This is a genomic window from Thioclava sp. L04-15 (assembly GCF_002020275.1).
GTDB classification, from domain to species: Bacteria; Pseudomonadota; Alphaproteobacteria; order Rhodobacterales; family Rhodobacteraceae; genus Thioclava; species Thioclava marina.
In genome coordinates, this window is record NZ_MPZW01000001.1 from 1058363 (window position 1) to 1169932 (window position 111570).

The 111570-nt window shown below is 63.9% G+C and carries 114 protein-coding genes and 2 tRNA genes (2 of these 116 only partly in view); 65 read left to right on the forward strand and 51 right to left on the reverse strand.

Annotation, left to right across the window (positions count from 1 at the left end; genetic code table 11):
* Positions 1–1439, reverse strand: partial view of a DNA helicase RecQ gene (gene recQ / locus BMI90_RS05230; protein WP_078526688.1) — the 5' portion only. It extends 625 nt beyond the left edge of the window; 1439 of the gene's 2064 nt are visible here — the first part of the coding sequence; the start codon lies at positions 1437–1439; its stop codon lies off the left edge, out of view.
* Positions 1439–1738: a YggT family protein gene (locus BMI90_RS05235; RefSeq protein WP_038146533.1), complete on the reverse strand. Its 300-nt coding sequence runs from the start codon at positions 1736–1738 to the stop codon at positions 1439–1441. Before BMI90_RS05235 ends, recQ begins: the two co-directional genes overlap by 1 nt.
* 128 nt (positions 1739–1866) lie before the next feature.
* Between BMI90_RS05235 and BMI90_RS05240 the strand changes: the two genes are divergently transcribed.
* The 9 genes from BMI90_RS05240 (at position 1867) to dxs (ending at position 10587) form a co-directional block, all read left to right on the forward strand.
* A complete protein-coding gene (locus BMI90_RS05240) occupies positions 1867–2397 on the forward strand; it encodes a thioesterase family protein (protein ID WP_078526690.1) in 531 nt (176 codons plus the stop codon).
* A gap of 405 nt (positions 2398–2802) precedes the next feature.
* On the forward strand, positions 2803–4152 hold the full coding sequence (locus tag BMI90_RS05245) for an MFS transporter (RefSeq protein WP_078526692.1): 1350 nt from the start codon (positions 2803–2805) through the stop codon (positions 4150–4152).
* 2 nt (positions 4153–4154) lie between these two features.
* The gene (gene mepA, locus BMI90_RS05250) at positions 4155–5048 is read left to right on the forward strand and encodes a penicillin-insensitive murein endopeptidase (protein WP_078526694.1); all 894 of its coding nucleotides are present in this window, start codon (positions 4155–4157) and stop codon (positions 5046–5048) included.
* Positions 5021–5950, forward strand: coding sequence for an esterase-like activity of phytase family protein (locus tag BMI90_RS05255; RefSeq protein ID WP_078526696.1), 930 nt, complete (start codon positions 5021–5023; stop codon positions 5948–5950). Before mepA ends, BMI90_RS05255 begins: the two co-directional genes overlap by 28 nt.
* Before the next feature lie 87 nt (positions 5951–6037).
* Positions 6038–6670: a queuosine precursor transporter gene (locus tag BMI90_RS05260; protein ID WP_078526698.1), complete on the forward strand. Its 633-nt coding sequence runs from the start codon at positions 6038–6040 to the stop codon at positions 6668–6670.
* A 350-nt stretch (positions 6671–7020) separates the two neighbouring features.
* Positions 7021–7416, forward strand: a complete 396-nt coding sequence (locus tag BMI90_RS05265; RefSeq protein ID WP_078526701.1) for a cytochrome c — start codon at positions 7021–7023, stop codon at positions 7414–7416.
* Between the two features lie 123 nt (positions 7417–7539).
* Entirely contained in the window at positions 7540–7776 is a 237-nt protein-coding gene (locus BMI90_RS05270; RefSeq protein ID WP_038075727.1) for an exodeoxyribonuclease VII small subunit, read from the forward strand.
* Complete coding sequence (locus BMI90_RS05275; RefSeq protein WP_078526703.1) at positions 7777–8643, forward strand: farnesyl diphosphate synthase; 867 nt, start codon at positions 7777–7779, stop codon at positions 8641–8643. It begins immediately after the preceding gene.
* A gap of 21 nt (positions 8644–8664) precedes the next feature.
* On the forward strand, positions 8665–10587 hold the full coding sequence (dxs, locus tag BMI90_RS05280) for a 1-deoxy-D-xylulose-5-phosphate synthase (RefSeq protein ID WP_078526705.1): 1923 nt from the start codon (positions 8665–8667) through the stop codon (positions 10585–10587).
* Positions 10588–10629: 42 nt separating this feature from the next.
* Here the strand turns inward: dxs and BMI90_RS05285 are convergent, their stop codons facing one another.
* From BMI90_RS05285 to mbfA, 5 genes are all read right to left on the reverse strand, one after another.
* Positions 10630–11247 (reverse strand): HAD family phosphatase, encoded by a 618-nt coding sequence (locus tag BMI90_RS05285; protein ID WP_078526707.1) that lies wholly within the window; start codon positions 11245–11247, stop codon positions 10630–10632.
* Positions 11240–11704 carry a YaiI/YqxD family protein gene (locus tag BMI90_RS05290; protein WP_078526710.1) on the reverse strand — a complete coding sequence of 155 codons (465 nt, stop codon included), beginning with the start codon at positions 11702–11704 and terminating at the stop codon, positions 11240–11242. The genes BMI90_RS05285 and BMI90_RS05290 overlap by 8 nt, the downstream gene beginning before the upstream one ends.
* The gene (fghA, locus tag BMI90_RS05295; RefSeq protein ID WP_078526712.1) at positions 11695–12525 is read right to left on the reverse strand and encodes an S-formylglutathione hydrolase; all 831 of its coding nucleotides are present in this window, start codon (positions 12523–12525) and stop codon (positions 11695–11697) included. The genes BMI90_RS05290 and fghA overlap by 10 nt, the downstream gene beginning before the upstream one ends.
* A gap of 10 nt (positions 12526–12535) precedes the next feature.
* Entirely contained in the window at positions 12536–13453 is a 918-nt protein-coding gene (locus BMI90_RS05300) for an AEC family transporter (protein ID WP_078526714.1), read from the reverse strand.
* A gap of 188 nt (positions 13454–13641) precedes the next feature.
* On the reverse strand, positions 13642–14619 hold the full coding sequence (gene mbfA, locus BMI90_RS05305) for an iron exporter MbfA (protein ID WP_078526716.1): 978 nt from the start codon (positions 14617–14619) through the stop codon (positions 13642–13644).
* A gap of 158 nt (positions 14620–14777) precedes the next feature.
* Between mbfA and BMI90_RS18705 the strand changes: the two genes are divergently transcribed.
* Entirely contained in the window at positions 14778–14942 is a 165-nt protein-coding gene (locus BMI90_RS18705) for a hypothetical protein (protein ID WP_158521705.1), read from the forward strand.
* Here the strand turns inward: BMI90_RS18705 and BMI90_RS05310 are convergent.
* On the reverse strand, positions 14939–15844 hold the full coding sequence (locus BMI90_RS05310) for a rhodanese-related sulfurtransferase (protein ID WP_078526718.1): 906 nt from the start codon (positions 15842–15844) through the stop codon (positions 14939–14941). The genes BMI90_RS18705 and BMI90_RS05310 overlap by 4 nt on opposite strands.
* 98 nt (positions 15845–15942) lie before the next feature.
* On the opposite strand from BMI90_RS05310, the gene pncA reads away from it, so the two are divergent.
* Entirely contained in the window at positions 15943–16542 is a 600-nt protein-coding gene (gene pncA, locus BMI90_RS05315) for a bifunctional nicotinamidase/pyrazinamidase (RefSeq protein WP_078526721.1), read from the forward strand.
* 3 nt (positions 16543–16545) lie between these two features.
* Positions 16546–17853: a nicotinate phosphoribosyltransferase gene (pncB, locus tag BMI90_RS05320; protein WP_078526723.1), complete on the forward strand. Its 1308-nt coding sequence runs from the start codon at positions 16546–16548 to the stop codon at positions 17851–17853.
* A 4-nt stretch (positions 17854–17857) separates the two neighbouring features.
* Here pncB and BMI90_RS05325 read toward each other — a convergent pair whose 3' ends face one another.
* The 7 genes from BMI90_RS05325 to dapF form a co-directional block, all read right to left on the reverse strand.
* A complete protein-coding gene (locus BMI90_RS05325) occupies positions 17858–19345 on the reverse strand; it encodes an inorganic phosphate transporter (protein ID WP_246831485.1) in 1488 nt (495 codons plus the stop codon).
* A gap of 83 nt (positions 19346–19428) precedes the next feature.
* Positions 19429–19872, reverse strand: a complete 444-nt coding sequence (locus BMI90_RS05330) for an NUDIX hydrolase (protein ID WP_093469958.1) — start codon at positions 19870–19872, stop codon at positions 19429–19431.
* The gene (locus tag BMI90_RS05335) at positions 19869–20846 is read right to left on the reverse strand and encodes a phosphotransferase (protein ID WP_078526727.1); all 978 of its coding nucleotides are present in this window, start codon (positions 20844–20846) and stop codon (positions 19869–19871) included. Before BMI90_RS05335 ends, BMI90_RS05330 begins: the two co-directional genes overlap by 4 nt.
* Complete coding sequence (locus BMI90_RS05340) at positions 20843–22105, reverse strand: aminotransferase class III-fold pyridoxal phosphate-dependent enzyme (protein ID WP_078526729.1); 1263 nt, start codon at positions 22103–22105, stop codon at positions 20843–20845. The genes BMI90_RS05335 and BMI90_RS05340 overlap by 4 nt, the downstream gene beginning before the upstream one ends.
* Positions 22095–22517 (reverse strand): alternative ribosome rescue aminoacyl-tRNA hydrolase ArfB, encoded by a 423-nt coding sequence (gene arfB, locus BMI90_RS05345; protein WP_078527247.1) that lies wholly within the window; start codon positions 22515–22517, stop codon positions 22095–22097. The genes BMI90_RS05340 and arfB overlap by 11 nt, the downstream gene beginning before the upstream one ends.
* Before the next feature lie 196 nt (positions 22518–22713).
* Positions 22714–23976 (reverse strand): tRNA (N(6)-L-threonylcarbamoyladenosine(37)-C(2))-methylthiotransferase MtaB, encoded by a 1263-nt coding sequence (mtaB, locus tag BMI90_RS05350; RefSeq protein ID WP_078526731.1) that lies wholly within the window; start codon positions 23974–23976, stop codon positions 22714–22716.
* Positions 23973–24809 (reverse strand): diaminopimelate epimerase, encoded by an 837-nt coding sequence (gene dapF / locus BMI90_RS05355; protein WP_078526733.1) that lies wholly within the window; start codon positions 24807–24809, stop codon positions 23973–23975. Before dapF ends, mtaB begins: the two co-directional genes overlap by 4 nt.
* Before the next feature lie 106 nt (positions 24810–24915).
* Between dapF and BMI90_RS05360 the strand changes: the two genes are divergently transcribed.
* Together BMI90_RS05360 and BMI90_RS05365 are read left to right on the forward strand one after the other, a co-directional pair.
* Positions 24916–24991: transfer RNA gene (locus tag BMI90_RS05360), tRNA-Lys, on the forward strand.
* 114 nt (positions 24992–25105) lie between these two features.
* Positions 25106–25717 (forward strand): DedA family protein, encoded by a 612-nt coding sequence (locus BMI90_RS05365; protein WP_078526735.1) that lies wholly within the window; start codon positions 25106–25108, stop codon positions 25715–25717.
* Positions 25718–25723: 6 nt separating this feature from the next.
* Here BMI90_RS05365 and BMI90_RS05370 read toward each other — a convergent pair whose 3' ends face one another.
* The gene (locus BMI90_RS05370; RefSeq protein WP_078526737.1) at positions 25724–26488 is read right to left on the reverse strand and encodes a sulfotransferase family protein; all 765 of its coding nucleotides are present in this window, start codon (positions 26486–26488) and stop codon (positions 25724–25726) included.
* 267 nt (positions 26489–26755) lie between these two features.
* Between BMI90_RS05370 and BMI90_RS05375 the strand changes: the two genes are divergently transcribed.
* The 8 genes from BMI90_RS05375 to BMI90_RS05410 all read left to right on the forward strand — a co-directional run bounded on the left by BMI90_RS05375 (position 26756) and on the right by BMI90_RS05410 (position 32450).
* Entirely contained in the window at positions 26756–27586 is an 831-nt protein-coding gene (locus BMI90_RS05375) for a hypothetical protein (RefSeq protein ID WP_078526739.1), read from the forward strand.
* 81 nt (positions 27587–27667) lie between these two features.
* The gene (locus BMI90_RS05380) at positions 27668–28282 is read left to right on the forward strand and encodes a ribonuclease D (protein WP_078526741.1); all 615 of its coding nucleotides are present in this window, start codon (positions 27668–27670) and stop codon (positions 28280–28282) included.
* On the forward strand, positions 28263–29219 hold the full coding sequence (locus BMI90_RS05385; RefSeq protein ID WP_078526743.1) for a KpsF/GutQ family sugar-phosphate isomerase: 957 nt from the start codon (positions 28263–28265) through the stop codon (positions 29217–29219). The genes BMI90_RS05380 and BMI90_RS05385 overlap by 20 nt, the downstream gene beginning before the upstream one ends.
* Complete coding sequence (locus tag BMI90_RS05390) at positions 29219–29821, forward strand: hypothetical protein (protein ID WP_078526745.1); 603 nt, start codon at positions 29219–29221, stop codon at positions 29819–29821. The genes BMI90_RS05385 and BMI90_RS05390 overlap by 1 nt, the downstream gene beginning before the upstream one ends.
* Before the next feature lie 8 nt (positions 29822–29829).
* On the forward strand, positions 29830–30330 hold the full coding sequence (gene lptA / locus BMI90_RS05395; RefSeq protein WP_078526747.1) for a lipopolysaccharide transport periplasmic protein LptA: 501 nt from the start codon (positions 29830–29832) through the stop codon (positions 30328–30330).
* Complete coding sequence (lptB, locus tag BMI90_RS05400) at positions 30330–31109, forward strand: LPS export ABC transporter ATP-binding protein (protein WP_245794978.1); 780 nt, start codon at positions 30330–30332, stop codon at positions 31107–31109. The genes lptA and lptB overlap by 1 nt, the downstream gene beginning before the upstream one ends.
* Positions 31110–31374: 265 nt before the next feature.
* The gene (raiA, locus tag BMI90_RS05405) at positions 31375–31950 is read left to right on the forward strand and encodes a ribosome-associated translation inhibitor RaiA (protein ID WP_078526749.1); all 576 of its coding nucleotides are present in this window, start codon (positions 31375–31377) and stop codon (positions 31948–31950) included.
* A gap of 35 nt (positions 31951–31985) precedes the next feature.
* Complete coding sequence (locus BMI90_RS05410) at positions 31986–32450, forward strand: PTS sugar transporter subunit IIA (protein ID WP_078526751.1); 465 nt, start codon at positions 31986–31988, stop codon at positions 32448–32450.
* 61 nt (positions 32451–32511) lie between these two features.
* Here BMI90_RS05410 and BMI90_RS05415 read toward each other — a convergent pair whose 3' ends face one another.
* The 8 genes from BMI90_RS05415 to cysQ form a co-directional block, all read right to left on the reverse strand.
* Positions 32512–33903, reverse strand: coding sequence for a nodulation protein NodH (locus BMI90_RS05415; protein ID WP_078526753.1), 1392 nt, complete (start codon positions 33901–33903; stop codon positions 32512–32514).
* A gap of 1 nt (position 33904) precedes the next feature.
* Positions 33905–35602 carry a beta-1,6-N-acetylglucosaminyltransferase gene (locus BMI90_RS05420; RefSeq protein WP_078526755.1) on the reverse strand — a complete coding sequence of 566 codons (1698 nt, stop codon included), beginning with the start codon at positions 35600–35602 and terminating at the stop codon, positions 33905–33907.
* 13 nt (positions 35603–35615) lie between these two features.
* The gene (locus tag BMI90_RS05425) at positions 35616–36626 is read right to left on the reverse strand and encodes a glycosyltransferase family 2 protein (RefSeq protein WP_078526757.1); all 1011 of its coding nucleotides are present in this window, start codon (positions 36624–36626) and stop codon (positions 35616–35618) included.
* Between the two features lie 195 nt (positions 36627–36821).
* Positions 36822–37844, reverse strand: a complete 1023-nt coding sequence (locus BMI90_RS05430) for a glycosyltransferase family 2 protein (protein WP_078526759.1) — start codon at positions 37842–37844, stop codon at positions 36822–36824.
* A 27-nt stretch (positions 37845–37871) separates the two neighbouring features.
* A complete protein-coding gene (gene galE, locus BMI90_RS05435) occupies positions 37872–38858 on the reverse strand; it encodes a UDP-glucose 4-epimerase GalE (protein WP_078526761.1) in 987 nt (328 codons plus the stop codon).
* A 3-nt stretch (positions 38859–38861) separates the two neighbouring features.
* A complete protein-coding gene (galU, locus tag BMI90_RS05440) occupies positions 38862–39755 on the reverse strand; it encodes a UTP--glucose-1-phosphate uridylyltransferase GalU (protein ID WP_078526763.1) in 894 nt (297 codons plus the stop codon).
* Between the two features lie 190 nt (positions 39756–39945).
* Positions 39946–40746 carry a manno-octulosonate cytidylyltransferase gene (locus BMI90_RS05445; RefSeq protein WP_078526765.1) on the reverse strand — a complete coding sequence of 267 codons (801 nt, stop codon included), beginning with the start codon at positions 40744–40746 and terminating at the stop codon, positions 39946–39948.
* On the reverse strand, positions 40746–41543 hold the full coding sequence (cysQ, locus tag BMI90_RS05450; protein WP_078526767.1) for a 3'(2'),5'-bisphosphate nucleotidase CysQ: 798 nt from the start codon (positions 41541–41543) through the stop codon (positions 40746–40748). Before cysQ ends, BMI90_RS05445 begins: the two co-directional genes overlap by 1 nt.
* 128 nt (positions 41544–41671) lie before the next feature.
* On the opposite strand from cysQ, the gene BMI90_RS05455 reads away from it, so the two are divergent.
* Complete coding sequence (locus tag BMI90_RS05455) at positions 41672–42493, forward strand: ABC transporter permease (RefSeq protein ID WP_078526769.1); 822 nt, start codon at positions 41672–41674, stop codon at positions 42491–42493.
* A 12-nt stretch (positions 42494–42505) separates the two neighbouring features.
* The gene (locus BMI90_RS05460; RefSeq protein WP_078526771.1) at positions 42506–43120 is read left to right on the forward strand and encodes an SH3 domain-containing protein; all 615 of its coding nucleotides are present in this window, start codon (positions 42506–42508) and stop codon (positions 43118–43120) included.
* Here the strand turns inward: BMI90_RS05460 and BMI90_RS05465 are convergent, their stop codons facing one another.
* Entirely contained in the window at positions 43121–44149 is a 1029-nt protein-coding gene (locus BMI90_RS05465; RefSeq protein WP_078526773.1) for a LacI family DNA-binding transcriptional regulator, read from the reverse strand. It abuts the gene before it with no gap.
* Positions 44150–44409: 260 nt separating this feature from the next.
* On the opposite strand from BMI90_RS05465, the gene BMI90_RS05470 reads away from it, so the two are divergent.
* Positions 44410–44486 (forward strand) — tRNA-Arg (locus BMI90_RS05470).
* A 58-nt stretch (positions 44487–44544) separates the two neighbouring features.
* Here BMI90_RS05470 and BMI90_RS05475 read toward each other — a convergent pair.
* The 4 genes from BMI90_RS05475 to BMI90_RS05490 form a co-directional block, all read right to left on the reverse strand.
* Positions 44545–45792: a saccharopine dehydrogenase family protein gene (locus BMI90_RS05475; RefSeq protein WP_078526775.1), complete on the reverse strand. Its 1248-nt coding sequence runs from the start codon at positions 45790–45792 to the stop codon at positions 44545–44547.
* 50 nt (positions 45793–45842) lie between these two features.
* Positions 45843–46937: a carboxynorspermidine decarboxylase gene (gene nspC, locus BMI90_RS05480; RefSeq protein WP_078526777.1), complete on the reverse strand. Its 1095-nt coding sequence runs from the start codon at positions 46935–46937 to the stop codon at positions 45843–45845.
* 63 nt (positions 46938–47000) lie between these two features.
* Entirely contained in the window at positions 47001–47705 is a 705-nt protein-coding gene (locus tag BMI90_RS05485; protein ID WP_078526779.1) for a hypothetical protein, read from the reverse strand.
* Positions 47677–47958, reverse strand: coding sequence for a hypothetical protein (locus BMI90_RS05490; protein ID WP_038075798.1), 282 nt, complete (start codon positions 47956–47958; stop codon positions 47677–47679). Before BMI90_RS05490 ends, BMI90_RS05485 begins: the two co-directional genes overlap by 29 nt.
* Positions 47959–48127: 169 nt before the next feature.
* Here BMI90_RS05490 and BMI90_RS05495 point away from each other — a divergent pair, with 169 nt between their 5' ends.
* Positions 48128–48676, forward strand: coding sequence for a hypothetical protein (locus BMI90_RS05495; RefSeq protein ID WP_078526781.1), 549 nt, complete (start codon positions 48128–48130; stop codon positions 48674–48676).
* A 63-nt stretch (positions 48677–48739) separates the two neighbouring features.
* Here the strand turns inward: BMI90_RS05495 and BMI90_RS05500 are convergent, their stop codons facing one another.
* Both BMI90_RS05500 and BMI90_RS05505 read right to left on the reverse strand, forming a co-directional pair.
* Positions 48740–49357, reverse strand: a complete 618-nt coding sequence (locus BMI90_RS05500; protein ID WP_078526783.1) for a LysE family transporter — start codon at positions 49355–49357, stop codon at positions 48740–48742.
* A complete protein-coding gene (locus tag BMI90_RS05505; protein ID WP_078527252.1) occupies positions 49354–49806 on the reverse strand; it encodes an Lrp/AsnC family transcriptional regulator in 453 nt (150 codons plus the stop codon). The genes BMI90_RS05500 and BMI90_RS05505 overlap by 4 nt, the downstream gene beginning before the upstream one ends.
* Positions 49807–49969: 163 nt before the next feature.
* Here BMI90_RS05505 and BMI90_RS05510 point away from each other — a divergent pair, with 163 nt between their 5' ends.
* From BMI90_RS05510 to BMI90_RS05585, 17 genes are all read left to right on the forward strand, one after another.
* Positions 49970–50605, forward strand: a complete 636-nt coding sequence (locus BMI90_RS05510; protein WP_078526785.1) for a ribonuclease HII — start codon at positions 49970–49972, stop codon at positions 50603–50605.
* Between the two features lie 103 nt (positions 50606–50708).
* On the forward strand, positions 50709–51812 hold the full coding sequence (locus BMI90_RS05515; RefSeq protein WP_078526787.1) for a site-specific DNA-methyltransferase: 1104 nt from the start codon (positions 50709–50711) through the stop codon (positions 51810–51812).
* A gap of 415 nt (positions 51813–52227) precedes the next feature.
* Positions 52228–52713, forward strand: coding sequence for a hypothetical protein (locus tag BMI90_RS18935; protein ID WP_246831486.1), 486 nt, complete (start codon positions 52228–52230; stop codon positions 52711–52713).
* 21 nt (positions 52714–52734) lie between these two features.
* Complete coding sequence (locus tag BMI90_RS18940; protein WP_246831487.1) at positions 52735–53430, forward strand: cytochrome P450; 696 nt, start codon at positions 52735–52737, stop codon at positions 53428–53430.
* A gap of 43 nt (positions 53431–53473) precedes the next feature.
* Positions 53474–53659, forward strand: coding sequence for a ferredoxin (locus tag BMI90_RS05525; RefSeq protein ID WP_078526789.1), 186 nt, complete (start codon positions 53474–53476; stop codon positions 53657–53659).
* Positions 53660–53665: 6 nt separating this feature from the next.
* Positions 53666–54883, forward strand: coding sequence for an FAD-dependent oxidoreductase (locus BMI90_RS05530; protein WP_078526791.1), 1218 nt, complete (start codon positions 53666–53668; stop codon positions 54881–54883).
* A gap of 8 nt (positions 54884–54891) precedes the next feature.
* Positions 54892–56208, forward strand: a complete 1317-nt coding sequence (locus BMI90_RS05535; RefSeq protein ID WP_168172720.1) for a glutamine synthetase — start codon at positions 54892–54894, stop codon at positions 56206–56208.
* Between the two features lie 29 nt (positions 56209–56237).
* On the forward strand, positions 56238–57716 hold the full coding sequence (locus BMI90_RS05540; protein WP_078526795.1) for a glutamine synthetase family protein: 1479 nt from the start codon (positions 56238–56240) through the stop codon (positions 57714–57716).
* A gap of 30 nt (positions 57717–57746) precedes the next feature.
* Positions 57747–58940 carry a PAS domain-containing protein gene (locus BMI90_RS05545; RefSeq protein ID WP_078527254.1) on the forward strand — a complete coding sequence of 398 codons (1194 nt, stop codon included), beginning with the start codon at positions 57747–57749 and terminating at the stop codon, positions 58938–58940.
* Between the two features lie 14 nt (positions 58941–58954).
* Positions 58955–60343: a sigma 54-interacting transcriptional regulator gene (locus tag BMI90_RS05550; protein WP_168172721.1), complete on the forward strand. Its 1389-nt coding sequence runs from the start codon at positions 58955–58957 to the stop codon at positions 60341–60343.
* A 33-nt stretch (positions 60344–60376) separates the two neighbouring features.
* Entirely contained in the window at positions 60377–61423 is a 1047-nt protein-coding gene (locus BMI90_RS05555; RefSeq protein WP_078526799.1) for an ABC transporter substrate-binding protein, read from the forward strand.
* 107 nt (positions 61424–61530) lie between these two features.
* Positions 61531–62628, forward strand: a complete 1098-nt coding sequence (locus BMI90_RS05560; RefSeq protein ID WP_078526801.1) for an ABC transporter ATP-binding protein — start codon at positions 61531–61533, stop codon at positions 62626–62628.
* A complete protein-coding gene (locus BMI90_RS05565) occupies positions 62625–63491 on the forward strand; it encodes an ABC transporter permease (RefSeq protein ID WP_078526803.1) in 867 nt (288 codons plus the stop codon). The genes BMI90_RS05560 and BMI90_RS05565 overlap by 4 nt, the downstream gene beginning before the upstream one ends.
* Positions 63492–63493: 2 nt before the next feature.
* Positions 63494–64300: an ABC transporter permease gene (locus BMI90_RS05570; RefSeq protein WP_038073648.1), complete on the forward strand. Its 807-nt coding sequence runs from the start codon at positions 63494–63496 to the stop codon at positions 64298–64300.
* A gap of 19 nt (positions 64301–64319) precedes the next feature.
* Complete coding sequence (locus BMI90_RS05575) at positions 64320–65816, forward strand: aldehyde dehydrogenase (RefSeq protein WP_078526805.1); 1497 nt, start codon at positions 64320–64322, stop codon at positions 65814–65816.
* Between the two features lie 52 nt (positions 65817–65868).
* Positions 65869–66591: a type 1 glutamine amidotransferase gene (locus BMI90_RS05580; RefSeq protein ID WP_168172722.1), complete on the forward strand. Its 723-nt coding sequence runs from the start codon at positions 65869–65871 to the stop codon at positions 66589–66591.
* On the forward strand, positions 66588–67838 hold the full coding sequence (locus BMI90_RS05585; protein ID WP_078526809.1) for a hypothetical protein: 1251 nt from the start codon (positions 66588–66590) through the stop codon (positions 67836–67838). The genes BMI90_RS05580 and BMI90_RS05585 overlap by 4 nt, the downstream gene beginning before the upstream one ends.
* A gap of 111 nt (positions 67839–67949) precedes the next feature.
* Here BMI90_RS05585 and BMI90_RS05590 read toward each other — a convergent pair whose 3' ends face one another.
* The 4 genes from BMI90_RS05590 to BMI90_RS05605 are packed head-to-tail and all read right to left on the reverse strand — an operon-like array spanning position 67950 to position 70249.
* Complete coding sequence (locus tag BMI90_RS05590; protein ID WP_078526811.1) at positions 67950–68393, reverse strand: MarR family transcriptional regulator; 444 nt, start codon at positions 68391–68393, stop codon at positions 67950–67952.
* On the reverse strand, positions 68390–69220 hold the full coding sequence (locus tag BMI90_RS05595; protein WP_078526813.1) for a carbon-nitrogen hydrolase family protein: 831 nt from the start codon (positions 69218–69220) through the stop codon (positions 68390–68392). Before BMI90_RS05595 ends, BMI90_RS05590 begins: the two co-directional genes overlap by 4 nt.
* Before the next feature lie 4 nt (positions 69221–69224).
* Complete coding sequence (gene grxC / locus BMI90_RS05600) at positions 69225–69482, reverse strand: glutaredoxin 3 (RefSeq protein ID WP_078526815.1); 258 nt, start codon at positions 69480–69482, stop codon at positions 69225–69227.
* Between the two features lie 35 nt (positions 69483–69517).
* On the reverse strand, positions 69518–70249 hold the full coding sequence (locus BMI90_RS05605; RefSeq protein WP_078526817.1) for a ComF family protein: 732 nt from the start codon (positions 70247–70249) through the stop codon (positions 69518–69520).
* Positions 70250–70283: 34 nt separating this feature from the next.
* On the opposite strand from BMI90_RS05605, the gene BMI90_RS05610 reads away from it, so the two are divergent.
* The gene (locus tag BMI90_RS05610) at positions 70284–71120 is read left to right on the forward strand and encodes a methyltransferase domain-containing protein (protein WP_078526819.1); all 837 of its coding nucleotides are present in this window, start codon (positions 70284–70286) and stop codon (positions 71118–71120) included.
* Here BMI90_RS05610 and BMI90_RS05615 read toward each other — a convergent pair whose 3' ends face one another.
* Both BMI90_RS05615 and otsB read right to left on the reverse strand, forming a co-directional pair.
* A complete protein-coding gene (locus tag BMI90_RS05615) occupies positions 71121–72467 on the reverse strand; it encodes a trehalose-6-phosphate synthase (protein ID WP_078526821.1) in 1347 nt (448 codons plus the stop codon).
* 2 nt (positions 72468–72469) lie between these two features.
* Positions 72470–73210 carry a trehalose-phosphatase gene (otsB, locus tag BMI90_RS05620; protein WP_168172723.1) on the reverse strand — a complete coding sequence of 247 codons (741 nt, stop codon included), beginning with the start codon at positions 73208–73210 and terminating at the stop codon, positions 72470–72472.
* A 119-nt stretch (positions 73211–73329) separates the two neighbouring features.
* Between otsB and hemH the strand changes: the two genes are divergently transcribed.
* From hemH to BMI90_RS05640, 4 genes are all read left to right on the forward strand, one after another.
* Complete coding sequence (gene hemH / locus BMI90_RS05625; protein ID WP_078526826.1) at positions 73330–74385, forward strand: ferrochelatase; 1056 nt, start codon at positions 73330–73332, stop codon at positions 74383–74385.
* 62 nt (positions 74386–74447) lie between these two features.
* Entirely contained in the window at positions 74448–75131 is a 684-nt protein-coding gene (locus tag BMI90_RS05630) for a lysophospholipid acyltransferase family protein (RefSeq protein WP_246831488.1), read from the forward strand.
* Positions 75121–76068 carry a phosphatidate cytidylyltransferase gene (locus BMI90_RS05635; RefSeq protein ID WP_078526828.1) on the forward strand — a complete coding sequence of 316 codons (948 nt, stop codon included), beginning with the start codon at positions 75121–75123 and terminating at the stop codon, positions 76066–76068. The genes BMI90_RS05630 and BMI90_RS05635 overlap by 11 nt, the downstream gene beginning before the upstream one ends.
* A 291-nt stretch (positions 76069–76359) precedes the next feature.
* Positions 76360–76644, forward strand: a complete 285-nt coding sequence (locus tag BMI90_RS05640; RefSeq protein ID WP_078526830.1) for a hypothetical protein — start codon at positions 76360–76362, stop codon at positions 76642–76644.
* 75 nt (positions 76645–76719) lie between these two features.
* Here BMI90_RS05640 and BMI90_RS05645 read toward each other — a convergent pair whose 3' ends face one another.
* Positions 76720–77325 (reverse strand): L,D-transpeptidase family protein, encoded by a 606-nt coding sequence (locus tag BMI90_RS05645; protein WP_078526832.1) that lies wholly within the window; start codon positions 77323–77325, stop codon positions 76720–76722.
* 167 nt (positions 77326–77492) lie between these two features.
* Here BMI90_RS05645 and BMI90_RS05650 point away from each other — a divergent pair, with 167 nt between their 5' ends.
* The gene (locus tag BMI90_RS05650; protein ID WP_078526834.1) at positions 77493–78008 is read left to right on the forward strand and encodes a CAP domain-containing protein; all 516 of its coding nucleotides are present in this window, start codon (positions 77493–77495) and stop codon (positions 78006–78008) included.
* Between the two features lie 58 nt (positions 78009–78066).
* Here BMI90_RS05650 and BMI90_RS05655 read toward each other — a convergent pair whose 3' ends face one another.
* From BMI90_RS05655 to BMI90_RS05680, 6 genes are all read right to left on the reverse strand, one after another.
* On the reverse strand, positions 78067–78567 hold the full coding sequence (locus BMI90_RS05655; protein WP_078526836.1) for a L,D-transpeptidase family protein: 501 nt from the start codon (positions 78565–78567) through the stop codon (positions 78067–78069).
* 62 nt (positions 78568–78629) lie between these two features.
* Positions 78630–79850, reverse strand: coding sequence for a class I SAM-dependent RNA methyltransferase (locus BMI90_RS05660; RefSeq protein WP_078526838.1), 1221 nt, complete (start codon positions 79848–79850; stop codon positions 78630–78632).
* 39 nt (positions 79851–79889) lie between these two features.
* Positions 79890–81716: an ABC transporter ATP-binding protein gene (locus tag BMI90_RS05665; RefSeq protein WP_078526840.1), complete on the reverse strand. Its 1827-nt coding sequence runs from the start codon at positions 81714–81716 to the stop codon at positions 79890–79892.
* 38 nt (positions 81717–81754) lie between these two features.
* Positions 81755–82888 (reverse strand): CCA tRNA nucleotidyltransferase, encoded by a 1134-nt coding sequence (locus tag BMI90_RS05670; RefSeq protein ID WP_078526842.1) that lies wholly within the window; start codon positions 82886–82888, stop codon positions 81755–81757.
* A complete protein-coding gene (locus BMI90_RS05675) occupies positions 82885–83481 on the reverse strand; it encodes a CoA pyrophosphatase (protein ID WP_078526844.1) in 597 nt (198 codons plus the stop codon). Before BMI90_RS05675 ends, BMI90_RS05670 begins: the two co-directional genes overlap by 4 nt.
* Positions 83474–84490 (reverse strand): Hsp33 family molecular chaperone HslO, encoded by a 1017-nt coding sequence (locus tag BMI90_RS05680; RefSeq protein ID WP_078526847.1) that lies wholly within the window; start codon positions 84488–84490, stop codon positions 83474–83476. Before BMI90_RS05680 ends, BMI90_RS05675 begins: the two co-directional genes overlap by 8 nt.
* 98 nt (positions 84491–84588) lie before the next feature.
* Between BMI90_RS05680 and BMI90_RS05685 the strand changes: the two genes are divergently transcribed.
* The 5 genes from BMI90_RS05685 (at position 84589) to BMI90_RS05705 (ending at position 93159) form a co-directional block, all read left to right on the forward strand.
* Positions 84589–85041, forward strand: coding sequence for an NUDIX hydrolase (locus BMI90_RS05685; RefSeq protein ID WP_078526849.1), 453 nt, complete (start codon positions 84589–84591; stop codon positions 85039–85041).
* A 187-nt stretch (positions 85042–85228) separates the two neighbouring features.
* The gene (locus BMI90_RS05690; protein ID WP_078526852.1) at positions 85229–88381 is read left to right on the forward strand and encodes an Ig-like domain-containing protein; all 3153 of its coding nucleotides are present in this window, start codon (positions 85229–85231) and stop codon (positions 88379–88381) included.
* Between the two features lie 15 nt (positions 88382–88396).
* The gene (locus tag BMI90_RS05695) at positions 88397–89737 is read left to right on the forward strand and encodes a TolC family protein (RefSeq protein WP_078526854.1); all 1341 of its coding nucleotides are present in this window, start codon (positions 88397–88399) and stop codon (positions 89735–89737) included.
* An 81-nt stretch (positions 89738–89818) separates the two neighbouring features.
* Positions 89819–91990 carry an ATP-binding cassette domain-containing protein gene (locus tag BMI90_RS05700; RefSeq protein ID WP_078527259.1) on the forward strand — a complete coding sequence of 724 codons (2172 nt, stop codon included), beginning with the start codon at positions 89819–89821 and terminating at the stop codon, positions 91988–91990.
* A complete protein-coding gene (locus tag BMI90_RS05705) occupies positions 91987–93159 on the forward strand; it encodes an HlyD family efflux transporter periplasmic adaptor subunit (RefSeq protein WP_078526856.1) in 1173 nt (390 codons plus the stop codon). The genes BMI90_RS05700 and BMI90_RS05705 overlap by 4 nt, the downstream gene beginning before the upstream one ends.
* Here the strand turns inward: BMI90_RS05705 and BMI90_RS05710 are convergent.
* Positions 93126–94421, reverse strand: a complete 1296-nt coding sequence (locus BMI90_RS05710) for a SpoIIE family protein phosphatase (RefSeq protein WP_348638922.1) — start codon at positions 94419–94421, stop codon at positions 93126–93128. The two genes, BMI90_RS05705 and BMI90_RS05710, sit on opposite strands and share 34 nt — an antisense overlap.
* A gap of 142 nt (positions 94422–94563) precedes the next feature.
* Here BMI90_RS05710 and BMI90_RS05715 point away from each other — a divergent pair, with 142 nt between their 5' ends.
* A complete protein-coding gene (locus BMI90_RS05715) occupies positions 94564–94893 on the forward strand; it encodes an Hpt domain-containing protein (RefSeq protein WP_078526858.1) in 330 nt (109 codons plus the stop codon).
* A gap of 6 nt (positions 94894–94899) precedes the next feature.
* Here BMI90_RS05715 and ilvA read toward each other — a convergent pair whose 3' ends face one another.
* Positions 94900–96147, reverse strand: a complete 1248-nt coding sequence (gene ilvA / locus BMI90_RS05720) for a threonine ammonia-lyase IlvA (protein WP_078526860.1) — start codon at positions 96145–96147, stop codon at positions 94900–94902.
* A 183-nt stretch (positions 96148–96330) separates the two neighbouring features.
* On the opposite strand from ilvA, the gene BMI90_RS18490 reads away from it, so the two are divergent.
* The 3 genes from BMI90_RS18490 to mog all read left to right on the forward strand — a co-directional run bounded on the left by BMI90_RS18490 (position 96331) and on the right by mog (position 99225).
* On the forward strand, positions 96331–97356 hold the full coding sequence (locus BMI90_RS18490; protein WP_146671211.1) for a hypothetical protein: 1026 nt from the start codon (positions 96331–96333) through the stop codon (positions 97354–97356).
* 106 nt (positions 97357–97462) lie between these two features.
* Positions 97463–98692 carry an argininosuccinate synthase gene (locus BMI90_RS05735; protein WP_078526867.1) on the forward strand — a complete coding sequence of 410 codons (1230 nt, stop codon included), beginning with the start codon at positions 97463–97465 and terminating at the stop codon, positions 98690–98692.
* Positions 98689–99225 (forward strand): molybdopterin adenylyltransferase, encoded by a 537-nt coding sequence (mog, locus tag BMI90_RS05740; RefSeq protein ID WP_078526869.1) that lies wholly within the window; start codon positions 98689–98691, stop codon positions 99223–99225. The genes BMI90_RS05735 and mog overlap by 4 nt, the downstream gene beginning before the upstream one ends.
* Positions 99226–99362: 137 nt before the next feature.
* Here the strand turns inward: mog and ubiG are convergent, their stop codons facing one another.
* Positions 99363–100106, reverse strand: coding sequence for a bifunctional 2-polyprenyl-6-hydroxyphenol methylase/3-demethylubiquinol 3-O-methyltransferase UbiG (ubiG, locus tag BMI90_RS05745; RefSeq protein ID WP_078526882.1), 744 nt, complete (start codon positions 100104–100106; stop codon positions 99363–99365).
* A gap of 67 nt (positions 100107–100173) precedes the next feature.
* On the opposite strand from ubiG, the gene pip reads away from it, so the two are divergent.
* From pip to infB, 6 genes are all read left to right on the forward strand, one after another.
* Complete coding sequence (gene pip, locus BMI90_RS05750; protein WP_078526884.1) at positions 100174–101145, forward strand: prolyl aminopeptidase; 972 nt, start codon at positions 100174–100176, stop codon at positions 101143–101145.
* Between the two features lie 30 nt (positions 101146–101175).
* Positions 101176–101628 (forward strand): TspO/MBR family protein, encoded by a 453-nt coding sequence (locus BMI90_RS05755; RefSeq protein WP_078526886.1) that lies wholly within the window; start codon positions 101176–101178, stop codon positions 101626–101628.
* Positions 101629–101768: 140 nt separating this feature from the next.
* A complete protein-coding gene (gene rimP / locus BMI90_RS05760) occupies positions 101769–102350 on the forward strand; it encodes a ribosome maturation factor RimP (RefSeq protein WP_078526888.1) in 582 nt (193 codons plus the stop codon).
* Position 102351: 1 nt separating this feature from the next.
* On the forward strand, positions 102352–103968 hold the full coding sequence (gene nusA / locus BMI90_RS05765) for a transcription termination factor NusA (RefSeq protein WP_078526890.1): 1617 nt from the start codon (positions 102352–102354) through the stop codon (positions 103966–103968).
* A gap of 29 nt (positions 103969–103997) precedes the next feature.
* Entirely contained in the window at positions 103998–104627 is a 630-nt protein-coding gene (locus BMI90_RS05770) for an RNA-binding protein (protein ID WP_078526905.1), read from the forward strand.
* Complete coding sequence (gene infB / locus BMI90_RS05775) at positions 104624–107155, forward strand: translation initiation factor IF-2 (protein WP_078526907.1); 2532 nt, start codon at positions 104624–104626, stop codon at positions 107153–107155. The genes BMI90_RS05770 and infB overlap by 4 nt, the downstream gene beginning before the upstream one ends.
* A 93-nt stretch (positions 107156–107248) precedes the next feature.
* Here infB and BMI90_RS19055 read toward each other — a convergent pair whose 3' ends face one another.
* The 4 genes from BMI90_RS19055 to BMI90_RS05790 all read right to left on the reverse strand — a co-directional run bounded on the left by BMI90_RS19055 (position 107249) and on the right by BMI90_RS05790 (position 110194).
* Positions 107249–107377 carry a hypothetical protein gene (locus BMI90_RS19055; RefSeq protein WP_093469965.1) on the reverse strand — a complete coding sequence of 43 codons (129 nt, stop codon included), beginning with the start codon at positions 107375–107377 and terminating at the stop codon, positions 107249–107251.
* 126 nt (positions 107378–107503) lie between these two features.
* Complete coding sequence (locus BMI90_RS05780; RefSeq protein WP_078526909.1) at positions 107504–107902, reverse strand: (deoxy)nucleoside triphosphate pyrophosphohydrolase; 399 nt, start codon at positions 107900–107902, stop codon at positions 107504–107506.
* On the reverse strand, positions 107899–109263 hold the full coding sequence (argJ, locus tag BMI90_RS05785; protein WP_078526911.1) for a bifunctional glutamate N-acetyltransferase/amino-acid acetyltransferase ArgJ: 1365 nt from the start codon (positions 109261–109263) through the stop codon (positions 107899–107901). Before argJ ends, BMI90_RS05780 begins: the two co-directional genes overlap by 4 nt.
* 19 nt (positions 109264–109282) lie before the next feature.
* The gene (locus tag BMI90_RS05790; RefSeq protein ID WP_078526913.1) at positions 109283–110194 is read right to left on the reverse strand and encodes a peptidylprolyl isomerase; all 912 of its coding nucleotides are present in this window, start codon (positions 110192–110194) and stop codon (positions 109283–109285) included.
* 181 nt (positions 110195–110375) lie between these two features.
* Here BMI90_RS05790 and secA point away from each other — a divergent pair, with 181 nt between their 5' ends.
* Positions 110376–111570, forward strand: partial view of a preprotein translocase subunit SecA gene (gene secA, locus BMI90_RS05795; protein WP_078526915.1) — the 5' end (the start) only. Its footprint extends 1517 nt past the window's final position; only the first 1195 of its 2712 coding nucleotides appear in the window; its start codon is at positions 110376–110378; its stop codon lies beyond the right edge, outside the window.

A 111570-nucleotide genomic window follows, 5' to 3' on the forward strand; every position in this document is an offset into this window, starting at 1 on the left:
CGGATCAGGTCATGGCCCATCATCTGCCGGAACACCGCCTGCCATTGCGCACGGCTCAGATCCCGGCCCACGCCGAAGGTCGGCAGCTTGTCATGGCCCCATTGCCGGATCTTGTCGGTCTCGGACCCCAGCAGGATCTCGATCAGGTGGCCCGCGCCGAAGCGTTCCTCCGAGCGCAAAGCCGCCGAGAGCGCCTTGCGCACCGCTTCCGTCCCGTCGAACAGCTCGGGCGGGGTGTCGCACAGATCGCAATTCCCGCACGGCGTGGCTTCCTCACCGAAATAGCGCAGCAGCTTCACCCGGCGGCATTCGGTCGCCTCCGCGAGACCCAGCAACGCATTGAGCCGCCCGTGATCGGCCTCCTTGCGCTCGGGCGGCGCCAGCCCCTCGTCGATCTGGCTTCGCCGCAGCTTGATATCGTCGGGCCCGTAGAGCGTCAGCGTCTCGGCGGCCGCGCCATCCCGGCCCGCTCGGCCGATCTCCTGGTAATAGGCCTCGATCGATTTCGGCAGATCGGCATGGGCGACCCAGCGGATATCGGGCTTGTCCACGCCCATCCCGAAGGCCACGGTCGCGACCACGATCAGCCCGTCTTCCTGCTGGAAGCGCACTTCCACCGCACGGCGGTCATCCGCCTCCATCCCGCCGTGATAATGGCAGGCCAGATGCCCCGCCTCGGTCAGCGCCTTCGCCAAGGTCTCGGTCTTGGCCCGCGTGCCGCAATAGACGATCCCCGACTGCCCCTTGCGCGCGGCGGCGAAGTTCAGGATCTGACGGCGCGGCTGATCCTTGGGCGAAAAGGCGAGGTGAATATTCGGCCGGTCGAAACCGCGCAGGAAACTCTCCGGCGCCTGCCCGTCGAACAGCCGGTTGACGATCTCGGCGCGGGTTTCTTCATCCGCAGTGGCGGTGAAGGCCGCAAGCGGCACGCCGAGGCTGCGCCGCAGCTCGCCGATGCGCAGATAATCGGGGCGGAAATCATGGCCCCACTGGCTGACGCAATGCGCCTCGTCCACCGCGATCAGGCTCACGCCCGCCCGTCTGAGCAGCTGATGCGCTCCGCCCGAAGCCAGCCGCTCGGGCGCCATGTAGAGGAGTTTCAACCGCCCCTCTTCGATCGCGGCAAAGACCTCCTCGGTCTCTTCGTCGGTGTTCCCCGAGGTCAGCGCGCCCGCCTCGACGCCTGCCTGCCGCAGCGCGCGCACCTGATCGCGCATCAACGCGATCAGCGGCGAAATCACCACCGTCACGCCCTCTCGTGCCAGTGCAGGCAATTGATAGCAGAGGGATTTTCCCCCACCCGTCGGCATGATCGCAAGCACGTTATGCCCTGCGATCACCGCGCGCACGATCTCTTCCTGACCGGGCCGGAAGGCATCGAACCCCCAGACCCGCGCCAGTAGCTCGGCGGGGGCTTCGGCTGCCGCAGCCGCAGGCATCAGAAGCTGTTGCCGTAGAAGAAGGCCGCGTTGTTGAAGAGCGCCTGGCGGATGATGATCAGCGCGATGAAGGCCACCAGCGGCGCCAGATCGAGCCCGCCCGTGTCAGGCAGGAAGCGCCGGATGCGCCCGTAGATCGGCTCGAGCAGATTGTTCAAACCGAACCAGATCTGTGCCACCAGCGGCTGACGCAGGTTGAGCACCTGGAAATTGATCAGCCAGCTCATGATGATATGGGCGATCATGACGAACCAGATGACGTTCAGGATCAGCACGAGCGCCTGAAAGAGCGTGACCATCGAACACCTCCGCTTTGGGTCGCAAAGACAGGTAAGCGAGCCGCCCGGCCTTTGCAACCGCAGGCTGGGTGGCATTTTCCGTAACGTCGTTCTTGACGCTTCCGCTGCGTCGCAGCACCACTGATCGCATGTATCCCGTCGTTCGCATGGCCAAAGAGATCGTCAAGTTCCGCAATGCGCCTGCGTTGCCGATCACGGGCACCCATGTCAGCCACCATATCTGCTGGCCCTGGGACATCGACCTGTGGATGGAGCTCAATAACGGGCGCACGCTGACGCTCTACGATCTGGGGCGTATCCCGCTGGCGATCCGCACCGGGCTTTGGGACACGCTCAAGCGCAACAGATGGGGTATCGTCGTCGCGGGCAACACCACCCGCTATCGCCGCCGTGTTCAGGCCTTCCAGAAATTCGAGATGCGTTCGCGCTGTCTTGGGTGGGACGATCGCTGGATGTGGCTCGAACACGCGATGTTTACCCGCGGGGAATGCTCCTCGCATATCCTGATCCGTGGGGCCGTGACTTCGAAGCAGGGAATGATCCCGCCCGCGCGCGTACTCGAAGAGATGGGCGTGAGCGAACCCTCCCCACCGCTCCCCGAATTCGTCACCGCCTGGTCCGAGGCGGATGCGAAACGCCCCTGGCCGCCGGAGTTCTGAGGCGGGTCAGAGCCTTGAATTGACACGCTGGGCAGCGCCCGACCGCCGGGTGCGTCCATGCCGTCCGGACTTTGGCGCGGGCGTCCGGCCCGGGCCGTGCCCGTCCGGCCTTCGTTATGCTCAGGCGTTCGCCGGGGCCTCCTTCCACTGGAAGGCCGCTTTGCCCCGGCTCACCCCTCCCCCCCGGGAGGACGCATTGGCGATAGCTCGCGGGGACAGCCGGCATTCGGGCTTTCGAGATAAGCCGCAGACCCCAAGCAGAGCACAGCGTCCACCCGCGGCTCGGGCGCGTCCCTCCCCTCATCCCTTTCACGGTGACGCTTGCGCCGGCGCCCCTTTTCAGGCTTGATCGCCCCGAAAGGCCGCCAGCTCCAAAAGGCGCGCCGCATGAGGGGGACAGGGCAGATGATCACCGCAAAGAAACGGATCTGGGGCTGGTGGTTCTTCGATTGGGCCAGCCAACCCTACAATACGCTCCTGATCACCTTCATCTTCGCGCCCTTCGTGAAGGACCTGATGGGCTCGGGCACCGCGGCGCAGACGGTGTGGGGCTATGGCGTGGGGCTCGCGGGGATCGTCATCGCGCTTGCCTCGCCCTTCCTTGGCGCCATTGCGGACCGCTCGGGGCGGCGGATGCCGTTCATCTGGGTCTTCTCGGTGATGTATTTCGTGGGCGCATGGTTCCTCTGGTATGCCGAGCCCGGCAATTTCCACCTCATCGCGATCATGATCGCCTTCGCGATCGGCATGATCGGGATGGAGTTCGCCACCACCTTCACCAACGCGATCCTGCCCGATCTCGGCCCGCGCGAGGAAATCGGGCGCATCTCCGGCTCGGGCTGGGCCTTTGGCTATATCGGCGGGATGATCACCCTGATCATCATGCTGCTGCTGCTTCAGGCCAATCCCGACACCGGCAAGACGATGCTCGGGATCGACCCGCTCTTCGGCCTCGATGTGACCACCCGGGAGGATACCCGCGCCGTCGGTCCGCTCACCGCGATCTGGTACGCGGTCTTCATGATCCCGTTCTTCCTCTGGGTGAAAGAGCCGCGCAAGGCCGACGCGCTGCCGGTGCGTACCGCGCTGCGCGGCGCCTGGCCGGAGCTGCGCGCGACGCTCAAGGCGCTGCCGCACCGGCGCTCACTGTTCTCCTTCCTGCTCAGCTCGATGTTCTACCGCGATGCGCTCAACGGCATCTACACTTTCGGCGGGCTCTATGCGGCGGGGGTGCTGAACTGGCCGATCATGATGATCGGCATCTTCGGCATTCTCGGCACGATCACCGGCGCGGTTTTTGCGTGGCTCGGCGGCAAGGCCGATGACCGCTGGGGGCCCAAGGCGGTGATCGTGACCACGGTGATCGTGCTGACGATGGTGGTGGTGGGCATCGTCTTCGTCTCGCGTGAGAGCGTGTTCGGCATCGCCGTCCCGCCCGAAAGCTCGCTGCCCGACATCGCCTTCTACATCCTCGGCGGCATGATCGGCGCCTGCGGTGGCGCGCTGCAATCGGCCTCGCGCACGATGATGGTCCGTCAGGCTGATCCCGAGAAGATCACCGAGCATTTCGGCCTCTACGCGCTCACCGGCAAGGCCACGGCTTTCATCGCGCCGCTCTCGATCGGGATCGTGACGCAGGTCTCGGACAATCAGTCGATCGGCATCACCCCGATCATCGTGCTTTTGATTCTTGGCCTGCTGCTGCTAGGCTGGGTGCGAACCAATGGAGACCACATCCCCCACGGACAGCCCTGACCATGATATCCAGATTTTTCGCCACAGCCCTTTCTCTCACGCTCATTGCCACACCCGTCGCCTCCGAGCCGCTCGCCCGCGTGCTCTTCGGCTCGAAATCCGCGCCCTCCGCTCAGGCGCCCTCCGCGATCGGCTTTTACTCGCGCGGCTGTGCGGCGGGGCTTCAGGCGATGCCCGAGACCGGGCCGACCTGGCAGGCGATGCGGCTGTCGCGCAACCGCAACTGGGGTCAGCCCGAGATGCTGACCTATCTTCAGGACCTCTCGGCCTACGCTGCGACCCTGCCCGGCTGGAAAGGTCTCTATATCGGCGATATCAGCCAGCCGCGCGGCGGACCGATGACCGGCGGCCATGCGAGCCACCAGATCGGTCTCGACGCCGATATCTGGATGCTGCCGCCGAAACGGCTCGACCTCAGCCGGTCCGAGCGCGAGAAGATCTCCTCGATTTCCGTGCGCACCGCCGATCAGCGCAGCATCAACGGCAACTGGACGCCCCAGCATATGGCGCTGCTGCGCCGTGCCGCTTCCGATCCGCGCGTTGACCGCATCTTCGTCGCCGCGGCGGCGAAGATCGCGATGTGCAATTCCGCGCCGCGCGGCGACCGGGCCTGGCTCCAGAAGATCCGGCCGATCTACGGGCATAACACGCATTTCCACGTGCGCTTGAAATGCCCGCCCGGCGCGCGCTATTGCGAGACCCAGAAACCCACGGTCGCGCACCTGTCGAAGGGAGGCGATGGTTGCGACGACACGCTGATGTGGTGGGTGACGGATTATCTCAACCCGCCCAAGACGGCGCCGAAGCCGCCCAAGGGCCCGCCGAAGAAGAGCGCCAAGACCTACGTCATGTCGGACCTCCCCTCCCAATGTCGCGCCGTTCTGTCCTCGCGCTAGCCTTCGGCGCGGGACTGGCCCTCTTGGCGGGGCTCGCCCCGGCCGGGCCGCATCCGCGCGCGCAATTCCTGCAAAGCTACCACTGGACCATGCCGGGCGTCAGCGTCTTCGGCGGGTTCTCGGGGCTTGAGCTCGGTCCCGACGGGCGCGACTTCGTCACCCAGTCCGATCGCACCACCCTCTGGCGGGGTCGTCTCGACCGCAGCGCCTCGGGTCGGATCACCGGCGTCACCGTGACGCGGGGACCGGACTGGCTGCACAGCTCCGAGGGTGCGGTTCTGACCCGCCACCAGGGCGACAGCGAGGGGCTGGCGCTCGCCCCTGACGGATCGGTCTACATATCCTTCGAGGGGCTCGCGCGGGTGTCGCATTTCCCGTCCGACGATGGACCGGCCGAGCTGCTTCCGCGTCCCGAGGCCTTTGCGAAAATGCCCAGCAATGCCTCGCTCGAGACGCTGGCCATCGACGATCAGGGCATGCTCTACACGATGCCCGAAGACTCGGGCAGCACGCGCAAACCCTTCCCCGTCTGGCGCTACCGCAACGGCAAATGGGATCAGCCCTTCGCGATCCCGCGCGACGGCAACTGGCTGCCGGTGGGGGCGGATTTCGGTCCCGACGGTCGGCTTTATGTGCTCGAGCGTGATTTCTGGGGGCTTCTGGGCTTTCTCACCCGCGTACAGGTCTTCGACATTCACGGCGATACGCTTTCGGGCGGCGAGGTGCTGATCCAGACCGGGGCGGGGCGTCACGACAATCTCGAAGGCATCGCGGTCTGGCGCGATACGAGCGGCGCGATCCGCCTGACGATGATCTCCGACGACAATTTCTTTCCGTTTCAGCGCACCGAAATCGTCGAATATCGCCTCCTGTCCCAGCAGCGCAGCGCCAAGAGGGATTGACGCACGCGTCACAACCGCGTATCGCGCGCCCTTGCCCGGAACGGTCCGGGCCATGTCTCCGCTACCATGTAAAAACGGTTGAACATCATGACCCGCTATATTCCTGGCATTCTTGCCATGGCCATCATCGTTGTGGCCTCCAACATCCTGGTGCAGTTCCTTCTGGGCAACTTCCTCACCTGGGGTGCGTTTACCTATCCCTTCGCCTTCCTCGTCAATGACGTGATGAACCGCATCTACGGCCCGGGCGCCGCCCGCCGCGTCGTCTTCGCCGGTTTTGTCGTTGGCGTGATCTGCTCGCTGATCGGCAGCCAGATCATGATTCAGGGCGACGGCTTCGAATATCCCGCCGTGACGCTGCGTATCGCGATCGGCTCGGGCACCGCCTTCCTGATCGCGCAGATGGCCGACATCCTGGTCTTCGACAAGCTGCGCAACGGTGTGTGGTGGCAGGCCCCCGCGGTCTCGACCCTCGTCGGCGCCTCGCTCGACACGATGATCTTCTTCTCGATCGCTTTCGCGGCCTCGCTGACCTTCCTCGAGCCCTCCAACGACGTGTCCTGGGCCAACGATCATCTGCCGCTTCTGGGCTTTGGTCCGCAGGTTCCGCTCTGGGTGTCGCTCGCCTGTGCCGACTGGCTTGTCAAACTCGCCTTAACTTTGGTCGCTCTGCTGCCTTTCAAGGCAATTGTTACCAAACTTTCTCCAAGGATTGCGTAATTTTTCTTGCCACACACAAAATCTGTGGCACGCTGTGGATAACGGCAACGCATTGAAAGGAGGTGGTCCAGTGTCGAGAGTGATAGTGGAGAGAGGTGTCGGGACAGTCAGGGGGGCCGTGGCCTGAGGGCAAACCCTAGGGCAAAGAGCCTTGACTGGGACGGCTGGATCCTTCGGACCCTAACCGGACCATCTCCGTAGATCTCGGAGGGCCGTCTCGCTCAGAGACGGCCCTTTTCGATAGGGCGCTCCATAGCACATGGGGCGCCCTGTTTTGTTGATGGAGATCACTGAAGTAATCGCGCTTCGGGCGTAGCCTTCCCTAACGTAAATCTTTGTGGGAGGAGAAAATGCGCTTCATCACCTGCTGTCTGGCGCTCGTGGGCGCCATGACGATGACCCCGGCCGTCGCTCAGAACGCCGATATCGGCAAGCAGCTCTACGGCCAATACTGCGCCAGTTGCCATGGCGAAGGCGGCTCTGGCGACGGTCCGATGGCCGAATACCTGACCGTCAAACCGAGCGATCTCACCGGGCTCGCCGCGGCCAATGACGGGAAATACCCGATGCTCGACGTCATTCACATCATCGACGGGCGCACCGGCGTGCGCGCGCATGGTGGCCCGATGCCGGTTTTCGGAGAGGTGTTCACCGAAGGGTCCGGCACGGGCTCCTATGCCGATGTGCTGGCCACGCGCGGTCGCGTCCTCTCGCTCGCGACCTATATCGAGTCCCTTCAGCCTTGAGGCGGAGGAGCGCTCACGCCCGTTGCGACGTGAGGGCCGATCTCGACTTCACGGGCCGGATATGCTTTTGAAGTGCGGGGGCGCGAGTCCCCGCATTTTCAGAATGTGCAGGGGTTGAGGCGAATGAGCGATATTGACGCGATGAGCTTTGAAGAGGCGATGAAGGCTCTCGAAGAGGTCGTGGGCCAGCTGGAGCATGGCGACGTCCCGCTGGATCGCTCGATCGAGCTTTACGAGCGTGGCGCGAAGCTCAAGGAGCGCTGCACGAAGCTGCTCAAGGAAGCCGAAGAGCGCGTCGAGAAGATCACTCTCGGCGCCGACGGATCCCCGCAAGGTACGGCGCCGGCCGAAGGTCTGTAAATGTTCGAGACCCGACTGAAAGAGGTCCAGCGCGATGTTCAGGTCGCGCTCGACGCCGCCGTGGCCCGCCAGCCCGAAGGCCCGCTGCGCGCGCCGATGCATTACGCGCTGCAAGGCGGCAAACGCCTGCGCGCCTTCCTCGTGCTCGAAAGCGCCGCAATCTTCGGGATCGCGCAGGCCCAGGCCATGCCCGCCGCCGCCGGTGTCGAGGCGCTTCACGCCTATTCGCTCGTGCATGACGACCTGCCCTGCATGGATGATGACGACCTGCGCCGCGGCCAGCCGACCGTGCATGTCAAATGGGATGAGGCAACCGCCGTACTGACCGGCGACGTGCTGCAAACCCTCGCCTTCGAGCTGTGCGCAGATCCCGTCCTCGGCGCGGCAGATCGGCGCATCGCGCTCGTCACCGCGCTCGCGAAAGCCTCGGGCGCTGCCGGTATGGGCCATGGTCAGGCGCTCGATATCGCGGCCGAGACCGCACCCGAACCGCTCACCCTGCCGCAGATCATCACGCTTCAGGCGGGCAAGACCGGAGCATTGATCTCCTTCGCCGCCCGCGCTGGCGCGATCCTCGCCGGGGAAGATGAAAAACCCTTGCAGGCCTATGCCGAGGCTGTGGGTCTTGCCTTCCAGATCGCCGATGACATCCTCGACGTCACGGGCTGCGAGAAGGCCACCGGCAAGCGCGTCGGCAAGGATAGCGACGCGGGCAAGGCCACCTTCGTCTCGCTTCTGGGTCTCGACGGCGCTCGCGCCCGCGCCGATGCCCTGATCTGCGACGCGATCGACGCCGTTTCCCCCTACGGAGACAGGGCAGAAAACTTGCGAGCCGCCGCGCGTTTCGTTATCTCCCGCGAGATGTAGCGCGCCTCAGGGGGCCAGCCGATGACCGATACGCCGAACGAACCGACCGCAACGCCGACCCTCGACCGGGTGCGCCTGCCGTCCGATCTCAAAAGCCTCACCGATGCCGAGCTGAAAAAGCTCGCCCATGAGCTGCGCACCGAAACGATCTCGGCCGTGTCGCAGACCGGCGGACATCTGGGTGCGGGGCTCGGCGTGGTCGAGCTGACCGTGGCGCTGCATGCCGTGTTCGACGCACCCCGCGACAAGATCATCTGGGACGTGGGCCACCAGTGCTACCCCCACAAGATCCTGACCGGCCGCCGCGACCGCATCCGCACGCTGCGCACCAAGGGCGGTCTGTCGGGCTTCACCAAGCGCTCTGAATCCCCCTATGACCCGTTCGGCGCGGGCCATAGCTCGACCTCGATCTCGGCGGCTGTCGGCTTCACCATGGGTCGCGAGCTCGGCGCCGAGACGGGCGACGCGATCGCGGTGATCGGCGATGGCGCGATGTCGGGCGGAATGGCCTTCGAGGCGATGAACCACGCGGGCCATCTGGGCAAGCGGATGTTCGTGGTGCTCAACGACAACGAGATGTCGATCGCCCCGCCGGTCGGCGCGCTCTCGACCTACCTCACCCGGCTCTATTCCGAAGCCCCGCTGCAGGATCTGAAATCCGCCGCCAAAGGCGCGATGAGCCTGCTGCCCGAGCCGTTCCAGGAAGGTGCGCGCCGCGCCAAGGAAATGCTCAAGGGCATGGCCATGGGCGGAACGCTCTTCGAAGAGCTGGGCTTCTCCTATGTCGGCCCCGTGGACGGGCATGATCTCGACCAGCTCCTGCCGCTGCTGCGCACGCTCAAGGCCCGCGCGACCGGCCCGGTGCTGATCCATGCGCTGACGAAGAAGGGCAAGGGCTACGCGCCTGCCGAAAGCCGCCCCGATGGCGGCCACGCCACCGCGAAATTCGACGTGGCGACGGGCGAGCAGAAGAAATCCCCCTCGAACGCGCCAAGCTACACCAAGGTCTTCGCCGAGAGCCTGATCAAGGAAGCGGCGAAGGACGAAAAGATCGTCGGCGTCACCGCCGCGATGCCCGACGGCACGGGGCTGAACCTCTTCGCCGCGCAATTCCCGCGCCGCTGTTTTGACGTGGGCATCGCCGAGCAGCACGCCGTGACCTTCTCGGCCGGCCTTGCGGCCTCGGGGATGAAGCCGTTCTGCGCGATCTACTCGACCTTCCTGCAACGCGGCTACGACCAGATCGTGCATGACGTGGCGATCCAGCGCCTGCCGGTGCGTTTCGCCATCGACCGCGCGGGTCTGGTGGGTGCCGATGGCGCGACCCATGCGGGCAGTTTCGATATCGGCTTCATGTCGTCCCTTCCGGGCATGGTGGTGATGGCCGCCGCCGACGAGGCGGAACTCGTGCACATGGTCGCCACCGCCGCAGCCCATGACGAAGGCCCGATTGCTTTCCGTTACCCGCGCGGTGAGGGCATGGGCGTCGACATGCCCGAGACAGGCATGCCGCTCGAAATCGGCAAGGGCCGGATGATCGCGGAAGGCTCGCGCGTCGCGATCCTGTCCTACGGCACCCGTCTGGCCGAGGTTCTGAAAGCCCGCGAGGCGCTCGCCGCGCGCGGACTTGCGCCGACGATCGCCGATGCGCGGTTCGTCAAACCGCTCGACACCGATCTGATCGACCGGCTCGTGGCCGAACACGAGGCGCTGATTTGTATTGAAGAGGGCGCGGTGGGCGGCTTCGGCAGCCATGTCGCGCAATACCTGTCCGATCGCGGCGTCTTCGATCACGGGTTCAAGTTCCGCTCGATGGTCCTGCCCGACACCTTCATCGACCACGCCTCGCCCGAGGACATGTACCACACCGCCGGGATGGACGCGCCGCAGATCGAGGCGAAGGTGCTCGAGCTTCTCGGCGTCGCGGTCGCGAAACGCGCCTGAGATAAGCTACGCTTATCCAGGCGGGGCCTGCACAAGCGTAGCTTATGCGGCCTCGGCCTCGCTCAGCAGCCCTTCCGAGACCAGCCGCGCGGCCCAGCCCTCCGGCCCCTCGAAGAGATGCGTCTTCCAGCCGAAAGTATGTGCCGTCGCGATATTGTCCGCGCGGTCATCGGTGAAAATCAGCTGCGCACCCGAAAGCCCCGTCGCTTCTTCGACCATCGCGTAGATCTTCGGATCGGGCTTCGTCACGCCCATATGGCCCGAAATGAAATCGCGGTCGAATTCGCGCAGGAACGGGTAGTGCGTGGCCGCATAATCATAGCTACCGATCCCGAAATTCGTCAGCGAGAAAACCGGCATCCCCTTGGCCTGCAAGGCTTTCATCAAGCGCAGGGAATGCGGAATGCCGGGGGCTGCCATCTCGATCCAGTCATCGTGCCAGCGCCGGATCGCATCGCGCCATGTCGGGTATTTCTCGGCCCATTCGTAGATCGTTTCGCGGAACGGCGCGCCGCGGTCGATCTCGTCATTCATGCCGTGCAGATCGACCTCGGCGAACATCTGCTCGCGCGTTTCGCGGGGCATGATGCGGTCGTAATGCCGCTCGGGCTGCCATTCGATCAGCACGTTGCCGATATCGAAAATCACCGCTTCAACCATTCTCTGCCTCCCTGATCGCCGCGCGCGCCGCCCGGTCGAGCGTGTCTGAGAACCGCGCCCGATCCGCCTTGGAAAACGGCTTGCCGCCGCCCTGCCGGAACGGATCGGCCGAGCGCAGGTCCGCCATAAGATCGCGCGTTGCCAAGACGTTACCGATATTCGCAGGGGTCAGCGCCTCGCCATCGGGGCGCAGCACCCGCGCGCCCGCCTCCACGCATTTCGCGGCCAGCGGAATATCATTGGTGATCACCACATCGCCCCGGCCCGCGCGCTCGGCGATATACATGTCGGCCACGTCCGGCCCCTGATCGACATAGACCATCTCGACCAGCGGGTTGGGCGAGGGCCGCAGCCCCCCGTTCGAAACCAGCATCAGCTTGACGCCCAGCCGCGTCGCCACGCGCTCGGCCTCGGCCTTTACCGGACAGGCATCGGCATCGACCCAGATCACGCCCAGAGCGCCTCGGCGTGGAAAGCGAGGTGATCGGGGATGAAGCTTTGCACGAAGTAATAGCTGTGATCGTAGCCCTTCTGCATCCGGAAGGTGCCGGGCTGACGGCGCGCGGCCATGGCCTCGGCCAGCGCCTCGGGCTTCAGCAGATCGAGGAACTGATCCGAGCCGCCCTGATCGATCAGAACTTCACCCTCGAAGCCGACCTCGCGCATCAGAAGCGTCGCGTCATGTGCGGCCCATTGGCTTTCGTCATCCCCCAGATAGGCACTGAACTGCTTGCGCCCCCAGTCGCTTTGCGTCGGGTTTGCGATCGGCGCGAAGGCCGAGACCGAACGGAAACGCTCGGGCAAGGACATCGCCAGCGTCAGCGCGCCATGCCCGCCCATCGAATGGCCGGTGATCGCCTGCCGCTCGGGGTCGATCTCGAAAGCGGCGTCGATCGCGTTGGGCAGTTCCTCGGCGATGTAATCCCACATCCGGAAATGCGGCGCCCAGGGCGATTGCGTGGCGTTGACGTAGAAGCCGGCGCCCTGACCCAGATCGTAATCCTCGTGATCGGCCACGCCCTCGCCGCGTGGCGAGGTGTCGGGGAAGACAAGCGCGATCCCGTGCTCGGCGGCGAATGCCTGCGCACCGGCCTTGGTCATCGCGTTCTCATGCGTGCAGGTCAGTCCCGAGAGATACCACAGCACGGGCACCGGCCCGTCCTCGGCCTCGCGCGGCAGGAACAGACCGAAGGTCATCTCGCAATCGTTCACCTTCGAAGCGTGCGAATAGACGCCCTGAACGCCTCCGAAGCAGCGGTTTTCCGAGATCGTTTTCATCAAAGCCTCCTCAGCCGTGAACCCAATGGATGACCGCCGGAACCGTGAGGATCGAGACGGCGGTCGAGACGAGAATGGCGGCCGAGACGCGCTGCGGCGCCACCCCGAAATGCTGCGCCAGAATATAGACATTGCCCGCGACGGGAAGGGCGGCGGCGGCGATCATCACGCCGGCCGCGTAGGGCTCGACGTCGAAGATCAGAAGTGCCGTGATCGCGATGGCCGCCGGATGCAGGAAGAGCTTGCCGAAAGAGAGCCATATCGCGGGCGCGGGCTTTTCCGCCGATTTGCCCGCGAGCGAGGCGCCGATGGCAAAGAGCGCACCCGGCGTGGCCGCGGCCCCCAGCAGCGTCATGAATTCCTCGAGCGGGCCCGGCATCGGCAGTTTCAGGCCGGCCCAGGCAAGCCCCGCCAGCATCGAGACGATCATCGGGTTCTTCACCAGCCCCAGCGCGATCGGCGCGAGCGAGACCTTTCCGTGCCGCGACGCCGTGATGAAGATGGTGATGATCGAGGAAAACACGATCAGGTCACAGGCGAGCACCATCAGCACCGGCCCGACGGCAAGCGGACCGAGCAGCACCACCAGCATCGGCACTCCGAGAAAGCCGGTATTCCCGGTCATCGAAGTATGCGCCTCCATCGCGGCGAGCGCGGTCGGCAACTTGCGGGTCTTTGCCACCGCGAAGCTCACCAGCCAGACCGCGCCCGAGCCCGTCAGATAGGCAAGGATGAATTGCAGGTCGAACAGTGCGCCCAGATCGAGATTGGCGGAGAATTTGAACAGCATCGCCGAGAGCGCGAAATAGAAGACGAATTTCGTCAGCCACGCGGTCGCCTCGGCGGTGAAAAAGCGGATCTGCCCGGCGAACCAGCCAAGCCCGATCAGGGCGAAGAAGGGCAAGGTCTTGAGAAAGATCTCGAGCATGGACAAGCGCTAGCATGCGGTTTGGCCAAGTGCCAGACAGGGAATGCAACCCGAGCGCGGCGTGGAGAGCGGGTCATGCCTCCGGCGGGGATATTTGGACCAAGTCGAAAGGGAACGCGCGCTTTCGAATTGGCTCAAATATCCCCCCGCGGAGCGACCGTCGCGCGCAAGGGGCGCGGCGGTCGGGATCAGCCGCCGCCGATCAACACGCCCGCTGCGAAGACCAGAGCCCCGCCGAGCACGACCTGGAAGGCGGCGCGCAGGAAGGGCGTCTCCATGTAGCGGTTCTGGATCCAGGTGATCGCCCAAAGCTCCAGGAACACGACGACGAAGGCGATGGTGGTCGCGGTCCAGAAATCGGGGATCAGGTAGGGCAATGCGTGACCCAGGCCGCCGATCGCGGTCATGATGCCCGAAGCCAGGCCGCGCTTGAGCGGCGAGCCACGTCCCGAGATCACGCCGTCATCATGGGCGGCCTCGGTGAAGCCCATCGAGATCCCCGCGCCGACGGATGCAGCGAGACCCACGAGCAGGGTGGTGTGCGGGTCATGGGTCGCGAAGGCCGTGGCGAAGATCGGGGCGAGGGTCGACACCGAGCCGTCCATCAGCCCCGCGAGGCCCGGCTGCACCCAGGTCAGAACGAACTGGCGATGCGCGGCGCGGTCTTCCTCGTCCTTCTCGCTTTCGGGCAGGTTGGTCGCCGTCAGCTCTTCGGCCTTCTTCTCGTGGCCGAGTTCCGCAGCGGCGAGATCGCCCAGCAACTCGCGGGTGCTGGCATCCGAACTGCGCTGGGCGGCGAGGGTGTAGAACTTGCCCGCCTCACGCTCCATCGCCTCGGCCTCGCCGCGGATCGTGTCGAGCGAGAGGTTCTTTGCCAGCCAGACCGGTTTGCGATTGTAAAAGCCCGCGACATGTTCGCGGCGAATGAGCGGGATCACCTCGCCGAAGCGTTCCTGATGGCGCGCGATGAGGCGGCGGCGGTGCTCGTCCTCTTCCTCGGCCATGCCCTCGAAGATATTGGCTGAGGCGGGGAAATCCTTGCGCAGGTGTTCGGCATATTGGCGGTAGATGCGTGCGTCATCTTCTTCGGAGGAGATGGCGAGCGCGAGAACTTCCTGTTCGGACAGGTCGCTGAACCGCCGACGGGAGGCAAATCCGGGAAGCATGGGGGAGACCCTCTCTTTTAGAACAATTCCAAAATAGCGGGGTTTGCGCGCAATGCAATGCGGCATTTCGAACTAAGCAGTTCAGAATCTCTTGCAATCTGAACGGATCGGTTCATATTCCCAAAATGAACGAACGAGTTCAGTTATGGAGATTCGTCATGAAACGCTTCGCTTATGCCCTGCTCCTGAGTCTGGCCGGTGTCACGGCCGCCTCGGCCGGTATCGGGGATTTCACGCTGCCGCGCCTCGATTTCCCGAGCACGGGAAGCCCCGTCGTCACGCAGGGCTGCAATGATCTGACGCAGAGCTGCGCCGGGAATTAATCCCGCCCGAGATGCGTCTCTCCGCGTTGGGCGGCGAGGCGCATCTGGTGCTCGCGTTCGCGGAAACGCGCGCGATCGGCGTCGGAATACTCCCCGATGCAACGATGACAGGAAACGCCCTCTTCGTAATCGGGATGGCGTTTGTCCTCGGCGGAAACCGGACGGCGGCAGGCGTGACAGCTGTCGTAATCGCCCTGTTTGAGCCCGTGGCGCAGGCTGACGCGCTGGTCGAAGACGAAACAGTCGCCGTGCCAAAGCGAGCCCTCCTCGGGCATTTCTTCCAGATATTTCAGGATGCCGCCCTTGAGGTGATAGACCTCGGGCACGCCCTCGGCGAGCAGGAAGTTCGTCGATTTTTCACAGCGAATGCCGCCGGTGCAGAACATCGCGACGCGCTTGTTGTGGAAGCGATGCGCATTGTCGCGCCACCAAGCGGGAAACTCGCGGAAGGATTTCGTGCCGGGGTCGATGGCGCCCTCGAACGTGCCGATCTCGATCTCGTAATCGTTGCGGGTGTCGATCACCACCGTGTCGGGCGAGGAGATCAGTTCGTTCCAGTCCTGCGGCTCGACGTAATGGCCGACGCGGGCCTTCGGGTCGATATCGGGCTCGCCCATGGTGACGATCTCGCGCTTGAGCCGCACCTTCATCCGGCCGAAGGGCATCTGCTCGGCGGTGCTTTCCTTCCACTCCAGATCGGAACAGCCCGGCAGCGCGCGGATATGGGCGAGAACCGCGTCGATCCCCTCACGCGGGCCCGCGATGGTGCCGTTGATCCCCTCGCGCGCGATCAGGAGCGAGCCTTTCACCCCTTGCGCGCAGGCGAGCTTTGCCAGCGGGGCCTTGAGGGCCTCGGGATTTTCGAACCGGGTGAAATGATAGAGCGCGGCGACGGTAAACATGGGGCAGGGATTAGCGCCGCGCGGGGGCTTTAGGCAAGAGCCGTTGACCATGCGGGGTCCGCGCCCTACCCATGAGTGGACCCTGCGGGAGAGATGAGATGACCAAAGCCCTGATCGTGATCGACGTGCAAAACGACTTCTGCCCCGGCGGCGCGCTGGCGGTGGCGGGCGGGGACGAGATCCTGCCGCGCGTGAACGTGCTGATGACCGAGTTCGATACGGTGGTGCTGACGCAGGATTGGCACCCTGCCGACCATTCCTCGTTCGCGAGCCAGCATGAGGGCGGCGCGCCCTTTACGCAGGTGCATATGGATTATGGGCTGCAGACGCTCTGGCCGGATCATTGCGTGCAAGGCACCACGGGTGCCGAGTTTCATCCCGATCTGGCGGTGGACCGGGCGCAGATGATCATCCGCAAGGGTTTCCGCGCGGGCGTGGACAGCTATTCGGCCTTTTTCGAGAATGACCACAAGACCACGACGGGGCTTGCGGGCTACCTGCGCGACCGGGGCATCGAGGAGCTGAGTTTCGTCGGGCTCGCCACAGATTTCTGCGTGGCCTGGTCGGCGCTGGACGCGGCGAAGCTCGGGTTCAAGGCGACGGTGCTGGAAGGCGCGTGCCGTGCTATCGACCTCGACGGCTCGCTCGCGGCAGCGCATGAGGCGATGCGCGCGGCCGGCGTGAAGCTGGAGGCCTGATCCATGGTCGATATCGCCACCCGCGTTTATAACCACAAGTGGAAGATCGACCCGATCGTGCGGTCGCTCATCGACACGGATTTCTATAAGTTGTTGATGTGCCAGTCGATTTTCCGCAACAAGCCCGACACCAACGTCACGTTCAGCCTGATCAACCGGACGAAATCGATCCGGCTTGCGGACCTGATCGACGAAGGCGAGCTGCGTGAACAGCTCGATTATGCGCGCTCGCTGAAATTGGCGCGGGGCGAAAGCACCTGGCTGCGCGGCAACACGTTCTACGGCAAGCGGCAGATGTTCCGCTCGGATTTCATGGAGTGGTTCGAGGGCTATCAGCTGCCGCCCTATCATCTCGAAAAGCGCGACGGGCAATATGAGCTGACCTTCGAGGGCAAATGGCACGAGGTCATGCTCTGGGAGATCCCGGCGCTGGCGATCCTGATGGAGCTGCGTGGGCGGGCCGTGCTGAACCGGATGGGGCGGTTCGAGCTGCAGGTGCTCTATGCCCGCGCGATGACCAAGGTCTGGGAGAAGATCGAGGCGCTGCGCGAGCTGGACAATCTTCGGATCGCGGATTTCGGCACGCGGCGGCGGCATTCCTTCCTGTGGCAGGACTGGTGCGTGCAGGCGATGCTGGAGGGGTTGGGCGATGTCTCCGAAGGCGGCGCATTTACCGGCACGTCGAACTGCCTGATCGCGATGCGGCGCGATATCGAGGCGGTGGGCACCAACGCGCATGAGCTGCCGATGGTCTATGCCGCGCTGGCCGAGAGTGACGCGGAGCTGGCCCAGGCCCCTTACAAGGTTCTCGCCGATTGGCATGAGGAGCATGAGGGCAACCTGCGCATCATCCTGCCCGACACTTACGGCACGAAGGGGTTTCTGGAGCACGCGCCCGATTGGTTGGCGGGCTGGACCGGGATCCGGATCGACTCGGGCGATCCGGCGGCCGGGGCTGAGATCGCGATCGACTGGTGGAAGTCGCGCGGGGAAGACCCGCGTGAAAAGCTGGTGATCTTCTCGGATGGGCTGAGCGTCGACAAGATCCGCGAGCTTCACGCGCAATTCGTGGGCCGGGTGAAGGTGAGCTTCGGCTGGGGCACGCTTCTGACCAACGATTTCCGGGGGCTGGTGCCGAATGATGCGCTCGCGCCGTTCAGCCTTGTGTGCAAAGCGGTGGAGGCGAACGGTCATCCGACGGTGAAGCTGTCGGACAACCCGGAGAAGGCGATGGGACCGGCAGACGAAATCGCCCGCTACAAGCGCGTATTCGACGTGGGCCAGCAGCAGGCGATGAAGGTTATCGTCTGAAGCGTCAGGTGATCGCGTTGAGGATCAGGTAGAGCACGGCTGAGAGCGCAGCCGAGGCCGGGACGGTGACCACCCAGGCCGCGGCCACGGTCAGCATATGCGAGCGGCGCACGAGAAGGCGGCGCTTGCGCTCCTCGGGGGGGACGGGCTTGCCCTTGCTGATGCCCAGCTCGCGGGCGCGTTTCTCGGCATGCCATTCGCGGTAGAAGCCCACGCCGAAGATGCCGCCGACCGCGATATGGGTCGAGGAGACCGGCAGGCCCAGCCACGACGCCACGATCACCGTGATCGCCGCCGAAAGCGCCACGCAATAGGCGCGCATCGGGTTGAGCTTGGTGATCTCGTTGCCGACGAGGCGGATCAGCTTCGGTCCGAAGAGCAGCAGACCGACCGAGATCCCAAGCGCGCCTACGGCCATGACCCAGAACGGGATGCCGACCTGTGCGGCGATGTCGCCCTGCTCGACCGTGTGGACGATGGCCGCAAGCGGGCCGACCGCGTTGGCCACGTCATTCGCGCCATGAGCGAAGCTCAGCAGCGCGGCCGAGACGACGAGCGGCATCGCGAAGAGCGACTTGAGCGATTTCTTGCGGTTCTCCATCCCTTCCGACTGACGGCGGATCAGGGGGATCGTGATGAACCAGCCCGCGCCGCCGACGATCACGCCGATCATGACCGCCTGAAGAAGGGTGATCTTGAAGAGATGCTTGAGGCCCTTCAGCGCGAGATAGGCGGCGAAGGCGCCTGCCATGATGCCGATCAGGATCGGCACCCATTTGCGGGCGGCGGCGATCTTGTCATCGACATAGATCACCTTGGATTTGATGATCGCGAGGAAGAAGGCGGCGATCACGCCCCCCATCACGGGCGAAATCACCCAGCTTGCCGCGATCATCCCCATCGAGGCCCAGTCCACCGCGCCGAAACCGGCCGCCACGATCCCCGCGCCCACGACGCCGCCGACGATGGAATGGGTGGTCGAGACCGGTGCGCCGAGCCAGGTCGCGAGGTTCAGCCAGAGGGCGGCCGCCAGAAGCGCCGACATCATCGCCCAGACGAAATGCGTGGAATCGGGCAGCGCGCTGGGCTCGATGATGCCCTTGGCCACGGTCTTCACCACATCCCCGCCCGCAACCAGCGCGCCCAGGCTCTCGAAGATTGCCGCGATGATCAGCGCCAGCAACAACGTCATCGCCTTGGAGCCCACTGCGGGGCCCATGTTGTTGGCGACATCGTTCGCGCCGATATTGAGCGCCATGTAGGCCCCGATCCCGGCCGCCGCGATCACCACGAGCTGTCCGGGCTGACCGCCCATCAGCACGGCGGCCACCAGACCGGCGAGCACGATGAAGGCCAGCGCCAGACCCGGTGCGACGAGCCCACGCGCCACGAATTGCGCGCCTTCCTCGACCCGGCCGATCCGCTTGAGATCCTTGTCGAGGGTTTTCCACTGATTGACGCGGGGGTCGGGGTTCTGGCTGGCCACTGTCACGAACCTGTCGTCTGGGTGTCACAAATTCCCGGTGCCCTAGCGGGAATGAGTCTGTGTGACAAGCCTGCGCGGGAGCGTCTCTCTCAAAGGTTGCGCAAAATCTTCTGCAGGCCCTCTTCGGCGACGAGGCCGGCGGCCTCTTTGGGTGCGAACCACTTGCGCTTGCGCTGGCCGACCTCGGGATAGGTTTTCTCCAGCTGCTCCACCCGGAGCAAGAAGACGATCACATCCGTGGGCACCGCAAGCCCGCTGTCGAGGATCTTGTCGTAGTGAAAATCGCCGATCGGTTCCTTTTCGACCAAGCCGCGCGCGCCGGCCTCTTCCCAGGCTTCCTGCTGGGCGGCTCCCGAAAGCGAGCGGCCCCGCATCGGCCAGCCCTTCGGCAGCACCCAGCGACCGGTATCGCGCGAAGTGATCAGCAGAACCTGGGTCTTTCCGTCGCGCACACGCAGGCACAGCGCCGCCACCTGTAACGAGGCGGGGCGATGGCCGAGAATGCCCTTCGCGACGGTTTTGGCCCATTTCATCTGCCGGTCTCCCATGGCGGCGTATCGTCGATCAGATGACGCGCGAGATCGAGCGCGCGATCTAGGTACAGTCTCTGGCGCGGATCGGAAGGGGTCGCACGGGTCACAATCCAGCCAGCTGACGCAAAGGCACGTAGTGCTATGAAAAGCGGCAGCAACGCCTCTTGTTCGGGCGGGAACGGACGCGCGCCGCGATAGCCTGCCACCAGCCCCTCGGCCTGCTCGGCCCAGAGCGGGTCTCCCCAGCCCTGAACGAGCGCGGTCGCGAGGTCGTAGAGCCGATATCCCGGACCGCAGTCGTCGAAGTCGATCAGCGAGAGGCCCGCCGGACCGCTCAGCACGTTCTCGCGCAGGACATCCGCATGGATCGGGCCGAAATCGCTGGCCAGCACGAGCCGCTCCCGCGCCAGATCGCGCGCCTCGATCAGGGTCGCGGCCTCGTCTGCGCTGAGTTGGGGATGCTCCCAGAACCGCCCCCAGAGCGCGCGCTCGCCCACAAGCCCCTCGATGTCCCAGGCATGGCGCGTGAAGTCATGCGGCGGGGCGGCGTCGCAGGCGGAATGAAAGCGCGCGATAAGCGCGCCTAGCGCCTCGGCATCGCGGCGCACCTGCGCGCCATCAGGCCCGAGCGGCAGATCGCCCGCCCCGATCGGCGCACCCTCGAGCCACTCCACGCAAGAGGTCACCCGGTTGCGCACCGATCCCGTCAGCTCCCCGTTCAGCGCGCGCACCGGGCGCGGCACCGGCAGGCCCTGATCGGCCAGCGCCTCGCACCAGCGCAGCTCGGCCTCGATGCCTTTGCGCCCCTGATAGCCGGGACGGTGCAGGCGCAGGGCGACGCGGTGACCGTTCTTCAGATGCGCCTCGAAGACGATATTCTCGCGGTTCTTCACCAGCCGGGGCGGTTCGGAGGCCTGCCCCCAGGAATACAGCGCAGCCTCCGCCATCGCCTGTGCGATCTTGTCCGAACTCATGCGGGCAGCTCCTCGAAACAGTCCGAGAGCTTGCCGATCAGCTCGTCGGCATCCGCGCGGGAAAAGACCATCGGCGGGCGGATCTTGAGGATGTGCTGCGCGCGGCCCACCCGGCCCATCAAGACGTGACGATCGCGCATCGCCTCGACGATGCGACCGGCCTCAGCGCTCGCAGGCTCGCCATCCCGGGCCAGTTCGATCCCGAGAAAGAGGCCAAGCCCGCGCGTGTCGGCGATCAACGGATGAGACAGCTCGCGCAGCCCGTCGAGCAGATAGGCCCCGACCTCGGCCGCGTTCTCCTGCAAGCCTTCCTCCTCGATTACCCGCAGTACCTCCATCGCCGCGGCGACCGAGACAGGATTGCCGCCGAAGGTGTTGAAATAGCCAAACGCCTCGCGGAAGGCGGCCATCACCTGAGGCGCCGCCACCAGCCCCGCGACCGGGTGGCCATTGCCCATCGGCTTGCCCATCGTGACCACGTCGGGGGTGAAGCCGAGCCACTCGTGGCCCCAGAAATTCGACCCTATTCTGCCGAAACCGGGCTGAACCTCGTCGCACAGGATCAGCCCGCCCGCGCGGCGGATCACCTCCACCGTGGGGTCGAGGAAACCGGGGGCGACGCCGGGCATCCCCTCATTGGCGAAGATCGGGCAGAGCATGAAGCCCGCGAATCCGTGCCCGCTCGCCTCCAGCTCGTCGATGGCGCGCGCGACGTTCGCGGCGAAGGCCTCGGGCTGCGCGTCAAGCGACCCGCCCAGGGGCGCAAGACTGTCCGGCGCGGGCACCCGGCGGATGTGATCCGGCCAGCCCCCGATCGGCGGGCGCCGGGTCGAGAGATGCGCCACGGCGGTCGTGTTGCCGTGATAGGTGTTGTCGGTCGCGATGAAGCCGCGCTTGCCGGTAACTGCCTGCGCCATCCGCAAAGCGACGTCATTGGCCTCGGACCCGGTGCAGGTCATCAGAAGCTGGCCGGGGAAACTGACCTTGCCCAGCAGTGTCTCGGCATAATCGAGAATGCCCTCATGCAGGTAGCGCGTATGGGTGTTGAGCACCCCGGCCTGCTCGCAGATCGCCTTGACGATACGCGGATGGGAATGGCCGCAATGGGCGACGTTGTTATAGGCATCGAGGTAACGCTGCCCCCGCGCATCGAACAGATACGCGCCCTGCCCGCGCACGATCTCCACCGGGCGGTCGTAGAAAATCGGCACGTTCGGCCCCAACAGCCGCGCGCGCCGCTCCAGCAGATCATTCCCCATCCGATACCTTCCCGCGCAGCGCCTTCACCTCACCCCGGATCGTCTTCGCCTTCAGCCGGCGCTTCTTCGAACCCAGCGTGGGCCGCGTTGCGATCCGCTTCTTGGGCTTTTCCAGCGCCTTGCGGATCATCTCGGCCAGGCGCTCGCGCGCGATCTCGCGGTTGCGCGCCTGCGAGCGCGTATCCTGAACCTGCAAGACGATCGCCCCATCCGTCGTCCATTTCCGCCCCGCGATCCGGCGCAGACGCGCCTTCACCGGCGGTGGCAGATTGGGCGAGCGTTCCGCCTCGAAGCGCAGCTCGACGGCGGTCGAGACCTTGTTCACGTTCTGCCCGCCGGGGCCCTGCGCCCGGGTGAAGCTCTCGGTGATTTCCCAATCCTCGATGGCAATCTGATCGTTGATCCGCAGCATGGGCCACAAGCTAGCTTACGCAGAGAAAAACGAAAGCCCCCTTCCTCTTGGTCCAAATATCCCGGGGGTGAGGCGCAACGCGCCGAGGGGGCAGCGCCCCCTCTTTCTTCGTCATTTGTCGTCCTCCGGCGACGGCGGGGCAGGGCCCCCTCTCTGACGACGAAATGTCGCCCTCCGGCGACGGGGCAGCGCCCGCTTACCCCGCCAGCAACCGCGTTCCGTCATGGCCGCTGATGCGCACGCTCATCAACGTGCCTTCGGGCTGATCCGCTCCGAAAGCCACCTCGGCAAAGCCTTCGGTGCGCGCCACGCGCGGGCCTTCGGTCAGCACGACCTGTTCGGTCCCCACCTGCGCCTGAAGGTGGGCTGCCAGTGCCGCTTCACCCTTGGCGCGCAGCCGCGCGGCGCGATCCTTGATGATCGGGCCTTTGACAGCGGGCATCCGGGCGGCGGGCGTGCCCTTGCGCGCGGAATAGGGAAAGACGTGCAGGAAGGTCAGGTGACAATCATCCACGAGCCGCAGGGAGTTTTCGAACATCGCTTCGGTCTCGGTCGGGAAACCCGCGATGATATCGGCGCCGAATACGATGCCGGGGCGCAGCTTGCGCGCCTCCTCGGTGAAGCGAATCGCGTCGTCGCGCAGGTGGCGGCGCTTCATCCGTTTCAGGATCATGTCGTCGCCGGCCTGCAAGCTCAGGTGAAGATGCGGCATCAGGCGCGGCTCGGTCGCGATCGCGAGCATCAGGTTCTCGTCGGCCTCGATCGAATCGATCGAGGAGATCCGCAGGCGCGGCAGGTCCGGCACCAGACGCAGGATCCGCATCACCAGATCGCCCAGCCGCGGTTCGCCGGGAAGATCAGCGCCCCAGGAGGTCAGGTCCACCCCGGTCAGCACGACCTCGTTGAAACCGCGATCCACGAGACGCTTGATCTGCTCGACCACGACACCCGCGGGGACCGAGCGCGAATTGCCGCGACCGAAGGGGATGATGCAGAAGGTGCAGCGGTGATCGCAGCCGTTTTGCACCTGCACATAGGCGCGATGGCGGCCGAATCCGTCAATCAGGTGACCGGCGGTCTCCTTGACCGACATGATGTCGTCGACCATGACGCGCTCGGTCTCGCCGATGAAATCGGGGCCTTGCGGGGCAAGCTGCGCCCAGGTCTCGGCCTGCATCTTCTCGTGATTGCCGATGACCTTGGTGACCTCGCCCATGGCTGCGAAGGTCTCGGGCTCGGTCTGCGCGGCGCATCCCGTCACGATCACCGGCGCGCCGGGGTTTTCGCGCGCCAGACGGCGGATTTCCTGCTTGGCCTTGCGCACGGCCTCGGCGGTCACGGCGCAGGTATTGACCACGACCGCGCCTTCCAGCCCGGCCTGCTCGGCCAGCTCTTTCATCGCCTCCGTCTCATAGGCGTTGAGACGGCAGCCGAGCGTCGAGAAAACGGGCGGTTTCATAGCGAGGCCAGAAATTCGGGGGTGAGCGTCGCGTCGAAGACATGCGCGGTCGGGCCGGTCATCCAGACGCCATCCTCGCGCCAGTCGATCTCGAGTTGCCCGCCATCGACATCGACGAGCACATGCTTGCCGGTCAACCCGCGCAGGTTGGCGGCGACGGCGGTCGCACAGGTGCCCGAGCCGCAAGCGAGCGTGATGCCGGTGCCGCGCTCCCAGACGCGCATGCGCAGATGGTCGGGGCCGATGAGCGAGGCGAATTCGACATTCGTGCGCTCGGGGAAAAGGGCATCGTGCTCGACTGCAGGGCCGCGCGCGGCCGGGTCCAAGCTGTTCGCATCCTCGACGAAGAAGACGCAATGCGGGTTGCCCATGCCCACCGCGATCGGATCGCCCTCGAGCGGCAGATGCGCGGGATCGTTGCCCGGCAGGACAGGAATCTGCGCGGCGTCGAGAATCGGTGCGCCCATATTGACCGAGACCATCCCGTCGGCCCGCCGAACCGCGCCAAGCTCTCCGCGTTCGGTCAAAAGCGTGACGCGATCCTGTCCGAGCTGGCGCATCATGTAATCGCTCACGCAGCGCGTGGCATTGCCGCAAGCGCCCGCCCGCGAGCCATCGGAATTCCAGAAATCGAGCGTGAAATCAGCCCCTTGCGCCGGACGGATCACCGCGAGCTGGTCAAACCCGACGCCGCGATGGCGATCTCCGAGCGCGCGTGCCAGCGCAGGCGTGACCGGATCGTCGCCCTTGCGGGCGTCGATCACGACGAAATCATTGCCGAGCCCGTGCATTTTCATGAAGGGCAGGCCGGAGGCTGTGCGCGCTGTATTCATGGCGCGCGATATACGCCTGCGGCCCGGTTTTTTCCAGATGCGTAGTTTTTGTGAATTTTATGCCTTGACCCCCCCGGCGGGGGTTTGTAGAGACGCGCCCTGTGATGGGCCGTTAGCTCAGTTGGTAGAGCAACTGACTTTTAATCAGTGGGTCGCAGGTTCGAATCCTGCACGGCTCACCATCACCTCGAAAACCCGGGCTTCGGCTCGGGTTTTTGCGTTTATGGACCGCTGTGGCGGGGTGGGCTTCGGAACCTTGCGGGGTGGGCATGCGTAACTCCTGCAAAGGAGGCACCATGTTTCAGTGGATCACCGGCGTTATCGCGGCTTTCGGCTATCTGGGCATTGCGGGGTTGATGCTGGCGGAGAATGTGTTTCCGCCGATCCCTTCCGAGCTGATCATGCCGCTGGCGGGTTACATGGCGGCGCGCGGAGATTTCTCGCTGCTCTGGCTGATCTTCGCAGGAACGGCAGGCTCGGTCTTGGGCGCGGTTTTGTGGTACTGGATCGGGCTGAAGATCGGGTTGGAGCGCCTTTGCGCCCTGTCGCGCCGCCACGGGCGCTGGATCGGGATCGCCCCGCGTGACATCACCCGCACGAAACATTGGTTCGACCGCCACGGTTGGGCGGCGGTGTTTCTCGGCCGGATGATGCCCGGAGCACGCACATTGATTTCGGTGCCGGCGGGTATGGCACGGATGCCTTTCGTGCCGTTTCTCGCCTATACGACGGTGGGGTCCGCGCTCTGGACGAGTTTCCTGACCATCGCGGGGTTCGTGCTGCACCGTCAATATGGCGAGGTCGCGAATTGGGTGAACCCGGTTTCGACGGGGCTGCTGATCGCGTTGGTGCTGGTCTATCTGTGGCGAGTGATCCGCTGGAAGCCGCTGGAGGAAGGCCGGGCGTGAAGGCTCTCAGAGAAGTTCCGTGGAATACCCGAACGCCGCGAAATCCGCCGCATAGAGCTTGCGGATGAGCGCTTCGCTCTTGTCGCAATAGGCCGTGCGGAGTTTTTCTTCCGCGTTCGTCGGATTGCCCGCGCGAGGCAGCTCTGCCGGGCCATCGCTCCCCCAGATCCGTTGCACGGCGGTGACGAGATCCGCATCGAGCGATTCCACTTTGCAGATATGATCGAACTTATCGAGCGGCAGCAGCATCAACGCGCTCTGCGGTGCCCAATGGGCATCGCGATAGAGCCCACCCTGATCGAGGAAGCGGCAAAAGGAGAGAAAGCTCGGCTGACCGTTTTCGTCGAGCTCGAGCATATGTTTCCAGCGCTCCATGCGGGGACCGCGCAGGATTTTGTCTTGATAGGACGACAGCACGCGGGTGAAGGGATTGCGCACGACGGTGAAGGTGAAAACGGCATCGCTCTCAAGCGCGGCTACCTGAGCGCGCGACATATAGGGCGGGCGCAGCCATCTGTGCTTGTCACCTTCGCCGGCGAGGGGGCGGCGATAGGACGAATGTTCCGACAGGATCCGGGCCACGGTCGTATTCGCGGCTTTGGGAATGCGATTGTAGAAAAACATGTCATCGGGAGAGAACGCGCCGCGCGGGATCATGTGGAAGAGGCTGCAGGGGCCGGAACAGGGATATTTGCGAAAGAACGGCGTGAGGGCATTGACGCCGGGTCGTGCGATCCTGTCGCGCAGATCATGTGCCGGAAGGGAAGCCATGCAGGTTGAGTGTCTTCTCTCTAGTGATGTCCTTTCCTTCCTTCGGGGAAATATGCCGATAAATCAACGCTTGAGATCATCGCCGCAAGACGCGGCGCGCTTGGAACGCGACGGATGCGAGGTTGGATCGGGGCAGCGGGCTTCGATCCTGACGGAATAACGGTGCAGTCGTGATTTGTGCCGGATAGGGGCTGAAAACTGTTGTTCGGGCTGGGCTGTAAAGCTACACCCACGCTCTGAAACGTGCCCGTTGCGTGAAGTGATCTCATGTCCGCCCAGAAACGCCGCATCATCATTCATCTTGGTTTCCCGAAGACCGGAAGCACGACGATTCAGGGGATGCTCGCCGCCAATGGCGACCGCTTGGGCGAGGGGATCGTCGCGTCGCCCAAGGATGAGCTGACCTATCGGCTGCGCAAATATGCGCTCAAATATCGCCGCAGCGGTCACCTGTTCTGGTGGAAGCTGCGCCACGAGATGGCCTTGCGCCAGATGGTTCGTACGATCGATGCGATGGATTTCGAGACTCTGGTGATCTCGGACGAAAATATGATCGGCATTGAATCAGGGAAGATTTTCGATCCACCCGAGCGAACCAACTACCTGCCTTGGGTCGCCCATCTCGACGCGGCGCTTTCGGCTTACGACGTTCACTACGTGATTTATCACCGGGAGCCGAAATCCTGGCAGCGCAGCGCATGGAACCAGGCGTTCAAGATGCGTCGCGTGAAGGCTGATTTCGAGACCTGGGCAAAGAACCATTCGGACCTCGATGCGCCCCGCCGGATCATCGAGCAGTTCCGCGGGCTGCTGGGTGAGCGGCTGCACGTGCTCGACATGGCCGAGGAAATTGGCGCGGATCGTCTGATGGGGCGCTTCATTCTCGAACTCGCGGGGGTCTCGCAGGACCGGATTGCCGAAGTCGTGCTTCCGCCACGCGAGAACGAAAGCCTGCCGCTGGCCTCGATCGAGTTGCTGCGGCTGATCCATGAGACCGGGAAGTTCCGTGGCGGCCGATATCGGACCCTGTCGCGGCTCTTCAAGGCGCATCCGGAACTCTTCGCGCCCAATCCGAAGCCCCCGCGCAAGAAGGGGTGACCGCGCCTGCGGTCTTCCCGCGTTGGCAAGCAGGGCGCAAAGCGCTTATATGCCCGGCAGAACGATCTGAGAGGACAAGCCGTGGCGATCCACCTGCATCACAATGACCTGCCCGAAGGGCTCGACCTTGGGCCTGTCGTGGCCATCGACAGCGAGACCATGGGGCTCGATCCGCGGCGCGACCGGCTGTGCCTGGTGCAGCTGTCGTCGGGTGATGGCGATGCGCATCTGGTGAAGATCGCGAAAGGTCAGACCGAGGCGCCGAACCTGTGCAGGATGCTGGCCGATCCCGCGGTCGAGAAACTCTTTCATTTCGCGCGTTTCGACGTGGCTGCGCTCTATAATGCCTTCGGCGTCGAGACGAAGCCGGTTTTCTGCACGAAGATCGCCTCCAAGATGGTGCGGACCTATACCGATCGTCACGGGCTCAAAGTGCTGGTTCAGGAACTGGTCGGTGTCGATATCTCCAAGCAACAGCAAAGTTCGGATTGGGGCGCGGCGGAGCTGACCGAGGCGCAGATGGAATACGCGGCCTCGGATGTGCTGCATCTTCACAAGATGAAGGCCGAGCTGGTGAACCGGCTCAAGCGCGAGAACCGGATGGAGCTGGCGCAGGCCTGTTTCGACTTCCTGCCGACGCGGGCGAAGCTCGACCTGCTGGGATGGGAGGAACCCAATGACATCTTCCACCACTGATTATTCGGGCATCGCGAAACGCGTGATCGGGATCGAGGCGGCGGGGTTGGCGGCGCTGGCCGACAGTCTCGATGGCGAGTTTTCGCGCGCGGTGGCGATGATCCTCGAAACCAGGGGCCGCGTGATCGTCTCCGGCATGGGGAAATCGGGCCATATCGGGCGCAAGATCGCGGCGACGCTGGCTTCGACCGGCACGCCCGCGCAATTCGTGCACCCGGCCGAGGCAAGCCATGGCGATCTGGGAATGGTCACGCGCGACGATCTGGCGCTGGTTCTGTCGAATTCCGGCGAGACGCCGGAACTGGCCGACCTCATCGCCCATACGCGGCGTTTCGGGATTCCGTTGATCGGTGTGGCGAGTCGGCCGGACTCGACCCTGCTGCGGCAGGCCGATCTCGCGCTGGTGCTGCCTGCGGCCGAGGAGGCTTGCGGCACGGGCGTCGTGCCGACGACCTCGACGACGATGACGCTTGCGCTGGGCGACGCGCTCGCCGTGGCGCTGATGGAGCATCGCGAGTTCACGGCCGAGCATTTCCGCACCTTCCACCCGGGCGGCAAGCTGGGCGCACGTTTGTCGAAGGTCTCGGATCTGATGCATCGCGAGATGCCGCTTGTCGGGTTGGAGACGCCGATGCCTGAAGCGCTGCTGGTGATGAGCCAGAAGGGTTTTGGCGTCGTGGGCGTCACCGACGAGGCGGGCCGTCTGGCGGGGATCGTCACCGATGGCGATTTGCGGCGTCACATGGAGGGGTTGCTAGATCACAAGGTGGCCGAGGTGATGACGGCCAATCCGCGCACGATCGCGCCGGGCCAGCTCGCCGAGGCGGCAGTGGCGCAGATGAACGAGCGCAAGATCACCTGTCTTTTCGTCGTTGAGGACGAAAAGCCCGTGGGCTTCCTGCAAATCCATGACTGCCTGCGCGCCGGGATCGTCTGATGATCTATGACAACCGCCATACGCAACTGGTGCACTGGGCGAAGGTCGTCCTGCCGCTGCTGGCGCTTGTCCTGTTGTCGACGATCTTCCTGATCTCGCGCCGGATCGATCCGAGCGCGGCGATCCCCTATGCCAAGGTGGATGTCGAGAAACTCGCACGCGAAAACGCGCTGACCCGGCCGGAATATTCCGGGATGACGGATGACGGCTCGACCCTTTCGGTGACTGCAAAACAGGCGCGCACCTCGCCCGAGGCAACGGGCGGCGCGAGTGCCGATCAGCTTGCCGCGAAGCTCACCGCGCCTGACGGGCATGTCACCGACCTGAGCTCGAATGCGGGTCTGTTCCGGCCCGATCTGGGTCAGGTCGAACTGTCGGAGAAGGTCGCGATGCAGACTTCGGACGGCTACCGGATGAACTCCGAGAAGATGGTCATGAAGACCGATGGCAGCCTGTTGAGCTCTCCCGGCCCGATCCATGGCGAAGCGCCGTTCGGCACGCTCGATGCGGGCTCGATGCAAATGACGCCCACGGCCGACGGCAAAGGGCATGATCTTGTTTTCAATGGCGGCGTGAAGCTGATATATCAGCCGCAACAGTGAGGGTTTTCATGTTTCGGACGCCTTTTCCCGCCGCTTTCCTGATCGCGATCGCGCTTCCCGCTCTGGCCGCAGCGCAGCAGCTGTCCTTCGCGGGCATCCGCGCGGACCAGAATGCACCGGTCGAGGTGCTTTCGGACAGTCTCAAGGTGAACCAGGAGAGCGGAAAGGCCGTGTTCAGCGGCGATGTGCGCGTCAATCAGGGCACGATGCATATGCAGGCCGCGGAGGTCGAGGTCATCTATGACCCGAAGGATCGCTCGAAGATCTCGACGCTGCATGCGACGGGCGGCGTGACGCTGGTTTCGCCGACCGAGGCCGCCGAGGCACAGGAAGCCGTATATGACGTGGTGGCGGGCACTGTGGTGATGACAGGCAACGTTCTGCTGACGCAAGGCGAGAACGTGATGTCGGGCAACAAGCTCAACGTCGATCTGCGCACCGGTACCGGCCAGATGGACGGGCGCGTGCGCACGCTGCTCAAACCTGCGACCAAGACCGGGGGCCAGTGATGTCGGGCATGACCGGGGTACAGGACGCGACCGGGCTCGCCCCGGTGGCGGGGCAGGGCGGCTTGCAGGTTCGCGGACTGCGCAAGAGCTATCGCCGCCGCCCGGTGATCCGCGATGTCTCGCTGGATCTTTCGCGCGGGGAGGTCGTGGCGCTGCTGGGGCCGAACGGTTCGGGCAAGACCACCTGTTTTTACAACATCGCCGGCTTGATTCGTCCCGATGCGGGGCAGGTCCTGATCGACGGACGCGACGTGACGGGATTGCCGATGTATCGCCGCGCGCGACTCGGGATCGGTTATCTGCCGCAGGAAGCGTCGATTTTTCGGGGGCTTTCGGTCGAGGATAACATCATGGCCGTGCTCGAGATCGCCGAGGCCGACCCGCATACCCGCCGCGAGCGCCTCGAGGAGCTTCTGGGCGATTTCTCGATCGGCCATCTGCGCCAGGCCCCGGCACTGGCGCTTTCAGGGGGCGAACGGCGCCGCTGCGAGATCGCGCGCTGCCTCGCCGCCGATCCGAAATATCTCCTGCTCGACGAACCTTTTGCTGGTGTCGACCCGATCGCCGTGGCCGAAATCCGCGCATTGGTCTCGCAGCTCAAGGATCGCGGTATCGGCGTCCTGATCACCGATCACAACGTGCGCGAGACGCTCGAGATCGTCGACCGCGCCTATATCCTGCATGACGGGACGGTGCTGATGTCGGGCACGACCGAAGAGGTCGTGCAGGACGAAAACGTGCGCCGTGTCTATCTCGGCCAGCACTTCCGCATCCTTTGAGCGCTGCGTGAGTGCGGCTTTTGCGCTGCGGCGAAGGTGACCCGTTGACACCCCTGCGGTTCCATACCCAAATATGATTCAAATGCGTGACCGTCGTTTCCATTCCCTGCGCGCGCAGACCGAGCTCGTTTTCGGCCCGCGATCGCCTGTGGTCTTGCAACCGGGAGCACGGCCCGCTACGCGCTTTCGAGAAAAATTTAACTGGCTTGCAACTTGCCCCTGTCAGGGTCGGGTGAAGCAGGCCAATGCGTGAAGGAGGAAATCCATGCGTTACCAGATCAGTGGCAAGCAGATCGACATCGGGGAAGCCCTGCAATCCCATGTCAAAACCGAACTCGGCGAAGTCGTCGACAAATACATGCAGCGCCCGACCGATGCGACGGTCACCTTCTCCAAGAACGCCCATGAGTTCATCTGCGAAGCCACCGTGCACCTCTCGACCGGCCTGACGGCATCGGCGAAAGGTCATGCCACCGAGGTTTACGCGGCCTTCGACAGCTGCCGCGAAAAGATGGACAAGCAACTGCGTCGTCATAAGCGCAGGCTGAAAGATCATCACCGCGACCGCGTGGAACCGGTTGAATTCGAGGCCGCGGGCCTGTATGTGCTCGCATCCGATGAGAATGACGAGTCGGGCGAGGCGGCCGATGGCGCGCCGATGATCGTGGCCGAGATGGAAACCAAGGTTCCCACGCTCTCGGTCGGTGAAGCGGTGATGCAGATGGAGCTGTCGCACGCGCCCCTTCTGGTGTTCCGCAACGAGAAACATGGCGGGGTTAACGTCGTGCATCGCCGCGAAGACGGCAATATCGGCTGGATCGACCCGCGCAACAGCAAATGAGCGCCACGGAAAAAGGCGCGGAAAAGACGAGTTACATGGAACTTTCGAAATTGCTTGCGCCGGGCGCCGTGAAGGTGCTGTCGAACGTCACAAGCAAGAAGCGCCTTTTTCAGGATCTCGGCGACATCGCCGCGTCGGTCTACAGGCTCGCCGCGGCGCAGACGGTCGATGCCTTGCAGGAGCGTGAAAGCCTCGGGCCGACGGGTGTCGGTCATGGCGTGGCGCTCCCGCATGCGCGACTCGACGGGCTCGACGAGGTGGTCGGCGTCTTCCTGCGGCTGGAAAAACCGCTCGATTTCGACGCGGTGGACCGACTTCCGGTCGATCTGGTCTTCGCGCTCTTCGCACCCAAGGATTCCGGGGTGGAGCACCTGAAGGCGCTCGCACTCGTGTCGCGCACGATGCGCGATCCGGAAATCTGCGAGAAGCTGCGTGCCAATACCGATCCGGCGGCGCTGCACGCGGTGCTGACCGAGGCGCAGGGCCGTCAGGCCGCCTGATCTGCCTCGATATGAGATTTGAAAGCGCGTCGGTCCGTCCGGCGCGCTTTTTCCGTGTCGCTCAGGCTTTCCAGGGGCCGAAGCCGAACTGCATCATGTCACGCGTATAGGTTTCGCGGGCGGCAGCTTCGAGATCCGGGGTCCAGATATCGGCCAGCTTGATCGGGGCGGTATCGCCGTCGGCCTGTCCAAATTCCGGCGCCTCTATCCCGGCGGAGCGCGCGAGATAGGCCAGATCCGCCGTCAGCCTTTCCTCGCGCAGAAGCATGTCGGGCAGGGCGAACTGGGCGATCCCCTGCAACTGGGCCGATTGCGTGGCCCAGAGCGCGTTCACCGGCAGGCTCGTCTGGTTGGCGAGGTTGGTTTTGAGCCAGCCAAGAAAAGCGATCAGCGCCTCTGCATAGGCTTCGGGCGCGATAGCGTCGCCTTCCGGGGGGATCGGCAGCTTGTAGCTTTGACGCAGTACCGCGCGTGTCTCGAGCATGTTGTCCCAATTCAGGACGGCCGAGAAGGCGAGATGGGCGCGCATCAGGGGGTGGCGCAGCACGGTGAAGCTGCGATGACCCGGATGGCGGCGCTTCCACTGGCGCAGGGTCTTTTGCGAGAAGCTTTCCTCAAGCGGGCCAAGCCGGGCCAGCCAGTCGCGGATCGGCGCGTCCATCGCGGGACGCATCGGCATGTAGAGCAGCCCCGCCTCGCTCGCGATGAAACCGGGCACGCCGGGGCCGCGACGGGGCTCGAAATTCGGGGTCTTCGAGAGGTTGAAGCGGTCGAGCCGCGCGAGCGAAGCCTCCATCCCCGGGAAATTCGAGACCTTCGCCTCCAGCGGCTCGGGGTTCTGCACCTTGAGGCTGTCGGGCAATTCTTCGAGCCGCGTCTCGACGCCGAGCCATTTCGCGATCCCGTTGAGCAACTCGACCGACTGCGCATCCTCGTAATCAATGTAGAAGGCGGTCTGGCCCGAGCGTTGCAGCGCGTTTTGCAGCGTGACCTGAAAGCCCTGCAACTCTTCGAGATGGGCCTCGAACTCCTCGGCATCGAAACGCGCCTTGCTCGCCTTGCGGTGCTTGGCGTCGCCGAGCTTCCACTGGCCGGTCGCGCGGGCGATCAACAGGCTCACATAGCTTTCGATCGGATTGCGGGTCAGCACGATCTTGGCGCATTTGGGATCATCGACGAAGACTGCGAGCATGCGCGGGTCGTGATCGTGAAAATATCGGCAGCCGTTGAGCCCGTCCTGCGCCTTGATCGCCTTCCACAGCGCCAGCGGATCCGCATCGCGTTCGGCCATGGTCACGCCCAATAGCTCCGTGCGGTTGGGATAGCCGATCAGGACGGGGTTGAACGCCTCGCCATGGCAGGTCACGCCATCCAGGCTGTTGAGCGCGGCCTCGAGCAGGTTCGATCCGGTCCGCATCTCGGCGAAGACCACGAAACTGTCGAACCTCGCCATGTCACTTCACCAGATAGGGGCGACCGCGCCGGTTCGCGTGGCGCCCTTCCCCGGCATTGAGCGGGAAATCCCCCATCACGAGCGGCTGCATGCCCTGGTTCTTGAGGTTTTGCAGGAATTGCGGGAAGCCCGTCAGCTCGACCATCTGCGGCGCCTCGGTCAGGCGGCGCGTGGCGCGGGGGCTGATCTCGTCGATGATGGTCTGCAAAGGCTCCATCGGGTTTTCGATGAACTCGGCCACGGTCCAGATCCGAACGCGCGCCTTCACATACATGGAGCGCAGGATCTCCAGATGTTCCAGCTCGCGCTTTTGCAGCCGTGCGGCCTCGCGGCGGATCGTGGCGAAATTCTCGTTCATCCGCGAGAGCGGCAAGGCCCAGGCGCCGGTGATCACCGAGATTTGCGCGTTCGGGTCGGTCGCGGTGAACCAGTTGTTGGCCTGATTGTCCCGCGGCGAGAACATGTAGCACTGTCGCTCCCCGCGGGAGTTCCAGATCAGGTTGGTCAGGAAGGCGCGCGGGTTGTAGTCGCGCAGTGCCGGGTCATCGGTCAGACAGCCGTTGAACATCGTGTCACCGCCCGCGAACTCGGCGCCTTCAGGGGCGAAGAGATGGCCATGCACCCGCGCGCCCACGTATTTCGCGAGCCAGCCATCGAAATTCTCGAAGAGATCCGAGAAGCCATGGAAGACCGAATAGGGTGCCGAGGTCTTGCCGTTCTCGTGGTCCTTCTTCGGAAAGCGGCTTTGCATGTAGAGGCCGGGGCGACCGCGTGTGCGCCGCTCGATCGATTTCGAGAAAAGACGGTCGATCTTGGCCGGGTTGGGTTCGGCCATCGCCGGGCTTTGGGCATTCTTCGTCAGGAATGTCTGATAGAGCCGGTCCGCACGCGGCCAGATCTTGCGCGCGATGAAGCAGTCCGAACGGCGCAGAAGCTGGAGGTGGTCGTCGTAGAAGATATGCGGCTTGCCCTGGAAATCGAACTTGGTCAGCGTGAGCGACCGGCTCTCGATCGAGGTGGCATAGAGCCTTGAAAGGGTCTGGAAATAGCTCTCGTCAGGGATCCAGACGCGCTTGAAATAACGGTCGTAGAGCGGTCGGTCCGGGTCTTGCAGGATCGCGGACAAGGTCTGGCGCGTCAGGCACCACCACTGACTTCCGAGATGCGGCACGAGCCCCGACGGGATGCGGCGCTTGAAGCCGACGCGGCGCTGAAACTCGACATAGCGGTCGAAGAGGCGGCGCTGCTTCTTCCACGAGAAGGGGAACCGCAGGGTGAAACGCTCGATGTCGATGCCGCCGACGGTCCAGCCGACTTCGGTCGTGGTCACGCTCTCGATGAAATCGGTATAGGGGCGCGCGTCGAGATAGTCGGTCAGTTCCTTCAGCGGCCGCAGCGGCAGGCACGAGCCGGAGGCGAGATAGACGTGGCGCACCTCGGCATGGCGTTCCAGCATCTGCTCGGCCGCGGCCTGGCTGGCGGCGACGAGCGACCAGGTGCCCCATTCGCATTTGTAGCGCCGAGAGAAGGAGACATTGTCGAGATCGGCCAGAGCCTTCTGGAAACCCTTGTAATCAGGGGCGCTGACACGGGCATCGACATGGATCACCACCGGCGCGCCACCCTCGGCCCAGAACCGCGCGACCTGAGCCGCACGGTCGAGCGCGGTGTGGCACATCATGATGAAACCGACGGTCACGGGTGAAATCCTCTCATGCCCAATTGCCCTTGGACATCAGTCCGAGGATCTCGAGCTGGCGCCAATTGATATATTTTTCCGACCATTTGCACCACAAATCGGGCTCTTTTGAGATGGTCCGGGCATAAGCGTGATATTCGCGCGACCCTGCATAATGCTGTTTGCGTTGCAGCTCTTCCTCGACCTTGGCGGTGAGCGGCGAGAGGAATTTCGCGTGCAGCAGGCAGCCCGAGGCCATCTCGCCGCCGATCGTGTCATAGACCTGATTGAGCCCGCGCGGCAAAAGCATGTGGGTCGAGGAGAGATAGACATGCCCTCGCTCCCATTTCACCAGTGGGATCTTGTTGAGCGACGGCGCGCGTTTGGGCTCTTCGGGGAAGAAGATCCGGGCCCGCGGCCCCCCCTGAATCCACAAGTTGCGGTATTCCGGGTTGGTCTTGATCATGTAATTGCCGCTATCGAACCAACAGGCCAGATCGAAGGGGTTCTGGCCCTCGCGATAGGGCTGCGCGTCGATCGGGCCTTTCGGATACATGTCCAGAAGCATCGCCGGGAAAGAGCGGATGCCATAGGTGTCGAGCCAATCCGTGAGCGCCTGGATGGGGCGAGTGTCGCAGAACGGGTAGACGAGGAACTCGTCGGGATCGAGCGTCAGCGTCCAGTGCCCGGTGCCGTATTTGCGCAGCAGCCAGTTCATCCAGTCCATGCCGAAATTCGCAGCCTTGTAGGAAGCCGACGTCGTCCAGACAGAGCAATCCTCCTGCTCGGCGAGATAGTCCGCCGATCCGTCATCGCTGCCATTATCGACGAAGAGGAAATGGCGCACCCCCATGTCCCGGTAGTAGCGCAGGAAATAGGGCAGGCGGATGCGTTCGTTGCGCGCGGTGACGAAAACGAGAACGTCATCGGGTCTGATCTGGGCTGTGCGATCGGACAGCGGGCTCAGTTCCCGCCGTTTCCGAATGGCGCGAAACTGTCTCAACCTGCGTTTTCGACGCAGCCTGACCAGATCTCTCAGTCCCACGTGTCGTCCCTTCCGCAAATGCGGCCTGTTATTGCTGAATATACTTAGCAGAAGGTTAACTGTCGCCTTGGCCAAAACGACAAGTTTTCCCCTTTGGATTCAATAGTCTCCTGTATCTTAGCCTCTTTGTGGGTGCCTGAGAAGAGACGGCATTACCTTTGCGTCACCTTTTGTTGAAAATGTGACGACAATCAATCAGACCCAGCCGCCGCGCGACATCAGGCCCTGTGCCTCGAGCTGGCGCCAGCTGCCAAGCGGCGCGGAGTAGGGCGTCCAGAGCTGCGGGTCGGCGATGAGCGCGTCGTAATAGGGGTCGAACTCCTCCGGACGGCCGAAATGCTCGCGCCGCGCTTTCTCTTCGGAAGATTTCTCGATCACAGTGTCGAGGAACTTGGTGTGCAGCAGGAGCCCCGAGATCGCCTCGCCGCCTCCATCGTCATAGGTCTTGTTGAGGTGGCGCGGCAGGAGCGCGTGGGTCGAGTTCAGATAGGCGAAGCGACGATTCCAGCGCACGAGGGGAATCTTCGACAGGGTCGGCGCCCGACGCGGTCGCTGCGCGAAGAAGCTGCGCGCGCGTGGCCCGCCCTGGATCCAGAGCGCCTGGCTGCGCTCCTGCCGGGTCATCGTGTAATTTCCCGCATCGAACCAGCTCAGGATCTGGCGCGGATCCTGACCCGCCTGATAGCTCTGCGCACCGATTCGCCCCTTCGGGTAGAGGTCGAGCATCATCGCCGGAAAGGCGGGGATGCCCGAGGCGTCGAGCCAGCCCGTGAGCGCGGGCAGCGGGCGCGTGTCATGGTAGGGGTAGATCAGCAACTCGTCGGCATCGACGGTGAGGCACCAGTGATCGTGACCGTGACGGATCATCAGCCAGGTGATCCAGTCGAGCCCGAAGCGCGAGGCGCGATAGCTCGCCGGCGTCGTCCAGAGAGAGACATCGCGCGCTTCGGCCAGAAGGCCCGTGGTGCCATCGGAGCTGCCATTGTCGACGATGAGGAAGTGATCGACGCCGAGATCGCGGTAATGACGCAGGAAATAGGGCAGGCGCAGGGCCTCGTTGCGCATCACCGCGAAGGCGAGGATATCGCCAGGGCGGATCGTGCGAGTCCGGTCGGAGAGGCGTTCGAGCTGATGGCGCTTGCGCAGGGCACGCCAGAGGAATTGCTTGCGCTTGAGGCGCAGCCTGTAGGCGTCCCATAGCTCCCGGCGCGATGCCATGCCCTCTCCCGATCCGCTCGGCGCGGATCAGTATTCATACTCTTTCGCCTGATGCCAACGCCATGCATCGCCGATCATCACGGAAAGATCGGAGCGTTGCTGTTGCCACCCCAGTTCCTCAAGCGCGCGTTTCGAGCCCGAGACGAGGCAGGCGGCATCGCCGGCGCGGCGCTCGCCCTCGACGATGGGCACATCGCGATTGGTTACCGTGCGCGAGGCGTCGATCACTTCGCGCACCGAAAACCCGTTGCCCGAGCCAAGACAGAAGACGCGCGAAGGCTTGCCGCTCTCCAGCCATTTCAGCCCCAGAACATGCGCATCGACCAGATCGGAGACATGGACGTAATCGCGGATGCAGGTGCCGTCGCGCGTGGGATAGTCCGAGCCGAACACCGTCAGTGCCGGGCGCTTGCCCGCGATCGCGTCGAGCATCAGCGGGATCAGGTGGGTTTCCGGCACATGCTGCTCGCCCAGCTCGGCGTCGGGATCGGCGCCGGCCACGTTGAAATAGCGGAAGATCACCGAGTTCAGCCCGTGGCTCGCGCCGAAATCGCGCAGCATATCCTCGATGGCGCGTTTCGAGCCGCCATAGGCGTTGATCGGGCGCTGCTCGGTGTCTTCGTCCAGCACCACCCCGTCCTGGTCACCATAGGTCGCGCAGGTCGAGGAGAAGACGAAATTCTTGCAGTCGGCTTCTACCGCCGCCTCGATCAAATTCAGCGCGCAATTGACGTTGGTGCGCCAGTATTTCGAGGGGTTCTGCATCGACTCGCCGACGAGGCTCAGCGCAGCGAAATGCATCACCGCGATGGGCTGATATTTCGCGAAGACCTCGTCGAGCCGCGCCCGGTCGGCGAGATCGCCTTCCTCAAGCGGACCGAACTTCACCGCCTCTTTCCAGCCGGTCGAGAAATTGTCGAAGCAGACCGGAACATAGCCTGCGCGGCTCAGAGCCTTGCAGGCGTGCGAGCCGATATAGCCCGCACCGCCCGTCACCAACACATGAGGTTTCATCGCTTACTCGGCGGCCGTCCGCATGTTCATGATGTCGCCCAGATAGTCGCCGAACTCGTCCTTGAGATCGGACCGCTGGAGACCGAAAGCCACGGTGGCCTGAAGGAAGCCCGCCTTGGAACCGCAGTCGAAACGCTGGCCCTTGAAGCGATAGCCGTAAACCGGATTGCCGTTGGCGATCTCCTGCGCGATCGCGTCGGTCAGCTGGATCTCGCCGCCCGCACCGGTTTCCTTCTTGTTGAGGTTCTTCATGATCTCCGGCGTCAGGATGTAGCGCCCGATCACGGCGAGGTTCGACGGCGCGACGTCGGGCTGCGGTTTCTCGACCATGCCCTTCACCTTCACCAGCGGCCCGTTCACCTCGGAAATATCGAGCACTCCGTAGGACGAGGTTTTCTCTGTGGGCACTTCCATCGCCGCGACGATGTTGCCGCCGGTTTCCTCGTAGGCTTCCATCATCTGCTGGAGGCAGGGCTTCTCGGCCGCGATCACGTCATCGGTCAGGATGACCGCGAAGGGCTCGTCATGCACGAGGCGGCGCGCGCACCAGACCGCGTGGCCAAGCCCGAGCGGCTTGTTCTGGCGCACATAGGCGATGGCGCCGGAATCCATGTTGGTTTTCTTGAGCTCTTCGAGAAGGTCTTTCTTGTCCTTCTTGCGCAGGGCGGTCTCGAGCTCGGGCGCATCATCGAAATAATCCTCCAGCGCCGACTTGCCGCGCGAGGTCACGAAGATGAATTCCTTGATGCCGGCCGCGCGCGCCTCGTCGATGGCGTATTGAATGAGCGGACGGTCCACCAGCGTCAGGATCTCTTTCGGGATCGATTTCGTGGCGGGGAGGAAGCGGGTTCCAAGGCCGGCAACCGGGAAGATCGCCTTCGTCACCTTGCGTTTCATTCATCACCTTTATCGTTACTGCGCCGAAGCGCGCTAATTGCCGCCATTGTGGCGAGTCTTGCGGCGCGTAACAAGGAACCTGCCGCACTGCCGCATCATCACGCGCTGTTTGTTGCGCATGTAAGGGGAAAATCGCCCCGATCGCTTCAGGTTCCCGCGAAATGGAAACTTTGCGTGATGCAGGTTCGCGTCAGGCCAGACCCATTTCGCGCATCATCGACTCGATGCGTGGCACGTCCGAAGGGTTGTTGAGTTCCCAGAACTGCCGCCCGCGCGCCTCGACCTCGGTGCACAGCACGGCACGACCGTTCTCGAGAAACCGCAGCTGCTCAAGCCCTTCGAGCGTTTCCAGCGGTCCGATCGGCCAGGTGGCGTAATCGGCGAGCGTGTCGGGACGGTAGGCATAGACGCCGACGTGATGGAAAACCGGGGTGGGATCGTGCGGCAGGTAGCTCTCGGCGGTGTAGGGGATCACTTCCTTGGAGAAATAGAGCCCGCGATTGCCCGCGCCAAAGACGGCGGTGGTGCCGCCGACTCGGCCGTGATGGCGATCCTCCCGCAGGCTGGCGAGCATCTCGCCCTCGCAGCGCAGCACCGGGGTGGCGAGTTCCGCCCAGTCATTCGCACGCAGCCCGGCGACCAGATCCTCGATGAACCAGGCAGGCGTCAGCGGCGCATCGCCTTGCAGGTTGACGACGATCTCGTAGCCACCGCCAAGCGTCTCCGCCGCCTCGGCGCAACGCTCGGTCCCGTTGCGGCAGGTCTCGGAGGTCATCACCACCTCGGCACCGAAGGCCTCGCAGGCCTCCCGGATGCGCGCGTCATCGGTTGCGACGACGACCCGATCGGCGCCCCGCACATCCTGCGCGGCCTCCCAGCTTCGCTGGATCAGGGTCTTTTTCACGCCCGTCGCACCGGTCAGTTCGACGAGCGGTTTGCCGGGATAGCGCGTCGAGGCGTAGCGTGCGGGGATGACGATGAGAACGGACATCATTTCACCAGAAGAACGCCGGGGGCGTAGGCGATGAAGAACGGGTTCTCGAAGCCGGACTTGCCATAGGTGAAGGGCGTGTGATCGTCGAAGCGGACCATCTCGCCACCTGCGCCGCGCAGCACCGCGTCACCGGCCGCCGTGTCCCATTCCATCGTGCGCCCGAGCCGCGGATAGAGATCGGCCTCGCCGGTCGCCACGAGGCAGAATTTCAGCGACGAGCCAGCCGAGCGCATATCCTTCACCGCGTATTTGCCGATGTAATCGTCGGTCGCCTGATCGCGGTGCGATTTCGATGCGACCACCATCAGCCCGCGATTGTCGGGCATCGAGACAGTGATCGGCTTGTGCGGACCCATCGCCTGTTTCGGAAAGTTCGGGCCTTCCTCCTCGACCGCGCGGCCATCGGCCAACGTATAGAAGAGCCGCCCCTTTGCGGGCGCATAGACCACGCCGCGCACCGGCTTGCCGTCTTCGACATAGGCGATGTTCACGGTGAAATCGCCGCGGCGCTGGACGAATTCCTTGGTGCCGTCGAGCGGATCGACGATGAGGAAGGTCGAGACGTCCTGATTATGGCTCGCCGCCTGCTCCTCGGTCACCAGCGCGACATCGGGGAAGGCCTCGCGCAGACCGGCCGAGATCAGCGCGTCCGCGGCCTCGTCGGCCTCGGTCACGGGCGAATTGTCGGATTTGGATTTCACTTCGAAGTCAGGGGAATTGTAGATCTCCATGATCCTGTCGCCCGCTTCGAGAGCAAGCCGGCGCATGACTTGCATCAGATGCTCGAAATCCATGATCACTCCGTTCCGCCAAATTCAGGCCTGATTGCTATGATTTATCTCCCCCCTTATGATGCGGCGACAAGGCTTGGGCAAGGTTTGCCCGATAGGCTGGCGGCGCGCCGCACCCGATTGGCAGGAAAATGTTCAAAGCAGATCGCAGCAATTCCACGCTTGGATCGACCTTCAGCCTGCTGGAGCTCATCTATCACGCCACCGTTCGCAAACTGCGCCAATCGCATGGCAATGCGCTGGTCGGCCTGTTGCTGAACATGGTGCAGACGATCCTGCTGATCCTGACCTTCTACATCATGTTCGGCGTGCTCGGCTTGCGCGGCAATTCGGTGCGCGGCGACTTCCTGCTTTACGTGATGAGCGGGATCTTCCTGTTCCTGACCCATACCAAGACCATCGGCGCGGTGTTCGGGGCAGAGGGGCCGACCTCGGCGATGATGAAACACGCGCCGATGACCACGGCGATCTCGATCTCGGCGGCGGCGCTGAGTACGCTCTACATCCAGATGCTCTCGATGATCACGGTGCTCTTCATCTACCATGCGGCGTTTCAGCCGATCGAGATCTACGACTGGGTCGGCGCGCTGGCGATGATGCTCCTGTCTTGGTTCGTCGGGCTTGCGATCGGGCTCGTTTTCCTTGCCGCGAAGCCCTGGGCGCCAGATGTGGTGGGCGTGATCCAGCAGATTTACAGCCGCGCGAACATGATCGCCTCGGGCAAGATGTTCCTCGCCAACAACCTGCCGCACAAGATGCTCGTGCTGTTCGACTGGAATCCGCTCTTCCACACGATCGACCAGGCACGCGGCTATACCTTCATCAATTACAACCCGCATTTCTCGAACTGGCACTATCCGCTCTATGTCGGTCTGGCGCTTTTGATGATCGGGCTGATGGGCGAGTTCTACACGCGGCAATATGCCTCGCTGAGCTGGAGCGCGCGGCGCTAGTAGGCTGACCCCATGAAACGTCTGGTCCTGATCCTCCCGCTCGTCCTCATGTCTCTGGCGGCACCCGCCTTGGCCGAGAGCTTTCCGCATTATGCCGATGTGAGCGGTGTCGCCGCCGATGACGTGCTCAACATCCGCGCCGAGCCCTTGGCTTCGGCCCCGATCATCGGGGTAATCCCGCCAGACACGACACTGATCGAGGTTACCGGCGCGTCGGAAGATGGAAAGTGGAGGCGCCTGAATGCGGGTGAGCGGTCGGGGTGGGTCTCGGCGCGCTATCTGAAATCAGAGCCGATGCCGCCCTGGTGGACCGAGCGCGTGCCGCTGTTCTGCTACGGCACCGAACCGTTCTGGAGCGTCAGCTACGAACCCGGCCTTCTGAGCCTCGAGATGCCGGGTGAGGAACCGCGCAGTCTCGGGATCGAGTGGAGCGGCGCGCCGCGGAGCGGGGCTTTCGAGACCATCGGCTGGAAGATCCGGGGCGGCGGGGCCGAGGGGTTCTCGGTTCTGCGCAATCGCGAATGCTCGGACGGGATGAGCGACAGGAAATATGCGATCGGGATCGATTTCTTCCTGCGCACACCCGAGGAAGACCTCGTATTCACTGGCTGCTGCGCCCTGAACTGATCAGGTCTTGCGGATTGTCTCGCCGGGTTCGAGTACCGGCTCGAGTTCGATCACCTCGCCGCCGATCATGCCGCTTTGCGACCGGCCCGCGATGATCTGCGCGGCCTTCCTGCCGATCTCGCCGCGACAGGCATCCATCGTGGCGAGCTGCACCGAGAGCCCCTCGAGAAGTTCAAGCCCGTTGAACCCCGCGAGGCCGACCTTGCCCGGAACGTCGATCCCGTTATCGCGACACCACAGCAGGCCACCGGCGCCGATCATGTCGTTCGAATAATAGAGGAAATCTAGGTCCGGCGTGCGTTTGAGCATCGCCTCGGTCATCTCGCGCCCCTTCGCCAGCGCCGAGCCGCCGGCATAGAACTCGGTATCGGCAAGTTCGATGCCCGCTTTCGCGAGCCCTTCCTTGAACCCTTCGAGCCGTTTGCGCGCCCGGTGATCCTCGGGCATCTTCGTGCCGAGAAATCCAATTCTGCGATAGCCAGCGGCGATGATCGCCTCGGCCATGTGCAGACCGGCACGGCGATGCGAGATGCCGACGACGGAATCCACACCCTCGCCATCGACATCCATAATCTCGACAACCGGAATACCGGCGTTTTCCAGCATCGCGCGGGCAGCCGGTGTGTGCTCGAGCCCGGCGATGATCACGCCCGAGGGCCGCCAGGAGAGCATCTCGTAGAGAACCTGCTCTTCCTTCTCGGGCGAATAGTTGGTCACACCCACCACCGGCTGGAGCCCGGTATCCTCAAGCTCGTCGGAGATCGCCGAGAGCACTTTCGGAAAGACGAGGTTCGACAGCGACGGAATGATCACCGCCACGAGGTTCACCCGCTGCGAGGCCAGTGCGCCGGCGATCTTGTTGGGCACATAGCCCAGCGTCTTGGCCGCATGCAGCACCTTCTCGCGCGTCGCATCGGAGACGTCGCCGCGATTGCGCAGTACGCGGCTGACCGTCATTTCCGAAACGCCCGAGGCTTCGGAAACGTCGCGCAGCGTCAGGGGGCGGCGGGAGTCATTGGGACGGGACACGGCGGAATTCCTCCAGTTTCATTCTTGTTAGCGCCAAACATTTCCCTTGCGCAAGCGGATGATGCACCATATGTTAGCGATAACGGCGACCGGGCCAGACTCCAAACAATCCGGCAGCCGGCCAAACTGGACCCGCGTGTAGACTCCGATCGTGGTGACAGATCTAAAAAGGGGATGCGGTGGGCCAATACGCATCCCCTTTTCATTTGCCGCGCTCCCGACTTGCACAGCCGCCGCTTTGGCGGCATCAAGAGGCGCGTGGTCCCGTGGCTCAACTGGATAGAGCAGCCCCCTCCTAAGGGGCAGGTTGCAGGTTCGAATCCTGCCGGGATCACCACTCTTTAAACGAAAAAGGCCCGCATCGCGCGGGCCTTTCGTATGTCTGGCGGTCCGGATCAGATCTCGGTCCAGGCCTTGTCCTCACCCTTGAGGCCGCCCACCAGCACGCGCGTCGGAAGGCCGATGCGGTCGAGCTGGGTGAAGAACGGTTTCGGATCGAGCTCTTCGACGTTCTTCATCGTCTTTGCGTCCCACTCCCCCTGCGCCACGAGGATCGCGGCTGCGACCGGCGGCACACCAGCGGTGTAGGAGATGCCTTGCGAGCCGACCTCTTCATAGGCTTCCTTGTGATCGGCGACGTTGTAGACGAAATACTCCACGTCCTTGCCGTCCTTGGTGCCTTTCACCAGATCGCCGATGCAGGTCTCGCCCGTGTAGTTCGGTGCGAGCGAGGCGGGATCGGGCAGCACGGCCTTCACCACTTTCAGCGGCACGACTTCCAGCCCTTCGGCGGTTTTCACCGGCTGCTCGGACAGCAGACCAAGATTTTTCAGCACGGTGAAGACGTTGATGTAGTGGTCGCCGAAGCCCATCCAGAAGCGCACATCGGCCTGCGGATAGTTGGTCGCCAGCGAATGCACCTCGTCATGGCCCGACTGATAGGCCTGCGACGGACCGACGACCGGCAGATCCCATTTGTGGCCCGAGGCGAACATCGACGTCTCTTTCCACTGCTGGTCTTCCCAGTAATAGACGGTGCCGGTGAATTCGCGGAAATTGATCTCGGGGTCGAAATTCGTCGCGAAATATTTGCCGTGCGAGCCCGCGTTGATGTCGACGATGTCGATGGATTTCACCTCGTCCATCTGGTCGATCGCGAAACGCGCGAAGGCATTCACCACGCCCGGATCGAAGCCCGCGCCGAGGATCGCGGTCACGCCCTTCTCGGTGCAAAGATCGCGCTTCTTCCATTCGTAATTGGCATACCACGGCGGGGTTTCGCAGATCTTGTCGGGCTCTTCGTGGATCGCAGTGTCGATATAGGCGGCGCCCGTCTCGATGCACGCGTCGAGCACATACATGTTCACGAAGGCGGACCCCACGTTGATCACGATCTGCGCGCCGGTCTTGCGGATCAGATCCGCCACGGCGGCCGTGTCGCGCGCGTTCACCTGATGCGCCTCGAACGTGCCCGCCACTTTCATCGCGCCCTTTTCACGCACGCTCTCGATGATCGCGTCGCATTTCGATTTGGTGCGCGAGGCGATGTGCAGATCGCCCAGGATGTCGTTGTTCTGCGCGCATTTATGCGCCACGACCTGGGCGACGCCGCCCGCTCCGATGATGAGCACGTTCTTTTTCACTTCGGCTGTCTCCTTTTCGACAGGACAGGGGAAGGGGGCGCGAAAGGCCCTCAGGACAATGAGGCGCGGTAGTCCTCATAGGTGAACTCGCGAATCCGGTCGATGCTACCATCTTCGCGACGTATGGCGATGGCGGGCATCGCCACGCCGTTGAACCAGTTCTTCTTGACCATCGTGTAACCGGCCGCATCCGCGATCGAGATCCGGTCGCCGATTTCCAGCGGTTTGTCGAATTTCGCGTCGCCGAAGATGTCGCCCGCAAGGCAGGTCTTGCCTGCGATCTGGTATTCGTGTTCGCCTTGCTGCGGCAGTTTCGCGGTCTCACGATAGATCAGCAGGTCGAGCATATGCGCTTCGATGCTACTATCGACGATGGCGATCTTCTTGCCGTTATCGAGGATATCCAGAACCGTCACCTCGAGCGAGGCGGTCTGCGTGATCGACGCTTCGCCGGGTTCGAGATAGACCTGAACGCCGAAATCGTCTGAGAATTTCTTCAGACGGTCGGCCAGCGCGTCGAGCGGGTAATCCGGCCCGGTGAAATGGATGCCGCCGCCGAGGCTGACCCAGTTCAGGCGCTTGAGGATATCGCCGAACTCGGCCTCGATCCGCGACAGCTGATGGTCGAAGAGCGCGAAATCGGAATTCTCGCAATTGTAGTGGATCATCACGCCCGAGATCCGGCCCATCGCCGCCTCCAGCCGCTCGGTGTCCCATTCGCCCAGCCGCGAGAAGGGACGCGCCGGGTCCGCCAGGTCGAAGCCCGACGTCGAGAAACGCGGGTTCAGACGCAGGCCGCGCTCGATATGCGCGGCCTTGTCGCCAAAGCGATCCAGCTGGCTCAGCGAATTGAAGATGATCTTGTCGGCGTAGCCGATAGCCTCGTCGATCTCGTCATCGGACCAGGCGACCGAATAGGCATGGGTTTCCTTGCCGAATTTCTCGCGTCCCAGATGCAGTTCGAAGAGCGAGCTCGACGTGGTGCCGTCCATGTAAGGCTTCATGATGTCGAAGGCCGACCAGGTCGCGAAACATTTCAGCGCCAGCAGGGCTTTCGCGCCGGAACGCTCGCGCAGGCGCTCGATCTTGCGCATGTTCTCGCGCAGTCGGGCCTCGTCGATCAGGTAGAAGGGCGTGTCGGACATAGGCTCCCCCGCAGGTCAACAGACCCTGCGATATAGGGCGCATGTAACGGCCACGCAACCGGATCAGTCGACGCGGATCGCGTCCTTGGACACGCTAAGCGCATAGCCCTTGCGGGAAATGTTGCGCACGAGAAGCTCGCTGACGAGCTGATTGCCGAGGCTGTCGCGCAGACGTTTGATCCGGGTCGCGCCCGCTGCCTCGTCGCAATCGGCCTCGTTACGGCCCGAGATCATCGCCTCGATCTGTGCGCCGGTGAGGATATCGTCATCCATCCGGGCTTCGGCCAGCACCGAGAGCGTCTCGATCGCCGCCGGGGTCAGGGTGAAGCCCATGTCGTTGAGCATCACCGCGTTTTCGCTGCGCAGGATGCGCAGGCTTTGCACCTCGATTCCGGCGCGGCGGATCTCGATCATCCGGCGGTTCAGTCCGATCAGCAGAAGCAGGAAGATGATCGCCGCCAGCAAAAGCGCGGCGGCGAAGATCAGCAGGATGAAGATGATCACCCGATAATTCGCCAGCACGTCAGAGAAGGCCGTGCCCGATTGTGCCAGGACCTCCAGCAGCTTGATCTCGGCCTGCGAGGTCAGGTTGTCGTTTTGCACGAAGATCTGCTCGACCCGGGCGTTGAACGCGTCCGCATCGGGGAGCTTGGCAAAGAGGAACCCCGCCGTGATCGCGAGGATCGCGACCACCGCCACGACCCCGGCCACGACCGCGCGCGAGCCCAGCCGCAGGCTGTCAGTAACGGAGGAAGTATTTTCCGGCACTGGCTTTCCTTTTCTCCAACCCTTCGGGCCCGAATGTGGAGAGGACCGTCAGCAAGGTCCAGCCCGCAGCCTCGAGCCTCGGCGCCAATTCGCGCGCCGCGGCCTTTTTCGAACAGGCCGAATCCGAGACCTGCGCGACACCGTATTGCAGCTGCAACGGGTTGTCGCGCTTGGCCTTGTAATCGGCATAGCACTGGGCCTGAGCGGCCGAGGCCGAGGCGAGAAACGCCAAAATGAGAAATGCGTGTTTCATGCCGTTCACGCTGCGCTCAAAGCCGCTGTTATTCAATAGCCGAAGGGGGTTGCGGGCGCTGTTATCGGATATCAAGCCCCCGTTATTGCCTGACTCCACCGCTTCGCCGCACGGTCGTTCCATCGACTTTATCGCGGCCCTGGGGGCTGCCCGACCGGAGGACCGAAGGATGAGTTTCAAGACAAAGGCGACCGCGCTTTTCACCGCCACCACCGTCGCACTGGGCACGATGGCTGCAAGCACCACGCCTGCCGCAGCGTTGGGTGACAAGGATCGCGACACGCTTGCCGTATTGCTCGGGATCGGGGCCGCGGCGCTGATCATCGACTCGATGAATGACGACAAGAAAAAGCGGAAGACGGTTCCCCCGTCGGTCTACCTGCCGCGCGAGACCTGGAAACAACGCGAAAGCCGTCTGGAACGCGAGCGGATCGAGCGTGAGCGCCGCGAGGCCGAGGCCCGTCGCGAGCGGGAGCGGGAACGTGAGCGCGACCGCTATGGCCGCGACCGCATTCATCTTCCCTCCTCCTGTGTGCAGAAGGTGAAGACGCGCAATGGCTGGGGTGAGGTCGTCTCGGCTGATTGCCTCGATCGCTACACGCGCACCCGTCTGCCGCGCAACTGCGCTTTCACCATCAAGACCGGTCGCCACGACAGCGAGACCGTCTATGGGCGCAACTGTCTCGAGGATCAAGGCATCCGCCTGTCGCGGCGCTGAAGATAAGGCAGACGTCATCAAGAACGTCGAGCAGCGGGCGGGGACCATCGGTCTCCGCCCTTTTCACATCGCGAGCGACCCGATCGCCCAGAGACCGAAGCCGATCAGCACGAGACCCGAAATCTGCGCGACGCGATGGGCGAAGCCCTCGGGCAGGCGGCGATGGGCCAGCGCGACGCCCCCGCTCAGCGTGGCCCACCACAGGAGCGAACCGCTGAACACGCCCGCCACCACCGGAAGCGCCCCGCGCGCGCCCTCGGCCTGTGCCAGCCCCAGCCCGGCAAAGATCGCGGCAAAGGACAGAATCGTCATCGGGTTGGCGATGGTCAGGGCGAAGGTGGCGGCGATCGTCCCCATCAGATCGCGCGCGCCAACCCGCGCCGCCTGCCGGGCCGGGGCGCTGCGAAAGCTCCGCCATCCCAGCCATAGAAGAAACAGCCCGCCCCCGAGTTTCAACGGCATGTCGATCCGCGCAAGCCCGGCAGAAAAAGCGGCGAATCCCGCGGCCGCCAGAAGGGCATAGGTCGCATCCGCCAGCGCGGTGCCCAGCCCCCCGGCGAGGCCCGCCCAGAAACCGCGTTCCAGCGTGCGCGAAATGCACAGCGCCCCGATCGGGCCCAGCGGTGCCGCGATCGCAACGCCCAGCACGAGGCTTTTCGCGAAAAGTTCAATCCCGGTCATAAGTCACCCCGCGGGCCGAAGCCCGGATCGACTGGTGAAGACAGCGCGATCATCGTTTCGCTGCGGGCGAGGAATCTGCGCTCCTTGAGGGTGGAGAGAAACGCCTCGATGCCCGCGAGAGAGGGCGAATGGATCTTGAGCAGGTAGGACCACGGCCCGGTCACATGGTGGCATTCCGAGATTTCGGGGCGAGTCTGCGCAAAGCTGCGAAAGGCCGCTTCGTCACTGTCTGGCGCAAGGGCGACCCAGATGAAGGCGGTGACCGGCAGGCCGAGCGCTTCGGGATCGGCCTCGACGGTAAATCGCCGGATCGCGCCCGAGGCGGTGAGACGGCGGATTCGCTCATTCACGGCCGAGGGCGAAAGGTTCACCCCCGCGCCGATATCGGCAAGCGACCGGCGGCAGTCTTCGGCGAGAAGGGTGATGATTTTGTGGTCGATTCTATCCATGACCGAAATATCGGCGGCGAAACGCGCATTGGCAATAAATTTTGCTATCAATTCCGCTTCAAAGGGAAAGTTTGCGGAATTTTGCGGTTTGGCCGCAAAAGCGACGGTTCCAGCCGCATAAATCACGGTTGATCGGCGCGGGGATCCGGTGCATCCGGGAGCAATGGTACAAAACCCCGATTTCTCTTTCGAAGAGGCCGCCCTTGCCCGTGGGCTGACCCGCATCGCTGGCGTGGATGAGGTCGGTCGCGGCCCGCTTTGCGGCCCGGTCACCGCTGCGGCGGTCATTCTCGATCCCGCATGCATCCCCGAAGGGCTCAACGATTCGAAGAAGCTCAGCGCAAAGCGCCGTGCGGAGCTCGCTGCGCAGATCATGCAGAGCGCCGACTATTGCGTCGCCCATGCCAGCGTCGAGGAGATCGACGAGATCAACATCTATCACGCCGCACATCTCGCGATGTGCCGGGCGGTCGCGGGGCTCGCGCAAAAGCCCGATCACGTGCTGGTCGACGGCAACCGCGTGCCGCGCGATCTGGGCCTTTCGGCCGAGCCGATCGTGAAGGGCGATGCGCGCTCTTTGTCGATCGCGGCGGCTTCGATCCTGGCCAAAGAGGCGCGAGATTTGCTCATGGTGGATTTGGCGCAACAGTATCCCGGCTATGGCTGGGAACGGAATGCGGGCTACCCCACGAAGGACCATTTGCAGGCCCTTCTAGATCTAGGGGTCACCCCCGTTCATAGACGAAGCTTCAAGCCCGTCCACAATATCTTGTGCCAAGCAAAAAGTGTAACCCCTTGATTCAAAAAAGAAATTGACGGCGAATCGCCTTTGACTCATCTTTGACGCCATAGATCGGCACAAGCCGGCATCCCCCGAGGCGGGCAGTTAAGAGGCAAAAAAGATGGCAAAGACGAAGTCCCCGGCGGCGCAGCAGGCGCTGCCCCTGAACCAAATTCTTGCAGGCGATTGCATCGAGATGATGAACTCGCTCCCCGAGAACAGCATTGACCTGATCTTTGCCGATCCGCCTTACAATCTTCAGCTACGCGGCGACCTGCACCGCCCCGACAATTCCAAAGTCGACGCTGTCGACGACGCCTGGGATCAGTTCGGTTCCTTCTCGCATTACGATGGGTTCACCCGGGACTGGCTCACCGCCGCCCGCCGCATCCTGAAGCCCAATGGGGCGATCTGGGTGATCGGTTCCTATCACAACGTCTTCCGCATGGGGGCCGAGCTTCAGAATCAGGGCTTCTGGATCCTCAACGATGTGGTCTGGCGCAAATCGAACCCGATGCCGAACTTCCGTGGCAAGCGCCTGACCAATGCGCATGAGACGCTGATCTGGGCGTCCAAATCGGAAGGCGCGAAATACACCTTCAATTACGAGGCGCTGAAATCGCTCAACGAGGGCGTCCAGATGCGCTCCGACTGGGTGATCCCGATCTGCAATGGCGGCGAGCGCCTGAAGGATTCGAATGGCGACAAGGCGCATCCGACGCAAAAGCCCGAGGCGCTCCTGCACCGCATCCTCGTCGGCACCACCAATCCCGGCGACGTGATCCTCGACCCGTTCTTCGGCACCGGTACGACCGGCGCCGTCGCGAAGATGCTCGGCCGCGATTTCATCGGCATCGAGCGCGAGGCCGCCTATCGCGAGGTTGCCCTCAAGCGCCTTGCCCGGGTTCGCAAGTTCGACAAGGAAGCGCTGGAAGTTTCCACCTCGAAACGCGCCGAGCCGCGTGTGCCTTTCGGTCAACTCGTCGAACGCGGCATGCTGCGCCCGGGCGAGGAGCTCTATTCGCTCAACGGCCGCCACAAGGCCAAGGTGCGCGCCGACGGCACGCTGATTGGCGACGATGTAAAAGGCTCGATCCATCAGGTCGGCGCCCATCTCGAAGGCGCGCCCTCCTGCAACGGCTGGACTTACTGGACCTTCAAGCGCGACGGCAAGCAGGTCCCGATCGACCTGCTGCGCCAGCAGATCCGCGCCGAGATGAACTGAGGCCAGCCCTCCACGACATTCAAAAGTTACCGCCGGTGTCCGAGGGCCGTCCTGGGACACAGCCTTGCCCCGCCGTGTCTAACGGCGGGGTCTTTTCGCGTTTGGCGAAGTTCATTGAGCATCCTTTTGAGCGCCCATTTTGACGGGCTTTCGTGCCCGGGAGAGCGAAGGATTTCCCCGGGCTCGAACGTCTGAACAGGCGATGCGAGGCGGGTGCTGCATTTCCTCAACATTGATGCGCCTGTGCAGCGATGAAGGGAATCCGATGGAATTTGTAATATGCAAAGCTGAGAAAGCTTGGTCGAAAATATAAAATAACAATATTTATCAATTAATTACAGATTGACGGAGAAAACTGGAACGTAACTTGCATGAAATCTCGGTGAAACGCGAGTTTGACCGGGAGTTTCTCCAAATGACGCAAGACAGCCTCGTCGCCGACAATCTGCCCTATCTCGATATCTCGGATCCCGGGTTCTCGATCCGCTCTTCCGAAGTGATGAATGCACGCGAGGCGTCCTGGTGCGCGCGCACGAATTATGGCCTCGCGGTGCTGCGATATGACGATGTGCAAAAGCTTCTTCGTCATCCCAAGCTCCGTCAGGGCTCCTATCGCTGGCCGGCGCTGAACGATGTCACAGGCGAATTCGCGCGCTGGTGGGAAAGCATGCTGCTCAGCCAGGAGGGCGACAACCATGCGCGCCTGCGGCGAATGGCGAACCCGGCTTTCTCGCCGAAGCTCATTACGACGCTCGCGCCGAAATTCACCGAGCTTGCGACGATGCTGATCGACGAGTTCGCGCCGAAGGGCGAATGCGACTTCATCGCCGAATTCACCGAACCCTACGCGACCGGCGTGATCTGCGAGCTTCTGGGCCTGCCCTTCGAACGCTGGCGATAACTGGCTGATATCGCTGCGGAAATGGGTCTCGCTCTCGGCGTCACCTTCAAGAAGGACCTGCCGACGATCGAGGCGGCAACGAAGCGGCTCTTCGACTATGTCGAGGAGCTGGTCGAGGCCCGCCGCGCCGCGCCGAAAGACGATTTCGTCGGCATGCTGATCAAGGCCAACGAGGACAAGAGCCAGCTCTCCGATCAGGAACTGCTCGACATGATCGTTCTGGCGATCTTCGGCGGCATCGACACCACGCGCAACCAGCTCGGCCTCGCGATGGCGACCTTCATCGAGCACCCCGAGCAATGGGCGCTTCTGGCCGAACAGCCCGAGCTGGGCCGCGCCGCGGTCGAGGAGGTGATGCGCGTGCGTCCCACCGTGACTTGGGTCACCCGCGAGGCGGTCGAGGACTTTACCTATAATGACACGCCGATCGAGAAGGGCACGACGCTGCACCTCTTCTCGCAATCGGCGACCTCCGATCCGCGCGTGTTCGACGATGCGAGCTTCGACATCACGGCCGAGCGCAAGCCGCATTTCGGTTTCGGCGGCGGGGCGCATCACTGCCTTGGCCACTTCATTGCCCGCGGCGACATGACCGAGGCGCTCAAGCTGCTTTCGCAACGCCTGAAGAACCCGCGCTTCAACGGTGAGGTCGAGTGGCTTCCCGACAGCGGCAATACCGGCGCGATCCGGATGCCGATCGCTTTCGACCCGGCTTGAGCCACGCAAATCCAGCCGAAAAATTGCAAGAGGGACCAGTAAGATGAAAGTTCACGTCAACATGGATATCTGCCTGCTGCACGGGCAATGCGTGATCGCCGCGCCGGAGATCTTCTCCTTCGACGAGAGTGGCGATCTCCATTGGGTCGAGGTGATCGACGACTCGCAAGTTGCCGATGCCGAAGCCGCTTCCGATGCCTGCCCCGAGCAGGCCATCATCCTCGGCTGATCGGTCATGGCAGGGCCCCGGATCACCGTCGTCGGCGCCTCGCTCGCGGGGCTGCGCACGGCCGAAGCGCTGAAGGCGGCGCTTCCGCAGGCGCAGCTCACGCTGATCGGCGACGAGCCGCATGCGCCCTACAACCGACCGCCCCTGTCGAAGGACGTGATGGAGAGCTTCGCAGGGGGCGATGCGGATGAAACCGAGGCTTTCGGCAAGCTCCTGCTGCGTTCGAAGCTGACACCGGAAGACGTGTCGATACGTCTCGGCGTGGCCGCGACGGGTTTCGAGAATGCCGGTGTGCGTCTTGCCGATGGTTCTCTCGTCCGCTCGGACTGGGTGATCGCGGCGACCGGCATCCGGCCGCGCCGGTTGCCACTTCCCGGAAACGAAGACATCCGCCATGTCCTGCGGGGCTTCGACGACGCCCGCGCGCTCGCGCCGATGCTACAACCGGGCGCGCGTATAGCGGTAATCGGGGCGGGGTTCATCGGCTGCGAGATCGCCGCGACCGCGCGCAAGCTGGGCCTGCATGTCACGATCGTCGAGCCGGGGCCGCAACCGATGATGCGCGCGCTTGGCCCGCGTGTCGCGGCTGCGATGGCCGCCTTGCACCGGCGCCATGGGGTGACGCTGCTTACCGGGCGCATGGTCGAAGCGTTCCAGCCGGGCCGTGTGATCCTCGACAACGGGAAGGAAATCGAGGCCGATGTGATCGTCGAAGCGCTCGGATCGCTGCCCAACACGGAATGGCTTGCCGGGAGCGGCGCGGATCTCAGCGATGGCGTTCTGGTCGATGACACGATGCGGGCGGTCGGCGCGCCGAATCTGCTCGCGGTCGGTGATATCGCGCGCTTTGCCAATCCGCTGTTCGATGATGTCCCGCGCCGGGTCGAGCATTGGTGCATCCCCGGCTTCACCGCCAGACGCGCCGCGCAAACCATCGCCGCGATTGAGGCGGGCGATACGCCCGAGCCCGGATTTTCGCCGCTGCCGAGCTTCTGGTCGGATCAATACGGCATGCGCGTTCAGGCATTTGGCGCCCCGGCGCTGGCCGAGACGCAAACCGTTGTCGAAGGCGACCTGAGCCAGATCGGCGAGGCGCCCGTGATCGTCGAATACGCCCGCGACGGCGCGCTTACCGGCGTGATCGGCCTTGGCGCTCCGCCCGCACTGATTGCCAAACACCGCGCCCGCCTGACGGCCGCGCTCACCCCGAAAGAAACCGCATGAGCCCCCAGATGAACGACCTCCTCGAAGCTGCCCTCGCCAAGTTCGACGCCGAGATCGTGCATGTCGGCCAGTTCGATTACGCCTCGGTCCTGCGCGAACGCCGGTTGCGCAAGGCGCAATTTCTCGACTGGGCCGGGGATGCGCGCTTCGCCAATGTGCTGGCCTATTGGGACAGCGGCGACAACCTTTTCGGCGGCAGTTCCTATTTCACCGAGACGGTCGAGATCGACCCTACCTCGATGCGTTCGAACCCCTCCGAGCCGGATGCGGTCACGGTGATCGCGGAACTGTCGGGCGAGGCGAAGGAACTGATGCCGCGTCAGGTGCTGCGCCGCCAGCTTGAGCGCGCCGAGGCGATGGGGTTCAAGGTCGATGCCGCGTTCGAATTCGAGCTTATCGTGCTTGAGGAAGACGCGACCACCGCGCGCGAGAAAGGCTTCGCGGGGCTCGCGAAATTCGCCCCCGACAACAAGTGCTGGTCGGGCGCCACCGCGAATACCCATGCCGAGTTCATCGCCGGGATGGAGGCCGAAATCCTTGGCCATGACGTCTCGCTCTATTCGCTGAGCGTCGAGCTGGGGCCGGGCTGTCTCGAGGCCACGACCGCCGCGACCGAGGGGCTGCGCGCCGCCGACGACGCGAGCTTCCTGCGTTTGGCCGCGCGCGCCTACGCCCGCAAGCAGGGCAAGACGGCAAGCTTCATGCCCTATATGGGCGCGGACTATCCCGGTATCGGTGGTCATTGCTCTATGAGCCTGCGCGACGCGAAAACCGGCACGAACGTCTTCGCTTCGCCAGATGGCAAGACCAATGATCTGGCGAAGAAATTCATCGCCGGGATGATGGCGGTCGTGCCCGAGGCCTTCGCCATGTGCACCTCGAGCGTGAATGCCTACCGCCGCCTCGCGCCGGGAAGCTGGGCTCCGAAGTCGCTCACCTGGGCGGAATATCCCTTCACCGTCGCGGTGCGCTCGGTGCCGCATACCGGCGCGCGCGCGCGGCTCGAATTCCGGGTGCCGCCCGCCGATTGCAATCCCTATCTGACGATGGCGCTGATGCTGGGCGCGGGGCTCGACGGGATCGAGCGCGACCTGCCCGCGCCCGAGCCGAGCGCCGCCGCGCATCCCGATTTCGTCCCGGTAGGCGCAAGCCGTTTCCCGCGCGATCTCGCCGAGGCCGCGGAGCGGATCGCCGCAAGCGACGATGCCGCCCGGATCTTCGGCGCCGCTTTCACCGAGAACTTCGCGGCCGCCTGCCGCGCCGAATACGCCAGCCTCGCCAAGGCAGTCAGCGCCGAAGAACGCGCCCGCTACCTCGAAGGCTGAGACACAAGAAAACCAATAGGGAGCCAAGAATGACTACCGATACCGATTATCACCGCGAAGTCGATGCACCCGGCCGGGCCGAACTGGTCGAACGGGTGCGCAAGAAGATCGACGCGCTCGGGGTCGATTACATCTACTATCAATACATCTCGATCACCGGCCGGGTGATGGGCAAGGCCGCTCCGGCACGCCATTGGGAGACGCAGGCGCGCAAGGGTGTTCAGACCTGGATGGGCGGCGTCACCAACGTGCTGCCGGATTTCAAGGGCAACCTGATCGGCTTTGACTCCAACGCGATGGAATGCATCGCGCTGCCCGACCCTGACACGTTCGTCCAGCTCCCCTGGGACAAGCGCGTCGCGCGCGTGTTCTGCACGCTGTTCTACAGCCTAGAGGATCCGAATTTCCCCGGCCAGTATTACGAATACGACACCCGCGGGAACCTCAAGCGTTTCGACCGCGAGTTCCGCGAGGCCCATAACGGGTTGCATCTGCGCGTGGGCCTCGAGCCCGAGATGCTCTGGCTCAAGCCCGAGGCCGGCGAGGTGCGCCCCTATTCCGGCGTGACCGAGCCGCTCGCCTATCACATCGGCCAGTTCGAGAGCGCCCGCGATATCTGGATGCAGGTCTCCGACTACGCCCGTGCGATGGGTCTCGACATGATCCAGGGCGATTGCGAAGACGCGCCCGGCCAGATCGAACTCAACTACCAGTTCGACGACGCGCTGCCGACCTGCGACCGGATGACGACCTATCGCCAGATCTGCGCCGAGGTCGCGCGCCAGCGTGGGCTGATCGCTTGTTTCATGGCGAAACCCTTCATGGGTTACGCGGCCAATGGCTGTCACCACAACTGTTCGATCTGGACCGGCGGCGAACGCGAGGTGCAGGACATCGTGCCGGGCGAATTGCCGGGCATGGAAGAGAACTGGATGTATTCCAAGGGCGGCGTGAACGAGTTCGAGAACACCGAAGGCGGCTGGCTGCCGACGGAGCTCGGGCATCATGTTCTGGGTGGCTCGCTCAAGCATATCAACGCGCTGACCTGTATCGGTGCGTCGACCGTGAACTCCTATCGCCGGTTCAACGACTACGGTCTCTGGGCGCCGATCGGGGCGAATTGGGGCCTGCAGAACCGCTCCTGCACGGTGCGCATCTCCTCGCCCGACCGGTTCGAGTTCCGCGCGGTGGACAGCATGGTCAACCCGCACCTGTTCTGCGGCGCGCTGCTGAAGGCGATGGACGATGGCATCCGCAACAAGATCGACCCGGGCGCGCCCGAGTCGCGCAACGTGACCGAGGTCTGGCAGTCGGGAGGGGAGGTGAACCTCATTCCGCTCAATCTTCGGGATGCGCTCGACGCGCTCAAGGAAGACGAGGTCATTCGTTCGGCACTTCCGGGCCGGCTCTACGAAGTCTTCGACGAATACAAACAGGATGAGTGGACACGCTTCCTGCGTGAGGTCACCAATTGGGATGTGGAGCAATACCTGCATTGCGTGCCGTAACCCGTTGACCCCCGGATAGGAGCCCAGAGCATGACAGATCCAACCAGATCAGAGACCGAGATGATCGACGTTCTCAGCCGGGACGGACGGATCGTGTCTGCATGCGCTTCGCAAGAAACCGTGCTCGGCTTCTCGCCGGGCGCGGTCGAGGACGCGCCATGGTCGGCGGTCTATCCGCTCGACTCCCGCAAACGGCTTGAAGAGGTCTTCACCGAGACCACCGCCGGGCCGCATGTCATCGCGCTTGAGATGCGCACGCAGCAGGGCGCGCGGCTCGGCGTCACCGCGATCGTGACGCGCTTCACCGACCCCGAGCACGGGCTTTGCCTGCGCTCGGTGAAATGGCCCGCGGGCGGGGCGCTCGGAGAGGTTGCGAACCTCGCCGAGGAAAAGGAAATCCTCGAGTCGATCCTCGCGGCCTCCGACGATGCGGGATGGTGCATGGAATGGGCGGAGCCCGTGGACCTCTCGGCCCCCGAACAGGAGATCATCCGTCAGGTCTTCGAGAACGGCCCGCATTGGCGGTTCTGCAACGATGCGATGGCGCGGCTCTATCGCACGCCCGAAGGCAAGGACTTCAACGCGCTCCCCGTGCACGAGACTTTCCCGCGCTCGCCCGAGAACGAGGATTTCGTGCGCCGCCTGATCCGCGCGAGCTTCGATGTCAATGCCTCGCCCTCGCGCGATCTGCGTTATGACGGCGTCTATATCGAGGTCGAGAACGACGTGCGCGGGCACATCCGGGGCAACTTCCTGCACCGCATGTGGGGCACGGTGCGCGATGTCTCGAAACATGCCCGCCGCGCGGCGGTTCTGCGTGACGAGATCGACACGTTGGAGGCGATCCTCGATGCGCTGCCTGACGCGGTTCTGGTCGTCGATCGCGACGCCCGCATCCTGCGCATCAATACCAGCGCCGAGGAATTGCTCGACCTCAATCCCGACCTTCTTCCCGCGAGAAGTCTCGATGACCTGATCGAGCTTCCCGTGCCGCTCGCGGAAATCTTCGCCGATGCGGGCCATCATCTGCCCGGTCATCCGAGCGGGATTTACCCGACCCTTCTGCGCAATCCCGATCGCCCGATCCGCGCCGAACTCTCTGCGCGTTGCGTGGCCTTGCGGGAGACGGAATGCCTTGTTCTGAGCCTGCGCGCGCGGCTCGGGCCGATCTCGCAGGACGGCGAACTCGCCAAAGTGACCCCGTTCAGGGCGCGGGGACGGTGATGGAGGGGAAGCCGATGAAGCAAAGCTCCGCGACACCGCCCCGCCCGCTCGATCAGGCGCTCGACGCGCTGGCCGACGGGCTCATCGTTCTCAACCCCGATCATTCGATTGCCTTCGCGAACCGTCAGGCCGCCGCATTATGCGGTTTCAGCGCCGCAGAGATGACCGGGATCGAGTTCGCCAAATTCAACGACCTTTCCGCGCTGAACTGGACTCTGCTGGGAGAGATGCTTGAAGCAGGCCGAACCGGTAATCTCATCTTGCGCGGCGAAGCGACCGGAGCGGTCTTCGTCACCTTGCGGCGAATTTCGACGACCGGCGCCAGTGAGGGCCACGTCATCACGCTGCGCGATCTGGCGGTGTTCGACCATGCCCGCAGACAGGCGACAGGCGCGCGCTCCGCCCCGACATTCACCAGCGCGACCGAACGCCGGATGCGACCCGATTTCGCCCGGCAGAGGGCGATCTCGCCCTGGCTCGACCGGATGATCTCGCGCGGGGAACGCGCGCTCTTGCAGGGCGCGCGGGTCATCATCACCGGGGAATCCGGCGTCGGGAAAACGGAAATCGCACGTCATCTGCACAATTTCGTCGCCAATGGCGTGGACCCGTTCATCGCGGTCAACTGCGCCGCGATCCCCGAGAGCCTCTTTGAATCCGAGCTGTTCGGCTATGAGAAGGGCGCGTTCACCGGGGCGTCGACCGAGGGCAAGAAGGGCCTGATCGAGGCAGCCGAGGGCGGTACGCTCTTTCTCGACGAGATCGGCGAGATCCCCTTGCCCCTGCAGGCCAAATTGCTGTCCTTCCTCGAAGAGGGCACGATCCTGCGGATCGGAGGAACCCGTCCGCGCCGCGTCAACGTGCGGGTGATCTCGGCCACCAATCGCGACCTTCTGGAAATGTCCGAGGATCGCCGTTTCCGCACCGATCTCTATTACCGGCTCGCGGTCGTGAACATGCCGATGAAGCCGCTGCGCGAAGTGCCGGAACTGCTCGATCACCTGATCGACCGCTTTCTCACCGCGATCAACCAGCGCCGTTCGGTCCCGCTTCAGCTCTCCGACGATCTGCGCGCACGGCTGCGGGCCTATCACTACCCGGGCAATATCCGCGAGCTGTGGAACCTGATGCAGCAGATCTCGGTGCTGGGCGATGACGAGGAAGAACTGCCGCGGCGTCTCATGGCGCTCGACCCTGCGCAGAGCGCGCGCCCCACCGGCAAACCCGCCACCTCGGAGGCCGTCGCCTTTTCCGAAGGCACCAGCCTGCGCGAGGCGGTGAGCGAACACGAATTGCGGATCATCGAAGACGCGATCCGTGTGCATGGCAGCAAACGCAAGGCTGCTGCCGCCCTTGGTGTCGATATCGGCACCATTTCCCGAAAGACCCGAAAAGAGCCGTAAACGGCCGAAAAAAACCAACAGTGGAGAGAAGACATGACTATCAAGAAGACGATGCTCGGCACGCTTGGCCTGCTCGCCCTCACCGCATCGCCGGTGCTGGCGGAAGGCACGATCAACGTGCTGACCTGGGAAGGCTATGCCGACCCCTCCTTCATCTCGAAATTCGAGGAGACCTCGGGCTGCCAGGTGAACGCCACCTATGTCGGCTCGAATGACGACTTCGCCCCGAAGCTGATGGCTGGCGGCGGCGTCTATGACCTGATCACCCCGTCGATCGACACGACCAAGCTGATGATCGACCTCGATTTCGTCGAGCCTCTCGATACGGCAAAGATCGAAGGCTGGAACGATATCTATCCGAAGTTCCTCGCCCTCGACGGGATCCAGAAGGACGGCGAATATTACGGGATGCCCTATAGCTGGGGCGCGATCGCCTTCATGTATCGCGACGATGCCTTCGACACGCCGCCAACCTCGATCGCGGATCTGTGGCGCGAGGATCTCAAGGGCAAGATCTCGCTCTGGGACGACAAGAGCGCGATCTATGTGGCGGCGCGCAAGAACGGTGACATGAACATCTATTCGCTCTCCGACGAGCAGATCGCGGCCGCGCAGAAGACGCTCGTCGAACAAAAGCCGCTGATCCGCAAATACTGGGCGACGGCGGGCGAACTGGTCGATCTCTACAAAGCGGGCGAGGTCGTGATCTCGAACACCTGGGCAGGCTATCAATCGAGCCTGCTGGCCGATGAAGGCGTGAAGGTCACCGAGTTCATCCCGAAAGAGGGGGCCGAAGGCTGGCTCGACAGCTGGATGGTGGTGAAGGGCACGCCGAACAAGGAATGCGCCTACAAGTTCCTCAACATGCAGCTCTCCGAACTCGGTCAGTGCGGCGTGGCCAATGTCAACGGCTACTCCGCGGCGAACGCCTCGGCGGCCAAGAGCTGCATGACGCCCGAGCAGTTCGCGGCGCTCCATCAGGATGACCCCGCCTATCTCGACAGCCTGCTGATCTGGACGCCGCTGGGCGATCGGTTCGAGGCCTATACCAATGCCTGGAACGCTGTGAAGGCCCAATAACACCGCGAAAGCTCGGCGACCCCGGAAGCGGGGTCGCCTCAGGGATCAGGGAAACAGGCGACCGGGGAGGGGGCGCCCGTTTCCGGACTAGCAGGGAACAAGGCGACATGGCCGCAATCATCGAGTTGGAGAATATCTCCAAACATTACAGTCCAACCATCATCGGCGTGGATAACGTGTCTCTCACCGTGGAGGACGGCGAATTCGTCACGCTTCTGGGGCCCTCGGGCTGTGGCAAATCCACCCTCCTGCGCATGATCGGCGGGTTCGAGGAACCGACGGCCGGAGCGATCCGGCTCGCCGACAAGGACGTGACCTTTGACCCGCCCTACAAGCGCGAGGTCAACATGGTCTTTCAGGATTACGCGCTCTTTCCGCATATGACGATCGGCGAGAACGTGGCTTACGGTCTCAAGACCTTCAAGCTCGACAAGGATACGGTGCGCACGCGCGTGAAGGATGCGCTGATGCTGGTGGGTCTCTATGACAAGCTCAACCAGCGCCCGCAGCAGCTCTCGGGCGGGCAGCGCCAGCGGATCGCGCTTGCCCGCGCCATCGTGCGCCGTCCGAAGGTCCTGTTGCTCGACGAACCGCTCTCGGCCCTCGATGCGAAATTGCGCGAGCAGATGCAGATCGAACTCAAGCACCTGCACGAAAAGGTCGGCATCACCTTCATCATGGTGACCCATGACCAGACCGAAGCGCTGGTTATGTCGGACCGCGTGGTCGTGATGGAGAAGGGCAGGATCGCCCAGGAAGGCCGCCCGCAGGATCTCTACGATCATCCGGCGAGCCCCTATGTCGCGAATTTCATCGGAACGACGAGCTTTCTTCCCGGCAAGGTCAGCGCGCTCTCGGGCGGGGTCGCGACGATCGCGGCGGGCGGCACGCAGATCACCGCCCATCCCGATGTCACGCTGAGCGAAGGCGCGACCGTCACCGTTGGCGTGCGCCCCGAGAAGGTGAAACTCCTCGCAGAGGGCGAGACCGCCGATAACGTTTTCGAGGGCACCATCGCCGAGGTTATCTATTACGGGCTGGGCCTGCGGATTTCGGTGACGCTCGCCGATGGCAGCAAGATCGACGCCGACACCTTGCTGCCCGATAAGCTCTCGCATTCGACCTTGCCGCAAACCGGCGCGCCGGTTCGCCTGGGCGTGGCCGCTCATAACGTCTTCGTCTTCGAAGGGACGGTGACGCCATGAGCTTCCTGCGCCGCAACCTTCCAGGCATGCTGGTGATGGGTATCCCGCTCATGTGGATCGCACTGTTCATGCTGCTGCCCTACGGGATCATCGTCACCTATTCCTTCTGGCTGAAGAAATACCCGACCTTCATCCCGGCCTTCCAGTTCGGGAACTACATCACGATCTTCACCGACCCCCAATATGTGCGGGTCTTCCTGCGCACGCTGAAGATCTCGGTGCTGGTCTCGGCCGCCTCCTTCCTGCTGGCCTATCCCTTCGCCTATTACCTCGTCTTCCGCTGCCGTTCGGTGGCGCTGCGGACCTGGCTTTACATGGCGGTAATCGCGCCCCTGTGGGTGAGCTACCTGCTGCGGGCCTATATCTGGAAGACGATCCTAGGCACCGAGGGCGTTCTGAACTCCTTCCTGATGTCGCTCGGGATCATCGACGAGCCGTCGAGCCTGTTTCTCTACAACCAGTTCGCGATGGTGGTGACGCTCACCTATATCTTCATCCCCTTCATGGTGATGCCGATCTACACCGCGCTCGAGAAGATCCCGACCAACCTGACGGAGGCCTCGGCCGATCTCGGGATGGGGCCGTGGCGCAGTTTCTGGACGGTCACGCTGCCCTTGTCGCTGCCCGGTGTCGCGGCGGGGTTCACGCTGACCTTCTGTCTCTCCTTCGGAGACTTCATCGCGCCCTTCCTCGTGGGTGGGCCTGACGGCAACCTCATCGCCAACGTGATCGCCACGCAGTTCGGCGCGGCACTGAACTGGCCGCTGGGCTCGGCGCTGGCGATCGTGATGCTCGTCGTCGTTCTCACCATCGTCTCCCTCTCCGACCGGATGGAGTGCAAAGGCATGACGGGAGGCGTCTGACCATGGCACAGAAAACACCCGGCCTCCTGTCGCGTTTTGGTGCCGACACGGCCTTCATGAGTTTCGTCGCAATCCTGATGGCGTTTCTCTACATCCCGATCTGGGTCCTGATCGCGTTTTCCTTCAACGACTCGCGCTCGCTTACCTGGCCGCTCTCGGGGTTCACGCTCGACTGGTATCGCAAGCTGTGGAGCAATTCCGACCTGATCGCGGCGATCGGCAACAGCTTCTATGTCGCGACGCTGGCGACGGTCGTGACCCTCGCGGTGGGCGTACCGGCGGCGATGGTGCTGCACAAGTTCGACTTCCCCGGCAAATCCGTGTTCCGCAGGCTGATCCTGCTGCCGATCACGCTGCCGGGGATCGTCACCGGTATCTCGATGCTCAACATGTTCAAGCTGATGGGCTTTCCGCTGAGCCTCGAGACGGTGATCCTGGGCCATGCGACCGCGCTTCTGGGTGTGGTGGTCACGCAGGTCTATGCGCGGCTGCAACGCCTGCCGCCGTCGCTCGAGGAAGCGGCCTTCGATCTGGGCGCCTCGCCCTGGCGCAGCTTCATCGACATCACCTTGCCGAATATCCGCTCGGCGATCATCGGGGCGGGGCTGTTGAGCTTCGTTCTCAGCTTCGACGAGATCCCGGTGACCTTCTTCCTGACCGGGCGCGACAACACGCTGCCGATGTATATCTACTCGACGATGCGCCGCGGCGTGACGCCGGAAATCAACGCGGTGGGCACGATCATCGTGCTTCTGTCGCTCATTCTCATCGTGGTCGCGGTCATCGCGACGCGCGAGCGCAAAAAATAACGACATGGAGGGAACGCCAATGACCATGACTCTGAAGGACTGGCAGGCTCGCGCCGCCGCACTCGCGCCCGAAACGCGGATGTTCATCGACGGCAAGTTCGTCGATGCGGCGTCGGGCGCCAAATTCGAAACCATCAACCCGGCCAATGGGCAGGTTGTGGCCGCTGTCGCGCGCGGCAGTGCCGAGGATGTGGACCGCGCAGTCGCAGCCGCGAAGAAGGCGTTCAAATCGGGCGTCTGGTCGCGGATGGAGCCCACCGCGCGGATGGCGGTGATGAGCCGTTTCGCCGATCTGATCGAGGAACATGCCGAGGATTTCGCGCTGCTCGATACGCTCGACATGGGCAAGCCGATCTCGGACATGTTCAACATCGACATTCCCGGCTCGCTGATGACGATCCGCTTCTTCGCCGAGGTGATCGACAAGATGGAGGGCGTGGTGACCAACACCAATGCCGACGCGCTCCATTACATCCTGCGCCAGCCGCTGGGGGTCTGCGGGCTCGTCGTGCCGTGGAACTACCCGCTGATGATGGCCGCATGGAAGATCGCGCCCGCGCTGAGCGTCGGCAACTCCATCGTGCTGAAACCGGCCGAGCAATCGCCGCTCTCGGCACTGCTTCTGGCGAAACTGTTCTCCGAGGCGGGCGGGCCCGATGGCGTCTTCAACGTCGTCACCGGCTTTGGCGAGGATACCGGCAAGCCGCTGGCGCTCCACATGGACGTGGACAAGATCGGCTTCACCGGTTCGGGCGAGGTCGGCAAGCTGATGATGATCTATGCGGGCCAGTCGAACATGAAGCGGGTCAGCACCGAATGCGGTGGCAAGTCGCCCCAGATCGTGCTGGCCGATTGCGAGGATCTGGCGAAGGCCGCCGCGACCGGCGTCGCGGGGATCTACGGCAATCAGGGCGAGGTCTGCTCGGCCGGCTCGCGCATCCTCGTCGAGCGCGCGGTCTATGAAGAATATATCGCGCTTTTCACCGAGGCAGCAAAAGACATGCACATTCCCGGCGATCCGCTCGATCCCGCCACCACGATGGGGCCGCTGGTCACGCCCGAACAGCAATCGCGCGTGCTGGGCTATATCGAGGCGGGCCGCAAGGAAGGGGCCAAGCTCGCCTTCGGCGGCAATGTCCCGGCCAATTTCAACGCGGGCTGCTTCGTCGAGCCGACGCTGTTCACCGATGTGTCGAACAAGATGAAGATCGCGCAGGAGGAAATCTTCGGCCCGGTCGCCTCGATCATCCCGGTGGACAATCTCGACCATGCGATCGAGACCGCGAACGACACGATCTACGGGCTGGCCGCCGCGATCTGGACCTCGAATGTGAAGAACGCGCATCGCTTCGCCCGCGATGTCGAGGCGGGGATCGTCTGGGTCAACGCCTATGAGGCGGGCGATGCCACGACGCCGTGGGGCGGGTTCAAGCAGTCGGGCAACGGGCGCGACAAGTGCCTCGAGGCGCTGACGCAATACACGCAGACCAAATCGGTCTGGATCGAGTTGAGCTGACCTTCCCGGCCGGGGCGCAATGTGTCCCGGCCGACCTATCCTCAGGACGACAATGAAACTTTGTATTCTCGAAGCCGATCGCCCCGCCGAGGCGTTCCGGCCCGCCCATGGCACCTATGCGGGGATGTTCGAGCGCTGGCTGGCACCGGCCTTGCCCGAGGCGACGTTCGACAACATTTTCGTCGCAGGGGGCGATGCGCTCCCCGAAAATCCCGATCTCTATGACGCCTATCTCGTGACCGGGTCGCGCGCGGGCGTCTATGAAGACCATGACTGGATCGCCCCGCTCGAGGCCTTCCTGCGCGAGTTGCGCGCGCGCAATCGCCCGGTGGCGGGGGTCTGTTTCGGTCATCAGGTGATGGCGCAGGCCTTCGGCGGGACGGTCGAGAAATCCGCGGCAGGCTGGATGCTCGGGCGGCAGGAGCACATGCTTTCGCCGGAAGGCGCAGAGGTCTTCGGTCCCGATCCGCTCACCGCCCTGTCCTTCCACCAAGATCAGATCACCGCGCTGCCTCCGGGCGCGGCGCGGCTTTTGTCGAACGATCCGTCGCCCAATGGCGGGCTGGTCTATACCGGCTTTCCCGCAATGTCGGTACAGTTCCACCCCGAATTCCAGCCCGGCTACATCCACGATCTTCTGATCGCCTATCGGGGCGAGCGCGTGCCCCTCGACCGGGCCGAGACCGCGTTGGCCTCGCTTGACGGGGCGCTCGACAACGACAGAGTGGCAAGAGCCTTCGCCGAGTTCTTCCGCCGCAACGTTAAGAAGACATGAAACTCACCCAGAAAGTCACCCAACGCCTCGATACCGGGTTAAAGCTTACCCAGGACCTGCATCGGGCGATCGGCTTTCTGGAGCTTTCCAATCTCGAACTGGCGCAGACCCTGCGCGAGGCCGCCTCCGATAATCCCTGGTTGAGGGTGCGCATGCCCCCGGCAATGGAGGACGGCGTGGCCGACATCGCCGCGCCCGGGCTGTCGTTGCGCGCGCATGTGCTGGCCCAGATCGACCGTCTTGTGCCGCGCACGTCAGATCGTTCCGTGGTGCTGGCCCTGCTCGATGCGATGGGACCGAACGGCTTTCTCGAGATGCCGGTCGAGACGATCGCCGCCACGTTGCGGGTTACGCCCGCGCGCGTCGAAACCGTTCTTGCCGCGCTTCAGGCAATCGAGCCCCGTGGCCTCTTTGCCCGCTCGCTTGGCGAATGTCTCGCCCTGCAGCTTGCCGAAGAGGAAGAGATTTCACCACAGATGCGCCGGATGCTCGACGCGCTTCCGGTTCTTGCCGATCGAGGGCCCGCCGCGCTCGCGGAGGCGGCGGGCCTCGGAGCCGACGAATTGGCTCCACTTCTGGCCCGGCTGCGCGATCTGAACCCGCGGCCTGCGGCCGGTTTCTCGACGGACACGGCACGCACGCGCATTGCCGATCTTCTCTTCGAAAGAGAGGGCGACAGCTGGATTGCCCGACTTAATCCCGAGAGCCTTCCGCGCCTGGAGATCAATGACTTCAAACAGGGCGCGAGCTCTGCAATGTCGTTCTCGCGGGAGAAAAGCGCGGCGCTTCGGCTCGTCAGCGCCCTTAAGACGCGCAATGAAAACCTGCTGGCGCTTGGTCGCCTTTTGGCCGGTGAGCAGGCGCAGTTTCTTTCTCACGGCCCGGTTGGTCAGCGGGTTTTCACGCGCCGGGAAGCTGCGCGCCGACTTGGTCTTCACGAAAGCACGGTGGGGCGGCTCGCGAGTTCTTCTTCCGCCGCGACGCCCGCGATGGGGGTTCTGCCATTGCGAGAGTTTTTCTCGCGCGCGCTTCGCCGACAAGCGGAAGCCTCTCCGGTGCAGGGCAGCCTGGCCATCAAGGCACGGATCGAGCAGATGATCGCCGGAGAGGACCCGGTACGCCCGCTCAATGATGGCGAATTGAGCGATGCACTTCGCGCGGAGGGGATCAGCATCTCGCGGCGCGTCGTCGCAAAGCTGCGTTCCAGCGCAGGCATCCCGAATCGCGCGGTTCGAAGAAGTCGATAGTCTTCAGGTGACGGTGTCGCGGTTTCCCGGATCGTGATGTCACGCCCGGTACGGTTCGGGCGTTCGCTTGCTCAGCGCTGCCGTGTCTCCCGGTGGCGGGTACTATTGCGCTCAGTTTTCTTCCAGCCGGGCACGCAATTCGCGCAGGACAGGCAGGGTGGCGCGGACTTTGTCGGGGCCCAGGTCACGCACGATGCCACCGATGATCGGCATGAGCGAGGCCAGCGCCGCATCGCGGGCACGTCGGCCCGAGGGTGAGAGAGAGACCCACTTGCGCCGCGCATCGTCCCAGTCGGGGCGGATATGCACATGACCGGCCCATTCGAGCTTTGCCAGAGTGTTGGTCATCGCGCCGCGCGTGACATGAAGGGCCTCGGCCAATTGGGCAGGGGTGCGCTCCTCGTTGATATGAGCGAGCAGGTTCAGCACCGAGAAATGCGAGATTTCCATCCCCTTGGGCAGGGCGCGGCTGACGACGTTGCGCGCGAGCTGATCGGCCATGAAGACCTCGGCAAAGAGCGTCGCGGCGAGCGGATCTGTTTCTGCGCTACTCATGGCCCGTCGAAGCTCCGGTCATGAAAGAGCGAACGCATGCGAGAACGCACCGCATCGACTTGCCCGAGATCAAGATCGACCAGCGTCACGCCGGGTTCGGTGCCGCCATCTGCAAGAACTTCGCCCCAAGGGCCCACCGCCATCGAATGACCCCATGTCCGGCGGGGCTTGTCGCCGTGGGTGGCGTGGCTGCCGCATTGCGCAGGCGCCAGCACGAAGCAGGTGTTCTCGATTGCGCGGGCGCGCACCAGCACTTCCCAATGGGCTTTGCCGGTCGTGTCGTTGAAGGCGGCGGGGATCGTGAGGATCTGCGCGCCGGCCTGCGCCAGCGTGCGGTAGAGATGCGGGAAGCGCAGATCGTAGCAGACCGACATGCCGATCTCGGCGTATTTCGTGGCGGCCAGAACCGCTTCGCGTCCGGGGCGGTAGCCTTCGGATTCGCGATAACGCTCGGTCTCGGACACGTCCACGTCGAACATGTGGATCTTGTCGTAGCGGGCTTTCACATCGCCCTTGCGCCCGATCAGGAAGGACCGATTGGCGAAGCGGCCGTCGTCATCCTCGGTCTTCAGGCAGAGCGAGCCGATCAGAATATAGACGCCATGGGCCTCTGCCTCGGCGCGGATCGCGGCGAGGGTCGGGTCGTGGTATTCATGCTCGAGAACACCGCGCTGATAGGCGCGATCGGACGAGATCAGATTCGTGCATTCGGGTGTCGCGATCAGATCGGCACCGGCTGCGGCGGCCTCGCGGATGAAATCGAGCGTCACCGGCAGGTTCTTTGCCGGATCGTCGGTCACCGAAAGCTGAACGAGCGCCGCCTTCATCCCCTCACCCTGCCAGCATCGCGTCGAGCTTGCCCGCATGTTCGAGGGCGTGCAGCTCGTCACAGCCGCCAATGCTTTCGCCACCGATGAAGATCTGCGGCACCGTGCGGCGGCCATTGGCGCGCTGCATCATCTCGGCACGCAGCTGCGGCTGGGCCCCGACGTCGGTTTCCTCATAGGCGACGCCCTTCTTGTCGAGAAGGCGCTTGGCCATGATGCAGAAGGGGCAGGTGCGGGTGACGTAGATTTCGACGCGTTTCATTCTCTATTCCCTGTGGTCTGCGAGACTATAGGGATTTAGGGCGCCTTCGCAACGCGCGCCAGTGTCACAATGCACACCCGGGTTGCGCCGACCTCCAGCGCCGCTTCGGTAGCGGCCGACAGCGTGGCCCCCGAGGTCATCACGTCATCGACGATCAACAGTGCGCGTCCCGAGAGGTTTCCGGCGCGGCGCGGATTGATCCGGATCGCCTCGCTGAGATTGGCGTGACGGTCTTCGCGGCTCTTGCCCTTCTGGCTGGCAGTCGGCCGGGTGCGCAGAAAGAGATCGGCGCAATGATCCTGACCGGTGCGCCTGGCGAGCGCGCGAGAGAGTTCCGCCGCCTGATTGAACCGTCGCTTGAGGAGCCGCAGCCGGTGCAGCGGGATCGGGGCGATCATCATCTCGGGTTGCAGGAGCGGGTCCGCCGCGCGGGCCATCCAGCCCACAAGCGGGGGGACGAGATCGAGCCGGTCGCCATGTTTGAGCGCGAGCACCAGATTGCGCCCGGTGCCCGAATAAAGCATCGCCGTGCGGCCCTGTGCCCATGCACGCGGATGGGCGATGCAATCGTCGCACAGGACATGCTCCTCCTCTGCGGCTTCACCGGGCAGCGGCGTGCCACAGGCGTCGCAAACCGTGCCGCGGGCGAATTCGGTCTCGGCCCAGCAGGTGCCGCAAAGGCCGAACTCGGAGCCGACCGCCTCACCGCAGGCGATGCAGCTCGGCGGGAAGAGGGCGCGTAATCCGACGCGCGCTGCCGCTAGCATCCGTCCCCGAACAGAGTTAAGGATTGCCCCCGACATGGATACGCCGCCCCTTCTCACCGACCGCGAGGCCCTGATCCGCCATCGCCAACGCGCCGCCCGCGCGCCCGAGCTGTTTTTGCACGAGGATGCGGCGGCCGAACTCGATGAAAGGCTGCAAGAGGTTAACAGAACCTTTACGGCGCCGGCCCTGATTGCGGCTTTTCCCGAACCGTGGCTCGAGATCCTGCCGAATGCCAAAGTGGTGTCCGACGACGAGGTGCTCGATCTCGAAGAGGGCGCGCATGATCTCGTCGTTCATGCGATGGGGCTGCATTGGGCGAATGACCCGGTCGGGCAGATGGTGCAGGCGGCACGCGCGCTCAAGCCCGATGGGCTGTTCCTTGGCGTGATGTTCGGCGGGCAGACCCTGACCGAACTGCGCGCGGCGCTCGCGCAGGCCGAAGCGGCGATCACCGGCGGGTTGAGCCCGCGCGTTCTTCCGATGGGCGAGATCCGCGATCTCGGCGCGCTGATCCAGCGAGCGGGGTTTGCGCTGCCGGTGGCAGATGCGGTGACGCGCAAGGTGACTTACGAGACGCCGCTCCGGCTCCTGTCGGATCTGCGTGCGATGGGTGAGACCAATGCGCTGGCCTCGCGCAACCGCCGTTTCCTGCGTCGTGACGTGCTGGCCGAGGCGCTGCGCCTCTATGTCGAGACCTATCAGGAAACTGACGGAAGGGTGCGCGCGACCTTCGAGATGGTCTGGCTCACCGGCTGGAAACCGCATCCCGACCAGCCCAAACCGTTGCGCCCGGGGTCGGCCGCACAGCGACTCGCCGATGTGCTGGGCACGATGGAATTGCCGACGGGCCAGAAGCCGGGGCAGCCCTGATCAGCCCAGAGCGGTCAGGAACGCATTCGACCACCAATGCACATCCTGACGGGTCAGCCCGTCGAGCAGCGCACGGTGGCGCTCGCGCCGCTCGCCCCGCGACATCATCAGCGCGGTGAGCATCGATGTCGCCATCTGTTCGGTGTCATGCGGGTTGACCAGAAGCGCTTCGGTCATCTGCTCGGCCGCGCCGGCGAATTGCGACAGGATCAGAACGCCGGGGTCGTCGGGGTTCTGGGCCGCGACGAACTCTTTCGCCACGAGGTTCATCCCGTCCATCAGCGGCGTGACCAGCGCGACCTGGGCGGCGCGGTAGAGACCGGCCAGCACCTCGCGCGGGATAGGGCGGTTGATGAAGCGGATCGGCGCCCACTGGATGTCGGCGTATTGGCCATTGATGCGGCCCGAGAGGTGCTCGGTCTCTTCGCGGATGTCGTCATAGGCCTGCACGCCTTCGCGCGTCGGCGGCGAGATCTGCAGTAGCGAGACATGGCGATGCCATTCTTCGTGCCGCTCGAGGAACTCGCCGAAGGCGCGGAAGCGATGCGGGACGCCCTTGGAATAATCCAGCCGGTCGACGCCGATCATCAGGTTGCGGTTGGGCTTGAGGATGCCAGAGGGAAGTTTGGCGATCTCGCGCTCCGCCAACTCGGTGAATTCGGCGGTGTCGATACCGATCGGGAAGGCTGCGATTCGACACTGTCTCGGCGAAAGATGGATGAAACCGTTGCCCAGATCGCTGCCTTCGCCGATCTCCACCATCGAGGCGAGACAGGCGCGCACGTCGCGCTCGGCCTGCAGACCGACGAGGTCGTAATTCGACAGCCACTGGCAGATCTCGCGTCCGTTGGGGAGGGCCTGCATCGAGATAGGGCCGGGGAAGGGCGTGTGCAGGAAGAAGCCGATCGGGTTCTGGAGCCCGAGCACGCGCAGCTCGTAGGCGAGCGGGAGCAGATGGAAATCATGCACCCAGATCCGGTCGTCGGGCTGGATCATCGGTGCGATCAGTTTCGCGATCCGCCGGTTCACCTGCTTGTAGGTATTCAGATAGTCCTGGTGGATTTCCATCAGGTCGGTGCGGCCGTGAAAGAGCGGCCAGAGCACCGAGTTCGAATAGCCCGCGTAATAGTTCTCCTGCTCTTCCTCGGTCAGGTCGAAGCAGAAGCGTTTGAAAGGTCCGCCCTCGATCTCGCGCAGGCAGGTGTCGGGCTTCTCGGCGATCTCGCCGGAGGTGCCGATCCAGATCCCGCCGGTTTCGCTCAGCACGTCTCCGAGCGCCACGACGAGCCCTCCCGAGGGGTTCGCCCCGGTCGGAATTCGGTTCGAAAGGCAAATCAGTCGACCCATGCTCACTCCTCCACCGCAGCGGCGAGCCAGTCCCGGATGTCGCTCGGCTCTGCCAAGTGATAGCGCGCGGCGCTTTTCCCGTCACCGATCTTGATGCCGTAGCCGCCATGGGCCTCGGCCCAGGCAAGCGCGGGTTCGTCGGTGGTGTCGTCGCCCGCATAGACCGGCATGCGGCCTGAAAACTGCGGAAGCTGTGTCAGAAGGACGAGCGCGCCATCCTTGGAAAACCCGTCCGGACGCAGTTCCACCGCCATCTTCGCGGGCTGGATCGCAAAGGCCGGGAAGCGCTCGGCCAGGGTTTCGGTGAAGGCCTCGACCTCGGGCTGGCGCGAAGGATCGGCGCGGAAATGGAGCGCGCCGCCATGGCTCTTTTTCTCGAATAGAAGACCCTGTTGCTGCGCAAAATGATCCATCTCGGTTTGAAGCGCTGCCAAATCGTCGGGGCTTTCCTCAAGCGGGGGCGTCATGCCGCGCGCCTCTGCACCGTGGCTTCCGATCATCAGCCCGTCATACCCGAGAAGAAAGCGCTCCAGTTCGTGCAATGAGCGACCGGAGACCACGGCGAGCGCGCCGCCCAATTGAGCGGAAAGACGGGCGAGCACTTGGGGCAGGCTTTCGGGGATCACCACCGCGTCGGGACGCGGCGCGATATCGACCAGACAGCCGTCGAAATCGAGAAATAGCGCGTCCCCGTCGGGATCGAGCGCGGGCGGGGCCGGTTTCTTGCCGGTCAAGTCATCCATTGCCATGTGCAGAACGTAAGTGATCCTGTCCCGGTTGAATAGGCCGCATTGGCACTGATCGGGAAACCCGTTAAGTCGGGTCTAGGTTCCGCTGAAAAAGACGACAGGACAGTGACAAGATGACGAAAGACGCAAATCCGCGCCTCGCCCATGCCCCCGCCGATCACCCGCCCGTCCCCGAGGCGAAGATCGGTCTGCTCGTCGCCAACCTCGGCACACCCGACGCCACCGACTACTGGTCGATGCGGCGCTATCTCAACGAGTTCCTCTCGGACAAGCGCGTGATCGACTATCCGGCCTGGAAATGGCAGCCGCTGCTGCAACTGATCATCCTGTCGAAGCGTCCGTTCACTTCCGGCGCGAACTACAAGATGATCTGGAACAACGAGGCCAATGAGAGCCCCTTGATGACGATCACCAAGCAGCAGGTCGCCAAGCTGCGTGATGCGGTCTCGGCGCGCTATGGTCAGGAAGTGATCGTCGATTACTGCATGCGCTACGGCAACCCTTCGACCTTCGACGTGGTCGACCGGATGGTGAAGCAGGGCTGCGAGAAGATCCTGTTCGTGCCGCTTTACCCGCAATATGCGGGCGCGACCTCCGCCACCGCGAATGACCAGTTCTTCCGTGCGCTGATGAAGCAAAAGCGCCAGCCCGCCGCCCGCGTGGCCCCGGAATATTTCGACAAGCCGTCCTATATCGAGGCGCTCGCGCAATCGGTGGAGCGTGTCTATTCCACGCTCGACGAGAAGCCCGACGTGCTCGTGGCCTCCTATCACGGGATGCCGCGTCGCTACCTGATGGAAGGCGACCCCTACCATTGCCAGTGCCAGAAAACCTCGCGCCTGCTGCGCGAACGGCTCGGTTGGGACAAGGACGGGATCGACACCACCTTCCAGTCGGTCTTCGGCACCGAGGTCTGGCTGAAACCCTACACGGTCGAGCACGTCGCCGAGCTTGCCAAGCAAGGCAAGAAGAACATCGCCGTCATCTCGCCCGCCTTCAGCGCCGATTGCATTGAGACGCTCGAAGAAATCAATGGCGAGATCCGCGAGGCCTTCGAGGAAGCGGGCGGAGAGAAATTCACCTATATCCCCTGCCTCAACGACGACGATCTGCATATCACGGCGCTGATGGAAGTGGTCGAGGAAAACCTCGCAGGCTGGATTGCTTGACGCTTGAACTGACGTAACGTCTCGGGTCTGCTGGCGCCTGAAAGGCTACGCAGGGTCGGGACGTGACGACAGCAAGAGACGCAGGCAAGGCAGGTGGGATCCTGCGCCGGATCGCGGCGCGGATCACCGGGTTGGCGATCGCGCTTTTTGCGCGGTTCATCACCTCGCCGCGTGTCTATTACGCCGCCCCGCCCCATCCCGACCGGCAAACCGTCTATTTCGCCAATCACCGTTCCAATGCGGATACGGTTCTGATCTGGACGGTCCTCGGGGCCGCGACGCGGGCGCACACGCGCCCGGTTGCGGCGGCCGATTACTGGCTGAAATCGCCTCTGCGGAAGTTCGTCGGGCTCGATGTGTTCAACGTCATTCCGATCGAGCGCCTTCGCGAAAATCGTACCGAGAACCCGGTGGAGAAGATGCTCGCAGCGCTCGAAACCGGTGCGTCGCTGATCATCTTTCCCGAGGGTCGGCGCAATGAGAGCGAGGCGCCTTTGCTGGAGATGCGCCCCGGCATCTATCATCTCGGGCAAGCGCGACCCGAACTCGAATTCGTTCCGGTCTGGATCGAGAACCTCAACGGCGTGCTGCCGCGTGGCTCGATCATTCCGGTGCCGCTCTTGTGCACATTGACCTTCGGCGCGGCGCTGAGGGTGGAACCCGGCGAGAGCCGCGACGCTTTCATGGCCCGCGCCCGCGCGGCGCTTCTCGCGCTTGCCTCCGAGGAGGTGCGCGATGGATCCTGACCTGATCCGCATCTTCGGCGGGCTGTTTCTCGCGCTGCTGGCGGCGACGCTGGGCGGGCAGTTGCTACGCTGGCAATTCTCGCGCGGTGGTGGCCCGGCGGTGATCGAGAGGCTCAACGCGCGTATCCGCGGGTGGTGGGTGATGATCGTATTGCTCGCGATCACGTTCATGCTCGGCAAGGGCGCGGTCGTTTGGCTCTTCGCGTTCGCCTCTTTCAGCGCCCTGCGCGAGTTTCTGACACTCACCCGTCGCAGCCGCGCGGATCATTCGGCGCTGGTGGCGAGTTTCTTTGTCGTGCTGCCGATCCAGTATATCGCGGTCTGGCGGGACTGGTACGGGTTCTACGCGATCTTCATCCCGGTCTATGCCTTCCTCGGTCTTCCGATCCTCTCGGTTATCCGCGCACGCATTGATCACTACCTCTCCCGCGTCGCGCAGACCCAGTGGGCACTGATGATCGCTGTCTTCTGCATGAGCCACGTGCCCGCGCTTCTGGTGCTGCGGATCCCGGGATACGAGGATCGGTCGCTGATGCTGATCGTCTTCTTGCTGATCGTCGTGCAATCGGGCGACTTGCTGCAATTCGTCTGGGACAGGCTTTTGGGCCGGCGCGAGATTGCGCCCGAGGTGTCACGCTCGAAGACTTGGGAGGGGTTTGCGGGCGGCGTGCTGAGCGCAAGCCTGATCGGGGCCGCTCTCTACTGGATCACGCCATTCACGCCCCTCCAGGCCTGGGGGATGGCTCTGGTGATCGCCGGGATGGGGATCTTCGGCAGGCTGGTGATGTCGGCGATCAAGCGCGAGCGCGGGGTGAAGGAATGGGGGCATCTGATCGAGGGCCAGGGTGGCGTGCTCGATCGTCTCGATTCCGTCGTATTCGCCGCGCCGGTGTTCTTCCACCTGACGCGGTTCTTCTGGCAATCGATGCCGGGATGATCCGCCAAGGCGCTGCGCGTCTTGCAAAGTGCAGGGCCAGATGGGGCAGGATTTGGCGACGATAGGCTCTATCTCTGCGTGAAATCGGCTGTTCGGCTCGGTTCCACTCGGCAAAACCGGCGAAAACCTGCCGAAAATCGTCGCTTTTCCGAACGTCTTCGCAATATGCGACATCCCGCCTCACGGTCTCGTAAGACGCGGCCCCCTATCTTCTGCGCGGGGGCAAGGGATGCCGCGAGGTATCCCGGCACCGCGGCAACGTCCGGGGTGTACGAAGCAGAAAGGACGAAAATGAAGAAGACACTGGTGATGGCCGTTGTGGCGGCTCTCTCTGGCGGAGCGGTCTGGGCCGGTCACGCAAACCCTTGGGCGACCGAGGAAGATGACCTGCTGATGCAGAACCACGAGGAGAACCTTGCGCAGTCGGTCGACACACCCGGCGAGGACGAGATGCTCGGCGTCATGGTGCAAAGCGCGCATGGCAAGCTGGATGGGCTCTCTGACGGCTCGAATGGCGGTTTTGCCGAGCACTCGCGCGGTGACTCCAACGGTGGTGGCAAGGGCGGCACTCAATGAGATCCTCAAGCCGGCAATAAAAGACCCCCGGGGCGTGTGGCACCGGGGGTCTTTTATTGTGAACTTTCGCGCGGGTCAGATCAGCAGAACTTGCGTGCCGATCTTGGCGTAGCCGAACAGCTCCTGGATGTGTTCGTTGTAAAGGCCGATGCAGCCGTTCGAGCTCTTGCGGCCGATCTTGCGCGTGTCGTGGGTGCCGTGGATGCGGTAATATTTCCACGACAGGTAAAGCGCGTGGGTGCCCAACGGGTTATCGGGGCCCGGCGGCACGAAATCGGGCCATTCGGGATTGCGTTTCTTCATCGACGGGGTCGGCGCCCAGCTTGGGCCCTCGACTTTGCGGATCACCTCGGTGCGCCCGCGCCGGGTCAGCTCCTCCGAGACCGGGACAGAGGTCGGATAGAGCCGGTAGATCGACTGATCCTCGGACCAATAATGCAGGGCGCGCGAGCCGGTATCGACGAGGATCGCGCCATTGCGCAGGTTCGAGAAATAGGGCTGCCATTCGCGGTTCAGGAAACCCGAGATGTTGCGGCGCTGGTTGGTGTAGCCGTCAGTCTCGTATTGCACGACCCCGGCATCGGGGGTCTGCGCCTGCGCGGGCAGCGCCAGGCCTGCGCCGAGGCAGGCTGCACCGCCAAGAAAGGTGCGGCGATCAAAGGTGGTGCGTTTACTGGACATATCGCGCTCCGAAAACACGGGTTTTCAATCGACGTAAATATAGTGTGAGCACCGACGCCCTGCAAATCAAAGATCCTGCGGTGTGCCTGCGCCGCTACAGAGGGGTTTGCGCCTGCACAAGCAAGCGTGTAAAGCAGTCGGACAGGTCAACAAAGGGCTGACAAAAGATGTTGCGCGCCACTGCATTTGCGTTTTCCGCCGTTCTGGCTCTGGCAGCCTGCCAACCGACGAACCAGCAAGCGCCGGTCGGGGCCGACGGGCTCCCGCTTCCGAAGGTTTACAATATCACCGCGCGCGATGCGGCCGTGATCCCGCAGCGCGTTCTGGAATCCGTCAACTCCTTGCGCTCTGTACGAGGTCTCGCACCGCTGAGCCTGAATGACGCTCTGACCACCGCAGCTCTGGCGCACTCGAAGGACATGGCGGCGCAGAACCGTCCCTGGCATTGGGGTTCCGACGGCTCCTCGCCGCGTGACCGCGTGGCGCGCGCCGGCTACATGGGCACCTATGAGGGTGAGAACCTCTCGGAAACCTATGAAACCGAGATGGAAACCCTCTCGAGCTGGATGTCCAACGAGGTTACCCGCGACGTGATCCTCGATCCGCGCGCGACGCAGATGGGCTTCAGCTGGTATCAGGAGCCGTCGGGCAAGATCTGGTGGACCATGGTGACCGGCAGCTGAGTCTGCGCTCACCGATCGCCAGCAAGGAAAAAGGGCCCCGCGCGGGGCCCTTCGCATGTCAGGGGAAGATGAAGATCGGTGTGCCGTCCTGCACCATCGCGTAGATTTCCCGGATCTCCTTGTCCTTCACGGCGATGCACCCGGCCGTCCAGTCGCGCCCGAGCCCCTTGTTCTTGCCATCGCGGCCGTGAATGAAGATGTCGCCACCCGCTTGCTTGCCTTGCGATTGCGCATAGGCGACCTGCTGCGGGTTCGGATAGCTGATCCCGATCGATAGGTAATAGGCCGAGTTCGGGTTGCGCCGGTTGATGTAATAGAGCCCTTCGGGCGTCTTGCCGTCACCTTCGAACTGCTTCGGGCCGATCGGATCGCCGCCGAGGCCAATCTTGTATTTCTTCAAAACCTCATCGCCATGGAGCAGATACATCATCCGGTTGGTCTTGAAGACCTGGATCTGCGTCACAACGGGGCCGTCATAGGTGATGAATTTGCCGGAATCGCCGCAAGCTGCGAGCGAGGCAAGGGCGCATCCGCCCAGAAGGAGGGTTCGACGGTTCATGATAAGCCTGTTCACGGGTCACTGCTCTTTTGCCCCGTTCTACCTGATTTCGGCCGCCCCTTCTAGCGGGTGAAGAGCGCCGCAAGCTCGACATGAGCGGAAAAGCGGAACTGATCGACCACGAGTAATTTCTCGAGCGTGAAGCCCGCGTCGAGAAGCGTCTCGGCGTCGCGCGCAAAGGTGACCGGGTTGCAGGAGACGTGGACCAGGCGTGGCAGTGGGGAGGATGCGATCTCGTCGACTTGGGCTTGTGCGCCAGCGCGGGGCGGGTCGATCACCACGGCGTCGAACTTCGCCAGCTCGTCGGGCAAAAGCGGCCTGCGAAACAGATCGCGGGTTTCGGTCGTGACCCGGTGCAGCCCCTGCGCCTGTCGCCATCCCTGATCGAGCGCGTCCGTCATCGCGGCCGATCCCTCGACCGCATGAACCTCCGCCTGTTCGGCCAGAGGCAGTGCGAAGGTTCCACAGCCCGCGAAAAGATCGGCGACGTGCTGGGCCGAGCCCACGGCGGCTTTGGCAAAAGCCACCAGCGCCGCCTCTCCGTGATGGGTCGCTTGCAGGAAAGCCCCCGGTGGCGGCACGACCTGCGCCTTGCCGAACTGCTGGATCGCGGGTCGACGCGCCGCGATCACCTCGGCATTCCAGCTCAGCCGTGCCAGATCATACTGGCGCGCCAGACCGCTCAAAGTCTCGAACTGTGCTGGATCAGGGTCTTTTCCGCCCGATGCGGCTATCTCTAGTCCGGCCTCCGACAGCGTCACCGCGAAAGCTATCTCGCCCTTGCGCGAGCCCGCCAGCGCGGTCGCCTCATGCAGCATCGGGACGATGGACAGCAACTCGCGCCGCAGGATCAGGCAATTCGGGATCTCGACCACCGTATCGGAGGCGCGGGCGTGAAACCCGACCAGCGTGCCTTTCTTGGTGCGCCGCCCCGAGAAGGTTGCGCGACGCCGCGACTGCAGAGGCGAGGTTGCGATGGTCATTTCGGGCACTGCCAGACCGCGCGCGATCAGGGCCTGACGCACGACATCCATTTTCCACGCGGCAGTGAAACCTTCCGAGGCATGCTGCATCACGCAACCGCCGCAGGACCGATAATGCGGGCAAGGTGCCTTCACGCGTTCCGGCGAGGGGATGATAATCTTTGGCTGGGCAATGCGCCCGTCCACCACATCGCCCTCAACCACTTCAGCCGGCAGCGCCATCGCGACATGCACGGTCCCATCGGGGCCACGCGCTACGCCATCGGCATGCAGGGACAGACGTTCAATCTCGTAATTCATGCGATCCCTCTACCCGTGCCAGCGCGGTCTGAGAAGACCCTATTCCGCCGCATCTTCGGCCTCGTCGCACAGCAGGAAGCCCCCCGATTGCCGCGCCCAATAGCGCGCATAAAGCCCGTTCTGCGCAAGCAGCTCCTCGTGACTGCCCTCTTCCACAATCCGACCCTCGTCCAGAACCACGATCCGGTCCATTTCGGCGATCGTGCTCAGCCGGTGCGCAATCGCCAGAACCGTCTTGCCAGCCATCACCCGGTGCAGCGCGCTCTGGATCTGCGCCTCGACCTCTGAATCGAGCGCCGAGGTCGCCTCGTCCAGAACCAGGATCGGTGCATCCTTCAGGAAGGCGCGGGCCAGCGCGATCCGCTGCCGCTGCCCGCCGGAAAGCTTCACGCCACGCTCGCCCAGCTTTGCCTCGTATCCGCGATTGCCTGCGTGATCGACCAGCTCTCGAATGAACCCATCCGCCTCGGCCTGCCTGGCGGCTGCGATCAGCTCCGCCTCGCTGGCATCGGGGCGGCCATAGAGAATGTTCTCGCGCGCCGAGCGGTTGAACATCGCGGTCTCCTGCGTGACCATCGCGATCTGCTGGCGCAGGCTCTCCTGCGTGACCGTGCGAATATCCGTCCCGTCGATGAGAACGGCACCTTTTTCGGCGTCATAGAGTCTTAAAAGCAGCGAAACGAGAGTCGATTTTCCCGCCCCCGACGCGCCGACGATGCCGATCCGTTCACCGGCCCGGATCGTCAGGTCGATCCCCTCGACGCCGCCGCTTTGCCGCCCATAGGCGAAATCGACATGGTCGAAGCGGATCTCACCCGTCACGCGGCCGAGGTCGCGCGCGTCCGGCGCATCTTTCAGCCCATAGCCGCGCGCCAGCGTCCGCATCCCGTCCTCGACCTCGCCGATATGGGTCCAGAGCCCCATCAGCGCGGTCGACACCCAGCCCGACATCTGAGCCAGACGGATCGCGATGGCCCCGGAGGCCGCGATGTCGCCCGCGCTCGCCGCGCCTTGCGACCAGAGCAGGATCGCCCCGCCGACCAGCATCACAGGCAACACGCCGGAATAGGCCATCTGCACCGTGCGATAGGTGGCCGAAATGCGGCCGAAAGACACTGTTGCTGCCCGAAACCGCTCCATCGCGCCCAGAGCGGCGCGGTCCTCGTGCTCGGCGTGGGCGAAGAGTTTGACCGTCTTGATATTGGTGATCGTGTCTACGACTTGCCCCGTCACCATCGCCCGTGCCGAGGCCCGGGCCTTGGAGCGGCCACGCACTTTCGGCAGAAAGGCCCGGATCAGAAAGCCCAGGCCGATCGCCCAGAGCACAAGGCCAAGCGCGCCCCAGCGGTCGATCCCGAGAAGAAGCAGTACCGAGCCCAGCACGGAGGCCGCGGCAAAAAGTGCGGTGTTGATCGTCTCGGCCACGGTATCGGTCACGGCGCGCGCGGTTTGCATCTGCTTTTGCGCGATGCGGCCTGCGAAATCGTTGTCGAAGAAGGTCACGTCTTGCCCCATCGTCCAGCGATGCAGGCGCGAAAGCACCAGCGGCAGAACGTTGGGGAGGATCAGCAGGTTTGTGCTCGCAGAACTGGCGGCGAAGGCAAGTGGGCGCAGGACCAGGTAAAAACCGATGAAAAGCGCGAGCAGCCCCGCATTTTCGGCCAGCACCCGTTCCGGGGCGGAGGAAAGTGCGGCGTCGATCACGCGGCCAAGAAGCCAGGCGGAGACGACCTCCATCGAGCCTGCCAGCACCGAGGCGAGGCCCGCCACCGTCATCACCTTGCCCGCGCCCGAGAGGCACCAGCGCAGGAATGCGCCCAGCGTTTGTGGTGGGGGTCCGGAGGCTTCGCGGAAGGGGTCTATCATCAGCGTCTCGCTTTCATCCCCAAATATAGACCTGAGGCTCAGCCGAGCAACGCCTCGCGGCTCAGGGTGAAGCCAGACGCGATCCAGCGGGTTTCGAGCTCGCGAAGCCGATCCCCGAGCGCTTTCCCCTGATAGGCGGGCATCAGATCGGCGGCGGCGATGGGAAATCGCTGTTTCGCGCCGGAACAGACCCTGTCTTGCCAATCGTCGGGCATCTCCTGCCCCATCACGGCGTGGCGCAGCAGCAAGGCGTCGGCTCCGGTTTCGATCCCGTAGCGATACCCCAGAACCTCTGGCGCGTCGCCGGTTGCAAGCGCTTCTCGCAGCGCCTCGAGCCGGCGCGTGTCCTTGTTCGACAGGCGCAGGCGCTCGGCCACGTTTTCGCCGCCCAGGGCCGCGAGGCGGCGGATCGCGTCCGCTGGCCGGTCTTCGAGGTGGACCAGCGGCGCAAGTGCCGTCGCATCAGCCCCGGGCAGAACTGCCGCAAGAACGCCGCTCTGTGCCATTGCCGCGACGGCGAAGGACGGGTCGGGCGCGGCCAGCAACTTGCGCATCTCCGCACCGACGCGCTCGCGCGAAAGCGTCTCTATTCCGGCGATATTCGCGGCACAGGCGGCGAGCCCGTCTGCATCGAGATCGCGGCCATACCAGGCGGTGAAACGGAAGAAACGCAGGATGCGCAGGTAATCCTCGCGGATGCGTTCTTCAGCCTCGCCGACGAAACGGACATGGCGCGCCTCGAGATCGGCCATCCCGGTGCCGAGCGGGTCGATCACCTCCCCATCGGCGCGGGCATAGAGCGCGTTCATGGTGAAATCGCGCCGTGCGGCGTCCTCGGCCATGTTGTCCGAGAAGGCGACCGTCGCGTGGCGGCCATGCGTCTCTACATCGCGGCGAAAGGTGGTGATTTCGTGCGGGTAGTGATCGGAGACGACGGTGATCGTGCCGTGGTCGATCCCGGTGGGCACAGGCTTCAGATCGGCCGCCTTGGCAAGCTCGATCACCCGCTCGGGCAGCGCATCGGTGGCAATGTCGATATCATGGACGGGCTGGTCGATCGCGCCGTTGCGCACGCAGCCACCCACGAGATAGGCCTGATGCCCCCCCGCCTCGAGCATCGCCAGCACGCGCTGGGTATGCGCGGCCTCGATCCAGTCTCCGGTCAGTTTCATTGCGCCATCCGGTCCGCCAATGACCGCAATATACGCGCGGTGGCGCCCCAGATGTAATAGGGCCCGTAGGGCGCCACGAAATAGCTGCGCCGCGTGCCGCGCCAGCGGCGGGATTCGGTGCGGAAATTGCTTGGGTCGGCGACATGGGAGAGCGGCACGGTGAAAGCCTCGGCCACTTCGCCAGCCTCGGGGATGACCTCGAAGGGGGTATGGATCCGGGCGAGCACCGGGGTCACGAGGAAAGAGGTCACCGTTTCATGCGGATCGAGTGTGCCGAGGATTTCGACATTGTCCCCCGGCAGGCCGATCTCTTCGCGTGCTTCACGGAGCGCGGCACTCACGGGGCCGTCATCTTCCGGGTCGACCTTGCCGCCGGGAAAGGCGATCTGGCCGGGATGGTGGCGCAGATGCGAGCTTCGCTTGGTCAGATGAAGCCGGGGTTCGCCCTTGAAACAATCGAAAGCCACCAGCACACCGGCCGGGCGCAGCTTCCGGTCCTCGGGCAGGACGATGTCGGGGTTCAGGTCATAGTCGGATGAAGGCCGCCCCGGTCTCGCCAAGGCGGCCAGAACCGGGGCGAGCGGATCACTCATCCGACGCCTCGCGCGGCGTTCCGTCGGGGTTCTTCTGCGCCTCGAAGCCGAGCGTCAGCGGATCGAACTCGTAATGCGCGCCGCAGAACTGGCAATCGGCCGTGACCTTGCCGTCATCGGTGGTCATATGGGCGATGTCGCGTGCCGAGTAGATCGAGAGCGATTGGCGCACGCGATCGGCCGAGCAGGTGCAGCCGAATTCCACCCGCTGCGGATCGAAGACGCGCGGGGCTTCCTCGTGGAACAGACGCACCAACAGCTCGGTCGGCTGCACGGTGGGGCCGATCAGTTCCATATCCTCGACCGTGTCGAGCAGGATATTCGCACGTGCCCAGTTCTCACCTTCCTCGCCATCGAGAATGTCGTCGGCGGTCAGCAGCCCCAGATCGCCCGACCCGTCTTTCGCCGCGAAGGGCGAGGCGGGCGGCATGTGCTGGAGCATGACGCCCCCGGCGCGCCAGCTCTCGCCCTGACCGGGCAGGATCGAACGCCCGAAGGAGAGCGAGAACCGCGTCGGCAACTGCTCGGATTGGGCGAAATAGGCTTCGGCGCAGGCACGCAGCGACCCTTCGCTGAGCGGCGTGATGCCCTGATAGGGTGTGGTGCCCTTGCCCTGGTCGATGAGGATCGCGAAATAGCCTTTTCCGATCTGCTCGAACGGGTCCGCCTTGGGGTTGAGCCGCTCGGGGTCGAAGCTCGCCCAGGCGCGGATGCGGGCGGGCGCGCCATCCTTCTCGGGGGCGTAGTAATCGGTGGCGATGATCCGGATCGGGCCGTTGCCGCGCACCTGAAGCGAGAGTTTCCAGCGCAGCTTGATGGTCTGGCCGATCAGTGCGGTCAGCAGCGCGGCCTCGGCGACCAGCATCTCGACGGCGCGGGGGTAATCATGTTGCGACAGGACGTTGTCGAGCACGCCATCGAGGCGCGCGACGCGACCGCGGATATCCGAGCGGTCGAGCTGGAACGGCAGAACGGTATCGTCCCACGCGATTTGGGATAGCTTGGACATGGTGCTCCTGAGGGGCTCCTTGGGGGTTTTCGGGCAGCGCGGAGCCTGCCATACAGCCCCAATATAGGCGTCGCAACCACAGACCCAAGGGTGAGCGCATGATCGCACGGTTCGGAGAGACGGTGAAGCAGGGCCAGAGCTATACGCTGCGGCCCGGCGCCTATGCGGTTCTGATCCGTGGCGGGCGTGTGCTGGTGACCTTTCAGGAAGCGCCGGTGCCCGAGTTCCAGTTGCCAGGGGGCGGCATCGACCCCGGCGAGAGTCAGATCACCGCTCTGCATCGCGAAGTCTATGAGGAGACCGGTTGGTCGATCGGGAACCTGCGGCGACTGGGAGCCTATCGCCGGTTCACCTACATGCCGGAATACGACATGTGGGCGGAAAAACTCTGTTCGATCTGGATGGCGCGGCCCGTTCTCTGTCGGGGAGCGCCGACCGAGCCCGGACACAGCGCGTATTGGATGGACCCGACCGAAGCCATTGATCTTCTTGCAAATGATGGCGACCGGGCTTTCTTGATTCGCGTTTTGCAAAATTTCTCGCAAAAGTGACACAACTTTTGGTAGCGCAAAGGCGCCTCGGCGCAACCTTAGTACAAAATTGCCCTGATCGATGAAATTTTCCTAGCTTTGACAGGCGATTGTCGTTTATTCGGTCTTAAATAAATAAATGAGATCACCTTTTAGTGATCAGAGCTGGACGACCAATAAGTCCGGCCTACGAGGCGGAGCGAGTATAATGGTAAAGTCGGTTGACTTTGCCCTGCGCGATAGCGCGGGCACGGTAATCTACGGTTCGGTTTCCGGTGACGCTGCCGGAGAGTTCATCCAGGTTGGCGCTGGCGAGGACGTCTCGCTCAACCTGCGCAAAGCCAACATCCTCAAATATGAGAAACTCGACGGCGATCTGGTCGTGACGCTGGCTGATGGTCGCACGATCACGCTGCAAGGGTTCTTTCTGGCGCCCGAGGGTCAGGAGAACACGCTGCTGATTTCGGCAGATGGCCAGATCCAGCAGGTCGTTCTCGAGGATATGGGCAGCGGCGTGCTCTTCGCCTCCTATGGGGAACCGGAACTCTCCGACGACAAGTGGAGTCCGAACGACCGTCTGGCCTTTCTCGAAGGCGACGCGATTCTCGCGCCAGTGGCCGAGGATGACACGACCGGCATGGCGGCTTTCGCGCCCGCTCTTCTGACAGGGGTCGGCGGCGGCGGTCTCGCTGCGGCGGGCGTGGCCGGTGCGACGCTTCTCGGCGGTTCGGGTGGTTCGAGCGGCAGCGCGCGGATCGAGCCCATGGTGGACGATCCCTCGAGCGAGGCGGCGCTGAGCACGCAGAGCGCAACTCAGGAAGCCGTGGTTTCGGGCACGGGTGAGCCGGGCTCGATGGTGACGGTGACGCTTGGCGATCAGAGCCAGAGTGTCGAAATCGGCTCGGGCGGCACCTGGAGGGTGATGTTCAGAGGCGAAACACTTCCCTCCGATGGCAATCACGAAGCGCTTGTCGTGGCGACCGCGCCGGACGGAACCGAATATACGCTCGACGGGCCGGGTTTCCTGATCGACATGACGCCGCCCGAGGTCGCGATCACCGAGGGTGCGAGTTCGACCGGCGATATCGAGAACCTGCTCGATTATGCCGACGGGATCACGGTCTCTGGCGGGGGTGAGCCGGGAGCCGCGATCACCGTCGAGGTCATGGGTCAGATGCAATCCACCACGGTTGGCGCGGATGGCAGCTGGACGGTGACCTTCGGGCAGGACCAGCTTCCGGGCGGGACCTACGAGGCCGCGATGACGGTCACCGCGACCGATGCGCTGGGCAATGCCACGACCCTCACCGATACGCTCGTCGTCGACACCGAGGCCCACCCGATCAGCTTCGATACGGTTGCGGGCGATGACGTGGTCAACCTTGTCGAACAGCAGGGCGGTGTGACGATCACGGGCCAGTCCACGCCGGGCGCGCAGATGGTGATCTCGCTGGGAGGGGTGGACCTGCCCGCGACGGTCGATGCGAGCGGCCAATGGTCCGTCACCTTCACGGCGGCGCAGATCGGCACCGGCGAGCGCGAGTTGGATTTCACCGCGACGACTACGGATGCGGCAGGCAATGTCTCGACGCAGAGCCATGTGGTGCAGCTCGACACGGTGGGTCAGGTCGCCTTCACGGGCGCCCCGATCACCGCAGACGATGTGATCAACGCGCAGGAGTCCGGTCTCATTACCCTGAGCGGCACCGCGGAACCGGGCACGCAATCGGTGGTCGTGAGCTTCGCCGGCCAAACCTACCCCGCGACAGTTGCCGCCAATGGCAACTGGAGCGTCGACGTCACCGGTGCAGCGTTGGCCACCGGCACCTACGAGGCGCGCGTCACCGCGGTCGATGCGGCGGGCAACACCTCTTCGGCGATGCGTTCGGTGACCGTCGATCTGGAGACCGATGTCGCGGTTGATGACGGGCAGGCGGGCGGCGACGATCTGCTCACCGCAGCCGAGGCGGCCTCCGGGCTTACCATCACCGGCAGCGCCGAGGCAGGTGCGACGGTTCAGGTGAGCTTCGAAGGCGTGACGCGCAGTGTTCAAGCCGATGGCTCGGGCAATTGGAGCGCCACCTTCACCGCCGCCGAAGTGCCTGCGGGCACCTATGATGCGACGGTCAACGTCCTCGCCACCGATCTCGCGGGCAACAGCGCGCAGGCGAGCCACGTGATCCATGTCGATACCGAGGTGCAGAACCTGACCCATGCCACCCCCACACCGAACGCGATTGTCGCGGATGGCATTGTCAATGCGGCGGAGTCGGCGGACGGGTTCGTGGTGACCGGCACCGTCGAGGCAGGTAGCACGGTCACCGTGCAGCTTGGCTCGGGCGTGACGATCACGGCCACCGTCAACGGCACGAGCTGGAGCGCGACGATTCCCGCCTCGGCCTTGCCGGGAGAGGAAACCCAGCAAGTCCTCAGCGTTCGCGCCACCGATGCGAATGGCAACATGGCGCTCCAGCAGAGCGTGATCACCTTCGATCCGCTGGTACGCGACTTCGCGATCACCAGTGATGTCGCCAGCGATGGCATCGTCAATGCCGAGGAGGCCGCGAGCGGCTTCGCGATTTCCGGCACCGTCGAGCCGGGGGCAACGGTGCAGGTCGTGCTTGCCAATGGCGTGTCTCGCACGCTCGTTGCAGGGGCGGACGGGCAATGGAGCGCGCAGTTCAGCGGCGCGGACCTTCCCGATGCCGAAGGCACCATGAGCTATCAGGTCTTCGCGACGGATCTGGTGGGCAATGATTCTCACACCGACGGCAGCTTCGATTACGATCTGATCGCGCCGGAATCGCCCGATATCATCGGGTTCTCGCGTGTCGAAAACGGGCTCGTGGGGCTCCTTCTCGAACATAGCGAAGATCCGCTGGACTTCTCTGCGGTCGATGCGGATGGCGTGGTCTCCGAGGTCGTGCTCGATGGCGCGCCGATCGAGCGCAGCGCCTACACCGCATATGATTTCCAGAGCACGGTTCCGAACGGTTCCTACCTCGTCGTCTCGGATACGGATGCGGCGGGTAACGAGTCGGCGACGCTGCTCGTGGTCGACAACCACGCGGCGGTGACGGTGGATCTCGACCGCGCGGGCCTGTCGGAGTTCGATTTCGCCGAGATCGACCTGGCCTTCGCCCCTGAGGCAGATCTCACGATCACCGAGGCGCAGATCAAGGCGCTTACCGGGTCAAACAACACCATCGCGATCGAGGGCAACGACAACGATCACGTCACCGCTCTGGGCGCGCTGGACACCGGATTGACCACCACGTTCGACGGGCATGACATGAGCATCTACACGCTCGGCGACGCGACCCTGCTGATAGATGACGAAATCACCAACGTGACGATCTGACGGAGGGCAGGGAGTATGCGTCGGACCCAGCTCGTTCTCGATCACCGCTGCGCTCTTCGCGTGACGATGCTGCTTGCCGGCGCGGTCCTTCTGTCTGGGTGTCTGGCCGATGGCGTCCCTTTCCCGACCCGCAACGCAGTAGATCCCGCCACTGCGCCGCTCGCGGCTGGAAGCGTGCGCGAACCCGGCACCGATGCGCAAAGCTCGGCTCTGATCGCCGATCTCGCGGCGCGCCGGTCGATCCTGCCCGCCACCGGCCCCTATGCCGAGGTCGCGCAGGCGGTGCTCGATCATTCTGCCGGGGCGGCCCAGGCGGAGTTGCGGGTCGCGCGTCTGACGGCGCAGGCGAAGTCGAAAAACTGGTTGCCTCAGATCGGGCCGAGCGTGAGCCTGTCCAGTCTCGGCGATCTCGTCACCCAGCTGGTGATGGAGCAGGTGATCTTCGACAACGGCGCGAAGAAGGCCGAACGCGATTTCGCGGCCGCTGATGTCGAGGTCGCGGCTGTGGGGCTCTCGCAGGAGATGAACGACACAGTCCATGACGGGCTGAAATTCTACGTCTCGGGGCTCAAGGCCGAGGCTCAGGCCGAGGTTGCGAGCGCGAGCGCCCGCCAGCTCTCCGAGTTCGAGCGCATCCTGCGCGAACGTGCGAAGGGCGGGCTTTCGGATCTTTCCGAGGTCGGGTTCGTCGCGCAGAAACGCCACGAGGCCGAGGCCGAGGCGCAGGCTGACCGGCAGGCGGCGCAGGCCGCAAGGGCGCAGCTCGCGACGATGACCGATCGGCCGCTCGATCATCTTGCGGGCCTTTCTTCCGTGGCGCTTCCCCCGAGCGCGCCTGAACCGCTCGCGGTCAAGCGCGCCGAGGGCGAAGCCGCGCGGGCCCAGGCAGAGGCGCAGCTTGCCAGGGCGGGCCATCTTCCGGGCCTCGGGCTGCGCGCGGGTGCAGGCGAGGGCAAGCCGACGCTCGGTGTGAATATGGGTATGACTCAGATGCTGGGCTTTGGCCGGGGCGACACGCTCGCCGCGATCGACGCCGGGGCCGAGGCGGGACAGGCGCGCGTTGCGAAGGCGCGACAGGATGGGGCCCGCACCCTGTCGGCGCTTCAGGCCCGGCTGGCCGATCAGCGCGCGCGCGAGGCACGCGATGCCGCCCTTGTCGAAGAGGCAGAGTCGGGGCTGGAACTGTTCAAACGGCAATACAAGATGGGACGCCGCCGCCTGATGGAGCTGGTCGGCAATTACGAAAGCTATGCCGCGATGAAGCGCGCGCAGGTCGGGTTGCGCTACGAAATCTCCCTGACCGAGCTGGAGATCGCGCGGGTGCAGGGGCTTCTGGTCGATGGAAGCCGGATATGAGGAGGTGGCAGGCGGGTGAGTGATCGCGTCATCGCGTTTGACATCAACGCCGCCCGCGTGAGCGGGGCGGCCGATGGAGTCATGCCGCGTGCCGCCGTAGCCCCCGCTGAACCCGGCCCCGATGAGCGTCTTGCCCGGGTGAGGGCGCGCGCCGAACTGGCCAGCGCCTATGCAGGGCTTCTGGGCACGGAATTGCCCGCATCGGACGTGCTCGAACAGATGCTGCTCGCGATTGGAGAGGCCACCGAAAGCGGCGCCACGATCACCCCCGAGAGCATCGCCGCGGTGCTGCGTGTCGCCGGACTGACGGCCTCGGTCGACACGATCGATACGCTCAGCCCCGGCCAGTGGCCCGCGCTCGCGCAGATGGCGAACGGGCAGATGGTGCTGGTCGCCGCGCAGGAGGGCGACAGCCTTTTCATCTATGACAAGACCTGCCCCGATCAGCGCGCCGAAGTGCCGCTGTGCGAGTTCTCCCCGCATTTCTCGGGCCGGATCATTCGCGCGCGCACCTCGCTGCGCCAGCTCGAAGAGCGCCATATCGGCGAAGACACCAAAGGCCATTGGTTCTGGGGGGCGTTTCGCACGCAACGCCGCGCCTTTGCCGAGGTCGCGTTGGGCTCGCTCTTTGCCAACATCCTTGCGGTGGCGGTCGCGTTGTTCTCGCTTCAGGTCTATGACCGGGTGATCCCGCATCAATCCGAAAGCACGCTTTGGGTACTGGCACTTGGTGCGGGGCTCGCGCTGGTGCTGGAGATGGGGCTGAAGCTCGCGCGCTCCGGCCTGATGGATCTCGCCGGGCGGCGGATCGAGCTCTCGGTGCAAGGCCTGCTGATGGATCGCCTTCTGGGAATGAAGGCGGCGCCTGAGAAGCGCGCACCCAGCCAGCTTTTCGCCGCGATGCGCGAGTTTTCCTCGGTACGTGAGTTCTTCACCGCCTCGACCATCGGCACGCTGGCCGATATCCCCTTTCTCTTCGTCTTCCTGATCCTCGTCGCCTCGATCGGCGGCCCGCTGGTCTTCGTGCTGATCGCGGGGGCGGTGCTGATGGTGGTGCCGGGGTTGTTCCTGCAAAAGAAGATGGTCGCGCTGAGCCAGTCGACGCAAGGCGCCTCGAGCCGCGCGAGCCGCCTGTTGCATGAAGCGATCTACGAGCATGAGACCGTCGCCACCACGCGTGGCGCGGATCGGATCAAGCGGATCTGGGAAGAACTGACGACCCTTTCGGCGGTAAAGAGCTCCGAGCAGCGCAAGCTTGCCTCGGCGCTGACGTACTGGGCGCAGATGATCCAGCAGGGCACCTATATCGCTGCCGTGGTGATCGGTGCCTACATGGTGTTCGCAGGCGAATTCACCGTCGGTTCGATCATCGCCATCGGCATCCTGACCTCGCGCACGCTTGCGCCGCTGACGCAGCTGGCGGGGACGCTCGCGCGCTGGTCGAACGTGAAATCGGCTCTGGTCGGGCTCGATGCGATCGCGGAGGCCGAGCAGGTCCAGAGCGTTGGTCGCCGGTACCTGCGCGCGGAGACGCTGCGCGGCGCGTTCGAGCTGCGCCATCTCGAATTCCGTTATGACCCGGAGGCCGCCCCCACGGTCGAGATCGCGGGGCTTGCGATCCCGCAGGGGCAGCGCGTGGCGGTGCTTGGCGCGAATGGTTCGGGGAAATCGACCCTGCTCAAGCTGCTTGCCGGGCTTTACGAGCCGCAAAACGGGCGGCTCCTGCTCGACGGGATCGATATCGGCCAGATCCACCCGCGCGATCTGCGGCGCAGCGTGGGTTACCTTAGCCAGGACGTGCGGCTTTTCGCGGGCACACTGCGCGACAATCTCAATCTCACCCAGCTCGAACGGGATGACGAACGGCTTTATGCCGCGCTCGACTTCGCGGGGCTGGGGCCGTTCCTGCGCAACCATCCGCGCGGGCTCGACCTGCCGATCCGCGATGGCGGCGAGGGGCTCTCTGTGGGCCAGCGCCAGTCGATCGGCTGGGCGCGGCTGTGGTTGCAGGATCCGCAGGTGGTGATCCTTGACGAGCCGACCGCCGCCCTCGACACCACGCTGGAAACCACGCTGGTCAGCCGCCTGGATGGCTGGCTGGGTGATCGCACCGCGATCATCGCCACCCACCGCGTGCCGATCCTGTCGCTCACTGGTCGTACGTTGATTCTACAAAACGGCCGGTTGGCCGTCGATGGTCCACGCGATGCGGTTCTGGCCCATCTGAACAAGACAAAAGGCGCGCAGGCATGACGACGATCGACCCCGCGGCCCTTCAGGACAGCTCGCGCCGCCTGTCGCTCACGATCTGGATCGTCGTTGCGGCGATCGTGATCTTCCTGCTCTGGGCGTCGATGGCCTGGGTTGACCAGATCGTGCGCGGCCCGGGCGAGATCACCTCCTCGGCCAAGCCGCAGATCATCCAGAACCTCGAAGGCGGGATCCTCGCGGAGCTTTACGTCGGCGAGGGCGATGTGGTCGAGCCGGGGCAGGTCATCGCGCGGCTGCAATCGACGCAATACCAAACCCAGGTTGACGATCTCGAAGATCAGATCGCCACGCTGGAGATCAAGCGCGCGCGTCTCGAGGCGGAGATGGCGGGGCGTGATACCTTCGCGGTGACCGAGGCGCAGCGTGCGTTGGTCCCCGAGATCGTGATCTCGGAAAGCGCGCTTCTCAAGGCTCGGATGGCCGATGTCGCGGCGCGCGCGAAGGGGGCGAAGAACGTCATGGCGCAGGCGCGCGAGGAGCTCGACCTGGTCGAGCGGATGTACAAGAAGGACGTGGCGCCGCTGATCGAGGTGACCCGGGCGCGCAAGACCTTTTCCGACGCCGAACGCGCGTGGCGCGAGATCGGCACGAAGGCCGCGCTGGAACGCGCCGCCGAGCATTCCGACGTTCTGGGCAAGCTTGCCACGCTGCGTCAGCAGCTCAAGCTGGCCGAGGATCAACTCGATCGCACGGTCCTCACCGCGCCGATGCGGGGGGTGGTGAACAAACTGCCGGTGGCGACGATCGGCGGCGTGGTCCGGCCCGGTGAGGAGATCGCGCAGATCATTCCGCTCGACGAGGCTCTGGTGCTCGAGGCGCGAATTACGCCCCGCGACATTGCCCATGTGCAACCCGGACAAGAGGCGACGATCAAGCTCTCGGCCTATGATTACACCATCTATGGCAGCCTGCGTGGCACGGTCGCGCTGGTCTCTGCCGATACGTTCAAGGACGAGCGCAAGCCCGACGGCGATCCGCATTACAAGGTGACGGTGTCGGTCGACCTGACCGACCTGCCCGGACGCCAGAAACAGCTCGAGATCCGTCCCGGCATGCAAGCGGTGGTGGAGCTGCACACCGGCGAGAAGACCGTGCTGCAATATCTGCTCAAGCCGCTCTACAAATCGCGCGATGCTTTGCGCGAACCTTGAGTGCTGCCCGGTCCTCGATACTCGAAGACCGCGACAGAGATATCGTCGGTGATGTCGCCGGCGGTGTAGTCCTCGATCTCCCACAAGATCGCGTCGAGAAAAGAGGGCCCCTCAAGCGAGGAGAATTTGCGCAAGAGCGCGGCGAGCCCGGTCTGGTCGATCATCGCGCCCTTCGGATTTGTCGCCTCCGTGATCCCGTCAGAGATCAGGATGAGCCGGTCGCCGGGCGCGAGCAGGGTTGTGACGGTCGCATAGTCCGCGCCGGGGATCAGCCCGATGGGCAAGCCGCCCTCCCCCAGAAATTCGACCTGTCCGCCGTAGCGCTGCACCACCGGATAGGGGTGGCCCGCCTGCACGAGCTCAACCCGTCCCGTCGCCAGATCGATATCTGCATAGACTAGCGTCAGGTAGCTTTCGGTCTGCATCTCCTCGAGCACGAGATCATTCATCATTCGCGCGACTTCGGCGGGCGGGCGGCTGATGAAACTGTCACGTCCCGTGGAGATCAGGGCGATGTTCTGTGCAGGCCATGTCCCCGAAAGATAGCCCGCCACCCGCGCCATCATCAGCGCCGAGGTAATTCCGTGCCCGGAGACATCAATCCCGTAGAGGCCGACGCGCGTCTCGCCGATCGGAAAGAAACCGACGAGATCGCCCCCCACATGGCCGGTGGGGCGCAGCATCAGCGAGGCCACGCCCGCCCCGAAATCACGATGACGGTCGCGCACGAGGCTTTGCTGGAGTTTGCGCGCCTCTTGCAGGTCGCGCTCGATCACGTCCTGCGCGGCGCGCAATAGATCGTTCTTCGCGCTCAACTCTTCCTGCATCGAGAGGATTCGGCTGCCCGCGCTGAGTCTCGCGCGCAACTCTTCGCCGTTCACCGGTTTGGAAAGGAAGTCATCCGCGCCGCTTTCCAGCCCATGCGTGACGTCGGTCTTCTCGGCCTTTGAGGTGAGCAGGATGAAATAGCCATAACTGCGTCGATCCATCGCCCGAAAAGCCTGACAGAATTCCGGCCCCGTCATGCCGGTCATCATCCAGTCGGAGATCACGATGTCCGGCTCTGTCCGGGTGCAGATCACCAGCGCCTCCTCCGCACTGGCGGCTTCGCTTACCCTATAGCCCGAGCGCGCCAGCTGCGCCGACAGGATGCGGCGTTGCATGCGGCTGTCATCGACCACGAGGACATGGCGCGGCGCTCCCGGCTCGGGGGGAGAGGGGTCGGGAAAGGGAGCGTCATCGCTCGCAGCCATATGGGTCATCCGCTGTCTCACGCCGCTATCAGGCCGTGAGTTTCCCTAAGAATCCGTGAAAATTCCTTCCCCGATCGCATTTAAGCCTTTCGCAATCTTTGGGCTCTACGGTCGGTCCCCGGTGAAGGTAATTTGGTGGCCGGAGGGTCGAATGATTGATTGGGAACGGGTGCGCGAATTGCGCCATGAAATCGGCGCGGATGGCTTCGCGGAGGTGGTCGAGCTTTTCCTCGACGAGGTCGAATCGGTCGTAATGAGGCTTGGGTCACGCCCCGACCGGCTGGAGGAGGATCTCCATTTCCTCAAAGGCTCGGCCTGGAACCTCGGCTTTCGCGATTTTGGAGGCATGTGCCAGCGGGGCGAACGTCTCGCCGCGACTGGAGAGGGGGGGAAGGTCGAGATAGCCGCGATCCTCGGCTCCTATGGCGAGTCGAAGACGATCTTCATGGGGCGGCTGACAGAATTCACCGCTGCCGCCTGATCGAGCTCAGATCAGGAACTCGGCGAGCGTTTCGTCTTCTGTGATGTCGCGCCAGACAAAGCCCTCGGCATCGAGCTTGGCGAAGAGCTCGGTGAAATTCTCTGCCCGTTTGGTTTCGATCCCGATCAGGACAGAGCCGAAATTGCGCGCGGATTTCTTCAGGTATTCGAAACGTGCGATGTCGTCATCGGGGCCGAGCATCTCAAGAAAGTCGCGCAGCGCGCCGGGGCGCTGCGGCAGGCGCAGGATGAAGTATTTCTTCAATCCGGAATAGCGCTGTGCGCGCTCGCGCACCTCGGGCAGGCGTTCGAAATCGAAATTGCCTCCAGATGTGATGCAGACCACCCGCTTGCCGCGAATTTCCTCGGCCAGCTCGGGCAGGATGTCGATCGACATTGCGCCGGCGGGCTCAAGCACGATCCCCTCGACATTGAGCATCTCGAGCATGGTGATGCAGATCCGGTCCTCGGGCGCGAGATGGATCATTTCGGGCGTGACCCAGCCAAGCTCTGCGAACGGGCGCGCGCCGATCCGCGCGACCGCGGCCCCGTCGACGAAGCTGTTCACATGATCCAGCGTGACCGGATGGCCCGCCGCGACCGCGGCTGTCAGGCTCGCCCCGCCCAAGGGTTCGACGAAACGGAACTCGGTCGCGGGAGCGGTTGCGCGCAGGTAGCCCGTCACCCCCGCGGCCAGACCGCCCCCCCCAACCGGCAGGATCACCAGATCGGGCGCCTCGCCCATCTGATCGAGGATCTCGACCCCGACCGAAGCCTGTCCCTCTATCACCGAGGGGTCGTCGAAGGGGGCCAGAAAATGCGCCCCGGCCTTTGCGCAAAATTCCTGCGCGGCGGCCAGCGTGTCGTCGAAATAGTCGCCCGTGAGCACAATTTCGATCGCGTCACCGCCGAAGGTCTTGGTTTTGTCGATCTTCTGTTGCGGGGTCGTGACGGGCATGAAGATCGTCCCCTTTACCCCGAAATGACGGCAGGCGAAGGCAACGCCTTGCGCGTGGTTGCCCGCGCTCGCACAGACGAAATGGCTGGCCTCCGGGTCGCTCTCGCGCAGTTTGCGCATCGCGGTGAAAGCGCCACGCAGCTTGTAGCTGCGCACCGGCGTCAGATCCTCGCGCTTGAGCCAGATCTCCGCGCCGAACCGCGCCGAGAGATGATCATTGCGCTGAAGCGGCGTGGGCTCGAAAAGCGCACGCAGGGCACGGGTGGCGGCAAGGGCGGAGAGGGCAAATTCACTCATGTCAAAGCCATGCCCAAGCCGGGGCCATCTTGCAAGGGATAAGGCGATTCGGCAGATCTTCGCGCAGGCGCGACTTCAGTTCGGCAAGGCCCTGCGCATCGTGGAAAATCGCCTCGTTTTGGCCCCAATTGCGGTTTAACCATGGTGAGAGTTTGACTGAAATCAGCGTCTTGGGAGGGCGTGATGAGCCTAAAGAAATATTCGATCGTCGCAATGGTCGCTGCGAGCTTCGTGCTCGCGCCGATTGCGACCAGCCACTTCACTGGCGCGGATATTGCCATGGCCAAGAACGGCAATGGCGGTGGCAACGGTGGTGGAAACGGCGGCGGTAACGGCGGTGGAAAGGGGAATGGCGGCGGGAATGGCAACTCCGGCTCGGCCGGTAAGTCCGCTTCGGCCGGCAATGCGTCGACGCGCGGCAATTCGGGTTCGGCCAAGACCACCGGCAGTGGTCCGGCGAAGTTCCTCGATGACCTCTTCAGCGGGGGCAAGGCGCAGAACCGGGCCCAGAACGCGCAACGCACCGCGTCGCGCACTCAGACTTCGGCAGCCAAGCGCTCCACCACGCCGACCGAATATGCGGTTTCCGATTCGCCGCGCCCCCATGGCAAGCCCGCGCTGAGCGAGGATGAGCTGCGCAATCACGGCGCACTCGCCTCCGAGCTCAAGGGGCTGAACGCGGCTCACGCAAGCCCAACGGCGCTCGCCAACGCTTCGCCCAACAGCCAGGTGGGGCGCATCGCTACTTACCAGGCGGCGGTACTCGCAGCCGATGCGCTGGGTGAAGAGCTGACGGCCGCTCAGGAAACGCTCGCCGGTCTTGAGGCGCAGGATGTGCGTACGCCCGAGGAAATCCAGGCTGATCTCGACGGGCTCGATCCCGAGAATCCCGACGATCAGGAGCAGATCGCCACGCTGAACACCGAGATGGAGGCCGCGCAGACCTATGCCGACGATCTCGCGTCGGCCCAGCAGGCCGTGACCGATCTCGAGGGTGAGATCGCGACGGCCGATCTGGCCGAGCAGGATGCGCTCTCGGCGGCGGCGAACGGGCGCACGCTCTCGCCCGAGGCGATGGCCTATCTGCACGAGCTGCTCGACCTGCCCGCGCCCGAGCCGGAGGTCACAGACCCGCCCGCCGCAGAGCCCGTCGCCGACACGACGGACCCGGTCACCGAAGAGCCGGTGGACACGACCTCGGAGACCTGAGCCGCGTTCGGATGAAATCGGAAAGGGCCGTCCTTCGGGGCGGCCCTTGTCCATTGGGAAAAAACGCACTATCCCGACGCGGAACAAGAAAAACGGGAGTTGCCGCATGTCCGCGCCCAAGAAAGTCGTGCTTGCCTATTCGGGCGGCCTCGATACCTCGATCATCCTGAAATGGCTCCAGACCGAATATGGCTGCGAGGTCATCACCTACACCGCTGATCTCGGCCAGGGTGAAGAGCTGGAACCGGCACGCCGCAAGGCCGAGATGCTGGGCATCAAGCCCGAGAATATCCACATCCTAGATGCGCGCGAAGAATTCGTCCGCGATTTCGTCTTCCCGATGTTCCGCGCCAATGCGGTCTATGAAGGGCTCTACCTGCTGGGCACCTCGATCGCGCGCCCGCTGATCTCCAAGCACCTCGTCGAGATCGCGCATCAGCACGGCGCCGATGCGGTGGCGCATGGCGCGACCGGCAAGGGCAACGATCAGGTCCGGTTTGAGCTCTCGGCCTATGCGCTCGATCCCTCGATCAAGGTGATCGCGCCCTGGCGGGAATGGGATCTGACCTCGCGCACGAAACTGCTGGAATTCGCCGAGGCGAACCAGATCCCGATCGCCAAGGACAAGCGCGGCGAAGCGCCCTTCTCGGTCGATGCGAACCTGCTGCACACCTCCTCCGAGGGCAAGGTTCTGGAAAACCCCGGCGACATGGCCCCCGACTATGTCTACCAGCGCACCGACGATCCGGTGACGCAGGCCCCGAACGAGCCCGAATATATCGAGATCGGTTTCGAGAAGGGCGACGCGGTGTCGATCAACGGCGAGGCGATGAGCCCGGCGACGATCCTCACCAAGCTCAACGAATACGGCAAGAAGCACGGCATCGGTCGTCTCGATTTCGTCGAGAACCGCTTCGTCGGCATGAAGTCGCGCGGTGTCTACGAGACCCCCGGCGGCACGATCCTTCTGGAGGCTCACCGTGGCATCGAGCAGATCACGCTGGATTCCGGCGCGGGTCATCTGAAGGACTCGATCATGCCGCGCTATGCCGAGCTGATCTATAACGGCTTCTGGTTCTCGCCCGAGCGCGAGGCGCTGCAGGCGCTGATCGACAAGACCCAGGAATATGTGACCGGCACGGTCAAGCTGATGCTCTTCAAGGGCGCGGCCCGGACCGTGGCGCGCTGGTCGGACTATTCGCTCTATTCCGAGGCCCATGTGACCTTCGAGGAAGACGCGGGCGCATACGATCAGAAGGACGCGGCGGGCTTCATCCAGCTCAACGCGCTGCGCCTGAAGCTGATCGCAACCCGCAACGCGCGCGTGAAGAAATGAGCTTTTCGCAGCCCAAGGCCGCCATCGTCACCGTCTCCGACCGCGCCAGTCGCGGCGAATACGAGGACAAGGGTGGGCCGGGCTGCGAGGACTACCTGCGCGGCGTGGTGACCTCGCCTCTCGAGATCGAACGCCACATCATCCCAGATGGGCGCGACTCGGTGGCGGCAAAGCTGCGCGAACTCGTCGCGGCCGAGGCCGACCTGATCCTGATCACCGGCGGCACCGGCCCCGCCCCGCGCGACGAGACGCCCGAAGGCTGCATGGACGTGATCGAGAAGGAGCTCGCGGGCTTCGGCGAGGAAATGCGCCGCGCCTCGCTTCTCGAAGTGCCCACCGCCATCCTGTCGCGCCAATCGGCGGGCATCGCGGGCAAGTCGCTGATTATCATGGTTCCGGGCAAACCCTCGGCCATCGCGACCTGCCTCGATGCGGTCTTCGCCGCGGTGCCCTATTGCCTCGACCTGATCGGCGCGGCCTATATCGAGACCGATCCCGCGCGGATCGAAGCCTTCCGTCCGAAGAAGAAGTAAGAGGGGGGCGCTGCCCCCGCCTGCCTGACGGCAGTCTCCCCCGGGATATTTCTACCAAGAGGAAGACCAGACCTCCCCTTCCTCTTGGCTAAAATATCCCGGGGTGAATTCGCGAATGCGAAGAGGGGCGGCGCCCCTTACCGCTTCACCGCAGCGATGGCGTAGTTCACCGAGAGATCGCGCTCCGAGAGCGACCAGCGCCAGCTGAGCGGGTTGAAGACCATGCCGCGCCGGTCGATCGGGTCGAGCAGCGCGTTTCGCGTCAGATCGTAGAGCTCATCGGGGGTGATGAATTTCGACCATTCATGTGTACCCTTGGGCAGCCAGCGCATGACATGCTCGGCGCCGATAATCGCGACCATGTAGCTTTTGGGATTGCGATTCAGCGTCGAGCAGAGCATCAGCCCGCCCGGTCTCAAAAGGCTCTGGATCGTGTTCACGAAGCCCTGCGGGTCGGCGACATGCTCGATGATCTCCATCGCCAGGACCACGTCGAAATGCTCGCCGCTGGCGGCCAGATCCTCGGCGGCGCAATGGCGGTAGTCGATCTCGAGGCCCGATTGTTCGGCATGAAGCTGCGCCACGGGGATATTGCGTTCGGCTGCGTCGGCGCCCACGACCGTCGCGCCCAGCCGCGCCATCGGCTCGGCCAGCAGCCCGCCGCCGCAGCCGATATCGAGAAGGCGCAGGCCTTCAAACGGACGGGGTGCTTTCAGGTCGCGGCCAAACTGCGTCGCGATCTGGGTGGTGATGTAGTCGAGCCTGCAGGGATTGAGCATATGCAGCGGCTTGAACTTGCCGTTCGGATCCCACCATTCCGCCGCCATCGCCTCGAACTTGGCGACTTCGCTGGGGTCGATGCTGTTTGCCGGATCTGCCATCTCTCTCCTCGCGCTCAATTGCGATCCGCCCATGGCGGGCGCTTCGTTTGATCTATATAGTTCAGCCATGGACAGAACTGCAGGGCAAAAGCGCGCATCGGGCGCCCATCTCTATCCGCCGATCGAACCGTTCGATCAGCGTCGGGTCGATGTGGGCGACGGCCATGTGCTTTATGTCGAGCAATCGGGTCATCCCGAGGGCCAGCCGGTCGTGGTTTGCCATGGTGGGCCGGGGGGCGGTTGTTCGCCCACGATGCGGCGTTTCTTCGATCCGCGCCATTACCGGATCATCCTGTTCGACCAGCGCGGCTGCGGGCTCTCGCGCCCCCATGCGAGCGTGGCGGCCAACACGACCTGGCACCTGATCGCGGATATGGAACAGATCCGGCAGGAGCTGGGCATCAATCAGTGGATGGTTTTTGGCGGCAGCTGGGGGGCGACACTGGCGCTGCTCTATGCCGAGGCGCATCCCGACCGGGTCGAGGCGCTGATTCTGCGTGGGGTGTTCCTCGCCACGAAGGCCGAGCTCGAGTGGTTCTATGGCGGCGGCGCGGGGCAGTTCTATCCAGATCTCTGGGCGAATTTCCGACGCCCGATCCCGGAAGGCGAACAGCAAGACCTGATCGGGGCCTATCACAAGCGGCTCTTCTCGGGCGATTACATGGCCGAGGCGCGCTATGGCCGCCATTGGGCGATGTGGGAGAACGCGCTGGCCTCGGTGGCCTTCGATGGCCCGCCCGGCGAGGCCTCCTCGGATTACGCGCGCGCTTTCGCGCGGCTCGAGAACCACTATTTCCAGAACGGCGCTTTCCTCGAGGAAGACGACCAGATCCTGCGAGACCGGCACCGGATCGAACATATCCCGACGAAGATCGTGCAGGGGCGGCTCGACATGATCTGTCCGCCGATCTCGGCGCATCGTCTGGCGCAGGGCTGGGCGCGGGCGGAATTGCAGCTCGTGCCGATGTCCGGTCATGCGCTGAGCGAGCCGGGGATCACTGCGGGGCTTGTCCGCGCGATGGATGCGCTTAGATCCTGATTCATCGGGATTTCGATCGGAGCCCACCGCATGACGCTCACATTCTTTGCGCTTTTCCTCCTTGCCTCCGCGGCCGCGGCGGCGACAGGCATCATCTTCAAGCCCGGGGATTGGTATCTCGGGCTGAACAAGCCCGGTTTCACCCCGCCAAACTGGGTCTTCCCGGTCGCCTGGACCTATCTCTATGTCTCGGTCGCCTATGCGGCGGCCCGCGTGGCAGGCGTCGAGGGTAGCCAGATCGCTCTGGCGCTGTTTGCCGTGCAGATCGCGCTCAACACGCTCTGGACGCCCGTGTTCTTCGGCGCGCATCGGCTTGGGATGGGGATGACGGTTCTGGCCTGCCTGTGGGTCGCGGTGGTCGCGATGATGATGGCCTTCTTCCGGCTCGATCTGATTGCGGGCCTACTGGTGATCCCCTATCTCGCGTGGCTGAGCCTTGCCTCGGCGCTCAACTTCCGGGTCTGGCGCGACAACCGGTCCTGAAGTTTAGCTTGCGGAATCTGCCACGCAGGACTATATCGCCTTCAACAGCGGCGCGCCGGGGTCCAAACCTGACGCCCACCGGAAACGTGTGACGGGCCGCAAAGGCCCGTTTTTTGTTTTGTAGGATCGGAAAGAAAGACATGACCGACCTGATCGCCAAGACCGCCATCGACCGGCGTCTGGCCGAGATCGTGACCCCCGTGATCGAGGGGCTGGGCTTCGAGCTCGTGCGGCTGCGGCTGCAGGGCGGCAAGACCGCCACGCTTCAGATCATGGCCGACCGCCCCGAAGGCGGGATCGTCGTGGACGATTGCGCCGCGATCTCGACCGCCGTCTCGGCCGCGCTCGACGTGGAAGACCCGATTGAGGACAAGTATACGCTCGAGGTTTCCTCGCCCGGCATCGACCGTCCGCTGACGCGGCTCAAGGATTTCGATATCTGGGAAGGCTACGAGGCGAAGATCGAGACCACCGAGCCGATCGACGGGCGCAAGCGCTTCAAGGGTATTCTGCGCGGCACCGAGGGCGACGAGGCCCTGATCGAAATCGAGGACCAGGGCGAAGAGGTCGTGATCGGCCTCAATTTCGACCTGCTCGCCGATGCGAAGCTCGTGCTGACCGACGAACTGATCACCGAGATGCTGCGCCAGAAGAAAGTGGCCGAGGGCATCGACGAAAACGAATTTGACGAGATTGACGAATCCCCCGAGGAGGAGACCTGAGATGGCCATTACCGCAGCCAACCAGCTTGAGCTTCTGCAGACCGCCGAAGCCGTGGCCCGCGAGAAGATGATCGACCCGGATCTGGTGATCCAGGCGATGGAGGAGAGCCTCGCACGCGCCGCGAAGTCGCGTTACGGCGCCGAGATGGACATCCGCGTCTCGATCGACCGCAAGACCGGCAAGGCGACCTTCACCCGCGTGCGCACCGTCGTCGCCGATGAAGAGCTGGAGAACTACCAGGCCGAGCTGACCGTCGAGCAGGCAAAGCAGTATCTTGACGATCCGCAGATCGGCGACACGATCGTGGACGAGGTTCCGCCGGTCGATCTGGGCCGGATCGCCGCGCAATCGGCCAAGCAGGTCATCCTGCAGAAGGTCCGCGAAGCCGAGCGTGATCGCCAGTACGAAGAGTTCAAGGACCGCGTCGGCACGATCATCAACGGCGTCGTCAAGCGCGAGGAATACGGCAATATCATCGTCGATATCGGTCGTGGCGAAGCGATCCTGCGCCGCAACGAGAAGATCGGCCGCGAGAGCTATCGCCCGAACGACCGCATCCGCGCCTACGTGAAGGACGTGCGCCGCGAGACCCGTGGCCCGCAGGTCTTCCTGTCGCGCACCGCGCCGGAATTCATGGCCGAGCTGTTCAAGATGGAAGTGCCGGAAATCTACGACGGCATCATCGAGATCAAGGCTGTGGCCCGTGATCCGGGATCGCGCGCGAAGATCGGCGTGATCAGCCACGACAACTCGATCGACCCGGTCGGCGCCTGTGTCGGTATGCGCGGCTCACGCGTTCAGGCCGTCGTTGGCGAGCTTCAGGGCGAGAAGATCGACATCATCCCGTGGAACGAAGATCAGGCGACCTTCCTCGTGAACGCGCTGCAGCCGGCCGAAGTGTCGAAAGTGGTGATCGACGAGGAAGCGGGCAAGATCGAGGTCGTGGTCCCCGACGAGCAGCTTTCGCTCGCCATCGGCCGCCGTGGTCAGAACGTGCGTCTGGCCTCGCAGCTGACCGGGCTCGACATCGATATCCTGACCGAGGCCGAGGAATCGGCACGCCGTCAGGCCGAGTTCGCCGAGCGCACCAAGCTCTTCGTCGACGCGCTCGATATCGACGAGTTCTTTGCACAGCTTCTGGTGGCGGAAGGCTTCACCTCGCTTGAGGAAGTGGCCTATGTCGACATGGACGAACTCCTGTCGATCGAAGGCGTGGACGAGGGCACGGCCGAAGAGCTGCAAGCCCGCGCCCGCGACGTGATCGAGGAACAGAACCGCAAGGCTCTCGAAGCCGCGCGCGAGATGGGCGTCGAACAGTCGCTCTTCGATTTCGAGGGTCTGACCCCGCAGATGATCGAAGCGCTGGCCAAGGACGGCATCAAGACGCTGGAAGACTTCGCGACCTGCGCCGACTGGGAACTGGCCGGCGGCTGGACCACGGTCGACGGGGCGCGTGTGAAAGACGATGGTCTGCTCGAGAAATTCGATGTGAGCCTCGAAGAGGCGCAGAACCTGATCATGACCGCGCGCATCCAGCTTGGCTGGGTCGATCCCTCGGAGCTGGAAGCCGAGGACGAGGGTGAAGCGGAAGACACCGAGGAGGAGGCCGAGGCGTAAGCCTCGGGCCCAACCGGAGAGGAAGCAAGATGAGTCGCGGCGGCAAGCCGAAAGAGCATAGTGATCCCGAACGGCGCTGCATCGTCACGGGCGAGGTTCAGCCGAAGGCTGGGCTTGTCCGTTTCGTGCTCGGACCGGACGGGATGATCTATCCGGACGTGGCGGAAAAACTGCCCGGCCGGGGGATCTGGATCACCTCTGATCGGGCCGCGATCGAGACCGCGATGAAGAAGGGGCTATTCGCCCGCGCCGCCAAGGCGCCCGCGAAAACCCCTGAAAATCTGGTGGAAATGGTCGAACAGGCCCTTGCCAGTCGCGTTGTCGATCTTATTTCTCTGGAGCGAAAGGCTGGCAAGGCAGTTGTCGGCTTCGAAAAGGTCAAGGGCTGGCTGGCCGAAGGACGCGCGAAAGTGCTGCTCCAGGCCAGCGACGGCTCGGACAGGGGAAAAGGCAAGCTGTGGACGCCCGAAGGTGGGCGCTGGTTCGGCTGCCTCACCTCTCAGGAATTGGGTTTGGCATTCGGGCGCGATCGTGCGATACACGGCGCGCTTGCAGCTGGTGGCCTCACCCGGCGTGTGATTGAAGACGCATCGAGGCTTGCGGGATTGCGCAAGCAGGACGGCGGCAAGTCCGCCATGAAGGATACGAAGACGGCATGAGCGATACTGACGGCAAAAAGACTCTCGGACTGGGCGGCGGGCGCCCCGGGCAGGTGAAGCAAAGCTTCTCGCACGGGCGTACCAAGAACGTCGTGGTCGAGACGAAAGGCAAGAAGCGGGTGCTGAACAAGCCGGCGGCAGGCGGAGCCGGCAAGACGGCGGGCGGCAAGCCGGCTGGTGGCGACCCGTCGAAACGCCCCGCCGGGATCTCGGACGCCGAGATGGAGCGTCGCCTGAAGGCCCTTCAGGCCGCCAAGGCGCGCGAAGTCGAAGAGGCCGCTGCCCGCGTTGCCGAGGAAAAGGCGCGCGAGGAAGAACGTGAGCGTCGCCGTGCCGAGGCCGAGGCCAAGGAGCGCGAAGAGCGCGAGCGCGAAGCCGCGCTCAAGGCGAAGGCAGAAGAGGACGAGCGCAAGAAGCGCGAGGCCGAACTTCGCGACAAGAAAAAAGAAGAGATCCGCAAGGCGGGCCCCAAGAAAGACGAGCCGGTCGATCAGGCCGCCGTCGAGGCCGCTGCGGCGCGCGCCGAGACCAAGGGCGTTTCCGCCTCGGGTCCGCGCAAGACCGACCGCGAGCGCGACACCCGCGCACCCGAGCGTGACACCCGTGGCGGCAAGGGCCGTGACGATGGCAACCGCCGCTCGGGCAAGCTGTCGCTGAGCGATGCGCTCTCGGGCGGCGAAGGCCGCCAGCGCTCGCTCGCCGCGATGAAGCGCAAGCAGGAACGCGCGCGCCAGAAGGCGATGGGCGGGTCCAGCCGTGCCGAGAAGCAGAGCCGCGAAGTTCAGCTGCCCGAAACCATCATGGTCTCGGAACTGGCCAACCGTATGGCCGAACGCGGCGCGGACGTGGTCAAGACGCTGATGAAGATGGGCATGATGGTCACGGCCAACCAGACCATCGACGCCGACACCGCCGAGCTTGTGATCGAGGAATTCGGCCACAAGGCCGTGCGCGTTTCGGATGCGGACGTGGAACAGGTGATCGACACCGTCAAGGACAAGGCTGAAGACCTCCAGCCGCGCCCGCCGATCGTGACGATCATGGGGCACGTCGACCACGGCAAGACCTCGCTGCTCGACGCGATCCGTCATGCCAATGTCGTTTCGGGCGAAGCGGGCGGCATCACGCAGCATATCGGGGCCTACCAGGTCACCACCGAGAGCGGCGCGGTTCTGACTTTCCTCGACACGCCCGGCCACGCGGCCTTCACCTCGATGCGTGCGCGCGGCGCCAACGTGACGGATATCGTCGTGCTGGTGGTGGCGGCGGACGACTCGGTGATGCCGCAGACGATCGAAGCCATCAACCACGCCAAGGCCGCGAAAGTGCCGATGATCGTGGCGATCAACAAATGCGACAAGCCCGATGCGAACCCGCAGAAGGTCCGTACCGAGCTGCTCCAGCACGAAGTCGTCGTCGAAGAGATGTCGGGCGACGTGCAGGACGTGGAAGTTTCGGCCAAGACCGGCAAGGGACTCGACGAACTGCTCGAGGCGATTGCGCTTCAGGCCGAGATCCTCGAGCTTCAGGCCAACCCCGATCGTGCCGCGCAAGGCGCTGTGATCGAGGCCAAGCTCGATGTGGGTCGTGGTCCGGTCGCGACGGTTCTCGTGCAGCACGGCACGCTCAAGCGCGGCGATATCTTCGTCGTGGGCGAGCAGTGGGGTAAGGTCCGCGCGCTGATCAACGACAAGGGCGACCGCGTCGATGAGGCCGGCCCGTCGGTTCCGGTCGAGGTGCTCGGCCTGAACGGCACGCCCGAGGCCGGTGACGTGCTCAACGTCGTCGAGACCGAGGCTCAGGCCCGCGAGATCGCCGATTACCGTGAGCAGGCCGCCAAGGACAAACGCGCTGCCGCTGGTGCCGCGACGACGCTTGAGCAGCTTATGGCGAAGGCCAAGGCCGACGAGAGCGTGTCCGAGCTTCAGGTCATCGTGAAGGCCGATGTGCAGGGCTCGACCGAAGCGATCGTTCAAGCGCTCGAGAAGGTCGGCAACGAGGAAGTCCGCGTTCGCGTGATCCATTCGGGCGTCGGTGCGATCACCGAGTCCGATATCACGCTGGCCGAGGCCTCGAACGCGCCGGTCATCGGCTTCAACGTGCGTGCGAATGCGCCTGCGCGTAACGCCGCGAACCAGAAGGGCGTCGAGATCCGTTACTACTCGATCATCTATGATCTGGTGGACGATATCAAAGCCGCCGCGTCGGGCCTCCTGTCGGCCGAGATCCGCGAGAACTTCATCGGCTATGCCGAGATCAAGGAAGTCTTCAAGGTCACCGGCGTCGGCAAGGTTGCGGGCTGTCTCGTCACCGAGGGCGTCGCCCGCCGTTCGGCCGGTGTGCGCCTGCTGCGCGACAACGTGGTCATCCACGAAGGCACGCTCAAGACGCTCAAGCGCTTCAAGGACGAGGTCAAGGAAGTGCAATCGGGCCAGGAATGCGGCATGGCCTTCGAGAATTACGACGATATCCGCCCCGGCGATGTCATCGAGATCTTCGAGCGCGAAGAGGTCGAGCGTTCGCTCTGACCCTTGCGGCGCGAGAAATGAAAACGGGGGCCTTCGGGCCCCCGTTCTTGTTTGGCAGCAGAATTCGGTTCGGTCTTGCCGCGCCGGGGCAGATCAGGCGCTGACGGGACGACCCGCGAAGAGCGAATCGCCCACGCGAACGAGGATACGCCCACAGTCCAGTTGACGTTCGAAGACGCCCTGGATCGAGACGCTGCTGCCGATCAGAATAGTTCTGAGCATTTTTCCCACCTCCCTATGGCGGGAGATTAAACCTCAAGCCCTTTACGAAACGCAAATGCAATAAACCGATTTTTTCCGGTTTTGTGGGCATTCAGGGGGGGGCCGCCCAAACCTCGAGCGGACAGGTCAGAGCCAGTCGCGCAGGATCGGAATCAGGGGGATGTCGGCTGGCGGCATCGGGTAGTCGCGCAGATCTTTCGCGCGGGCCCAGGCTAGGGTCTGGCCCTCTTGCGGAACCAGCGTCCCTTCCCATTTCCGGCAGGCAAAGAGTGGCATCAGCAGGTGGAAATCATCATAGGCGTGGCTTGCGAAGGTCAGCGGCGCGAGGCAGCTCTCATGGGTGCGGATACCCAGTTCCTCGTCGAGCTCACGGATCAGCGCGGCCTCAGGGGTTTCACCGGGTTCCACCTTGCCGCCGGGAAACTCCCAAAGACCTGCCATCGACTTTCCTTCCGGGCGCCGTGCAAGAAGCACGCGCCCGTCCACGTCGATCAGCGCGACCGCCGAAACCAGAACCACCTTCACGAACGGTAATCCGCGTTGATGTCGATGTAGCGATGGGTCAGATCGCAGGTCCAGACCGATTTCGACGCGCGGCCCAGCCCCAGATCGACGCCAATCACTAGTTCCGGATTCTTCATGTAGGCGCTGGCCTTTTCTTCGGAATAATCCGGCACGCGCCAGCCCTTCTCGGCCAGCACCATATCCCCGAACGAGATCGTCAGCTTGTCGCGATCCGCCTTGGCGCCGGACTTGCCGACGGCGGCCACGACGCGGCCCCAGTTTGCGTCCTCGCCCGCGATCGCGGTCTTCACCAGCGGCGAGTTCGCCACCGCCATCGCGACCTTGTGGGCATCCTCGGCCGAGGCGGCGCGGGTCACGCGGATCTCGACGAACTTGGTGGCGCCTTCGCCATCCTTCACGACCTGATGGGCGAGATCCATCATCACCGCGCGAAGACCGGCCTCGAAATCCTTCGCGACCTGGCTGCGCAGATCGGAAATCTCGGCGGCTTCGGATTGCCCCGTTGCGGCCACGATGAGCGCATCCGAGGTCGAAGTGTCGCTATCTACGGTGATCGCGTTGAACGTGTCCTCCACCTGGCGCGAGAGCATCCGTTGCAGGCGCGCGGGCGTGATTTTTGCGTCGGTGAAGATATAGACCAGCATCGTCGCCATGTTGGGCGCGATCATCCCCGAGCCCTTGGCGATCCCGGCGATCTTGATTTCGCCGCCCTCGCCCTGAACGGTCGCGCAGGCGCCTTTCGGATAGGTGTCGGTCGTCATGATCGCGCGTGCGGCATCCTCGATTCCGGCGGGCGACAGGCGCTCGGCCAGAGTGTCGATCGCGAGGATGATCTTCTCATAGGGCAGGGGTTCGCCAATCACCCCGGTCGAAGAGGAAAATACACGGCTCGCAGGCAGATCGAGCGCCTTCGCGACGCCTTCGGTCACAAGGTCCACGGCCTTCTGGCCAAGCTTGCCCGTAAAGGCATTCGCATTGCCCGAATTGACGATGATCGCGGCGCCGGCGCCTTGCGGCACACGCATTTTCAGCTTTTCCTGACAATCCAGAACGCATGCCGCCCGGGTCGAGGAGGTGGTGAAAACGCCCGCGATCGAAGATCCCGGCGCGACCTTGGCCAGCATCACATCGGTGCGGCCCGCATATTTCACCCCCGCCGCGGCGGAGGCGAATTCAACACCGGCAATCTGAGGCATCGCGGGGAAGGCCTCTGGCGCGAGCGGCGAGACCGTCACGGCCTTCGTCTTGATCGGGGCGGGCGCGGAGGTGGCAAGATCGGACTTCAACGCCTTTACCTTGGCGCGCAGCTTTTTGACCTTGGTCTTGAGCTCTTTGTCGTCCTTCGATTTCTTCTTGGCCATCGCGCCCGCCTCTTGTCGATCAGTTGCTTCCGAGGATGGACTGATCCTTGAGAATGGACGGATCAATCCCGTCGGTCATCTTCTCGATTTTCGCGCCGTCCACAACATCCTTCACGCGCTTTTCCACCGCAGCCTGACGGATATCGCCTTCGAGCTCGTCGCGCACATCCGCGAGCTTGGGCGCATCGACGAGCTTGGTGCCGATCAGCTTGATCACGTGCCAGCCATATTGCGTCTGGACCGGGCCGACGATCTCGCCATCCTTCATGCCCGCGACCGCGTCCGCGAAGGGTTTCACCATCGCGTCGAGCTTGAACCAGCCCAGATCGCCGCCATTGGCCGCCGTGCCGTCGAAGGAGTTCTTCTTGGCCTCTTCCGCGAAATCGGCCCCGCCATCGATCTCGGCCTTGATCTTCTCGGCCTCTTCCTTGGTTTTCACGATGATGTGCGCCGCGTGATATTCCTTGGTCGGTTCGGCCTTGGCGTATTTCGCGTCATATTCCTGCTGCACCGCCTCGTCCGTCACGGCCTTATCCGCGGTGTAGTTGAGCATCGCCCCGGACAGGTAGGCCCGTTTCTGAACCTCGAGCGCGATCTTGTCGCGCTGGGTGATGCGCTTTTCCTCGAGCTGGGCGAGTGCGGTCTGTTGGATCAGCTGCTCGAGAATGCCGTTGAAAAGCTTGTCATCCGCGAGCGACTTGTATTGTGCGGGCAGCCCGTCGCGTACCGTCTGCATCATGCCCAGCGTAATATCCTGACCGTTCACGGTCGCCACGACGGTATCGGCGGTCAGATCGGTGCGCGGCTTGGCGGCTGTCTCGGCCTGGGTCGCATCGGCGGGTGCGGGCGTCTTCGCGTCCTCGGCCATCGCGGCCCCCGAGACCATCGCGAGAACCGCGACGCTTGCGAGAAGTTGGGTCAGTTTCGGCATCCTTGCCACTCCCTTTGGGCCGCGTCTTCTGGCGGCGTTGACACTCTGGCAGTCGCCCCTTACATCGCCAAGGGTCTGTAAGAGCCGTTTCAGCCTTGTTTCGCTCGCTCTTCTAGGCAGCCAAACCCCTCGCAGCAAGGCGTCGGGAATAACGATCTGGTCAGCTACCCTCGGAGATTACATGCTCGGCATCGGAACACTCGCGAAGAAGGTCTTCGGTTCATCGAACGACCGCAAGGTGAAATCGGTGCGCCCGCTGGTGGCCAAGATCAACGCACTGGAAGAAGAGTTTGCGCCGCTCACCGATGAGCAGCTCATTGAAAAGACACGCGAGTTTCAGCGCCGCGTGCAGGAAGAGGGCGAAAGCCTCGACAAGATCCTGCCCGAAGCCTTCGCCAACTGCCGCGAAGCCGCGAAGCGCGCGCTTGGTCTGCGCGCCTTCGACGTGCAGCTGATCGGCGGGATCTTCCTGCATCAGGGCAACATCGCCGAGATGAAGACAGGTGAGGGCAAAACCCTCGTCGCGACCTTCCCGGCCTATCTGAACGCGCTCGCGGGCAAGGGTGTGCATGTCGTCACCGTGAACGACTACCTCGCCCGCCGCGACTCGGAATGGATGGGCAAGGTCTATAACGCGCTCGGCCTGAGCTGTGGCGTCGTGGTGCCGTTCCAGCCCGAGCCCGAGAAGAAGCTCGCCTATGCCGCGGACGTGACCTACGCGACCAATAACGAGCTGGGCTTCGACTACCTGCGCGACAACATGAAGACCTCGGTCGACCAGATGATGCAGCGCGGCCATTTCTTCGCGATCATCGACGAGGTGGACTCGATCCTGATCGACGAGGCGCGCACGCCGCTGATCATCTCCGGCCCGTCGGATGACCGCTCGGAGCTTTACGTCACGCTCGACAAGTTCATCCCCCAGCTGAGCGAAGAGCACTACACCGTCGACGAGAAACAGCGCACCGCGACCTTCACTGAAGAGGGTAACGAATTCCTCGAGCAGATCCTGCACGAGGCGGGTGTGCTCCCCGAGGGCCAGTCGCTCTACGATCCCGAAAGCACCACCATCGTTCACCACGTGAACCAGGCGCTGCGGGCCCACAAACTGTTCTTCAAGGATCAGAACTATGTCGTCATGGGTGGCGATGTCGTGTTGATCGACGAATTCACCGGCCGCATGATGAAGGGCCGCCGCCTGTCCGAAGGCCTGCATCAGGCAATCGAAGCGAAGGAAGGCGTGCAGATCCAGCCCGAGAACGTGACGCTGGCCTCGGTGACCTTCCAGAACTACTTCCGCCTCTACAACAAGCTTGGCGGCATGACCGGCACCGCGGCTACCGAGGCCGAGGAATTCGCCGAGATCTATTCGCTCG

Bases quoted from the DNA above. Each gene is read 5' to 3' on its own strand.
- BMI90_RS05235 (WP_038146533.1), bottom strand. From the start codon at position 1,738: ATGGTCACGCTCTTTCAGGCGCTCGTGCTGATCCTGAACGTCATCTGG.
- BMI90_RS05240 (WP_078526690.1), top strand. From the start codon at position 1,867: ATGTATCCCGTCGTTCGCATGGCCAAAGAGATCGTCAAGTTCCGCAAT.
- BMI90_RS05245 (WP_078526692.1), top strand. From the start codon at position 2,803: ATGATCACCGCAAAGAAACGGATCTGGGGCTGGTGGTTCTTCGATTGG.
- mepA (WP_078526694.1), top strand. From the start codon at position 4,155: ATGATATCCAGATTTTTCGCCACAGCCCTTTCTCTCACGCTCATTGCC.
- BMI90_RS05255 (WP_078526696.1), top strand. From the start codon at position 5,021: ATGTCGCGCCGTTCTGTCCTCGCGCTAGCCTTCGGCGCGGGACTGGCC.
- BMI90_RS05260 (WP_078526698.1), top strand. From the start codon at position 6,038: ATGACCCGCTATATTCCTGGCATTCTTGCCATGGCCATCATCGTTGTG.
- BMI90_RS05265 (WP_078526701.1), top strand. From the start codon at position 7,021: ATGCGCTTCATCACCTGCTGTCTGGCGCTCGTGGGCGCCATGACGATG.
- BMI90_RS05270 (WP_038075727.1), top strand. From the start codon at position 7,540: ATGAGCGATATTGACGCGATGAGCTTTGAAGAGGCGATGAAGGCTCTC.
- BMI90_RS05275 (WP_078526703.1), top strand. From the start codon at position 7,777: ATGTTCGAGACCCGACTGAAAGAGGTCCAGCGCGATGTTCAGGTCGCG.
- dxs (WP_078526705.1), top strand. From the start codon at position 8,665: ATGACCGATACGCCGAACGAACCGACCGCAACGCCGACCCTCGACCGG.
- BMI90_RS05285 (WP_078526707.1), bottom strand. From the start codon at position 11,247: ATGGTTGAAGCGGTGATTTTCGATATCGGCAACGTGCTGATCGAATGG.
- fghA (WP_078526712.1), bottom strand. From the start codon at position 12,525: ATGAAAACGATCTCGGAAAACCGCTGCTTCGGAGGCGTTCAGGGCGTC.
- BMI90_RS05300 (WP_078526714.1), bottom strand. From the start codon at position 13,453: ATGCTCGAGATCTTTCTCAAGACCTTGCCCTTCTTCGCCCTGATCGGG.
- mbfA (WP_078526716.1), bottom strand. From the start codon at position 14,619: ATGCTTCCCGGATTTGCCTCCCGTCGGCGGTTCAGCGACCTGTCCGAA.
- BMI90_RS18705 (WP_158521705.1), top strand. From the start codon at position 14,778: ATGAAACGCTTCGCTTATGCCCTGCTCCTGAGTCTGGCCGGTGTCACG.
- BMI90_RS05310 (WP_078526718.1), bottom strand. From the start codon at position 15,844: ATGTTTACCGTCGCCGCGCTCTATCATTTCACCCGGTTCGAAAATCCC.
- pncA (WP_078526721.1), top strand. From the start codon at position 15,943: ATGACCAAAGCCCTGATCGTGATCGACGTGCAAAACGACTTCTGCCCC.
- pncB (WP_078526723.1), top strand. From the start codon at position 16,546: ATGGTCGATATCGCCACCCGCGTTTATAACCACAAGTGGAAGATCGAC.
- BMI90_RS05330 (WP_093469958.1), bottom strand. From the start codon at position 19,872: ATGAAATGGGCCAAAACCGTCGCGAAGGGCATTCTCGGCCATCGCCCC.
- BMI90_RS05335 (WP_078526727.1), bottom strand. From the start codon at position 20,846: ATGAGTTCGGACAAGATCGCACAGGCGATGGCGGAGGCTGCGCTGTAT.
- BMI90_RS05340 (WP_078526729.1), bottom strand. From the start codon at position 22,105: ATGGGGAATGATCTGCTGGAGCGGCGCGCGCGGCTGTTGGGGCCGAAC.
- arfB (WP_078527247.1), bottom strand. From the start codon at position 22,517: ATGCTGCGGATCAACGATCAGATTGCCATCGAGGATTGGGAAATCACC.
- mtaB (WP_078526731.1), bottom strand. From the start codon at position 23,976: ATGAAACCGCCCGTTTTCTCGACGCTCGGCTGCCGTCTCAACGCCTAT.
- dapF (WP_078526733.1), bottom strand. From the start codon at position 24,809: ATGAATACAGCGCGCACAGCCTCCGGCCTGCCCTTCATGAAAATGCAC.
- BMI90_RS05365 (WP_078526735.1), top strand. From the start codon at position 25,106: ATGTTTCAGTGGATCACCGGCGTTATCGCGGCTTTCGGCTATCTGGGC.
- BMI90_RS05370 (WP_078526737.1), bottom strand. From the start codon at position 26,488: ATGGCTTCCCTTCCGGCACATGATCTGCGCGACAGGATCGCACGACCC.
- BMI90_RS05375 (WP_078526739.1), top strand. From the start codon at position 26,756: ATGTCCGCCCAGAAACGCCGCATCATCATTCATCTTGGTTTCCCGAAG.
- BMI90_RS05385 (WP_078526743.1), top strand. From the start codon at position 28,263: ATGACATCTTCCACCACTGATTATTCGGGCATCGCGAAACGCGTGATC.
- BMI90_RS05390 (WP_078526745.1), top strand. From the start codon at position 29,219: ATGATCTATGACAACCGCCATACGCAACTGGTGCACTGGGCGAAGGTC.
- lptA (WP_078526747.1), top strand. From the start codon at position 29,830: ATGTTTCGGACGCCTTTTCCCGCCGCTTTCCTGATCGCGATCGCGCTT.
- lptB (WP_245794978.1), top strand. From the start codon at position 30,330: ATGTCGGGCATGACCGGGGTACAGGACGCGACCGGGCTCGCCCCGGTG.
- raiA (WP_078526749.1), top strand. From the start codon at position 31,375: ATGCGTTACCAGATCAGTGGCAAGCAGATCGACATCGGGGAAGCCCTG.
- BMI90_RS05410 (WP_078526751.1), top strand. From the start codon at position 31,986: ATGGAACTTTCGAAATTGCTTGCGCCGGGCGCCGTGAAGGTGCTGTCG.
- BMI90_RS05415 (WP_078526753.1), bottom strand. From the start codon at position 33,903: ATGGCGAGGTTCGACAGTTTCGTGGTCTTCGCCGAGATGCGGACCGGA.
- BMI90_RS05430 (WP_078526759.1), bottom strand. From the start codon at position 37,844: ATGGCATCGCGCCGGGAGCTATGGGACGCCTACAGGCTGCGCCTCAAG.
- galE (WP_078526761.1), bottom strand. From the start codon at position 38,858: ATGAAACCTCATGTGTTGGTGACGGGCGGTGCGGGCTATATCGGCTCG.
- galU (WP_078526763.1), bottom strand. From the start codon at position 39,755: ATGAAACGCAAGGTGACGAAGGCGATCTTCCCGGTTGCCGGCCTTGGA.
- BMI90_RS05445 (WP_078526765.1), bottom strand. From the start codon at position 40,746: ATGTCCGTTCTCATCGTCATCCCCGCACGCTACGCCTCGACGCGCTAT.
- cysQ (WP_078526767.1), bottom strand. From the start codon at position 41,543: ATGGATTTCGAGCATCTGATGCAAGTCATGCGCCGGCTTGCTCTCGAA.
- BMI90_RS05455 (WP_078526769.1), top strand. From the start codon at position 41,672: ATGTTCAAAGCAGATCGCAGCAATTCCACGCTTGGATCGACCTTCAGC.
- BMI90_RS05460 (WP_078526771.1), top strand. From the start codon at position 42,506: ATGAAACGTCTGGTCCTGATCCTCCCGCTCGTCCTCATGTCTCTGGCG.
- nspC (WP_078526777.1), bottom strand. From the start codon at position 46,937: ATGTCCGACACGCCCTTCTACCTGATCGACGAGGCCCGACTGCGCGAG.
- BMI90_RS05490 (WP_038075798.1), bottom strand. From the start codon at position 47,958: ATGAAACACGCATTTCTCATTTTGGCGTTTCTCGCCTCGGCCTCGGCC.
- BMI90_RS05495 (WP_078526781.1), top strand. From the start codon at position 48,128: ATGAGTTTCAAGACAAAGGCGACCGCGCTTTTCACCGCCACCACCGTC.
- BMI90_RS05500 (WP_078526783.1), bottom strand. From the start codon at position 49,357: ATGACCGGGATTGAACTTTTCGCGAAAAGCCTCGTGCTGGGCGTTGCG.
- BMI90_RS05505 (WP_078527252.1), bottom strand. From the start codon at position 49,806: ATGGATAGAATCGACCACAAAATCATCACCCTTCTCGCCGAAGACTGC.
- BMI90_RS05510 (WP_078526785.1), top strand. From the start codon at position 49,970: ATGGTACAAAACCCCGATTTCTCTTTCGAAGAGGCCGCCCTTGCCCGT.
- BMI90_RS05515 (WP_078526787.1), top strand. From the start codon at position 50,709: ATGGCAAAGACGAAGTCCCCGGCGGCGCAGCAGGCGCTGCCCCTGAAC.
- BMI90_RS18935 (WP_246831486.1), top strand. From the start codon at position 52,228: ATGACGCAAGACAGCCTCGTCGCCGACAATCTGCCCTATCTCGATATC.
- BMI90_RS18940 (WP_246831487.1), top strand. From the start codon at position 52,735: ATGGGTCTCGCTCTCGGCGTCACCTTCAAGAAGGACCTGCCGACGATC.
- BMI90_RS05525 (WP_078526789.1), top strand. From the start codon at position 53,474: ATGAAAGTTCACGTCAACATGGATATCTGCCTGCTGCACGGGCAATGC.
- BMI90_RS05530 (WP_078526791.1), top strand. From the start codon at position 53,666: ATGGCAGGGCCCCGGATCACCGTCGTCGGCGCCTCGCTCGCGGGGCTG.
- BMI90_RS05535 (WP_168172720.1), top strand. From the start codon at position 54,892: ATGAACGACCTCCTCGAAGCTGCCCTCGCCAAGTTCGACGCCGAGATC.
- BMI90_RS05540 (WP_078526795.1), top strand. From the start codon at position 56,238: ATGACTACCGATACCGATTATCACCGCGAAGTCGATGCACCCGGCCGG.
- BMI90_RS05545 (WP_078527254.1), top strand. From the start codon at position 57,747: ATGACAGATCCAACCAGATCAGAGACCGAGATGATCGACGTTCTCAGC.
- BMI90_RS05550 (WP_168172721.1), top strand. From the start codon at position 58,955: ATGAAGCAAAGCTCCGCGACACCGCCCCGCCCGCTCGATCAGGCGCTC.
- BMI90_RS05555 (WP_078526799.1), top strand. From the start codon at position 60,377: ATGACTATCAAGAAGACGATGCTCGGCACGCTTGGCCTGCTCGCCCTC.
- BMI90_RS05560 (WP_078526801.1), top strand. From the start codon at position 61,531: ATGGCCGCAATCATCGAGTTGGAGAATATCTCCAAACATTACAGTCCA.
- BMI90_RS05565 (WP_078526803.1), top strand. From the start codon at position 62,625: ATGAGCTTCCTGCGCCGCAACCTTCCAGGCATGCTGGTGATGGGTATC.
- BMI90_RS05570 (WP_038073648.1), top strand. From the start codon at position 63,494: ATGGCACAGAAAACACCCGGCCTCCTGTCGCGTTTTGGTGCCGACACG.
- BMI90_RS05575 (WP_078526805.1), top strand. From the start codon at position 64,320: ATGACCATGACTCTGAAGGACTGGCAGGCTCGCGCCGCCGCACTCGCG.
- BMI90_RS05580 (WP_168172722.1), top strand. From the start codon at position 65,869: ATGAAACTTTGTATTCTCGAAGCCGATCGCCCCGCCGAGGCGTTCCGG.
- BMI90_RS05585 (WP_078526809.1), top strand. From the start codon at position 66,588: ATGAAACTCACCCAGAAAGTCACCCAACGCCTCGATACCGGGTTAAAG.
- BMI90_RS05590 (WP_078526811.1), bottom strand. From the start codon at position 68,393: ATGAGTAGCGCAGAAACAGATCCGCTCGCCGCGACGCTCTTTGCCGAG.
- BMI90_RS05595 (WP_078526813.1), bottom strand. From the start codon at position 69,220: ATGAAGGCGGCGCTCGTTCAGCTTTCGGTGACCGACGATCCGGCAAAG.
- grxC (WP_078526815.1), bottom strand. From the start codon at position 69,482: ATGAAACGCGTCGAAATCTACGTCACCCGCACCTGCCCCTTCTGCATC.
- BMI90_RS05605 (WP_078526817.1), bottom strand. From the start codon at position 70,249: ATGCTAGCGGCAGCGCGCGTCGGATTACGCGCCCTCTTCCCGCCGAGC.
- BMI90_RS05610 (WP_078526819.1), top strand. From the start codon at position 70,284: ATGGATACGCCGCCCCTTCTCACCGACCGCGAGGCCCTGATCCGCCAT.
- BMI90_RS05615 (WP_078526821.1), bottom strand. From the start codon at position 72,467: ATGGGTCGACTGATTTGCCTTTCGAACCGAATTCCGACCGGGGCGAAC.
- otsB (WP_168172723.1), bottom strand. From the start codon at position 73,210: ATGGATGACTTGACCGGCAAGAAACCGGCCCCGCCCGCGCTCGATCCC.
- hemH (WP_078526826.1), top strand. From the start codon at position 73,330: ATGACGAAAGACGCAAATCCGCGCCTCGCCCATGCCCCCGCCGATCAC.
- BMI90_RS05635 (WP_078526828.1), top strand. From the start codon at position 75,121: ATGGATCCTGACCTGATCCGCATCTTCGGCGGGCTGTTTCTCGCGCTG.
- BMI90_RS05640 (WP_078526830.1), top strand. From the start codon at position 76,360: ATGAAGAAGACACTGGTGATGGCCGTTGTGGCGGCTCTCTCTGGCGGA.
- BMI90_RS05645 (WP_078526832.1), bottom strand. From the start codon at position 77,325: ATGTCCAGTAAACGCACCACCTTTGATCGCCGCACCTTTCTTGGCGGT.
- BMI90_RS05650 (WP_078526834.1), top strand. From the start codon at position 77,493: ATGTTGCGCGCCACTGCATTTGCGTTTTCCGCCGTTCTGGCTCTGGCA.
- BMI90_RS05655 (WP_078526836.1), bottom strand. From the start codon at position 78,567: ATGAACCGTCGAACCCTCCTTCTGGGCGGATGCGCCCTTGCCTCGCTC.
- BMI90_RS05660 (WP_078526838.1), bottom strand. From the start codon at position 79,850: ATGAATTACGAGATTGAACGTCTGTCCCTGCATGCCGATGGCGTAGCG.
- BMI90_RS05665 (WP_078526840.1), bottom strand. From the start codon at position 81,716: ATGATAGACCCCTTCCGCGAAGCCTCCGGACCCCCACCACAAACGCTG.
- BMI90_RS05670 (WP_078526842.1), bottom strand. From the start codon at position 82,888: ATGAAACTGACCGGAGACTGGATCGAGGCCGCGCATACCCAGCGCGTG.
- BMI90_RS05675 (WP_078526844.1), bottom strand. From the start codon at position 83,481: ATGAGTGATCCGCTCGCCCCGGTTCTGGCCGCCTTGGCGAGACCGGGG.
- BMI90_RS05680 (WP_078526847.1), bottom strand. From the start codon at position 84,490: ATGTCCAAGCTATCCCAAATCGCGTGGGACGATACCGTTCTGCCGTTC.
- BMI90_RS05685 (WP_078526849.1), top strand. From the start codon at position 84,589: ATGATCGCACGGTTCGGAGAGACGGTGAAGCAGGGCCAGAGCTATACG.
- BMI90_RS05690 (WP_078526852.1), top strand. From the start codon at position 85,229: ATGGTAAAGTCGGTTGACTTTGCCCTGCGCGATAGCGCGGGCACGGTA.
- BMI90_RS05695 (WP_078526854.1), top strand. From the start codon at position 88,397: ATGCGTCGGACCCAGCTCGTTCTCGATCACCGCTGCGCTCTTCGCGTG.
- BMI90_RS05700 (WP_078527259.1), top strand. From the start codon at position 89,819: ATGCCGCGTGCCGCCGTAGCCCCCGCTGAACCCGGCCCCGATGAGCGT.
- BMI90_RS05705 (WP_078526856.1), top strand. From the start codon at position 91,987: ATGACGACGATCGACCCCGCGGCCCTTCAGGACAGCTCGCGCCGCCTG.
- BMI90_RS05710 (WP_348638922.1), bottom strand. From the start codon at position 94,421: ATGACCCATATGGCTGCGAGCGATGACGCTCCCTTTCCCGACCCCTCT.
- BMI90_RS05715 (WP_078526858.1), top strand. From the start codon at position 94,564: ATGATTGATTGGGAACGGGTGCGCGAATTGCGCCATGAAATCGGCGCG.
- ilvA (WP_078526860.1), bottom strand. From the start codon at position 96,147: ATGAGTGAATTTGCCCTCTCCGCCCTTGCCGCCACCCGTGCCCTGCGT.
- BMI90_RS18490 (WP_146671211.1), top strand. From the start codon at position 96,331: ATGAGCCTAAAGAAATATTCGATCGTCGCAATGGTCGCTGCGAGCTTC.
- BMI90_RS05735 (WP_078526867.1), top strand. From the start codon at position 97,463: ATGTCCGCGCCCAAGAAAGTCGTGCTTGCCTATTCGGGCGGCCTCGAT.
- mog (WP_078526869.1), top strand. From the start codon at position 98,689: ATGAGCTTTTCGCAGCCCAAGGCCGCCATCGTCACCGTCTCCGACCGC.
- ubiG (WP_078526882.1), bottom strand. From the start codon at position 100,106: ATGGCAGATCCGGCAAACAGCATCGACCCCAGCGAAGTCGCCAAGTTC.
- pip (WP_078526884.1), top strand. From the start codon at position 100,174: ATGGACAGAACTGCAGGGCAAAAGCGCGCATCGGGCGCCCATCTCTAT.
- BMI90_RS05755 (WP_078526886.1), top strand. From the start codon at position 101,176: ATGACGCTCACATTCTTTGCGCTTTTCCTCCTTGCCTCCGCGGCCGCG.
- rimP (WP_078526888.1), top strand. From the start codon at position 101,769: ATGACCGACCTGATCGCCAAGACCGCCATCGACCGGCGTCTGGCCGAG.
- nusA (WP_078526890.1), top strand. From the start codon at position 102,352: ATGGCCATTACCGCAGCCAACCAGCTTGAGCTTCTGCAGACCGCCGAA.
- BMI90_RS05770 (WP_078526905.1), top strand. From the start codon at position 103,998: ATGAGTCGCGGCGGCAAGCCGAAAGAGCATAGTGATCCCGAACGGCGC.
- infB (WP_078526907.1), top strand. From the start codon at position 104,624: ATGAGCGATACTGACGGCAAAAAGACTCTCGGACTGGGCGGCGGGCGC.
- BMI90_RS19055 (WP_093469965.1), bottom strand. From the start codon at position 107,377: ATGCTCAGAACTATTCTGATCGGCAGCAGCGTCTCGATCCAGGGCGTC.
- argJ (WP_078526911.1), bottom strand. From the start codon at position 109,263: ATGGCCAAGAAGAAATCGAAGGACGACAAAGAGCTCAAGACCAAGGTC.
- BMI90_RS05790 (WP_078526913.1), bottom strand. From the start codon at position 110,194: ATGCCGAAACTGACCCAACTTCTCGCAAGCGTCGCGGTTCTCGCGATG.